Here is a 107,634-nt window from a genome sequence, read left to right on the forward strand (position 1 = left end):
CGAGAAAGTCGGCGTCCTCGTGGACCCACTCGCGCTCGCCGTTGGACCCGTCGTCGACGACCAGCACGTCGTTGTCTGTTACCAGTCGGTCGACCAGGTGCGAACCAATGAAGCCGGCACCCCCGGTGACGACGATTCGCTCGTCCTGCAGGTTCAGAGCGCAACTGCAGCGCCGTCCTCGAAAGCCGTTGGGATACCGGGATGACAGTGTTGTTAAATACTGTCACCGGCCAGCGTACGATATGCAACGGTTCAGCCGCCGGACGTTCATCGCGGGGGGTGTCGCGCTGGCCACTGGTAGCGCCGGGTGTCTCTCGGGCGGGGACGAATCGACTCCGTCACCTGGCATCGGCACAATCGCCGAGTCGACCACACCGGGCCCGGAGCGACCGCTTCCCTCGCCGGTCGCCGGCAACCCCGACGCTGACGTGACCATCACCGCCTTCGAGGACTACGCCTGCCCACACTGTGCGACCTACGCGCTCGACGTGTTCCCCAGGCTGGCGAGTGAGTACCTCCAGTCGGAGACAGTCCGCTACGAGTTCCACGACTTCCCAATCCCCGTCGACGAAACGGTCTCCTGGCAGGCCGCCAACGCCGCCCGCGCGGTCCAGGCCGAGGCCGGCCCGCAGGCGTATTTCGAGTACAGCGAGGCCCTCTTTCGCGACCAGTCCAGCCTCGGACCGGACTCCTACGCCTCGCTGGCCGAAGACATCGGCGTCGACGGCGCGACGGTTCGAGCCGCCGCGACCGACAGCGAATACGACCCCACTATCCGCGCCGACAGACAGGGCGGGCAGGACCGCGGCGTCTCCGGGACACCGACGGTGTTCGTCGACGGGAGCGAAGTGAGCGAACCGACCTACGACGCTATCAGCGCCGCCATCGACTCGGCGGTGGACCAATGAGGTCGGCACAGGACGTAACGGTGCTCCGGCTCGGTCACCGGCCGGGCCGCGACGAGCGTATCACCACCCACGTCGGACTGACCGCGCGAGCGCTGGGGGCTGACGGTGTGGTGCTCGCCGGGGCGGCACGCAGCCGCGCCGACACCGTCGTCGACATCACGGACCGCTTTGGCGGCCCGTTCGACGTGGAGACGACCGAGGAACCCAAGCGGCGCATCCGAGAGTTCGAGGGCACGGTGGTCCACCTGACGATGTACGGCGAGCCGATTCAGGACGTCGAGGACGACATCCGGACTCACCACGAGACAGAGCCGCTGCTGGTCGTCGTCGGGGCAGAGAAGGTCCCCTTCGAAGTGTACGAGCGAGCCGACTACAACGTCGGCGTAACGAACCAGCCCCACTCGGAAATCGCTTCGCTGGCGGTCTTTCTGGACCGGCTCTACGAGGGCGCACAACTCGACCGCGAGTGGGACGACCCCGACCAGGTCGTCGTTCCCATGGAGACCGGCAAGAAGGTCGTCGACCCGGAGGACCTCGAGGATGCCGACTGAATCGCCCGCACGGACCACGTAGATGTCACTGCTCGATACACTCTCGTCGTCGCGGCTGGTCCCCGTCCTGGGCACCGTCTATCTCGTCTATCTGGCCAGCCAGCCGCCGCCGGCCCGGTGGGTCGGACTGGGCTGTCTTGTCATCATCGCCCCCTTCGCGGTCGGCTGGCTGCTCGGCCGGTTCGCCGGCGTGGGGCCGTGGGCGGAGTAGCGGCGGGAAGCGTCGAGAGAGCGACCCGATGGTGAGCGAACGCGGTTTGTTCGCGAATCACGCCTCGCGAGTGTACGCGAGCGGAGGCGGAGGTGAGCGAACGTGGTTTGTTCGCGAATCTCGGGGCACGACCACCCGGGAGTGACCCGGAGGTGAGCAGACACGGAGTGTCTGCGAGCCCCGGAGCGAGAGTGAAACGAACGCTCCGATGGTTTTAACCACGTGACCCACCGATGACCCGATAATGGCTTTTGAGGATCTGCTGGAGGACCCCGTCATACAGAAGTACCTCCACGAGCTGGTCGGACCGAAAGGGATGCCGGTCGCCGCCGCGCCGCCGGACGGCGAAGTGACCGACGAGGAGCTGGCCGAGGAGCTGGGCCTCGAACTGAACGACGTGCGCCGCGCGCTCTTTATTCTCTACGAGAACGACCTGGCGGCCTACCGCCGGCTCCGCGACGAGGATTCGGGGTGGCTCACCTATCTCTGGACGTTCCAGTACGACGAGGTTCCCGAGCAGCTGGAAGAGGAGATGTACCGCCTGCTGGAGGGGCTCGAAGAGCGCCGGGAGTACGAGCGCAACAACGAGTTCTACCTCTGTGAGCACTGTGGTATCCGCTTCGAGTTCGGCGAAGCGATGGAGTTCGGCTTCGAGTGCCCCGAGTGTGGCAACCAGGTCGAAGCGATGGAGAACACCCGCCTCGTGACAGCGATGGAGAGCCGCATCGACGAGCTGCGGTCGGAACTGAACGTGGACGCCGAGGCCTGATGGTCGTCCTTGGTTCCAAAGTGTACGTGACGGGCGAGGCCCGGGAGCGTGCACTCGACGGTCTACGCGGGCTGGTGAACAACCGCTTTGGTGACCTCGACGTCGAGTTCGAAATCGGCCACCGCGAGGACGACTTCCCCGTGGTCACGGTGTCGGGTCCGGACGAAGTCGTGGCGCGAAATATCCTGCGCGAGGAGTTCGGCGAGGTCGTCCCGAGTCACGAGGCCGGCGAAACCTACGTCGGCACCCTCGATTCGTGGGACGACGACGGTTTCGTCCTCGATGCCGGGCCCGCCGGTGACGTGCGGATTCCGGCCGAGAACCTCGAACTCGGGCAGGGGACGCCACACCAGATTCGCAAGCGGTTCGGGCTGGTCCAGCACCTCCCGCTCCGCTTTGTCGCCGGTCCCGAACCCCGGCTGGCCGACGAGGAGGTCGACCGACTGTACGACTGGAAACGCGGCGGCGACCACGGCAACGGCCGCGTCAACACCAACAGCGCCACCCGCTCGGAGGTCCGCGCGACGGTCAACAAGTCGGGCCACGCCCAGGACATCGTCACCGTCGAGCGGCTCGGGCTGCTGGAGATGAGTATCATCTGTAACCCCGACACCGACGCACCGGGGCTACTGGCCGATATCGGCCGGTTCATGCCGTCGGAACTACTCGCCGTCGTCCCCTGAGTCATGCAACGTCGCCACCTCGCTCTGTTGTCCGTGCTCGCGCTGGTCGCACTGGCCGGCTGTACCGGTCTCTTCGGCCCCGAAGAGGTCGACGAGGGGAAACTGAACGAGAACGCCACCTACGACTGGGAGACCGAAACCAACGCCTCGATAACGCTCAATCGGACCTCCTACCGGGCGGTGTACGATATCCCGAACAACTCCTCGTACACTATCTACAACCGGGACGACCTCGGCCGTGAGGAGGGCGTCCCCGTCAGAGCGTTGCGATTCCGCTTCGACAACGGGACCGTCATCAGCGCCGCGAACTCCTCGCTGACGGCCCGACAGACGGGACGCTCGACCGTCATCGACCTCCCGAACAACAGCAGCGGCCAGGTCGCGTACACCGCGGAGCGTATGGGGAAATCGTTCGCGACGCCGGTGTACACGAACGGCTACACCTACGCAGTGACGCTCCCGCCGGGTCGCCGTGTCGGCATCCCGCTGCTGTCACAGGCCACGCCGGGGAACTACGAGACGGACACCAACGAGGCGACAAACCGGATGACCGTCACCTGGTCGGAGCCGGTCGACCAGCGGGCGATACGGGTCCGCTTCTACCTAGAGCGTGACCTCTACATCTTCGGTGGCCTCGCGCTGGTCGCCATCGTCATCGGGAGCGTCGGCACGGTGTACTACTGGCGCCAGCTCCAGGAGGTGCGACGCCGTCGACAGGAGGCCGGCATCGACTTAGAAGAGGAGTACGAGGACGACGACTTCGGTGACGACGGGCCGCCGCCGGGGATGCGCTGACGCTCGGTCGGTTTCGGCTTCGCTGGTCGGCGATGAATTATGTCACTCGAAATACTAGTTCCGGTATGCCTACTGAAACCTACGGCCAGTGGATGGGCACGCCGATGGACAGCCGCGACATCGACCGGCTCCTGACCGACACCGGCTGGGGCGTCCTCTCGCTGGCCGAGGACGACGAACCGTACAGCATCCCCGTTTCCTTCGGTTACGACGGCGAGGACGTCTTCCTCGCGCTCATCAGGGACAGCCCCGAGAACACCAAGTTCGAGTTCGTCGACGACGGCCAGCGGGCGCGCCTGCTCGTGACCGACATCGGCGGGCGATTCGACTGGCAGTCCATCGCCGTCACCGGGACCTCGCGGGCGCTCTCGCGGGACAGCGGCGAGTGGGACAACGCCGTCGAGACGCTCGACGACAACGCCTGGTTCTCGACGGACTTCGAGCGCGCCGAGGGTATCGAGGAGATAACCGTCTGGCGGCTGGAGACCGACGAGATTCGCGGCCTGGAAGTGAAAGAAGACGAGAACTGAGTGGTCGCCGCTGGCCCGAGAGAGTCGGTGATAGTGTATTGTTCCCCGCCCTGCCGCCAATGTTTAAATCCGATGGGGAATCCAAGGTCGGCATGCAACCGGTTATCTCGTCACCTGCAAGCGCCCCCGGACAGCGACCACGTACAGGGGGGCGGTGACAGTGGCACCGCTCCCGGTCGAGGTCCTGCTGGGCATCTCTCACGGACTCCTGATGAGCCTCGTGCCGGTGGTCGGCGTCGGGGCCATCGCGTTCGCATACCAGTACGTCGAGGGCACGGAACTCGACCCACCCGTGGTCGTCGCGTGTGCCCTCCCACTGGGCTTTGCCGGCGGTATCGGTACGGGACTCATCAGCCTGCCGGCCGTCACGGCGGGGCCAGTGACCGTGCTCCCACGACTGCTGACCGCCGCGCTCGTCATCGGGCTTGTCTCGATGTACGCCAACAGTCAGGCGTCGAAGCTGGCCCAGCGCCTGCCACGCGACCGCTCCCAGCCGACGAGTCGGGAGCGACCGCTGGCGCCGGCGGCTCTGGAGGCCGTCGACGGCAAGGGTCACGTGACCATCTCTGTCGTCGGCGACGTTCGCGACGTCGACGGCTACTCCCCGCTGCAGGCGGACCTGCGCGCGGAGCTGGCAGACCAGAGCTGGCAGTTGCCGGCAGACATCCCCATCGTCGAGATGGAGGCCCGGCTGGAGGACCGACTCAAGAGCACCTACGACCTCCCGACGGTCGACGTGTCGGTCGACGCCCGGGGGACCGCGACCATCGCCGCGGCACCACCATCACGGAACCTCGCTGGGAACATCCCGGACGGGTGGCGAGCGGTGTCGGTCGAGACGCTGCTGCCGACCGGACTGTCGGTCGGTGACGAGGTGACCGTCACGGCCGGCGAGGAGACCGTCGACGGGGTCGTACTGGGTACGACCGACGACGTCGCCGGCGACCAGTGGGACGGTGCCACGGCGCAGACGCCGTCGACTGGCGGTCGGGGACTGGCGACCGTGGCGGTCCCGACTATCGACGCGAGCACCCTACTGGAGTCCGATGAACTGACACTCTCGGTGAACCCGGCCGGTGCCCGCGACGAGTTCCGCGCGTTCTCGCTGCTGGTGCGGGCGGGCCACTCCATCCGGAAGGTGCTGCTGGACGACCCGACCCGGAAGCAACTCCAGGCCACCGACGAACCGATAGAGGTGCTCGCGCTCCGTGCGGCGGACGAGGGCGGCGCTGCCGACAGCAACTGGACGTTCTCGCCGGGCCACCTGAACGGCGACGCCGCGTACGTCCTCGGTGAGGGGCCGGTTCTCGACAGTGTCGTCCCCGGCGATGAGACCGTGGGGGTGGGTCAATGACCGGCCCCGTCGTGCTCCAGATCGTCACCAGTTGGACCCAGACAGCGATACTGAGCATCCTCGGCTTCGGGCTGCTCGCCCTGGTCACCGCGTCGGCGCTGGCCTTCGTCTTCCGGCAGTACACCACCAGACAGCTCCCCGCCGGTGCCGGGATGTTGCTGGGCGTCTCCTTTGTCGCCGTCTGGCTCGCCGTCGACAGCGCGCTGACGGGGACCCTCGTCGGTGACACCGGACTGGCCCACTACGGGACCGGTGCGTTCCTCCTCGGAACGTTCGTCGTCAGCGCCGGCGCCGCCGAGACCGGTCGTCGAATCGGTGACCGTATCGGCTGTGACGTCTTCGACATCACGCATCTGGACGCACAGACGGACGCCGTCGACCTGCTCCAGTCCGCCCGACTCGTCGTCGAACTCCGGGTGCCGACCCAGATAGCGGACGCTGACGGCTATCTGTCCGCCGACGACGACGTGAAGTCCGAACTCGCTGGCCGGCGGTTTCGGTTCCCGCGGCGGCTCGATATCGACGACCTCGAATCGCGGTTCGAGACCCGTATCCAACAGGACTTCGGCCTCGATTACGTCGACGTCTCCCTCGCCGAGGACGGGACCGTCGAACGGGTCAGCGTCGGTGTGAAGCCCTCCGGCCTGGGCGCCTCGCTGCCGCCGAACACGGCCGGTATCGCAGTCCGCGCGACGCCGCTCCCGGAGGCCGGCGTCGGCGACCCGGTCGAGGTCTGGACGACCGGCGAGACCGAGCAGTTCGTCACCAAAGGCGAGTTCCGCTCGACGGACGGCGAGACGACGACGCTGCTCGTCGACGAGAGCGACGTGGCCCAGCTCGACCAGGGTGAGCAGTATCGCCTGGTGACCCATCCGGACACGTCGAGCGATCTGGCGGAGTTCATCCCCGTCATCCGCGATGTCGAGGAGACGATGACGCGGGTCACAGTCGAGGCCGGCGGCCCGCTCGAAGGCGAGTTCGCGGGCTGGCTGCCCGTCAGTGTGCCTGTCATCGACCGCGCGGGGACCGCTATCCCGTTCCCGGCCGAGCGCGAGACGCTGCAGGCGGGCGACGTCGCGTACGTCATCGGGACTCCCGCCGATATCGCTCGCCTCGACCAGTACGAGGCGGACAGGGAACGTGCCCGTGAGAAGGCCGACGGGTCGACAGAGCAGGTCGAGGCCGTCGGCGACGACTGAGCGTCGCGGGCGTGTTGACCTTTTTATCGGAAGACGAGGCGAGATACCGTATGGTTAGAGTCGAAACGTCTACCGACCGGCGGGCCGGCGTGACCTTCGTGACCGCACAGATCACGAACACGCGGTCGACGCCACAGACGGTCAGGATGCGCGCCAACGTGGACGGGCCGATGTGGGAGCCTCGGTCCGGAAGCGGCCGGTCGCCCGAATGGGGAGAGGAGACGTGGGAGACGACGATACTGCCCGGACAGACCCGCGGGATGGGCTTTGCGACGCCGGTCGAACCGACCGATTCGATGACGAAACTCGTCTCGGTGACCAGAGAGGAAGACGCCGGCACTGCCACACGTACGGAGGAGGTGTTGGCAGAACTGGACGAGTGGTCACCCCCGTCCGACATCATGACCGAAGAGCAATGATAATCACAGTCACCGGCGGGAAAGGCGGCGTCGGCAAGTCCACGACCACGCTCAACCTGGCCCGCGAACTGGACGGCGTCGCGGTCGACGCGGACCTGGCGACCTCGGACCTCCCGCGGGGTCGAGGGCCGGATATCCACGACGTGCTGGCCGGCCGCGCCGCACCGATGGACGCAGTCGAGTGGCTCGGCTCGGTCCGGGTGCTCTCCTGTGGGCGCACCCTCGAGGGGGCTCGGGCCGCCGAACTCGAAGAGTTGCCCCGCACGCTCGACCTCCTCGACCGGAAATACAAACACGTCGTCGTGGACACCCCGGCCGGGCTGGCGCGTGACGTCGGCGTCCCCGTGGCCAGCGCCGACGTCGTCCTGCTGGTCACGACGCCAAAGAAGCCGGCGTTGCTGAACGCGCTCCAGACCCGCGAACTCGCACTGGACCTCGATACGCCGGTGGCGGCCATCGCGCTCAACAGGGTCGGGCCCGACAGCGATATGCCCGACCGACTGGAAGACGAGTTCGGCATTCCGACGACCGCTATTCCGGAGAGCGAGGCCGTGGCTGCGGCCCAGGAGACCGGGGCGCCCGTGCGGCAGGCTGACCAGGAATCCGAGGCCCTCGCACGATACACTGAGCTGGCACGCACGATACAGGAGTGCGAACAGCGTGGCCGTGGCGCGCGAAACTCGGTCGGTAACGCCGGGCGCTGACTGCCCGGACGTCGAGCTTTCTGTGGACCACAGTTGTCTGTTCGAACGGGTAGCAACCGGTGGGTGACCTGCGGATACAGTGTGTAGGTTCAAAAAGGAAGAGGCGGCGACTCCCAGTATGATTGCTATCGCCGGTGCGAAGGGGGGTTGTGGAAAGACCACCGCTGCGCTTGGTATTACCGAAGCGTTCGCACGAGACGGAACGCCGACGCTGGCAGTGGACGCTGACCGCCAGCTGCCCGACCTGCACGTGACTGCCGGACTGCAACCGGAACCGACCATCGCCGCCGTCGAGAACCACGACTCGCCGACCGACGTCGCACAGACGAGCGTCCGTGCGGAGGACGCGATGGTGCTTCCGGCGCCGCGGTCGTCCCAGAGCGTCGACCTCCAGTCGACGCTGGAGACGCTCAGACACGCAAAACCGCAGTTGGTCGTCGACTGCCCGTCGGGCGCCGGACCCGACGTGGTCGAACCCATGTCGGTCGCAGACGAGATTCTCGTCGTCACGGACGGCACGAACCGGAGTGTGAGCGCCGCCAAGACGACCATCGACATCGCGCGGCGTCTGGACGTCCCGGTTGTCGGCGTCCTGTTGAACCGCTGTGAGACGGTTCCGGACGAAGTCGAGGCGTCGCTGGACGTCCCGGTACTCGGGATGGTTCCGGACCGGAGCCGCCCGCTACAGTCGTCTGATGTACAGCGCGCGTACGACGAGCTCGTCGGGCGCATCAAGACCACAGATGGCAACAAGGGTCAGGTCATGGGGGACCAGCCGGTCGAACGGCTGCCGACCGGCGTCGAGACCATCGACAGTTCGCTCGGCGGCGGGCTGCTCCCGGGAACCGTCGTCGCACTGACCGCCGACCCGAACGGGCAGTCGGAGTTCCTGCTCTACGAGCTGACGACCACGCGGGGGACGCTGTATCTCACGACGGAGCGGTCGGAGTCCGTCGTCCAGCACGCCATCGACTCCACCATCGCGTCGGCGGGGAAACCGACTATCAGGACGCTCGACCCGACGAACCCGCTGCCCGAGGCGACGCGACTCGTCCAACAGTTGCCAGAGGGGGCGAACCTCATCATCGACTCGATGCGGTTGCTCGAACAGCAAGAGCCCCAGCGGTACAACGAGTTCCTCAACACCGTGACCGAGGTGATGCAGGAGACGGACGGTCTCGCGATACTTCACTGTCTGGACCGGCCGGAGAACACCAACAACCGGGGTACGACGGAGTACTTCGCGGACGTGGTGTTCGACCTCGATGTCTCGACGGGGACCGACGCTGTCGACCACCGGCTCACGATTCCCAAGTCCCGCCGTGAGCGAGCCCCGTCGGAATCGATAGCCCTCGACGTCTCGACACAGGAGATCGTCGGGGACTGAGACGGACGGCCACTCGTTTTGGGTCAAGAAAGACGTAGCGGGACCGATTATGACTGGCCGTCCGACGGCTGAGCGGGAGAAACTATCACGCCGGTATTCTCGACGTGTCGGCCACTTCAGACGGTTCGTTTCAGGTCTTTCACCGTCGAGCGAATCGTCATCCGTGAGACGTTCGCGAGGTCGCCGGCCGCACTCTGGGTGAGGTCGACTCCCTCGTCGTAGGCCGCTTTGTAGAGGCAGGCGGCGGCCACGCCACTGGGGTTTTTACCGCCGATTTGGCCGTTCTCGGAGAGGATAACGGCGTACTCGCGGGCCAGACTCTCTACGTCGCTGTCTAAGTCCAGCTCCGAGGCGTACCGTGGGAGATACTCCGTCGGTTTGATTGGGCCGACGGGCAGGCCCAGATCCCGGTTGAGCGCGTCGTAGGCGGCTTTCAGCTCCGTCCGTTTGGCTCGTGAGACCTCGATTATCTCCTCCATCGTCCGGGAGATAGACTGGGTCCGGCAAGTCGCGTAGACGGCGGCTGCAGCGAACCCTTCCAGCGAGCGACCACAGAGCAGTTCCTCGTTCTGTGCGGAGTCAAAGAGCGCACAGGACTGGTCCCGAACAGATTCCGGGAGAGAGAGCGACGAGACGAGCCGACGAATCTCGGTGTAGGCGTACATCTTGTTTCGCTCGCTTTTCGAGGAGAGGCGCGCCTGATTGTGCTGGCGGCGCATCCTGACGAGCTGGCGCTGCCGTGGGCCCGACACCTCCGAGCCGGTCCCGAACCCGATCTCGGTCGAGAGGCCGCGGTCGTGTCGGGACCGTGTCAGTGGGGCGCCGGTTCGACGTTTCTCCGACTCCTCCTCCGTCGACCGCCAGTCCGGCCCACGGTCTATATTGTCCTCGCTGCAGACGAGTCCACACTCGGTACAGATACGCTCGTTCTCTCTGGACTTGACGTCCCCACCACACTCAGTGCAGCTTGTTAGATTTACGTGCCCCATTTTTTACACCCATTCAGACGATATAATAGTAATATCAGATAGATTAAAAAGTTCCGGTATAAATAAATTGTAATTGATACCGAATTATATCATGTACTATGCATCCGCAACGAAAGCCGCGGTCGGCCGATCCGACTGCCGCCGGACGGGTCCTATCGAAGAGTTAAGTACGTGCCAGGTCGAACTGACGCTATGGCTATCGACCCGGAGTTCGAAACCAGTCGTGACGTCGTCGAACAGCACGAGGGTCACGACGTCTGGGGTCCCGTCGAGGAACCGGAGACGCTCGGTATCCACGGCACCCACGTCGCCGTCGATTTCGACATCTGCATCGCAGACGGTGCCTGTCTGGAGGACTGTCCCGTCGACGTCTTCGAGTGGGTGGACACCCCCGATCACCCCGAGAGCGAAATAAAGGCCGACCCGACTCACGAGGACCAGTGTATCGACTGTATGCTGTGTGTGGACGTCTGTCCCGTCGACGCCATCGACGTCGATCCCGGTCGAGCGGGTCGCATCTGACAGGAAACGCAGGGTTCCGGTACGTCGCTGGTATGTAGATTTATTAACATTAGCGGATGACCCTTCGACCGAGGGTCATGACAGCAATACACACGGTCGTTCTGACGAAAGGGGTCCCGGACTTCCGCGAGGGGCAGGTCTCGTTCGACGAGGACGGCCACCTCGAACGCGGCAAGACGCCGACGGTGATGAACCCGAACGACAGGCCGGCCCTGCGGGCGGCGCTGCAGGCGAAGGTGCGAACGGGCGGCACCGTCTCGCTGATGAGCATGGGGCCGCCGGGGTACGAGGACGTGCTCCGGGAGGGAATGGAAGCCGTCTACGCCGACGATTGCTATCTCCTCTCGGACCGTGAGATGGGCGCCGCGGACACCTGGGCGACGGCGATGACCGTCGCCACGGGCATCCAGCGGCTCGCAGACACGCCTGACCTCGTCGTCGCGGGGTTCAAGACCGCCGACGGGGAGACGGGCCACACCGGGCCCCAGACGGCGTACTGTCTGGGCTGGCCGCTCGTTACGCACGTCACTTCGCTCGACGTCGATGCAGGGGCCGGTCGGCTCCGGGCGGAGCGGCTCGTCGACGGGGACGCGAGCGAAGTGGAGACCGTCGAGGCGCCGCTCCCGTGTTTCGTCGTCGCGGACCCGGAGTTCGAGCCGAGATATCGAACGGCCAGTCATCGCCTGGTTCACAAGGACCTCCGGGAAGCGACACAGCAGCGGGCCGAGAACCTCGAGGACCACCTGACGGTGTGGGACCACGAGGAGCTGAACCTCGACCCGGACTACATCGGGCTTGACGGCTCGCCCACCATCGTCGCCGGGGTGGACCCTATCCCGAAGGCGCCCGCCGAGCGCGACGCCACGGTGGTCGACGGCTCGCGAGCGAGCGAGCTCGAACCGGTCCTTTCCGAACTTACGCCGTACGCGGCGGGTGACTGACGATGGTCGAGCTAGACCCCCGTGAGTACGAGATTGCCGAACTGGGACCGACGCTGAAGGAAATCGAGGACCCCGAGGAACTCCAAGCGATGCTTGAACTCGAACGGGATGGCGACGGTCGGCCGCCGGTCGAGACGCTCATCGAGGACCGTATCGAGAAGGTGTCCGGGGACGATGGCGAGGACCTGGACCCGACGAGCGTCGACCTCTCGGCGCTCTCTATCGCCGACGTCGCCAACATGGTCAGGGGCATAGACGACGCGGACGTGTTGCGCGATATCCTCGAACGGGAGCGGGCGGGCCCGGACCGTTCCAGTGCGATTACGCAAATCGAGAACCGCATCGACTCCGTCGAGGGCAGCGAGGAGCGCTCCGAACCCGTCGAGACCGTCCCGCCCGAGGAGAAGTATCCCGAACTCGACCACCCGACCAACGAGAAGCAGTGGGTCGAGGGGACCGTCGGCGGCGACTACCGCGATATGTGGGTGTGCTGTGAGACGCAGGCCGGCGACCTCGTCGACGTCTCACGCGAGATGCTGGGGAAGGCCCGCGAGCTGATGGACGAGTACAACGAGGCACACGACTCGTCTGAGCGGGTCGTGGCGGTCCTCGTCGGCGCCGACGCGAGCGACCACGTCGACGAGGTCATCGCCTGCGGCGCGGACCTGGTGGTCTACCACGAAGACAGGCGACTGGAGCGGTTCCGGCACACCCCATACACAGAAATCGTGGTCGATATGATGCGTGCCGGCGGGGAACTGGCAAGCGAGGGTCACGAGGACGTAGCGTGGAAAGACTACCACGAACCTCGCTACACGCTGTTCCCGGCGACCAACAACGGCCGGGACCTCTCGGCGCTCGTCCAGGGAGCGCTGGACTCCGGGCTGGCCTCGGACTGTTCCGGACTGTACATCGAGAGCGAGGTCATCTCGAACCCGGCGAAGGTCGGACAGGCGGGCGAGAAAAAGGAGTTCGACCGCGTGCTACACATGAAGCGGCCCGACTTCTCCGGGTTCGAGTACTCGACGATTCTCTGTATCGACAAGCCCGACCGGGACTTCCACCCGCAGGGCGCGAGCGTCATCCCGGGAAGTTTCCCGGTGCCAGACCCCGACCCCGACCGCGAGGCCGAGGTCGTCGAGTACGAGATGGAACTGGACGACGACTGGTTCTCCGTCGACGTGACCGACGTCGAGCGGCTGACGGGCGGCGTCGACCTCAGGGGCAACGACGTGGTCGTCGCGGTCGGCCGCGGCATCGGGGACGACCCGACCCGGGGTATCGAGCTGGCGCTCGACCTCGTGGACGCGTTCGAGGACGCCGACCTCGGGCTTTCCAGGGGCGTCATCACCTCATCCTACGCCTTCGACAGTCACGTCGCGGACTACGTCACCGAGGAGCGCCAGATTGGGGAATCTGGACAGGCCGTCGAGCCGGATATCTACGTCGCCGCCGGTATCTCGGGAGCCGTCCAGCACAAGGTCGGCTGCGACGAGGCGGACACCATCGTCGCGGTCAACACCGACCCCGAGGCCGACATCCGTGACTTCTCGGACTACGTCGTCGAGGGCGACCTCTTCGAAGTGTTGCCCAGACTCACCGAGGCCGTGGAATCTGGGCGACTGGCCCCGGTCATGGAGGCCAGCGATGACTGAACACGAGCGATACGAGGCTGTCGTCGTGGGCTGTGGACCCGGCGGTGCCGCTGCGGCAGCTGCGCTGGCCCGAAACGGCGTCGAGACCCTGGTTCTGGAGCGCGGTGTCGACGCCGGCTCGAAGAACGTTTCAGGCGGACTAATCTACGCCGAGGAGTCGGCACCGTACACCATCGAGAGTCTCTTCCCCGGCTTCCGCGAGCAGGCCACCGAACGACCGGTCACGGACAACTACATCCACAACGTCGCCGGCGACCGGGTGAAGACGTTCGACATCGGCGAGCTCCACCACCACGACACCGCCTGGGCCGATTCGGTGCTCCGGCGGCCCATGGACTCGTGGCTGGCCGAGCGCGTCCACGAGCGCACCCGCGAGACCGGCGGCGGGCTCCTGACCGAGATACACGTCACTGGGCTCCTGCGAGAGGACGGCGAAATCGTCGGCGTCCGGACCGAGGAGCTAGAGCCCATCGAGGCGGACCTCGTCGTCGCCGCCGACGGCGTCAACTCGGAGCTGGCCAGGGACGCCGGGCTGATGGACTGGGACGACCCTTCGGAGTGGTTCCAGGGCGTCAAGGCCGTCGTCGACATGGACCCGGCCGTCCTCGACGACCGGTTCGACATCGCCCCCGACGAGGGTGAGGCCCACCTGTTCTCGGGGGACCTCTTCGAGGGGGTGCGGGGCGGCGGGTTCCTGTACACCAACCGGGACTCCCTCTCTGTCGGCACGGTGTTCCACCTCGACTCGCTGGCCGACGAGCGCGCCGAACCGCAGGAACTGCTGGATGCCCTGCTCACGCACCCGCTGCTGGCCCAGTGGCTCGGCGACGACTATCGCGAACGGGAGTACAGCGCCAAACTCGTCCCGGACTCGAAGAAGGTGGCCCACGAATCACCCCACCGAGACCGGCTCGTCCTGGTGGGCGACGCCGCCGGCCAGATGCAGGCACAGGGCCCCATCATCAAGGGGATGAACCACGCCGTCACCGCCGGGGCGCTCGCCGCCGAAGGGTTCGCGGACGCCCGTTCCCGGGGCGACCCGCACCGCGCAGGGGAGTTCTACGAGCGAAAACTCCGCGAGGAGGGCGTCATGGCCAAGCTACGGCCCCGGAGCTACGACCTGGTCGGCCGTCTCGGCGAGGTCGACCTCGTCGACAGGGCAACCACCGCAGTCGCTGACTCCGCGCTGGGGCGACTCGGCGTGCGGGCGGCGCCAGGGCTTCTCGAACGAGCGTACAACTCACCCCGGCTCGTGGCGATGATTCCCGACACCGGACTGCCCTACGTGACGCTCCCGACCGTCATCGCCGAAGAGCTGGGCGAGGCCGTCGACGCGGAGAACCGCGTCGACCCGCCCGAACTGGACGAGCGCATCGGCGACCTGACCTACGACGTTGGCGAGCCCCACATCCGGCTGGTCGACAACTCCTTTACAGCTTCTGGGACGGCCGTCACCGCCTGCCCGGTCAGCGCCGAAGACTTCGGCGGCGGCTGTTACCGCGACGAGCGGGTCCGGACCAAAGGCCACGAGGAACATCTCGTCAGTCTCGACACCCAGCCCTGCGTCGAGTGTGGCACCTGCGCCATCGTCGCCGACACCGAGTGGGAACACCCCGCCGGAGGGAAAGGCGTGGACTTCGACCAGGGGTGACCGCTCGTGAGCAAGGCAATCTCTGTCCGGATTCGGCAACTCGGACGCAGGGCGGAGCGGACCGCCGACGGCTTCGACCCGGACCCGCCCGACGAGGCCCGCGCCGAGGAGCTACTCCGCCAGGGCGTCGGCCCGACGGTCGCCCTCTACTGCGAGGCCCGAACTGGCGACGCCTGGCACCGCTTCGACGAGGCGGAGTTCGAACGACTCGAAGCGACCCTGGACCGCTGGCTCTCGCTGTACGCCGCCTGTTACGGCGTCGACATCGACGGGACCTACCCGGTTCGGACCGCCGCGGAGCTACTGGTCGACACCCACGATATCGGCGACGTGGCTACGGTACTCACCGGCGTCCCGGACCGATAGCGGGGGGAGCCACCTGGGAACAACCTCGCACGGTGTCCGCGATAACCTTTGACGTGTTGGGGCGTGGTACCGTGTAGCATGGAACTCACCGAGCCACTGCAGTTCGACCACCCGGACAGGCGGGAAATATACGAGTACGTCGAGTCCCGCGGGACCGTCTCCGCCGAGCAGGTTCGCCAGGCGCTGGGCATGGAACAGCATCCCTTCGGCCACCACCTCGTCATTCTCAGACGCAAGGGGATGGTGTCACGCACTGGCGACGAACTTCGCATCGCCTACGAGGACACGGAGAGCCACTCCTACGAGACGGCGGAGGCGGAAATCACCATCCGACAGGCCCGCCAGGAGGACCTCGACGGGCTGGTCGGAGCGATTCGAGCCGCCATCGGCAGCGGGGAGTACGTCGACGCCGAGACGGTCGCGGACATCGTCGACAGCGAGGGCGTCATCATGCGCCACAACGACGTGGAGTCGCGCATCTTCTTCGTCGCCACCGTGGACGGTGACGTGGTGGGCTGGGTCCATCTGGAACGCCCCGAGACGGCGAAGCTCAGCCACACGGCCGAACTCACGGTGGGTGTCCTCGCCCAGTACCGCGGTCAGGGTATCGGTAGCCGATTGCTAGAGCGTGGCACGGAGTGGGCGGCCCAGCGGGGCACCGAGAAGCTCTACAACTCCGTTCCCTCGACGAACGATGCGGCAATCGAATTTCTGGAGGCCCACGGCTGGGAGACCGAAGCGGTCCGGGCGGACCACTACAAACTCGGCGACGAGTACGCCGACGAGGTGATGCTGGCCCGGGCGCTGTAGCGGCCTCACTGGCAGGTCAGCCCGCGACCCGGCCGACTCAGGGCCACTCGCCCTCGCGGCCAGGCAGGGGCTCCGGGACCACGCCGTCCTCGGTCGCGGGACCGCGCGCGTGAGCCGGGCAGACCTGCCTGTCGTCGGCCCACGGAATCCGGAGTCGCACCGCCGCGGTGCGCTCACAGCCGTCTGCGTCACAGGTCGTCATACGGAAGGCTGTAGATTATTTTCGAGTAGCGCCGACCACTGGGTCGTCGCGTACTGGGAAATCACTCCGGAAATCCGTATCATAGCAACGCGACGCCAAACATCGCAAGCAGTATCGACCCGGTCAGCAGCGCCTGCGCGACGCTCGAGGCCAGCATCCCGGCGGTCGTGACGAGGGCGGCCTTCAGTCCCTGCCGGGCGTCCTGCTGCCGGTAGAACTCCACGGCAAAGACGGTCGCGGCGACCCCGAGGATGATACCCAGCGGGCCGGTGACGAAGAACAGCACCAGCGCGACGACGCCCGCGAGCAGCGCCGTCGTATTCGAGGCCCCGCCGGCTCGGGCCGCGATGGCCCCGCCGAACCAGTCAACGACCAAGGTCAGGACGCCGACGATGACGAGCGCGACCAGGAGACCGAGCCCCGGCTCTCCGGTCGCGTACCAGTGGGTGAACACGCCTGCGAGCGAGAGCAGGGCGCCCGGGACCTGCGGGACCAGACTGCCGACGACCCCGCCCACGAGCAACAGGAAGGCCAGCACCACCAGCCCGGTCTCGATGGTGAGAAACATCAGGTGTCTACGGATGTTCGCGGTAGAGGCGTGTCAACGTTTCGACCGCACCCCCGACGGCCCGTTTGCACTCGCGCTCGGAGACAAACTCCATCTCGGTGGCGACCTCTGTCCAGGGGCGAGCCTGCAACACCTTCCGGACGAGCAGCCGCTCCTCGCGGGTGGACAGGGCGTCCGGGTCGGCCGGGGCCACGAAGTGCCGGAGTGCGAGCCGTCGGAACGGGGCCGGATTCGTATCGAGGATAGACGCGCCAGTGGGGAGGCCGGCGACGAGGCGCCACTCCCACGCCGAAAGGTCGGAACTGGGCTCGGCGTCGGCGGCCGCGAGCGCGCCACGGACCACGTCGGGGGCTGCGTCGTCGAGGGCGTCGGTCAGCGTGGCGCCGATTCGGTCACAGAACCAGCCGCTGTGACGGGCCGAAAGCTCGCGGCCGGCGTCGCTGCAGGGGTCTATCATCACGGCCGAGTACTCCCCGCTGCGGTCGTTTCGCGACGTCGAGAGGTGGAGTATCCGGTAGCCGTTGGTCCGCCAGAAATCGAGGAGTTCGGGCGTGGCGCCAAAGCCGACGCCAAGCCAGTCCACGTCGTCGGCGAACTCCCGTCGTATCTCCGAGAGCAGCTTCGAGCCCAGCCCCCGCGAGCGGACGGCGCCGTGGGTGGCGATGCGGAGGACGCGCTGGCCGACGGGGACCCCCGCCTCCCGGTCACGGAGCTGGGTCGTCAGCACGTCCGGAAGCATGTTGCCACGGATTCGTCCGCCCTCGTACATCCGCTCGCGCGTCTCGCTGTCGAGAGCGCCCTCCCGGGCCAGCAGCGCCACGGCGACGACGTGACCGCCGTCAGAACTCCGTTCTGACGAGGATCGCCTCGCGTCGCTCGGCTCACCGTCCTGTGTCAGCGCCCGCACGGTGAGATTCGGCGCGTCCAGCAACCGCGCGAGGTCGGTCGGCTCCGTCCGGTAGTGGGCCAGCACGAGCAGCCCGAACGCTTCCCGGAGTAGCTGCTCGTCGGCCAGCAGCTCCGACGACGTGAGCTGCCGGTAAGTGGCGGTCTCGGGGGTCGCGTCGCCGACGACTTGTGCGACTGGCGGCCGCGCGTCCAGCAGGAGCGCCCGGAACGCCCACACCTCCACGGGGTCGGCCTCGGCGTACCGTATCGGTTCGGTCATCGAAACCTCGGTGACTACGTGCTCGGCGTCGTCGAGCCGGTCGCGAAAGCGAACCGAGAACCCCCGGCCAGCGCCCTCGTAGCCGTGGACGGTCGTGGTGAAGGCCACCGACGGGGCCGAAAGCAGCGCTTCGAGCCGCCGGACCGGCAACGCGGCGGCCTCGTCGACGAGCACGACGTCCGGCTCCTCGGGCAGGTCGACCGCCTGGGACGGCGGCTCGTATCGGATGTAACCCTCGTCGCCGCTTGCAGTTCTGACGGTCAATCGCTGGGGGGCGTCATCCTGGTCGCCCTCGACCGACACCCCCAGCGTCTCTAGCAGCGCCGCGGCGCGATTGAACACTTCTCCGGCGCTGCGATACTGTGGGGCGGTCACCAGCACGTCAAGCCCTTCTCGGGCGAGGTTCGCGGCGGCCAGCCCCGCGGCGCTGGATTTCCCGCGACCACGGTCCGCTTCGACGACGACGGCGTGGCCGGGCTCGAGGAGCGCTTCGAGAGCGTGGACCGCGTCACGCTGGTCGGCACTCTGACAGGCCCCGTAGGTCGCCTCTGGGAAGGCGTGGTCGGCCGGTGGGTCGGCCGCTCGCCGGGGGCGACGCGGCGGCGGGTCGGTCAGCCCCGATTGCTCGACGGTGTCACCATCGCTGTCGACGGCGACGACGCCGATACCGCGGTGGGCTCGGATAGTCTCGACCAGCCGACGCCGGAAGTGACCGGTCACCTGGTCTCGGTCGAAGGGCGGAACCGCGAGCGAGTCGTCGAACGCGTCCCGGCGCGCCGGCCAGTCGTCGAGGGGCGGCATCAACAGGAGGACCAGTCCGCCGCCGTCGACGGCGCCCACGGCGGTCCCGAGTGCGTTCGGTCGGCACGCCTCGTGGGCGTCCACGACGACGGCCGACTGGGTCCGCCCCAGGAGTTCGGCGGCGCGTCGCTGGCCGTGGCGCTCGCAATCGAGGACCGGTTCGGGACCGAGGACAGTCGTCTCCTCGGCCGGAATGTCGGTCCCAGCTAGCGCCGTGGCCGCCCGCTCGCGGGTCAGTCGGGGGTCGCCGGCCAGCACGAGCACCCGCCGTTCGTCGGCTCGCTGGGCCTCGGCACGCAGCGCCCGCGCCAGTTCCATACCGACTCTGCGAGACGGGCGGCCATGGAACTGACGGAACGCCCGTGGGGCCCACTGGTCGGCCAGTGTCCACGGTCTCGGTGGGTCCTGTGGAGCCCTCCCCACTCGCTCGGTTCACCTGCGATACCCAGGATTGATAGCTGGGACGCTAGGGTTTTACCCCCCGACAGCGTTGGTGATTCCAATGCCACAGGTCGTGGTCCCGGTCCGCTATCCGCTGACGAAAGACTCCAGACGGACGCTGGCCGAGGCAATCAAAATCGCCGAGGAGGACGACGCCGACCTCACCGTACTTCACGTCAATCTCTACCAGAACAGCACCCGCGTCTCGCGGGCAGAGCTGAAACGAGCCGTCGAGGAGGCCTTTGGCCACGTCCCACGGAGCCGGTATATCGTCCGGTCGGGGATGCTCGTCGAGGAGACGATTCTCGACGAGGTCGCCGCGAACGACGCCGACGTCGTCGTCATCGGCTCGAAACAGGCCAGCCGCTGGCGGAAGATGGTTCGCCGGCTGGTCGACGACCCCGACATCGAACGCTTCCTGCGGGAGGAACTGGACTGTGATATCGTCACCGTCTCCTCGAACGGGGCGCCGCGTCACTCCCCGTCGGCGTCCGAGGACTGAGGCGCGGACGGCCCGGGCTCGCCCCCGTCCGTGGGGAACTCCATCTCCCGCCCACGCTGCTCGGCCATCGACAGTTCCATCGCCCCGCTGGTCTCGTCGAAGTGCAGGTGTGAGTGGGGGTACGCGAACTCCACGTCGGCGTCCTCGACGAGGTCCGCGAGGTTGGTCTGGACCTTCGAGCGGGCCGCCAGCAGCTTGTACGGTTCGGTCACCCAGTAGCGCAGCGTCAACAGGACGCCGTGGTCGCCGTACTCGTTGATGTAGCAGGTCGGCGCCGCGGGATATCGGGCCGCGCCGACACGGATGTCCGGCCCGCCGCCGATGACGTTGTCGACCTGGCGGGCCGCCCGCTCGACGAGCGTCCGGGCCTCGCCGATGTCGCTCTCGTAGGTGACCAGCACGTCCAGCGAGAGCCGCATTCGGGGGTCCTCGGCGGAGTAGTTGACGACGTCACGGTCCCGCATCGTCCCGTTCGGAATGACCAGGAAGGAGTTGTCGAGGGTGAAAATCTTCGTGTGCCGGAGCGTGATGTCCTCGACGAAGCCGCGCTGGTCCCGGTCGGCCAGCTCTATCATGTCGCCGATCTCGTAGGGCTGGTCGGCAAGCAGGAAGATGCCGGAGATGAAGCTCCCGACGATGGGGGCGACGACGACACCGACCACGGCGGAGAAGACGGCGACAGAGAGGCCGATGTCGCCGACTTTGAGCCCCCAGACGCCCATAATCGAGAGAATTGCGAACAGGTAGATAGTGACCCGAATCCCCCGCAACGCCGTCCGGGTGAGGCTCGGTCGGCGAAAGAACTGAGCGATACGCCGACCGAACAGCTGGACGACGAGCCGCGAGACGGCCCAGGCCAACACGATGATGACGATGGTGCTGAAGACGTCCCCGACCCACGGCTCGACGGAAATCGGCAACCACGAGACGACCGTCTGGCTCAAGTCCGACGGCTGCCCGGCCCCGGCCGGTGTCACAGTCGGTGACGGTTGCAATAGCAAGACGCGACCGGGTTGCATGGAACACAGTGGTGGATACGGCGAGAAAAGCGTTCCCCCTCGAAAAAGGCAAACCGCGGGCTGTCGAAGAGGTGTCTATGTCCACTCCCGACAGCTCGAGGCCGCAGTTCGCGGTGACAGACGACGCCATCGACATCGACACGCTCGCCGTCGGGTTCACGGAGTACGGGCTGGCCGGCCTGACCGCCGTCGACTATCTCTCGGACCAGCTCGATATGCGGCAGGCGGGCCATCTCGAGGCCGCCGGCCCGCCACACATCACACCGTTCGAGGGCGGCGTTCCGCGCCATCACACGCGCCTGTACGTCGACGAGGAGCGCTCTCTCGGTGTCGTCGTCGGGGAACGCATGGTCCCTGTCGAGACGGCCCCAGCGGTCGCCGACGCTGTCTGGGCGCTCGCGGACCGACTCGCTCCTGAGAGCCTCAGTGTCCTCACCGGCGTCCCTATCGCCCACGGCCCGGACGACCACGTCCCGTTCTACATCGCGACCGAGGACTACCGCGAGCGCTATCTCGACGACAGTGACATCCGACCGATGGGGACCGGCTTCCTCGAGGGCGTAACCGCAGAGCTCGTGGCCAGCGGTATCGACGACGACCTTGCAGTGGGTGTGTTGACCACGCCGGCCCATCCCCAGGCCCCCGACGCAGCCGCCGCCATCCGATTGCTGGAGGCACTGGCGGAGACCCACGAAATCGACGTCGACACGGGCCCGCTGGAGGCGTTCGCCGCCACCGTCGAGGCCCAGTACACGGCGCTAGCCGAACGCATCGAATCGGCCGACGAGGCCGCGATGCCTGACGACCGGATGTATATGTGACCGTCCGTCCAGTGCGTCAGAGCCGCTCCGTCTGCTCCGTGTATACAGTTATCATACAAAATATACCGATTATTTCTGGAAGACGTAGCGGTTCTGCGTGAATAATCAAACAATTTGCCAACACATATTTCACTGTCCAGGCCCTGGACTCCAACAATGACCTCCACCAAGTCCGTCTCCGCGAACGCAACCGCGACCGCACCGCCTCCCGAGAGCCGACAGAAGACGTCGCTGTTCTGTCCCTCCTGTGGCCACGAGAGCCCGGTCACCGGCGACTGGGAGCTAGAACAGACCGACGAGGGGCAGGCCTATCGGTGCCCCTGGTGTCACACGGTCATCAGTAGCCGCCCCGAGAACTAGTCCAGGTCGTGCGTTTCTTCGTCCGTGACAATCGAGTCTAAGAGCGACAGCGGCGTCGCGTCGTAGGCCGGGTTCCCGATGGTGAACTCGTCGGCCGGTTCGCGATGGACCTCCGAGGGTGAGCGAATCTCGGTCTCGAATGCGAAGGCGCCGTCGACGAACTTCGAGTCGGCGCCGATGACCGTCATCGGAACGTCTTCCTGGGCCGCCGCCGTCGCCAGCGGATAGGTACCGATGCGGTTGTACAGCGTCTCGTCGACGATGCAGTCCATCCCCACGACGACCCGGTCGGCCTCGGAGAGGTAGTACCCCGACGCCGCATCGACCAGCAGCGTCACTTCGACACCGTCCATGGTACCCAATTTGCGCGCCATCTTGCGGCCCAGATACCGCGGCCGGGACTCGGAGACGTACACCTCGAAGGTGGCGCCGTCGTCGACGGCCGCCTCGATTGCCGCAAGCACCGTCGAGGAGAAGTCGTGCGTAAAGAGTACGTCCTCGTCGGCCAGCGCGTCGGCCCCGCGTTCGGCCGCGCGGTCCTGGGCCGCCTCGACGTCCCCGACTACACGGTCGATAGCCTCGACTGTCAGTCCCTTGGCCGTCGAGACGTCGTCGGGGTCGGCGTCGGCGACCGTGTCGACGATTTCCTGCTGGGTGGTGTGCAACGAGGCGTGCGAGCGATTGGCCCGACGCAGCGCGCGGCTGTTGCGCTCCAGCGTGCGGACGTACTCCTCGACGGTTGGGAACTCCCGGTCGGTCAGCTCCCGCAGCGCCGTCGCTGCCTTGATCGCGACGACAGAGGAACTGTGGGTCTGCATCTCCTCTATCTCCGCGACTGTCTCGTCAATCATACAACCGGGTGCGAGGCGGATGGATATGTGTTTTCCCCTCGCAGGCTAGGGGTAATCGCAGATGTTACTGCCGCCACTAGCGAGTGCGAGCAGAACAGCCAGAAAGTCCCGCCCTGGCAGTAGGTCAATCGGCTACGAGAAGGCGCGGCTGGCCGGAATAACGGACCGATGGCTGGCCCCGCGACTCAGAACTTCGCCAGGTAGTCCTCGAGGAACCCCCGAACGTCGTCGAGCGAGGGCTGGTCGGCGGTGCGGACGAAGTGGCCGGCGACAGCGTTGCCGACGACGACCGCTGCGGCGGCGTCGAGCCCCGTGATGGCGGCCAGCGCGAGCCCGGCGTTGAAGTGGTCGCCGGAGCTGGTGGTCATCTCGGGTTCCTCGACGGCTGGCACGGCGACGCTCCTGGTATCGTCGGCACTGACGACGACCGAACGGTCGATGCCGTGGCCGACGAACCAGGTCGGTTCCACCGCGTCGAAGACAGCCTCGGCCGCCGCCGAGAAGTCGCGGTCGGCGTCGCCGTCGTAGGCATCGGCCAGCACGTCCGTCTCGGCGCGGTTGGCCGAGACCACCACATCGGTGACATCGACCAGTTCGCCGATGGCCTCCCGTCCCGAGCGCAGTCGGTCGGCGTCGAGTTTCCGGACGTCGCCGGGGTCGACCAGCACCGTCTCCGGGGGGTCGTCGATGTCGGCCCAGCGGTCACGGAGCCCCGATAGCACGCTCGGGAGGCGTGGCGTTTCTGACCAGTAGCCCACACCCAGCAGCGCCGCGCCGTCGAGGCGGTCGACGAGCCGGTCGTGGCCAAAGCGGTCGTCCAGCCCGCCCCAGTCCAGCGTCATCGTATCGCCGATTTCGGTCAGCATCAGCTTCCCGTCGTCGAACTCGACGGCGTCGGTGACGCCGGGCTCGCCCAGCGTCACGAGGTCGTACTCGCCGAACTCCCGCTGGAACGTCTCCTGGACTGGGTCGCCGTACATCCCGACGAGCGTCGGCGAGAACGCCCAGGTGCCGAAGGCACGCGCCAGGTGGCAGGTGTGGCCGCCGGTGCGACGGCCGTCTTCGAGCCACTCGTAGGACAGCGAGCTGCCCGCCTCGACCGAGCGGTCCAGCCGGTCGCGAAAGTCAGCGAGCCGTGGCAGTCGCTCGTAGCTCGTCGGGTCGGTGCGGTCGGCGACGACTTCGCGGACGCGGTCGAGGTAGCCGTCGAAGCCGAACACGACACGACGCGGGCCGATATCGTCGGGCAGTTGCCCGCGAGCGGTCTCGACGGCTCGCCGCGTCTCGGCGTCCATCTACAGGACGTCGTCCGCGCTGGCGCCCTCGAAGACGACCTCCTCGAGCATGTCGAGCATCTCGTAGGGGTTCTCTCGCTGCCAGACGTTGCGACCGACGGCGAGACCGGCGACGCCGACGTCCATGCAATCTTCGACGAGTTCGAGGAACTCGCGGTCGGATGTCTTGGAGCCGCCCGAAAGCAACACGCGGTTGTCAGCGGCCGACTGCACGGCGTAGGCCATGTTCTCCTTGCTGCGGGGGTATTTCACCTTCGTGAAGTCCGAACCCAGTTCCAGGCCCAGACGCGCGGCGTAGGCGATAATCTCTTTGCTGCGGTGTTCCTTGACGGCCTGCCCGCGCGGGTAGGCCCACATGGCGATGGGGAGGTCGTGGTCGCGGGCGTTCTCCTGGACTTCCCCGAAGGCCTCGAACATCTCCACTTCGTCGTTGACGCCGGGGTAGATAGTGTAGCCGATGGCGTCGACATCGAGCTCGGCGGCGTAGTCGACAGACCAGTTGTGGGCGGAGTAGGGGTCGCCCATCCAGAGGTCGGAACCGCCGTTGAGCTTGGCGAGGAGATTCACGTCGTCCTTGTAGCTCGGGTAGTACGTCTCGGTCAGCCCCTTCCCCACTGCAAGCGCGGTGACGGCGTCGTGTGTCGCCATCTCGAAGACGTGGTTCGGGTCCAGCCGATCTTCCACCCCAGAGAACTGCTTGGGACCGTGTTCCACTCCGTGGTCGTGTGCCAGCACAAGCGTCTTGTCGTTACGAACGAGCGGTGAGTCTCCAAGAGGTCGCATGGGAATGAACTACCCAGAAGGCACATTAACAGATTTCGGTTCTGTTTTTTTACTCGCGTTCGTGTTCGTTCTTGCCCGCCCACCGGGGTTATGTAGCTGCGGGCCGAACGTGGTGGTATGCCGACAGTTGAACTCGACGAGAAGACGATTCGGCGGCTCGACGGCCTCCGTGAAGAAGATGAGTCCTACGACGAACTCGTCACCGAGCTCATCAACATCTACGAGGCAGAGGAGCTGACGCTGTTCCACGGCGGCGACGAGTACTAGCCCCTCAGCTGCTGGCCTGCTCGCAGACGCTCTCCCAGCGCCCGTTGGACTCCAGCTGTTGCTGTAGCTCGTCGGCGTAGGCCTGGGCGAGCTGTTTGGCTTCCTCGGTCCGGTCGTCGTCGCCGCCACCGCTGGCCAGCCCGAGCGCCGCTTTCACGCCCGACAGGAAGCCGCCGCTCCCGGAGCTGTCCCGGGAGTCGCTGCTGCCCGGCGCGCCGCCCATCGGGCCGCCCTGGCCGACCTTGTCGAGTTCCGGCATGATCGACGGGAGCTTCGACGTGTCAGCGACGAGTGTCGCCGTCTCGGGGTCCGCTGGCCCCTCGATGTCGAACTCGACGGCAGTCATCACGAGGCCCCACTGCTGGTTAGAGAACGAGGAGGCCTCGACTCGGTCCGTGAACTGCCTGTCGACGGTCATCCGCTCGCCGGCGATACGGCCGGTCCAGTCGTCGCTCATACCCGTGTATCGACGCCCGCGCAAAAGAGGGTTTCCGACAGCGGCCGGGGGCGCGCCGGGCTCTCAGCTCCTGACCTGCGTGACTGCCTCGATTCGAACCGGATACTCGGCCCGAAATTCGTGACTGTCGACCGTGAGTCGCACGGCTACGCGCCGGGGCGTCTCCGCCGCTACCTGTTCCGCTCCGACGGTCGGGGTGATGACGACCGACCCGTTCCGGTCTTCTGTCGTCGTGAGGAAGACGATTATCTCCCAGGTCTCTCGGCCCCCGTCGACCTGTTGGTAACCGACGGATACGCCGGGCCCTAGCTCCCTCGAGAGACGCTGTTTCAGACTCGCCTCGACACGTTCGGCACCGACTTCCGCCGCTCTCGGATAGGCCCACGTCTCGAAGTCCACGACACTGGACACAGCGGTCCGCTGTGTTCCCTCTCGTCGGTGACCCGCCGTGTACCGCACCGTGTCGTTCGCGTCGATGTATTCGACGCCTGGTTCGTCGTACGTCACGTTGACCTGCAACCTATTACGCTGTGGTGTCGGTGGACCGTCGGCCGTCCCCTGGCTCTGCTCGCCCGAGGTACAGCCTGCCGAACCAGCAGCGGCAGCTGCTATTGCGACGAGGAAGCGCCTACGTCGATATGCCATTCACGTATCATCACAGTGAGAACAGACGGACATTAAACTATCACGCCCGCGGTGTGACACCAAAAAATACGTGACCGGTACCTCCGTCCACGGAGGACGCCTACCGGGTGCCTGAAGATACATCTGGATACGAAGGGTTTGCGATTGGGGAAGCGGTTCGACGCCGCAAGACCCGCGACTATCTGGTGGGGCCCAGTCAGACGCCCGACTCGATCTCTATCTCGGCGTGCAGCTCCTCTACCAGCGCGGAGTGGACGTGACAGATGTCCTCCGCGAGGTCGACGATATCCTGCTCCTCCTCGCCCAGTGACTCCTCGACGGTCAGGTCGAAGGCGATACTCTCGAGGTCGTCGTCCTCGTCGAGGTCAGCGGCGACTTCGATTTCGACCTGGCCGATGTCGTCGTAGTTGTACTTGCCCGCGGCGACGCGCAGTGCCGGGATGTAACAGGAGGCGTAGTCGGCCGCCAGGATCTCGTTGGGCGAGGGGCCGTCCTCCGAGAGGGCGTCGGTGATGAGCTCCCACTCACCGTTGATGACGCTCTCGACTGTGTACCCGTCCTCGCACGTGCTGTTGACTTCGATATCTGCCATAACATACGGGCGGTCGGTCCCCAGCGTATAAACTTGCCTGATACACGCTCGGGCCTCTGTTCGCCCGGGATTCAAGACCGTTCACGCAGAATGGAACCACATGACGACTGTCGGATTCATCGGCCTTGGCGCGATGGGTGCACCGATGGCGTGGAACATAGAGGACGCGGGCTTCGACCTCGTCGTCTACAACCGGACGACCGACCGCGAGCAGCCCTTTGCGGAGGCAGGCGTCTCCGTGGCCGACTCGCCGAAACACCTGACCGAGCGGGCCGACGTGGTCTGCTGTATCGTCAGCGACGGCGACGCGGTGGCCGAGGTGCTCGAACGCGACCTCGGCGTCCTGGAGGGACTCGACGAGGACACCGTCTTCGTCCAGATGAGCACCATCGGCTACGCGGAGACGATGGCCGCCGCGGACCTGGTGGCCGAGACCGGCGCAGCGTTCGTCGATGCCCCCGTGTCGGGGACGGTGGGGCCAGCCGAAGACGGGACGCTGGTCGGGCTGCCCGGCGGTGACGAGTCGGTCGTGGAGGCGGTTCGCCCGATTCTCGAAGCGATGTGCGAACCGGTGGTCCACTGCGGCGAGGTGGGCCAGGGGACGAACATGAAGCTGTTCATCAACCTCCTGCTGGGCGATGCGATGGCCGCTTTCGCCGAGGCGCTGGTCTTCGGGCGAGCCAACGGACTCGACGTCGAAGCAATGGGGACCGTCGTCGAAAACGGGGCGCTGGACTGCCCGCTGTTCGATATCAAGGGCGGCACCATCGGCGAGGGCGACTTCGCGCCTCGGTTCCCCGTCGACTACCAGTTCAAGGACCTCTCGCTGGCACTCGACAGGGCCGGCGAGGTCGGCGCGCCGCTCTCACAGACGGCCGCCGCTCGCGAAGCGTTCAGCGCCGCCCGCGCCCGTGGCTACGGCGGCGAGGACATGGCGGCGGTCATCAAACCGATGGAGGAGACGGCGGGCGTCGAGGCCCGCGAGGAGTAGTTACAGTTCGAAGGTCTCGTCGCCGTCGAGGATGACGGGTTCGACGTCGCTGCCGGTCGCTGTGACTTCCCGGACGAAGTCGTCCGTGTCTATCTCGATGACTTCCATCGTATCGTAGTGCATCGGGAAGGCGTAGTCGACGTCCAGCCAGTCGGCGGCGATTGCGGCCTGCATCGGCCCCATCGTGAAGTGGTCGCCGGCAGGCAACGCCGCGGCGTCGGGTTCGAGGTACGGCCCGATGACCTCCCGCATCTCGGTCATCAGCCCGGTGTCGCCGGCATGGTAGAACGTCGTCGATTCGGCGTCGCTGACCTGTGTCGGCTTCGTGTCGGAGATGACGTAGCCGGCTGGCATCCCGCCGGTGTCCTCGTAGTGGGTGTCCATCCCGTTGGTGTGGTCTGCCCGATGCATCGTGACGAAGGCGTCGTCGAGTTCGGTCGTGCCACCGATGTTCATTCCGACGGTGTCGCCGACGCCGTACTCGTCCTCGCAGTAGGCGACGACTTCGGGTGTGCTCACGACCGTCGCGTCGGGGAACTCGCCGACGTCGCCGATGTGGTCGGCGTGGCCATGTGTCAACAGGACGTAGTCCGGGTCCAGTTCCGCCGGGTCGATGTCCGTCTTGGGGTTGCCAAAGAACGGGTCGATGAGGAGGTCTGTGTCGTCGACGCTGACGTGCCAGGTAGAGTGGCCATGCCAGGTTAGGTCCATGATTCGGCCCGTACTACTCGGCGCGGCCACTTAACCGCTATACCGACAGCGCCTTCGAGCGACGGTCGGTCAGTCGAACATCGTCAGCGTCGTCGGTTTGCCCTGCGCGTAGCGAATCCACCGGCGCATGTGGCGATTCAGCGCCCAGAACAGGGTCACGACCATCCCGACCAGTGCCGACAACATGACGACTGCGAGCACGAGCGGGTCCTCCGTCGGCAGTCCAAAGAGCGCGATTATCGTCGCCACGAGCGCCATCTCCACCGCGGTTCGGATGCCTGGGAGGATAAACCCCGGCGACGGGAGCGAGTCGCCCGACGTTTCTTCGGCCATAGCAGACGTTTGTGAGCGGCGATATTAACGATTGTCGCCGGACAGGCCGTGGGTTTATTCGCCCGCTTACCTTACGTCGGAGCATGGATTCAGATGGGCTGTCACGCCGGCGGCTGCTGGCCGCTGTCGGGGTCGGAGTGGCCGGGACAGCCGGCTGTCAGTCGCTGGTAACGAGTTCGGACCAGTCCAGCGAGGGGAGCCCGGAGCCGACCCCGACGTCCGCCAGCGGGAGAGCGGCCAGCGGCGAGGACAGCGTCTACACTGACGTGTACGACGAGGTGGCCGACGGCGTCGTCTCGATTCAGGTGTACGACGGCGCCACTCGACCCTCCTCCGGCAGCGGCTTCCTCATCGATGGCGGTTACATCGTCACCAACGAGCACGTCGTCAGCGCCGGCGACACGGTCTACGTACGCTACGCTGGCACCGACTGGCGTGAAGTCACCGTCGCCGGAACGGACGTTTACAGCGACCTGGCAGTCATCGACGTCGACACGGCACCGGACACCACCGACCCGCTCTCCTGGGTGAACAGCCGGCCGGCTATCGGGACCCGCGTCGTCGCCATCGGCAACCCCTTCGGCCTCTCGGGCTCCGTCTCCGAGGGTATCGTCAGCGGCGTCGACCGGACGCTCCGTGGGGCGAACAACTTCTCCATCGCCGCCGGCATCCAGACCGACGCGGCCGTCAACCCAGGCAACAGCGGTGGCCCGCTCGTCGACCTCGACGGGAACGTCGTCGGGGTCATCAACTCCGGCGGCGGCGACAACGTCGGCTTCGCTATCTCCGCGCAGCTGGCCCAGCGGGTCATCCCCGCGCTCATCGAAGACGGCTCGTACGCGCACCCGTACATGGGCGTCGGACTGTCGAACGTCTCCCCGATAATCGCCGAGGCCAACGACCTCGAACAGGCCTCGGGTATCTACATCAACTCCGTCCGGTCGGCCGGCCCCTCCGACGGCGTGCTCGAAGGGAGCACCGGTACGGCGAGGGTCAACGGGGTGGAGGTCGGCACCGGCGGGGACGTGGTTCGCCGGCTCGACGACACACCGACCCCGACTCGGCAAGACCTGGCGGCGTATCTCGCTCTGGAGACCAGCCCCGGCGACACGCTGTCGGTCACGGTCCAGCGGGACGGGGACAGACAGACGGTCGAGATTACACTCGGAACGCGGCCCGCACCGCGGTAACGCGACCGCGCTACCCGTTCAATTGAGCGCGAGAAACCGGTAGTTCAGCACTGCGGCGAAGGCCACCCAGAGCAGATACGGCACGACGAGCAGCCCCGCAGTCCGCTCGATTCGGCCAAAGGCCACCGCGGTCGGCACGGCAAGCACCAGGAGTCCGCCGATGACGCCGAGGGCGAGCGCGAGGTTCTGTGCCCGAAAGAAGACCGGCGTCCAGGCGACGTTGAACGCCATCTGGGCGACAAAGAGCCCCAGTGCGAGCCGTCGGCTGGGATGGTCCGCCCGCCAGACGAGATACAGCGCGACGCCAAGCAGCGTGAACAGCAGCGGCCAGACGACGCCGAACAGCCACGGCGGCGGGTAGATGACGGGCTTCGCGAGGGACTGGAACCACGCCGAGCCGGGACCGCCCAGTGCGGCGGGTGCGCTGCCGACGAGATTGACGAGAACGACGGCGGCGAGGACGCCGGGGATGTCGTCGCGGTCGAGTGACACGGCGGTCGTCATACCTGTCAGTCCTCGGTCGGACGACAAGAAACCTTCCGCTCGGTACGGCGCTTACTCCAGTGGCTCGGCGGCGTCGCGCTCGACGAGCGGGTCGGCGTTGTCGGCCGGCAGCGTCACCACGTCGTCCGCCGAGAGGTCGTAGGAGCGCTGGTCGACGCCGAATATCTCGCCAACATCGTCCGTGATGCGGACGGTCTTGCGGTCCACGTCGGTGTCGGCCCCAGTCGGCTCGTCGCGGTCGTCGACCCCACTGGCCTCGTGTCCGTCGTCGACCGCCGAGCGGGCTTCCGCGGCGGGTCGGTCGGCCGACTCCGCCGGCGTGTCAGTCGGTTCGCTGGGCGGGGTACCGGCCATGTCGGTCGGCTCCCCGTTCTGGGGCGACGCCGGTTCGGTCGGGTCGCTGCCGTCACTCGGCGTCGCGGAGCCGTCGCCGCCGCCCATGATGTCGGCGGCGTCGACTGCCGGTTCGGCATCCTCGGCCGGCGCGGGGTCGGCAGGCTCCGCCGGGCTCGGTTCACCGTCGTCGGACGCCGCCGCTTGCGGTGTGGCGTCAGTCGCCGGTGCCGAGTTCGTCTCCGTGTCGCCGTCGCCGACGGCGCCGGCCGGCGACTCGCCGGCGATGACGTCGAGGACGTGCGTGCGGTTCCCCTCGATAGCCTCGACCATCGTCTCGAAGAGCTCCCGCTCTTCCTGTGTGAGCCCGCCGTCCTCGGTCGGCATATCGGCGGCCGCCAGCGAGGCCATCTTGACGATTTTCCCGACCCGGCGTTCGTAGATGGCTTCGACGGTCTGTTCGGCCGTCTTGATGTCGTCCGTGAGACGGTTGACCTCCGGCGCGTCGAAGGGGTCGTCGGCCCGGTCGGCGGCGCGGTCGCGCTCCTCGCGCAACTGGGCGACGAACTTGCCGGCCTCCTCGTAAAAGGTCGCGCGCAGCTGCTGGAGCTGGTCAGTCTGGCGCTCGCGAGATTGGACCGACTGGAGTTCGTCGAGTTTCATTCCTGTGCCTTCCGTGCACGCCCGCGGGCCATGAGGAACACGCCCACGTGCTCTGGTACTGTCTGATTACCCGCCTCCACCGTAAAACTATCCCCACCGTGGTCCGCCGTGTCCAGCTCGACCAGTCCGCCCTCCGTCACTTCGACGGCTATCTCGTGGCCCCTGAACGTCTCCGGGATGGCGTCGGAGAGGGGGTCGAAGTCGGCCAGTTCGTCCCGGTCAAGACGCTGGACCTCAAGCCCGCTGCCGCCGTGGAGCGACCCCGGCAGCCGGATGAGGCGGTTCGTGTCGGTCGTCACCGGCTCGTCTATCGGCGCGTTGTCCGCGGCGACGACCTCCTGGGCGAGCACCTGTGCTATCTGGTACACCGCCGAGTGGACGTCGATGTTACCGGCTTCGAGCCCCTCGTAGTTGGTTCGCGCGGCGTTGAGCGCGGCCGTGGCCTTCCCCTCGCCGATGCGGTCGTAGCGCTGGAGGGCCTCGATAGCGTCGGCCTCGTCCATCGCGAGCCACTCGTCGAACTGCGAGAGGATATGCCGATGGGCGCGTGCGCCCCAGCCGCCGTCCGTGGGCAGGGTGCGCTTCTCGGCCGGGCTCGACCGGCCTGCCGTCCCGGCGACCGTCTCGACCTCGACGAGTTCGTCGAACTCCAGCCCGATGCCCCGCACGTAGTCGACGATTTCCCGGCGGGCCTCGCGCTCCAGTCCGCGAATCCGTTCGTCCCGGACGTGGACGTGATATCCTCGGCCACCGGAGAAGACGACCGTCGTGTCCTCGAAGCCGAAATCGTCGTCCAGAAAGTCCAGTAGCCGCATGAGTGCGTCTTTGCACTTTGCCAGCATCTCCCCGTAGGTATCCTCGCCCAGCACCACCGACGGGAGGTGGTCGGCGTCGAGGTCGAAGACGAGGTCCGAGTTTCGCCACCCCTTGTCGCTCATCGTCGATGCGCTCGGGTCGTCGTACCGGCCCGCAGAGAAGTAGATGTGGCGTGGCTTCTTGCGCGCCAGGAAGTCCTCGACGTTGCCCAGATCCAGCAGCGACCGGTGGCGGACCATCGTCTCTCCGGGGCCCTCCGTCCACGGGATGAAGCCCCACTCGCGTTCGTTCGCGGCCGGCGGCGGCGTTATCGACGACCGTCGGTAGTGGTCACCGAATCGACCGCGCAGGTACTCGCGGGTCCGCTCGTCCATCGGACAGTGGTTGGACAGAGCGGGTCAAAAGGGTTCTCGTCTCGGCGCTAGCAACGGTTAGATATCCGGAAGATGGTACAGAAATTACCACTGTCACCGTGAATTCTCTTCCCGACAGCCAGTCGCCCCTTTCTGGCTGTAAGAAGACCCGGCGGGACAGTCAAAAATCCCAACGACCCCTAGCCCCGCAACAACTTCGAGAGCTTCTCGGTGATGGAATCGTCGCCGAGTTTCAAGTAAAAGGCGTCCCCGCCGTCCTCGTAGTAGTTGTCGATGCGCCGTCTGACCTCGAAGCCGATGTGCTGGTAGAACTCCAGGGCCTCCTCGTTGGTCGACCGGGCGTGACAGGTGACAGAGCCGTAGTCCTCGCTGACGCGGGCGATGAGGCGTTTGCCGAAGCCGTGGCCGCGGTAGTCGGCGTCGACGGCGAGAAAGAGAATGTAGCCATCTCGGCGGACCGCGGCGAAGCCGACGAGAGCGTCGGATGCGCGGTCGATGTAGAGATAGACCGTCGAGCGCCGATAGGCGCTGCGGAAGAAACCGCGTCGCTGACGGAGCACACCCTCGGAGCGGCGGATATCCTCCTTGAGCTGCCACGCTGGGTCGACGTACTCGTCGCTGCCCCGGTCGACGACCGTTGTCTCGATGTTGACGCTCACTGGGGAAGAGGTACGACTGGCGCAACCATAATTCCACCGCCCAGGGTTCGCCGAGTCGTTTTTGTCACAGCCGACCAATGGAGAAATCATGGCCGACTCGTCGCGGCGCGAGCGATTCGGGCCGACAGCGGTCAGAACCACCTTCCGACAGACGTTTCTCACCGGTGTCGCCCTGACCATTCCGCTGTTTGTCACGCTACTTGTCGTCGGCTTCGTCGTGAACACGCTGTCGAACGTGCTCGACCCCGTGGTCGCGTTTGCCTTCCAGCTCAGCGGCTCGCAGCTCGCAACCGCTGAGACACCGACCTATCTCGCGAAACTGGTCGCGGCGGCCGTGTTGTTGCTCGGCATCTTCGCCGTCGGGCTTGTCGCGGAGCAATGGTCGGGGTCGGGCCGCATCGAGACGATGTTCGACGCAACGATGGAGCGTATCCCCGGTGTGGGCTCCATCTACACCAGTTTCGACGAAATGAGCAAGATGCTACTCGACAGTGACACCCAGTCGTTTCAGGAGGTTGTCCTCGTCGAACACCCGACGGCCGACTCCTACACGATAGCCTTCGTCACTGCGAGTACGCCGCCCGAAATCGAGCGTGCGACCGGCAACGACGACATGGTGACACTGTTCATGCCGATGGCGCCGAATCCGGTGATGGGCGGCCACGTCGTCCACGTCCCGGTCAGCCGCGTCTGCGACGTGGACATGACCGTCGAGGAGGGGCTGCGCTCTATCGTCACCAGCGGCGTCGCCATCGGCGAGACGGGAGGCGAGGCGCCACTTAGCGATACCAGCGGCCCGGCGGGGCCAAGCTACCCGCCACAGTCGGGGTATCACGCCGGCGGCGACCACCGCGAGCCCACGCCCAGAACCAGTTCTGACGACCGTACGGCGGCCTACACCGACGATATCGACCCCGAACACGCCGGGACGCCGGACGCGGTCGCCAGAACCGACCACGAGGAGTCGGTCGGCAGCGGGGGCGACCACCGCGAGAAACCGGTACAAGCCGAGGGAACCATCGGCGACGACACTGACCGCCCGGCGGCGTTCGACCAGCAGGAGGGCACCCTCGGCTCCGAGACCGAGACGCCGTCGGATATCGAATCGGGTAAAGAGGAACAGAATTAGGTTGCTGGCCCGCCTACGGCCTGTTATGACGTCTCGTCCAGCTATTGCTGTTATACTCACTTTCCTGGCGTCACTCGTCAGCCGACCGGTCCGGGCACACGTCGATTACGTGACCGAGCCGGGTGCCGAGACGAGGGACGCTGTGGCGTTCACCACCGGGGTACTGTCTGACCCGTTCAACGCGGCGCTGTTCCTCGGGAGCGGACTGGTGACGGTCGTCGGTATCGCCGCGTACCTCTACGTGCGGCCGACCATCACAGATATCGTCGTTCTACGGGACAAACTCGCCAGCTACGGCGACCTCATCCCGTGGATGCTCCGCCTCGCCGTCGGGATGCCACTCATCGGGGCCGGGTTCCAGGGGTACCTGTTTGCCCCTACCGTGACGTTCAACGTCGGTGCGAACCCGTTACTGCGCATCCTCTTTATCGGGCTGGGCTTTTTCACGCTGTTCGGGCTCGCGACCCGTATCGTGGCGTCGCTCGGTCTGGTGACCTACGCCTGGGCGCTGGCGACCGAGCCGAGCGTCTTTCTCGCTATCGAGTACGTCCCGCTCTTTCTCGCGCTGTTCGTCCTCGGCGGCGGGCGGCCCAGTGCCGACGATATGCTGCTCGAGGTCGCGAGTACCGACGGAAGTATATACGGGCGTATCGACCCGATTCACCACCTGAAGGCCTACCTCGACGAGCGGACGCGTCCCCTGCGTGTGTACGTCCCAGTGATTCTCCGCGTCGGCATGGGTGCGGCCTTCATCTATCTGGGCCTCGTCCAGAAGCTCGCACAGCCCTCCAGTGTGCTGGCAGTCGTCGCGAAGTACAATCTCACGGCGGTCGTCCCCGTCGACCCGGGCCTGTGGGTCGTCGGCGCTGGCATCACCGAGATAGCGGTCGGTATCGCGCTCATCGCGGGCTTCTTTACCCGCGGCATGGCCGCCACCGCGTTTATCCTGTTTACGCTGACGCTGTTTGGCCTGCCCGACGACCCGGTACTGGCCCACGTCACGCTCTTCGGAATGGTCTCCGCCGTCTTCACGCTCGGCGCCGGGCCTCTGTCCTTCGACCACTGGTACGGTCGCCCCGCAGTCGCTGACGAGGAGAGCGTCGTTCCGGCGGACTGATACGGCTGCCTAACAGTTCGCCCGCTCAGGCGCCGTCCCACCGGTCGAGCTCTGTCCGGTTCCCGCTGCCGTTGTAGTAGATTGTGATGGTGTCACTGGAGCCGACGCGCTGCCCCCAGGCGCCCCCCTCACCGAGCTGGACGATAGAGCCCTCCTCGACCATCTCCGTCCGATTCGTGTTCGCCAGCTGGGACCAGTTTGCCTTCGGTTCCCCCCGAGGCCCTTCGAACTCCAGCCGGCCAGCCTGAATCGGGTCGCCGCGGCTGTGGGTGACGAGCAAGAGCCCGCTGTCCTGGGCGTAGTCGTAGGTGAAGTTCGCCTGGGGTACCCCGCCGCTGTTATCCTCAGTGACGACGAGCACGTTCATCCCGACCACTGCCGTCACGACGACAGTCATCCCGACGAGCAGTCCGATGCCGATTGACTCGGACATCCCACGGTCACCGTCGAGGCTACGCGCTCCCATCGATATCCACACAAGGGTAGATGAATATAAAGGCTGTTCGGCCGTGGGGGTCCCTCAGACCGATAGCTCTCGAACGGAGACCGCCTCGCGGCGTGTGTCGAGATTGTCGAGCGCCGGCGGCGACGTGCCTGCTCGTTCGACCAGTCGGGTCGCGATGGCGACGCCGGTCTGCAACGCCGTCGCGTCGTCCGCGCCGTCGGCCCACGCGGCGAGTGCCCCGGCGAGCAACGCGTCGCCGGCCCCGACTGTATCCACCACGTCCACGTCGATGGCGTCGGCGTGCAGCGCCGTCGACGCCGTCGCCAGCACGACGCCGTCGCCGCCCAGCGAGGCCAGCACGCGGTCGAACCCCGCCGCTCGGAACTCTGCCGCGGCCCGCGCGCAGCCCTCGACGGTCGAGACGTCGGCGTCGGTCGCTCGGGCCAGCTCTTCGCGGTTGGGTTTACAGAGCGCGTACCGTTCGTCGAGTGCCCGGAGCGCGTCGCCGTCCATGTCGACGACGGTATCCCAGCCACCGGCCGACGCGAGGGCGTCGACAGCGTCGGTCGTCACACCGGGGGGGAGGCTCCCGCTGACGACCACGGTATCGGGGTCGCGCTCACGGACTGTCTCGACCACCGCCGTGACCGTCTCCGCGTCGACAGCCGGTCCGTCGTGGTTGAGCTTGTACTCTGACCCGTCGGCGACGGCGGTCGTGTTCAGCCGGGTCGGCCCGTCCGCCTCGACGAACGCAGTCGATACGCCATCGGCGGTCAACCGCTCGCGGATGAACTGGCCCGTGAACCCGCCGAGGACGCCCGTGGCCACGGCGTCGGTACCCAGCGCGGTCAGGAACTGCGCCACGTTGACGCCTTTCCCGGCGGCGTCGAAGCGAGATGATTCGGCGCGCATAACCCGGTCGGGAGCCATCGGCTCGTCGAACTGCAGCGTCTGGTCGACCGCCGGGTTGAACGTCACGGTCAGATGCATCAGTCGCCCCCCGTGACGACGACGTCCGCCTCGGCGAAGGCGTCGGCGAGTTCGCCCGGGAGCGCCTCGTCGGTGACGAACAGGTCTATCTCGTCTGGGTCGGCGACGGTGACGAAGCTCCGCTCGCCGAACTTCGAGCTGTCGGCCACCAGCACCACGCGCCGGGCGTTTGCCACCATCGCTCGTTTGACTGCCGCCTCGTCCTCGTCGGGGGTCGACAGCCCCGTGTCGGCAGTCACCCCGTTGGCCCCCAGAAAGAGGATATCGAAGTTTCGCTGGTCGAGGAACGACTCGGCGGCGGGCCCCACGCAGGCGTGGCTGCGCGGGCGGACGGTCCCGCCAGTCAGCTTCACGTCGACGTCCCTGTCGGCCAGTTCCAGGCCCAGTTCGGGCATGTTCGTCACGCCGACGTAGCCGCTGTCGGGTGCGACTCGTGCGACCTCCGTCGTGGTTGTCCCGGCGTCGAAACAGACCACGTGGCCGTCGCGTATCTCCTCGCTCGCGCGGGCCGCGATGGCCTGTTTTTCCTCCAGCCGGTCGACCTCGCGCTGGTCGTATGACCGCTCTCGCCCCGCCGACGAGACGGGCACGGCGCCGCCGTGGGACCGCTCGATTCGGCCCTCTGACTCCAGGTCCTGGAGGTCACGGCGTATAGTGGCTTTCGAGAACTCGAGTTCGTCGGCCAGCGTCGCGACCGAACAGCCGTCCTGTTCGGTCACCAGCTGGACGATGGTGCGTTTGCGCTCGGCGGGGAGCATCTGTCAGCTGTTGGCCCGCCCAAGACTTAGCAGTTCCGTCCGATTCTGTTCGTTTTTGCTCGAAACAGGGCCGCGATGGTCAGACTCGACTACAGTTCGTCGACGATAGCGGCCGTGACGTCTTCAGTGCCGGCCTCGCCGCCCAGGTCCGGCGTCTTCGGACCGGATTCCAGCACCGACTCGACGGCGGCCCGCACGCGGTCGCCTTCCTCGTCGTAGCCCAGGTGGTCGAGCAACATTGCGGCCGAGAGAACCATCGCCGAGGGGTTCGCGATACCCTCGCCGGCGATATCGGGCGCGGAGCCGTGGACCGGCTCGAACAGGGCGTTCTCCTCGCCGACGTTCGCCGACGGAAGCAGACCCAGTCCGCCGACCAGCCCGGCCGCCAGGTCCGAGAGCACGTCACCGGCGAGGTTCGGACAGATGATGACGTCGTACTCCTCGGGCGTCATGACCAGATGCATCGCCAGCGCGTCCATCAGCGCGGTGTCGTAGTCGGCACCGCGGCTGTCACCGACGGCGCTCGCGGCATCGAGGAACAGTCCGTCCGTCTCGCGCATGACGTTGGCCTTGTGCGCGATGGTCACGTCGTCGTAGTCGTTCTGTTTCGCGTAGTCGAAGCCGAACTCGGCGATTTTCTCCGAGGCGTCCTCGGTGATGACGCGGGTCAGCGTCCGAACCCCGTCGGTTATCTCGCTCTCGATGCCCGCGTAGACGCCCTCCGTATTCTCGCGGATGAAGACGATGTCCGTGTCGGGCTGGACGGCGTCCAGGCCCGGATAGGAGCGGGCGGGCCGGACGTTGGCGAAGGAGCCGACGACCTCTCGTAGCGGGAGGATGACGTCGGCGGCCGTCTCGCCGGCCGCGCCAAAGAGCGTCGCGTCGGCGTCGGCGGCGATATCGCGGGTCTCCTGTGGCAGCGCCTCGCCGGTCTCGGCTTTGACGGCATCGCCTGCGTCGGCCTCGACGAAGTCGAAGTCGACTGTCTCTATGGCTTCCAGTACGTCGACGGCCGCGGGCGTGACCTCCTGCCCGATACCGTCACCGGGGATGACCGCAATCTCGTGTGTCATGTCCCCGGAGATGCGGGCGTCCGGTGAAAATGGTTCGGTTCGGCGCCGCTACCGCTAGCGCCAGACCGGTACGCGACGGTCTATCCTTCTTAGCTACGGTCCGGCCTCACGCGAGCGCCAGGCCGGCAAGCTACGGTCCGGCCTTACGCGAGCGCCAGGCCGGCAAGCTACGGTCCGGCCTCACGCGAGCGCCAGGCCGGCAAGCTACGGTCCGGCCTCACGCGAGCGCGACGACCTTGCGCTCGAGAGTCGCGTAGACGCGGTCACCGACTGGCGCGATGCCGAGGACACCGGGATCGCCGTCGGTTCCGAAGCGTTTCGACCATCGCTCGTCACCGGTCTCCCGGTCGAGGGCGACAGCTGTGTCTCCCGATGCCACGTAGACCGAGCGCCCGCCGACACGAGGTTGGCCGGTAACGGAGTCGCCAACCGTGTAGGGCTCGTCCCAGGCCGCGGACCCGTCGTCCCGCTGGAACGCTCTGACTCCCTCAGTGGTCGCGACGTATACCGCCTCGCTGCCGACCGCAGGTGAACCGACTACTGGGTCGGTGAGGATGTCGGAGGTCCACTCGGCAGAGCCATCGCTCTCCGCCAGCGCGACGATGACGGCGCCGTTGCGGTCCGGTTTGACGCAGTAGACGGTTCCGTCGGTGGCGACGGGAACCGTGCTGCTGTCGAAGTCGGACTGCGTCCAGCGGAAGCCGCCGTCGGACGTGCTCCGTGCGACCAGTTGATTCTCGTCGTACTCCCGCTCCCGGTAGTGATAGAGCGTCGACCCGCCGACCGACGGTCGGAACTGCGGCTCGCCCCAGGATTTCTCGAACCGCTTGTTCCCGTCGTGGTCGTAGGCGACGATGACGTCTTCCTCGTCCTCGGTCAGGAGATAGACGCTGTCTCCGGTCACTATCGGACTCGACATCGGCCTCCCCGGGAGGTCCGTCGACCAGGGGCTGGATCCCTCCGCGATCGCGACGAGCGAGTCCGACGTGGGAAAGTACACCGTTCCGTCCCGGAGCGCCGGTGTCGGCAGTGGGGACTGTGAACCGCCCCAGCCATAGGCCCACTGCTGGTCACCGCTCAGTGAGACTGCCCGTATCTGGGACCCGTCGAGATACACCAGCATGTCGCCATCGACGAGTGGCGTGGTCAGGATGTCCTCGACGGACGGCTGATCGTACACTGTTTCGAGCGACGGACTGTCTGTCGGTCCCGCCGCTTCGGGGTTCGCACTGGTGTGGCCCGCGTCGCCATCGAGCGACCGCCACGTCCCTGGCGTCTCCATGCCACCGTCTCCGCCGTTTTCGCCGTCGTCAGTTCCGGTCGGTGTCGAGCCGTCAGTTGCCGTCGCCTCGTCGGCCGGTGACGAGTCGCCGCTCGAGTCACCCTCGCTACAGCCAGCAAGGCCCACGACGCCGACTCCCCCAACCGTTCGCAACAGGTTCCGTCTCGTTCGCATAGCTGAGGTCAATGAGCCCCGGTATGAAATACCTTGTACCCGAAAATGATGTCTGAAATATATTTCTGGTGCGGTCTCGACAGTAGCGACGCGGCCGCTGTCGACGAACACCCCCTCTGTGAGTGTCGCTGCCCACCACCATGCGGTCTGGAGAGCCCGCTATAGTCGCTACCCCTCTCTGGCCAGAGCGACGCCGATATCGTGCTCGACGAGGAGAACCACCGCTAGCGCCGCCAGGCCGACCGCCGAAGAATCGACGCCCGCCAGCCCCAGCGCCGCGAGCAGACCGCTGAACTGCTGGCCCTCGAAGACGAGCAGGAGCCACACCGTCGCCCCGACCGCCTCGACGACGCTGAACCCGGCAGTCCCGAGGTCCATGACCGTTTCGAAGGGTGCGACGCCGCGCAAGACGTTGTCCTCGACGGTGTGCTGGGGCATCAGCAACACCGCCAGTAGCGCCCCCGCGACGAGGATACCGTCGACCCCGCCCAGTCGCTGGGCGACGCCGAGCCACAGCACCCACAGCAGCGCCTCGGAACCGCTCACGGCGAAGGTCTGCTTGCCGGGGAGCGCCGAGACCGAGACGCCGTTGATAGTCGCGTCCGTGAGGACGTGTTCGAGGACCAGCCCGAGGGTGAGAACGCCCAGCCCGACGGCGGAGGCGGCGGAGATGAGCGGTGCGTCCGCGACGAGGGTCAGCCAGAGCCCCAGCGCGAGCGTCTGGACCAGTGTGAACCCGACCATCAGGAGCGTCTGCCCTGTCACACGAAACCCCGCGAGCGCCGAGCGCTCGCCGGAATCGATTGTGGCCATACCGACCCTCCCGAGTCGGGTCTGATAGTAAGCATCCGCTTATCCGATGATAACCCGATACTGACGGCCTCCAGACCACCGGCGCCGTCCGCAAGCTACGTGGCCTGATACAGTGGCTTGACGGCCAGAAAGCGCGAGCGAGCGGGTATCGGTTATCGTCTGCTTTGCGAAGCAGCCGGCTACGGCTCGGTCACGAAAAGACCTCGCGGCTAATCGTCGGCCTCCGCGAAACGGATGCTTACGCTGCGGACACGCGAAGCGGTCCGCTTGCGCTCACGGCTACGCCGTTCGCGCAGTTCGAGGTCGCGTGGCGACCTCGCGGCTAATCATCCGCTTCTGCGAGGCACCTGACTAGCCTCGAACACGCAAAGCGGTTCTCGGTCCTACTCAGCTGCCTCTGCGAACCAGACGCTTACTGCTCGGCGATAAAACGCCTCGTAGCTAATCGTCTGCTTCGACGTCCGACCGCGTCTGGTCCAGATACGGGAGGTTCGAGGCCGTCTCCTCGATGGCGTTCCGGTTGGCCTTCATCAGGGCCGTCGTGTCCCAGATGCCCTCGACGAGGGCCTTTCGCTGGGCGTCGTCGACGGAGACACTGATTTCCTTGCCGCCAAAGCGGACCGTCTCGGCGGCGACGTCGACCTCGATATCGCCGTCGGGGTGGTCGTCGACCCACTGCTGGAGTTCGTTGATGGTCTCGTGGTCGGCCGTCAGCGTCGGAATGCCGAGCGCGAGGCAGTTGCCTGCGAAAATCTCGGCGAAGCCCTCGCCGATGATGGCGTCGATACCCCAGCGCATCAGCGCCTGCGGGGCGTGCTCGCGGGAGGAGCCACAGCCGAAGTTGTTGTTGACGACCATGACGTTGGCGTCCTGGAACCGCGCCTCGTTGAGGGGGTGGTCTTTCTCGTTGTCGTCGTCGTCGAAGCGCAGGTCGAAGAAGGCGAACTCGCCCAGCCCGTCGAAGGTGACGACCTTCATGAACCGCGCCGGGATTATCTGGTCGGTGTCGATGTCGTTCCCGCGGATGGGGACACCGGTGCCCTCGACGTAGTCGACCTCCGGAATCTCTTCGGTCGCGTCAGTCACGCCAAGGTCACCTCCTTGATGTCGCGCACGTCGGAGACTTTCCCGTTGATGGCGGCGGCGGCGACCATCCGCGGGTTCATCAGGACGGTGCGGCCGTCCTTGCTCCCCTGGCGACCGACGAAGTTCCGGTTCGAGGAGCTGGCACAGGCCTCGTCGCCTTCCAGTTGGTCCTCGTTCATCCCCAGACACATCGAACAGCCGGCATTGCGCCACTCGAAGCCGGCTTCCTCGAAGATGTCTTTGAGACCCTCTTCCTCGGCAGCGCGCTGGACGCGCTGGCTGCCGGGGACGACGAAGGCACGCACGGAATCGTCGACCTGGCGGCCCTTCACGATGCGAGCGGCACGGCGCAGGTCGGGCAGGCGGGCGTTGGTACAGGAACCCAGGAAGGCGACGTCGATGTCGTACCCTTCCATGGACTGGCCGGGCTCGACGCGCATGTGCTTCTGTGCGCGCCGGGCCGTGTCCACCTTGTCGTCAGCCAGGTCCTCGGGTGCCGGAATCGGGTCGTCGATGCCGATACCCTGGCCGGGGGTGGTCCCCCAGGTGACGACCGGGTCCAGCTCGCTGGCGTCGATTTCGACGACGTCGTCGTACTCGGCGTCCGCGTCGCTGCGGATGGACTCCCAGTAGGGCTTGAGCTGCTCGAACTTCTCGGGGTGTTCCTGGAAGTAGTCCGTCTGTTCGAGCCACTCGTAGGTGGTCTCGTCGGGGTTGACATAGCCCGCGCGAGCGCCGCCCTCGATGGACATATTACAGATGGACATCCGCCCTTCCATGTCGAGGTTCTCGATGGTCTCGCCGGCGTACTCGTAGACGTAGCCGACGCCGCCCTCGGTGCCCAGACGGCGGATAATCTCGAGGATGATGTCCTTCGCTTCGACGCCCTCGTCGAGTTCGCCGGTGACCTCGATTTTGCGGACCTTCTGTTTCTCCATCGCGATGGTCTGGGTGGCCAGCACGTCGCGAATCTGGCTGGTCCCGATACCGAACGCGAGCGCGCCGAAGGCGCCGTGGGTGGAAGTGTGGCTGTCGCCACAGACGATGGTCTTGCCGGGCTGGGTGATGCCCTGCTCCGGCCCGATGACGTGGACGATACCCTGGTCGCCCGTCGTGGGGTCGGAGAACTGGATGCCCGCGTCGCGGACGTTCTCTTCCAGTTCGGCCATCATCCGCTCGGCCGCGTCGTCGGAGTAGGGCCGGTCCTGGTTCGCCGTCGGGACGATGTGGTCGACCGTCGCGTGAGTCAGGTCAGGGCGGGCGACCTCCAGGCCGCGCTCCTGAAGCATCCCGAACGCCTGCGGACTGGTGACCTCGTGGATGAGGTGGAGCCCGACGAACAGCTGGTCCTGCCCGTTGGGCAGGGTCGTTACCTTGTGCTGGTCCCATACCTTGTCGTACAGCGTGTTTTCACTCATACGGTCTCATCACGTCCTTCAGTGCCACGCTCGTAGGCGCGGTCGACGCCGTCGGCCGCCGACTCGTGGTCGACGTCCGCCATCGTCTGGGTCGTCTCGTCGGCCTCTTTGCCTCCGTCGGAGCGCGGCTCCGACGAGGCTCGCCGTCCGTCGGACGGCTCACCCCCGTCGGCGGCCACTGCCGACCCGCGTGTGAAGGCACTGCCGAACGCGCTGTCCGTGTGTGGATGCGTGTGGTCCACGTCTTTCATCTGCTCTGTCATGTTAATCGTCCGCTGGGGCTTCCGTCTCTTCCTGCTGTTCCCCCCAGGAGAACAGCTCGCGCAGGCCGGCGCCGACCTGTTCGATTTCGTGTTCCTGTTCGGCTTCCCGGTACTGCTTGTAGCTCGGTCGGCCGGCCTGGTTCTCGAGAATCCACTCGCGGGTGAACTCGCCGTTCTGAATCTCTTCGAGAATCTTCTCCATCCCCTCGCGGTTGATGACCTCCTCACCGCGGGTGAGCCCGCCGTACTCGGCGGTGTCCGAGACCGAGTTCCACATCTCCATGTGGCCGCCCTCGTACATCAGGTCGACGATGAGCTTGAGCTCGTTCAGACACTCGAAGTATGCCATCTCCGGGGAGTAGCCCGCGTCGACGAGCGTCTCGAAGCCGACCTTCACCATCTCGGTGACGCCGCCACAGAGGACGGCCTGTTCGCCGAAGAGGTCCGTCTCGACCTCTTCCTTGAACGTCGTCTCGATGACGCCCGCTCGCGTGCAGCCGATGGCCTTCGCGTAGGAGAGCGCACCCTCCTTCGCGTCGCCGGTGGCGTCCTGGTAGACGGCGATGAGTCCGGGGGTCCCTTCGCCGCGGTCGTAGGTCCGCCGGACGAGGTGGCCGGGGGATTTGGGCGCGACCATGGTCACGTCGACGCCCTCCTGGGGCTCTATCTGGCCGTAGTGGATGTTCAGCCCGTGGGCGAACTGCAGCGTGTCGCCCGGTTCCAGGCCGTCCTGGATAGCCTCGTACACTGCCGGCTGGACGGTGTCGGGGACCAGCATGACGACGCGGTCGGCCTCGGCGGCCGCAACGTCGGGCGTCTTCACGGTGAGGCCCGAGGCCTTCGCGTCCTCGCGCGAGGACGACCCCTTGCGGAGGCCGACGACGACGTCGACACCGGAGTCGTGGAGGTTCAGCGCGTGGGCGTGGCCCTGCGAGCCGTATCCGAGTACGGCTACTGTCTCGTCAGTTACGTGCGATACGTCGGCGTCGTCGTCGTAGTAGACCTCTGTCGTGAGTTCGTCAGTCATGTTTCTCCAGTGTCTTGGGGCCTCGTTCCAGCGCGGCGGCCCCCGTCCGCACGACCTCCTGCACGTCGAACTGTTTGAACGCCTCGACGGCAGCGTCGATTTTCTGCTTGCTGCCCGTGATCTCGACCGTCACCGAATCCGTGGACGCGTCGACGGCCTGCCCGTCGTACATCTCCGCCACGGCGTTGACGTCGTCCGGTTTCTCCCCACCGACCTTGATCAAGGCGAGCTCCCGGCGGACCGCTGTCGGGTCCAGTTCCGTCACCTCGATGACGGGGACCAGTTTGCGGAGCTGCTTTTTGGCCTGGTCGATGCCGGGCTCGGGCTCCTCGATGAGGATGGTCATCCGGGCCGTATCGTCATCGACCGTCGGGCCGACGGTGAGACTTTCGATGTTGAACTGCCGGCGCGAGAAGAGCGCCGAGACCTCCGATAGCACGCCGGGCTTGTGTTTGACCAGCGCCGACAGGACCGCCTGTCGGGGTTCGTGGGTCACTTCCGCCTCGGGGTCGATTCGGATTCCTTGCTTGTTCCGTCGACCCTTCGGGTGCATCCGGTCGTGTGGCGAGGGGCCGGGCATTCCACCAGTCATTAGAGTTCCTCCAGGTGGTCTTCCTGCAGCGCGAACCGCCCGTTGTCACCGCCGCTTGGCACCATCGGGAAGACGTTCTCCCCGGGGTCGATGTGGGCGTCGATGACGCTCGGGCCGTCGTACTCGCGTGCCGCTTCGATGGTCTCTTCGACGTCTTCCTGTGCCTCCAGTCGGAACCCGCGAGCGCCGAAGGCCTCGGCGAGCTTGTCGAACTGCGGAATCCACGGGTACTCCGAGGCCATCCGGCGGCCCTCGTAGAAGCCGTCCTGCCACTGGCGGACCATCCCGACCGCCTCGTTGTTCAGGACGACGTAGGTGATGTCCAGCTGTTCGCGAACGGCGACCGACAGGCCCTGGACCGTCATCAGGAACGAGCCGTCGCCGTCGAAACAGACGACCTCCTGGTCCGGGGCGGCCAGCTTCGCGCCGATGGCCGCGGGGACGCCGTAGCCCATCGTCCCCAGGCCGTGTGAGGAGACCCAGGTGCGGGGCTCGGTGTACTCCCAGAACTGGGAGGCCCACATCTGGTGTTGCCCGACGCCGGTACAGACGATGGTGTCATCGGGCGTCATATCGGAGAACTTTTCGACGACGTACTGCGGTTTCAGCGGCTCGTCGTCGGGCGTGTCGTAGGTCATCGGGTACTCGTCTTTCCAGGTCTGGCACTGTTCGCGCCACTCGTCCACGTCGGGGACCCGTGGCATGGCGTCGAAGAGCTGGCGCAGGACTTTCCGGGCGTCACCGATGAGCGGGTAGTCCGCGTAGATGTTCTTGGAAATCTCGGCGGGGTCGATGTCGACGTGGATGACCTCGGCGTCGGGAGCGAAGGAATCGACGCCGCCGGTCAGGCGGTCGTCAAAGCGCGTGCCGATGGCCAGCAGGCAGTCCGTGTTCGAGATGGCCATGTTGGCGTAGCCGGTCCCGTGCATCCCGGCCCACTCCAGGGAGAGTTCGTGGTCCTCCGGGAACGACCCGATGCCGGGCATCGTCGTGATGACCGGAATCTCGTACTCCATGGCGAACTCACGGAGCGCCGAGGAGGCGTCGGCCTTGATGACGCCGCCACCGGAGAGGATGACCGGCCGGTCCGCGGCCGCCAGTGCTTCGGCTGCTTCCTGCACGGCCGCGTCGTCGGCCTCTTCCTGGACCTCGTAGGTGTCCGGGGTCGTCGGCTCGCTGGGTTCGACGTCGGTCTCGCCCTGCGTGATATCCTTGGGCAGGTCGACCAGCGTCGGGCCCTGTCGCCCGGCGTCGGCCAGCGCGAAGGCCTCGCCGACGTTGTCGCCGACTGTGTCCGAATCGGCCGCGAAGTAGGACTCCTTGGTGACCGGCTGGGTGATACCCACCGTGTCGGTCTCCTGGAAGGCGTCGTTGCCGACGAACTCCGTGGGGACCTGGCCGGTCAGAGCGATCATCGGGTCCGAGTCCATGTTGGCGTCGGCGATACCGGTGACGAGGTTCGTCGCGCCGGGGCCGGATGTCGCGAAACAGACTCCGGGTTTGCCGGTGACGATGCCGTAGGCGTCCGCGGCGTGGGACGCCCCCTGCTCGTGGGCCATCGTCACGTGGTTGAGGTCGGAGTCGTACAGCGCGTCGTAGACGGGCATGATGGCCCCGCCCTGGACGCCGAAGATGTACTCCGCACCGGCGTTCTCCAGGGCCCGGACGACGGACTGGGCGCCGGTAGTGACGGGCGCCTGCTCGCTCTCGTCGCTCTCCTCCTCGCTCGCCTCCTCGTCGGCCGGGACTTTGGCGTGTTCGCTCATAATCGTCCTCCGGTGGTGTGCTGTCGATACGGTCGTCGTGTGGTTGCTGTGTGCATAGCTGGGGTCTCTGGTGGGTGGTGGATGGTCGATACGGACTGGGCCGGGAGTGGGTAGTACGGGGCTAGAAGGCCCCTACAATACCTACGCCGTGAAGAAGAAGCGCACCACTGGCAGTCGGGCGACCCGAAGCACCAGCGTGCGCTGTCATCGTATCGTGAGACTGTCGGCGATGGGTAATAAACGTTCTGTGATAGACCGCAACGAACCCGGGTCACAGGGTGGACTGAGCGCTGCTGTCGGCAGGCCGCAGCGACCGAGACCGAGGTCATCGGCCTACGCCCGGACCTCCTCGCTCTCCTCGTCGACGCCGACCTCCTGGGCGAACCGTTCGAGTTCGCTCATGGTGACCTGCTGTTTCTCCGCGCCGAACTCCTTGACGCGGCGGGTCACCTCGCGGACTTCGGCGTCCGTCGGGGCGTAGCCCGCATCGACCAGCCGCTCGCGCACCGAGTGAGCGCCGGTGTGTTTGCCCAGCACGAGCTCGCGCTCGGCACCGACCATCTCGGGGGTCATGACTCCGGGCTCGAACGTGTCGGAGTTCTCGATGACGCCCGCGGCGTGGATACCGCTCTCGTGGGAGAAGGCGTTGCGCCCGACGATGGGCTTGTTCGCCGGCACCGGAATGTCCGACTTCTCCTCGATTAAACGGGACAGCTCCGTGATACGGGTCGTATCGATGCCCGTGTTCACGTCGTAGAGCGATTCCAGCGCCATCACGACCTCTTCGTAGGCCGCGTTGCCAGCTCGCTCGCCGATGCCGTTGACCGACACCTGCGACTGGCTCGCGCCCGCCTCGAACCCGGAGATGGCGTTCGCAGAGGCGAAGCCGAAGTCGTCGTGGGTGTGGACGTCGATACGCGCGTCCGTGTGCGCGTCGACGATCTCGATGAGGTCGTAGAACCGTCGCGGCGTCGCGACCCCACAGGTGTCGGGGATGTTTATCCAGTCGGCTCCCGCGTCTGACGTCGCTTCGATGACTTCGATGAGGAAGTCCTCGGAGGTTCGGGTGGCGTCCATCGGCGAGAACATGCACTCGGCACCCGCCTCGACGATGCGCTCGACGGACTCGACGGCCGAGTCCAGCGCCTCCTGACGGGTCGCGTGCATGGAGTCTTGTAACTGTACGTCGGACGTCGAGACGAAGGTGTGGACCATGTCCACACCCGAATCCAGAGCTGCCTCGATGTCCTTCTCGACCACACGCGCCAGCCCGCAGGTCGTTACGTGGGTGGACTCGGCGATGTCGCGGACGGCCTCGAACTCCGCGTCGGAGTTGACGGGGAACCCGGCCTCGATGACGTGGGTACCCATCTCGTCGAGTATCGCCGCTATCTCGCGTTTGTCCTCGTAGTTGAACGACGTGCGTGGCGACTGCTCACCGTCGCGCAGTGTGGTGTCGAATATGCGTGCGTCTGTTATCTCAGACGTGGAATCCAGTGTGCCCTGGAAGAACTCGATCCGCCGGGGATCCCGACGTGCCCTCATTGTTGGACATAAGCAGATGGTAGTGGTCACTTCCGATACTTATAGTTGTCCATCGGGAGGGGCCCAGCGTCGCCTCGATGTGTCGGTACTGTTCTGAGAACGGCGTTCGGGCGAGTGGGAGGTCTGTCGTTCCACTGCCCCTGTCGTTGCAGGCAGCAGGTATTATTCCAGGCGCCCCATTGGTTGTCGTGATGACAGTTACGTTCACCGACGACGACGAGGGCAAGTCAGTAGTCGATGCGGGCGAGACGACGCTCGGCCACGTGACCGAGGTTGGAAGCGAGACGGTATCCGTCGAACCCGACCCCGAACTCGACGAGTCGCTCCTCTCGGACCTCGGATGGGAGGGTGCCGCTGGCGAAGAGTACACAGTTCACGAGGACGCCGTCGACACGAAGACCGAGGGGACGATCTATCTACAGGGGAAACTCTAGGTCGCGACAGTTCCACGCACGACAGGCGTCAGACGCGGGGAGCAGATTTTTGCTCCTCGCACGCATGCCACTCCACCATGAGTGATTTCGAGGGGCTGGACCTGCAAGCCGTCGAGGACCAGATGGCGGCCGACGAGGAGACCGGCGGGAGCCACAGCGTCGTCCTGGGCGTACTCGACGGGACGACCGACGACGCGGAGTGGGTCGACGCCATCGAGGACGACCAGGTGCTCGTGTTGAACGTCGACGGCGACCTGAACGAACTCGCGTCGGGCTTTGCCCGACCGGTGAAAGACGCCGGCGGCGACCTGATGCACTTCCGGGGCTTTCTCGTCGTGACGCCGGCGGGCGTGCGAATCGACAAGAGCCGCCTCGACACCTGACTACCTCACGCGACCAGCGTCACGTAGTGCCCGTCGGGGTCCCGGATTCGCACGCCTTCTTCGACCGACGTGACCGACAGCGCGTCGTCGGCTACCTCGCGAGCGACGGCCCCGGGGTCGTCGGCGCCGACGCCGAAGTCGACGTGGACGCCGCCGCGGGCGTCGGCGATGCCCAGCCGGGGCGACCACAGTTCGAGGTCGAACTCGCCGGTGGTGAGGCGGACACGGCCCTCCTCGCGGCCATCGTCGACGATTTCGAAACCGAGCCGTTCGTAGAAGTCGACGGCCGCGTCCAGCTGTTCGACTTCCAGTACCAGCTCGAAGAGGCCGGTGACGCCGTCGCCATCGACGTCACTCTCACCGAGCTCCACGCAGTTGCCCTCGGGGTCGTAGAAGTACAGCGACCGAGCGTCGCCGAAGCTGTGCTCGACGAGGTCGAACCGCTCGTCGAGTCGGTCGTACCAGTCGTCGTACTCGCGTTCCGGGACGGTCAGCGCGTAGTGGGTGTGGAGGCCACCACGCGGGACGGAGCCGGGCGCGCGGAGGCGGAGTTCGGTGTCACCGGCCGCGAGGACCGTCTCTCGCTCGGCTTCATCGACCACGTCGAGTTCGAGGAAGGCGTCGTAGAAGACTGTCATGCGGTCGATATCTTTCGCCTCCAGTGTGAACCACTCGGGAGTGCTGCGCATAGCTGCGCTTGGTCGGGGAGGGTGAAAATTATGTGTCCCGTGGGGCCCTATTCCAGCGAGCTCGTCTCTGAGGCCCGAAATATATTTGGTAGTTCAACAAGCAGTATTAACTCTGTTAGGGCACTGGTTTTTATGTAAATATATATATAGTAATTATTGCTGTGATGAAAAACACACGACGCGAAACACTGACCGCGATCGGCACCGCTTCACTCTGGACGACACTCGGTTCCGGGGTGGTACTGGGTTCGACGACCGGTTTCACCGGGACGGGGTCACCGATTCAGAAAGCCATCTACGACGTGACCCAGTCACGTGAGGGGCCATATCTGGTCGCTGCGAACGGGGACGTGCTCGCACGCCGGGCGGCCACAGCGGCCGACGACACCGACTACGAACAGGTGCTCGACGCGGGACTGCGCGCGGGGGACAAGACGTTCTACGGGACCGACTCGACGGACGACGGTCGGAACGTCTGGCTCGCCGGCGAGAGCGGTCGCGTGGGCTACTACGACGCGGTCGACGAGCAGTTCACGGACTACTCGAACCCAAACGGGCTCTCGCCAACCTGGCGTGACGTTGCTGTCGCGGGCGTGGCTGGGCGCGACAAGGTGTATCTGTTCGGCGACGGTGGCGAGGTCCTCGTGGGAGAGCGCGACGGGCCGGGGATGGAGTGGGAGTCCGCCGCCGTGTTCAACGGTGGGAACACGATATACGGGGGGTCTCTCGTGGACGAGACCACCGGCTACTGCTGTGACTCGACCGGGACGGTGTACGAGACGGTCGACGGCGGGTCGACGTGGACGAACATCGGCATCAGACGGACCAACAAGCCGATGTACGACATCGATGCCGTGGCCACTGACACCGTCACCGCTGTCGGAGGTGGCGGCCGGATATTCGAGTACGACGGCACGGAGTGGAGCAAGTACAAGCCAGGGTCCAGCGACGTTCGCGGGGTCGACCGCACGACCGACGACCAGGTCGCCGTCGGCGTCGGCGGCCGCCTCTACACTCGGAGCTCGGATGGCTGGAGTGTCACGAATTTCGACAGTTCGAAGACGCTCCGCGGGGTCGCACTCGATACGACCGGTAGCTACCCCGACGCGGTCGGCGGCAACGGCGGGCAGATATTCGAACGTGGAACCTACACCGCCTACCCTGACGACCTCCGCCTCGAGTCCGCCGACAAGCCGTCGATCGGCTACGAGTTCGACGTCTCGGGTCCCACGACCGGGACCGACCGGAACGAACTCGACGACGACGTGACCCAGACGACGACCGGCTACACGGTCGAGGGGTCAGTGGGCGACGGTGATAGGGTCGACCGCTACCGATACGGCGGGGACGTGAGCGGCTTCTCGGTGACGTCCGGTCCCGCGAGTAAACTGACGACAGTTCGGAGTGGCACCGAGGTCTCGGTCGAACGGCTGACCGACCGGACGTGGACCGAGGTCGCGACGCCCGTCGACGTGACTCTCTACGAGATAGTCGAGACGACCGGCGCGTTCTACGCCGCCGGAGAGAGCGGTCGCATCATCAAAACTGACTCGAACGGTGACTGGGTCGTCGTCACGAAGACCGGCGTCAAGGGCGGGGGGAACACCCTCTACGGCGCGGGGGTCACCGACGACCGGGCCGCGGTGTGGGTCGCCGGTGGGAGCGGCGTCATCGGCCGCATCGACCCGTCCACCGACGAAATCACGGACTACTCGGACACGGAGACCTACACCACGACGTGGACGGATGTCGCCACGGCCGGCACCACAGAGTCAGAGACAGTCTATCTCGTCAACGGCTCCGGCGAGGTAGTTACTGGCGACTACGACGGCACGACGCTGACCCTCGGTGACGCGGTCAAACCGGGCAACGGGTCGAGCATCCGCGGTGTCACCTGCATCGACGCGGACCTCGCGTACGTCTGTGACGACAACTCGACGGTGTACGAGACCCGCGACGGCGGCGCGACCTGGACAGACATCGGCATCAGCTGGGCCGGGGTGACGCTGTACGACGTGGCCGCCGTCGGCCGAGACGACATCACGGTTGTCGGCGGCAGCGGCCGGCTCTTCCGATACAACGGAGCGGTCTGGACGCTGACGAAGCTCGGCGGCAACAGCCGCATCGGCGTCGACCGGTCGGCCGACCGCGGCGTCGCCGTCGGCGGGAGCGCGGAGGTGTTCGAGCGGGAAATCGAGGGGTGGACTGAGACCTACGAGGACGCCTCGGACGTCACCCTGAACAGTGGTATCGTCGTCCGTGACGACTCGACGGCCTCGAAGTACGCAGTCGGTGGCAACGGGGTCGCCCTTCGACAGACCATCGACGACCCGCTCTAGAGATTCCGGGGACTGCGTAGCCCCCGAAATAGTGGCAACCAGTAGATATTTATCCACCCCACAACAGCCTCCGGTAACGTGGATATCGGCCTCGCCGTCGCGATACTCGTCTTCATCGGTGCCTGCTACACGGTGTTCAGGTGGTTCCTGAAGGGCGGGGGTGGGCTCAACAGCGAGTGGTCTCGCTGACCCACACCGGTTAGTTCCAGCATTTATCCACACCGAGGTCCAACTCTCGGCCATGCCAATGAAAGGAGACGGCGTGGCGACGGACTGGACGGAGACGAACCGCTGGGAGCGGGGTGCCAGCTGGCTGGCCTATCCCGACGAGACGATGCAGCGGGCGAGCCACGTGCTCGGGACCGACGCCGGCGCTATCGTCGTCGACCCCGTCGACGCCGAGGGTATCGACGAGCTCTTCGCGGACTTTGGCGACGTCGCTGGCGTCATCGTCCTCCTGAACCGCCACAAACGGGACTCGGCGGCCATCGCGAAGCGCCACGACGTGCCCGTCTACGTCCCCGAGGCCCTGGCCGGCGTCGAGGACGACATCGACGCGCCCACCGAGCGGGTCCACCGGCAGATTCCGGACACCGACTACGGCGTCCACGAGCTGACGAGCAACGCCGTCTGGCAGGAGGCAGCGCTGTACGGCGACGAGGACGATACATTGGTGGTCCCGGAGGCCGTCGGGACGGCCGATTACTTCCTGGCCGGTAGCGAACGGCTCGGCGTCCACCCCATGCTGCGGCTGACGCCGCCGACGAAACTGAACCGCCTGACCCCCGAACGGCTACTCGTCGGTCACGGACACGGTATCATGGACGACGCAAGCGGTGCGCTCGCGGACGCAGTCCGGGGGTCTCGCGGCCGAACGCCGGGGCTGTACGTCAAGAATCTGAAGTCGTTCGTGCTGGGGTAGGCGGCCACGGGCTTTTGCTGCTCGGGCCAGGCGGCGACGGGATTATACGACCACCGCCCGAAATTCGGGTGTGGTGTACGTTACACGCGGTCTCGTCGAAACGTTGCTGCGGATGGCCAGGGAGGCTGAGCCGGACGACGTGACTATCTCGCTGGCCATCACCGAAGCCGGAGAGCTGCCCGAGGCCGACCTCGACCCCGAGACACCGGTGTTTACGGACTTCTATCTCCCGTCGGCTGGCAGTTCTGTCAACGCAGTCTTCGGGATGGACCTGGGGACTCCGGCCGGGCAGACCCATGGCCGCTTTGTCTCCCATCCCGACGGCTACATGGGCGTCAGCAAGCTCGATGACCTCCACGAGGTCATCTTCGTCGCCATCCCGCCGTGGGACACCGAGAGCTTCGGCGCGTTCGACCGGTCGGGACGGACCGTCGAGGTCGATATTCTGGATATCGAACCGCCCGAGGAATCGCTGGCCTAGCGGGTGCGCTACTCCAGGTAGCCCAGGTCCCGCAGCTGGTCAGTGATATCCTGGAACTGTGCCTCCGTCAGTTCCCCTTCGCGCTGGTGTTCGACCACGATACTGCGAAGCAGGAAACGGACGAGGTCCGACGTACTGGAGAAGCTGGTCCCCTCGATAGTCTCCTCGACGCGTTCGGCGAGGTCTTTCGGTATCGAGACCGTGGTGTAATCGGCCATATCTGAGCCATGCCACGGGGGCGGAAAACGATTGTGTCACGATGCCAGTGACAGCACTGCTCAGCGAGGCTCGTCTGCCTCGGTGTCGAAGTGGCCGGCGGTCGCCGTACTGGTCGGTGAGAACATCAGCGGCGCGCCGTCCGTGGAACGGGTGCCAAACTCGGGGGTCGGATACGATTCGTCGTCGGTCGGGGTCGTGATTGTGGTTGTCATCCGGGGGGTCGTGTCGGGTCGCAGCGGTGGTCGGTAGTGGAATCCTCGCGTCCTGGCGTGTGAAGCATGCGTACAAGCATGAGGTACCACCTGCTTTCTCCCCATATGTAATAAAAGTTCATGATTTATCCCTCGAACTGACCTGGCACCTACCGAGAGACACTCACACGACCAGGCGCTGTTCGTACTCGGTGAAGTTCTCGTAGCCGTCCTCGGTGACCACGGCGATGTCCTCGATGCGGATGCCACCGATGTCGGGGTCGTACAGGCCCGGCTCGATGGTGACGACGTGGCCGGGTTCGAGTTCATCGCCCGAGGGCGAAAGCCGGGGGAGCTCGTGGATGTCCAGGCCGACACCGTGGCCGGTGGAGTGAATGAAGCCCGTCTCGGCGCGGTCGTCGCTGCGCAGCGTCGGCAGTCCAGCCGCCTCGTAAACGTCACAGACGGCGTCGTGGACGTCCGCTCCCGTGGCGCCGGGTTCCAGTGCGTCGAAGGCGGCCGTCTTGGCCCGCTCGGTCAGGTCGTACCACTCTCGTACCGTGTCGCTGGGCTCGCCCTTGCAGAACGTCCGGGTCATGTCGGCGTGGTACTTCGTCGTCTTGTCGCGGGGGAAGATATCGAGGATGATCGGCTCCCCGGCGGTCAGCGGCCCGCTACCGCGGTCGTGGGGGTCGGCAGCGTCGGCCCCGCAGGCGACGATAGTCTCGTCGAGCGAGCAGCCGTGGCGCAGCAGCGTCACCTCTATCTCTTCCTTGACGCGCTCGCTGGTCAGTACCTCGCCGTCGTACTGCAGCGTGCCGTCGTCGGCTACCCTCGCTGCACTAAGCAGGTCTTCAGCCGCCTGCATCGACGCCTCGTTGGCTTTCTGTGCCGCCCGGACGTGCTCGATTTCCTCGTCGGTCTTGGTCGCGCGAATCTCGGTGATGGTCCCGTCGGTGTCGGGCGTCACGTCGACGCCCCGGGCCCGGAGGCCGTCGGCGGTCCGCAGCGGGAACCGCGGCGGGACCGCCACACTGTCGACGCCGTAGGACTCGAGGAATCGGGCGAGTACGTGCGAGACCGCCGCCTCCGAGCCGTGCTCCTCGACCAGTTCGGCGTGGTCGAAATCGACGTAGCGTTCGACCGTTGTGGCACGCGACTCTCGTTTGGCCCGCCCGAACTCCAGGCTCCGGGGAAAGAGCAGGTGCGTCTCCCCGTCGTACAGCGTGACGAAGGGGTCCGGGGCGTCGAACCCGGAGAGGTAGTACTGGTCTGAATCCGTCGAGTCCGCGTCGATGAGGTAGCCGTCCGTGTCGGTCGATTCGAGAAAGTCGTCGAGTCTGGCGAAGTCTGGCATACCAGCCAGTCGGGGCGGGGACGGCAAAGGGCTACCGCCGTCTGCTGACTCGTTCATATCCTGTGGCCGAGGACACAATCCGGCAACTGGCGGGTAATTCACTGCCACCTGCAGGAGACGAACGCTGTTTGGCATCCAACTCACGGGCGCTCTGTGGGACCCAAGGAGAGGTCACGTATGCAGTCCACTCGAACGTCGACGACTACACGCATACCATCGAGGCCCGGACGGTGATGCAAACTGGCGACGAAACGGAACTGGGAGCGAGCAAAGCAACCACGATACGAAGCGAGGCGATGTAGCGGCCGGAACAGTTATTTTCCCGCCTCAGGAGTCTGTGCCATGATACAGAGCCGGCGGACGTTTCTCGGTATCGTGAGTGGAGTCGTGGCCCTGCTACCTGGTTGTAATGGAACGGGGAGGGAGACGACCGAGGGTGAAGCGGGGTCGACTGAGACGGCGGCCACCGCGACGCCGCCCGAGAGCGAGTCGACCGCAACGATACAGTACGACGGGGGACCGGTGACGCTTGACGAGTACGGGGAGGCCAGTGTCGAGCTCACCTACGAAACCTCGGGCGGAACCGTCGCGGACGCGGACTTCTCGATCATCGCCCAGCCTTCGGGGTCGGGTGCGGGCATCCTCGAGTACGACGACTACGCCGAGGTCCAGTTCGACACGCGCGGCACGTACACGGTCCAGTTGACCGTGACCTTCGCCGACGGGACGCGGGCGAGAGACACTGTGGATATCTCGGTCGAGTGAGTCAGGAGAGCGGCCCGAACCACACCGTTACCACGAGGTGTCGTAACGGCTGTGACAGCGCGGAGACGGGAGTATATCACTCTGGCGACCCTTCCCCCAACTGTGACCGACGACGCAATCGGTGCCGAGGGCGTGGAGCTCACCTACGCCGACGGGACCCAGGCCGTGCGGGGTATCGACCTGACGGTCCCGCGTGGGGAGTTCTTCGGCTTTCTCGGGCCCAACGGCGCAGGCAAGACCACGACCATCAAGACACTCGTGACCCTCCTTCGGCCGACGGCTGGCTCCATCACGGTCAACGGGTTCGACGCGCTGCGGGAGGGGCGGGCGGTCCGCGAGACGGTGGGATACATGGCTCAAGAGACGAGTATCGACCCCGAACTCACCGCTCGCGAGAACCTCCGCTTTGCCTGTGATTCCTACGGCGTGGCCCGAAGCGAGCGGGCCGAGCGCATCGACGAACTGCTGGACCTCGTGGGCCTCGCCGACGTGGCCGACAAGCGGGCAGACGACTTCTCGGGCGGGATGAAGAAACGCCTCGACGCCGCGACGGCGCTAGTTCACCGGCCGCCGCTCGTGTTCCTCGACGAGCCCACGACCGGACTCGACCCGAAGGCCCGCAACCGCCTCTGGGAGTACTTCCGACGTATCAACGAGCGCGGGACGACCATCTTCCTGACCACCCAGTATCTGGAGGAGGCCGACGCCCTCTGTGAGCGGCTGGCCGTCATCCTCGACGGCGAAATCGTCTCCGAGGGCTCGCCGGCGGAACTCAAACGCGAGGTCGGCGGGGAGATTCTGGAAGTGGACGTCGACGGCGGAGAAAGCGACAGGCAAGCGGCCGCCGACATCGCTCGCTCGGTCGACCTCTTCGAGGCCGACGCGACCGTCGACGTGACCACGGAGGGCATCACCGTGACCTCCGAGCGGGCCCGCTCGCGGGGGACCGACCTGCTGGTCGCGCTGCGGGACGCCGACATCGCCGTGACGGGGTTCAACGTCCGGGCACCGACGCTCGATGACGTGTTCCTCGCCATTACTGGCGAACACGTCGAGACCGAGAAGGGCTCCGAGCCGGTAGATTCCCTCGCTGCCGACGGGGGGACTGGCCCGTGAGCTCCGAGCGTCCGACGGCGGACGAGGAGCCAGCCGAAATTACCCGCTCGGGCAACTCCTTCCGGGGCGACGTCTGGGTCAACTTCGTCCGCTGGAACATCAAGGCGGTCCGGAACCCGTTCGTCCTCGTCGTCTCGCTCGTCCAGCCCATCATCTTCCTCGTCCTCTTTACGCAGGTGTTCGGCCAGGTCGCCACGGGCGCGGTGAATCAGGGGGCCGCGGAGATCAGCTACGAGACCTATCTGGTGCCCGCTATCTGTATGCAGGTGGCCCTGGCGGCAGCGGCGACCTCCGGCGTTGGACTGGTCAACGACATCGAGAACGGGATGTTCGAGAAGGTGCTGGTCAGCCCGATGAACCGGACCGCCGTGTTCCTGGGCAAGACCGCCGCCGAGGTCGTCCGCATCGCGGCCCAGATACTCATCATCATCGGGCTGGGCGTCCTGCTGGGGGCGGAGGTCGCGACGGGTGCCGTCGGCGCGCTGGGCATCGTCGGGGTGGGTATCCTCTTTTCGTTCTGGTTCAGCGCGCTCTCGAACACCATCGCCGTCATCACGAAAGACCAGGAGTCGACCATCATCGGCGCGAACCTGCTCCAGTTCCCGCTGTTGTTCGTCTCGACGGCCTTCCTCCCGCTGGCGGTCCTCCCGGGATGGATTCAGACCGTCGCGCGGTTCAACCCCGTGACATACGGCGTCGACGCTGCGCGAGCTATCATGCTCGGTCGTGATGTGATGACAGTCGTCGAGATAACGGCGTTCGGTGGCATCTACGACACGCTCGTCCCGGCGGTCGCGGTTCTGCTCGCGCTGGCGGTCGCCTTTGGCAGCGTCGCCGTCCACATGCTCCAGCGAGCGTCCAGCGCGAACGTCCAGTAGGTCTGTGGAGACCCCCCTCCACCGCCTCAGTATCATCAAGGCTACTGGTTTATACCCTCAGCGACCCTCTAGAAGGTATGGCAACAATCTCTTCACGCTATCCCATCGCCACAGGCGCCGGAGACCTCACGCGCCGTACGACCGGCGGCGTCCTCGTCGGCGTCGTCGCGGCGCTCGTCGTCTCCGCCATCGTTACCACACTCGGCCTCGACCTCGGCGTAAGCGGCGCCCAGAGCCCGTTCGGCGCAGTTCCCATCGTCATGTCGACCGTCGTCTCCGGCGCCGGCGCCGCCGTCGCCTACGCTGTCCTGGTCCGCGTCACCGACCGACCGGTCCGGAAATTCACGGTGTTGTCGGCCGGCGTCTTCGTCGTGATGCTCATCCCCGTCGTCGCTATCGCGCCGTCGCTGGGCCTCACCGCGGTCGGACAGGGCGTCCTCGTCCTGTTACACGTCGCCGTCGCCGTCCCGCTGGTCGCGTTCGTCGCTGGCGCGGTTCGTCTGTAACTCCGATTTTCCGTGCAGAGTTCCGAGAGCGGTAGCCTCTTGTCGCCCGCCTGCAATCGCCCGAGCATGGATATCACCATCGGCACGTCGACGGTCGCAGGGGAGGCACAGGCCCCACCGTCGAAGAGCTACACCCACCGGGCCCTCCTCGCGGCGGGCTACGCCGACGGCGCGACAGTCAAAGCGCCGCTCGTGAGCGCCGACACGAAGGCGACGATGCGGGCCGTCACGGCCTACGGCGGCAGCGTCGACCGGAGCGACGAGCAGGCCATCGAAGTCGACGGCTTCGACGGCCGTCCCGAGACGCCCGACACCGTCATCGACTGCGCAAACAGCGGCACGACGATGCGACTCGTCACCGCCACAGCGGCGCTCCAGGACCGGCTGACGGTGCTGACGGGCGACGATTCGCTGCGCTCGCGGCCACAGGGCCCACTGCTCGACGCCGTCGGCCAGCTCGAGGGCCGTGCCGAGAGCACGCGTGAGAACGGTCAGGCCCCACTCGTCGTCGGGGGCGCCGTTGACGGCGGGTCGGTGGCTATCCCCGGAGACGTCTCCTCGCAGTACATCACCGCCCTGCTGATGGCCGGGGCCGTCACCGACGAGGGCATCGATATCGAGCTGACGACCGAGCTCAAGTCCTCGCCGTACGTCGACATCACGCTCGAAGTGCTCGCAGACTACGGGGTCACGGCCGAGCGGACGACGGACGGCTTCACCGTCGCCGGCGGTCAGTCCTACGACCCAGCGGGCGGCGAGTACCACGTCCCGGGCGACTTCTCATCTATCAGCTACCTCCTCGCCATGGGTGCACTGGCCGCTCCGGAGGGGATGACCGTCACGTCGGCGGTTCCGAGCGCGCAGGGCGACACCGCCATCGTCGATATTCTCGACCGGATGGGCGCGACACTGTCCTGGGACCGCGAGAGCGGCGAAATCACGGTCGAGCGAAGCGAGCTTTCGGGAATCGAGGTCGGTGTCGAGGACACGCCGGACCTCCTGCCCACCATCGCGACGCTTGGCGCGGCCGCCGACGGTGTCACCCGCATCACCGACGCCGAACACGTCCGCTACAAGGAGACCGACCGCGTCAGCGCGATGGCCGAGGAACTGACCAAGATGGGCGCCAGAGTCGAGGAGAAACGGGACGAACTCGTCGTCTACGGCGAGGACTCCGAACTACGCGGCACAACGGTCGACGGCAAGGCAGACCACCGCATCATCATGTCACTTGCCGTCGCCGGCCTCGTGGCCGACGGCGAGACCACCGTCACCGGCGCCGAACACGTCGACGTCTCCTTCCCGAACTTCTTCGACCTGCTCGAATCTCTCGGGGCCGCAGTCGAGCGGTAGGGGCGTCCTGTCGCCCCGTCTCTCGGCGAGGACCCGGATTGGGTGGCGCGGTCCAGCGGTAGTCCGCTGGTTCAGAGCTGGGTGCGGAGGTCCTCGCCGCCCACCTGTTCTATCTCTTCGGGGGAGTAGACCCGGTCCAGAGAGATTTCGATACCGTCGCGTCGACAGTAGGTGTGGAATCTGGCCAGGCCGCCGTAGTCGTCGAACCGGAGGAGCAACTCCCAGATATCGTCGCCGCCCGCCGCGAGAATCGTCGCCCCGGTCTCCGAGAGCCCGTAGACGAGGCTCTCGCCGTCGTCGGCCCACTCGATGCGGTACATCCCCTGATTGTTGACCACGTCCAGAGCAATCAGCCGCGCGACGTGCGGGCTCGTTCGGACCTGCCGCTCGAACTCGGGCAGGTCCCGGTCGCTCACCCAGATGTAGGGCATCACCTGTCCGGAGGCCGGAACCGCTCGCTCCAGCTCTATGTCCGCCACGGAACCCCGTGCGAGAACCCTCCCCAGGAGAAACTCGCTGGCTGCGACCGTGATTTCGGTGACGACTGACATTCTATGTCAGTACTCCACCGGCACATATGTATTTTTTCCAACACTCTGGCCCCAGGTGATGGCCCCATACATCTACAAGGTTCAAATGTCCCCGCCCCCCAGACGTTCGTAATGAACGGCAACGAGTTCGGCCGGCTCTTCCGGCTGACGACCTACGGTGAGTCTCACGGCGAAGCGATGGGCTGTACGGTCTCGGGCGTCCCAGCGGGCGTCGAACTCTCCGAAGCGGAGATACAGAAGGACTTAGACCGGCGCAAACCCGGCCAGTCGATGATTACGACCTCCCGGGGCGAACCGGACAAGGTGAAGCTCAACTCCGGGATTCAGGACGGCTACACCACGGGGACGCCCATCGGAATGGTCATCCAGAACAAGGACGCCCGCTCGGGCAAGTACGAGCCGTTCATCACGGCTCCGCGACCCTCACACGGCGACTTCACGTACTCCGCGAAGTTCGGAACACGGAACTGGGGCGGTGGCGGCCGCTCGTCGGCCCGCGAGACAGTCAACTGGGTCGCCGCCGGCGGCGTCGCCAAGCAGGTCCTCGAGCAGTCGGATTTCGACGTCCAGATCAAGGCCCACGTCTGCCAGATCGGCGACGTGGTCGCCGACGACGTGACCTTCGAGGAGATGCTCGAACACAGCGAGGAAAACGAGGTCCGCTGTGCCGACCCCGAGGCCGCCGAGGAGATGCGCGACCTCGCAGATAAACACCAGAAGGAGGGCGACTCGATCGGCGGCGCTATCTACTTCGAATGTCAGGGCGTCCCTCGCGGGCTGGGTGCGCCCCGTTTCGACTCGATTCCCTCGCGGCTCGGCCAGGCGATGTACTCTATCCCCGCCGTGACGGACCTCGCACTCGGCGTCGGTCGGGACGCCCGCACGATGCGGGGCTCGGAGTACACCGAAGACTGGGAGTTCTCGGAGGACGGCGACCCGGTCCCCGTCGGTAACGACCACGGCGGCCTCCAGGGTGGTATCACGACCGGCGACCCCATCTACGGCGAAGTGACCTGGCACGCGCCCGTCTCCTTCCCGAAGACCCAGAAGACAGTCGACTGGGAAACCGGCGAGGAGAAGGAGATTACGGTCACCGGTCGTCACGACCCCGTGCTCCCGCCGCGTGCCGTCCCGGTCGTCGAAGCGATGCTGTACTGCACCGTGCTTGACTTCATGCTGCTGGGCGGACGCATCAATCCGGACCGGCTCGACGGTCGGCCCGGGGAATACGACACGGACTACCACCCCTCCAGCCCGCAGAACGACCCGGAGGACGCCGACACCCACGCGAAAACTATCGACAAGGACCAATAATGGACGCCAATCAGGAGTCGATGTCGAACCCCTTCGGCATGGACGAACAGTGCCAGAACTGCCCGGAGCTGTGTGACACTCGCGAGAACGTCGTCCACGGCTACGGTGACGTGGGTGCGGAGTTCATCGTGCTGGGCGACTCGCCCGCGGCGGGAACCGACGAGTCGGGCATTCCCTTTACCGACGAGCAGGAACGGGAACTGCTCGACATCCTCGACGCCGTCGACATGGTCGAGGACCCCGACGCCGAGGAACCGGAACTCAAGAACACCTTCCTGACCTACGTCACTCGCTGTCGCCACCCCGAGCGCGACGCCACCGACGAGGAGGTGGTCAACTGCGAGCCGTATCTCAACAGCGAGATACGGATGATAAACCCGGAAATCCTCCTCCCCGTCGGGCAGCGCCCCCTCGAAGAACTGGCCTTCGAGTACACGACGCTGAGCGAGGACGAACTCGACATCGATGAGCGCCACGCGACGACCATCCGCGGGCGTGGATTCGAGATTCTCCCGATGATTCCGCCGGCCGACCAGACCGACGAAGAACGAACTGCCTTCCTCGACCACTTCAGCGACGTGCTGGGTCAGGACTACCGCCAGACGAAAGGTCGGCGGGGTCGGTAAGACCGACGGCAGCGGTCAGTCCGTCGGGTCCGCCGAGGACTGACGAGATTACTCAGTGACGTTCTCCGGCGCGACGAGTTCGCCGTACTCTTTTGCGGTCCGGAGCCGCTGCTGAGCGTCTTCGCGGTACCGCCTCTCGCGGTCCGTATCCCCCTGTTCGCTGGCGTAGGTCGCCCCACCGAGCCACTCGACGGCCTGCCAGATGCAGGTCGCCTTCTTGCGCGCCCGCTCGCAGGCCTCGCGGACCGACTCGCTGTCGGCACCTGACACCGCCGAAGTGAAGTGGTCGACGCTGTCTTCGAACTCGCTGGCGGCATCGTTGAAGCCACCGCGGGCGAGGGGCAAATCTCCCGACTCGAACCGTTCCATTGCCTCGGTGGTTCGCCGGCGGCCCTCGACGTATTTGACGTGTCCGACGTGATATTCCCGCCCGGCGACGGAGTCACCGTGGGGTGACGCCACCTGTTTGCACTCCGAACACAGCACTGTCGGTTGCCCCTCCCCAGAGACACGATACTGGGCCCCACAGCCGTCACAGTGATATATTTCCGTCTTTTCCATTGCCCACCACCGGTTAGTTACAGGTTATACCACATACAATATGCAAATAGATTTTATCATTCAGCGCCATGATTGGACCGCGGCGCCACAGACCGACCGTCACCGCGGGCTCCACTTGTCACGGACCCCCTCCATCGCCGTCGCCTCCTCCCGGAGCGACGGGAGCGCCCAGACGATGTCGGTCAGTGTCACGATGCCGACCAAATCCAGGCCGTCGAGCACCGGGACCTTTTTGACGCCCTCGTCGGCCATCAGCCGAGCGACGGTGGTTACTGCCTTCGATGGGGTGGTCGTCACGACAGCCCCGTGGCCCACGTCGCGGATGTCGATATCACCGAGTGGGCTGCCGGTGTCCCGCGCGGCCCGGAGGACGGCCGATTCGGTGAGGATACCGACCGGGTCCCCATCCTCGACGACGATGACAGAACCAACGCCCGCATCGAGCAGTCTATCGGCAGCGTCGGCCAGGGTCGCGCCGACTGCGACCGTGACCACGTCGGTCGACATGAGTTCGCGGACCTGCATACCGGAACGTTGCTACGTAGTAACATAGTTCGTCCGGCGAGTCCGGAACCGACTAACCGTCGTCGCCCCGACAGGGAGGTATGACCACGGTTGCTGTACTGGCGGACCCGCCGGTCGAGGGGGCCGTCGTGCCTGAGCTGGCCGGCGGACCGCTCGACGAATCGGAGGCGACAGCGCTGTACACGGCGATGCTCACCGACGTCTGTCGCGCCGTCGAGGCCAGCGGCGCCGAGTTACTGGTGAACTATCGGCCCGACGAACAGGTCCCCGACGACGTAGACCCCGAACGCGCGGTTCGCGAGCCGCTCGATGCGGCGCTCGACGCACCCGACGAGGCTCGCTACGAGGTCCAGGTCGGTTCGACGCACGCGGCCCGCGTCGGCAACACCGTCACGCACCTGCTCGAACGTGAGGGGGTCAAGACCGCCGCTGCGGTCACGCCGACCGCCGGCCTCCTGACTCGCCAGCTTATCGACAGCGCCGCGATGAAGCTGCGTTCCTCCGGTGTGGTGCTTGGCCCATCGACCGACGGTCGCGTCTACTACGCCGGGTTCGCGGAGCCAGTGGATTTCGAAGATGCGTACGCGACCCCGACTGTTCAGACGCTCACCGACCGGGCGATGGACGCCGACCTCGGGGTCGACTTCCTGCCGACGACACCGGTCGTGGAGACCCAGGCGGACCTCCAGACCGTCGTTCCGCTACTCCGTGCCCGCCACCGAGCGGAGCGGGTGGTGCCACCCCGGACGACGACGCTCATCAACGAGTTCGGGCTCCGCGTGACCGCCGACGGTCTGGTCCGCGAGTAACCGACAGGCCTTAGGGCAAACCCCCGTTAGAACTCCCTGCGGTGGGGTGGCAGAGCGGCCTATTGCGCCTGCCTTGAAAGCAGGTATCCTCACGGATTCCTGGGTTCAAATCCCAGCCCCACCGCTTCTCTGGGAACGACAGTGAGCGGAATGTGAACCCGAGGAACTGCCTAATCCCCCAAAAATGTCAACCAAACTGGCTGTTTTCGTCTATCGTGAGGTTTTATATTACTGGTCTGGTTCACCTCAAGCAGATGCAGTCAACAGATTGGTCTCCAAAGCAGTGCGGGCATCGGGTCCTCGCCCTCGGTCTGGTCGTCCTCATCGTCGGGTCGATGTTTGCCTCCGTGGCGGCTGCCCAGTCGGCCATCGGCTTCCGGAAAGCCGAGGTTTCCGCGACCACCGTCACCGTGGGCGAGAACGTCACAGTGAGCGCCGAGGCGGTAAACGTCGGCGACTCCGGTGGCGGATACACATTCGAATTCGAGCGTGACCGCGTCAGGTTCGAGAGAATACGCGCGACGATTCCGGCGAACGATGACCGTCGGGTCTCGACGAACATCAGCTTCGACGAGCCGGGGACATACAGAATCAGTGTCAACGGCAACCGGGCGGGGTCCGTCACGGTGCAGCCGGCCCGTGCTCGGGTCACCTCGACCAACGAGAGCCAGCGTCGCATCGACGCCAGGGCCAACGGGGTCTCGGCGACCGAGCCGACTGCGTTCGATATCCCACCGTCGAATCGCACGTTCGCCCTCCAGAACTGGTCGACGACGACGGGACAAACTGCGTTCCAGCAGTATCTCACTGAGTACACCAACCGCTCCGAGGTGCCGGGGACGTTGCCCTCGCCCGAGCACTCGACACTACTCGGTGTCATCGACGTCGAAAGCGACGACGGCTTCGAGGAATCGACCATGCGAATCGGCGTCAACGACTCCGTGCTGGCGAACTCGACGCTAGAGCGCGACGAGGTGACAGTGTACCAGCGCAACGACACGGTCTGGGAGCCGCTGTCGACGAGCGTCGCCGCCCAGCAGGAAAACCGGACCGTCTACGAAGCGACGGCGACACGCGGGACGACGTACGCCGTCGGCCGTTTGACCGCGGACATCGCCATCGAGAACACGTCGTACGGGACGACGGCGAGCGCCGACGGCCCGCGGCTGTATATCGAGGCGCGGTTGCGTAACGCCGCGCCGATAGCCGGCACCTACACCGGTGTCATGCGGGTAAACGGCGAGTCCGTCAACCGGACGACGGTGGCGGTACCGGCGAGTGGCGACGCGGACCTCTCGGTGACACACGTGGTCACCGAGGCCGGGAGCTACAACCTCAAGCTCAACAGGACCTCGGTCGGTTCGGTCTTCATCTCCGAGAGTCAGGCAGCGGCAACGCAGCGGACCGAATCGACACCGGGGAGCGAGGCTCCGACTGGCACCGCCGCCACGACCGCGACGCCGGCCGGTGACAGCGGTGACGACGGCGATTCGGTCGAGAACCCACTCCCGTCGACTGTCTTCGGCATCAACACGCTGTACGTCATCGGCGGACTCGCCATCGCGTTGGCAGCGTTCGTCGCCATCTTGCTCCTGTTGCGCCGGGGCGGCGACGGTGGTGGTGGGAAACCGGAAACGTTCGACCCGTTCTGAGTGCGAGGCCACAGCCGGCGTCTGCTGGCTGTCCTGACTCGAGATACCCCAGGCCCTCTGCTTTCCTATCCTAAGTACTTTATATCCTCTGCATATCGGTGTAAATAGATGATCTCAGGCACTGGGTTGCCGGATGGGTGGGGGTATCGGGTAGGAGCAATCTGTATCGCCGTCGTCGTCTGTTCAGCGCTGGCGCCAGCTGTGACAGCCAACCCGGGGATGAGCTTTCGGGGGACGACAGTCTCCGAGACCACGGTCGCGGTCGGCGAGAACGTCACCGTGACGTCGACGGTCAAGAACGCCGGTAGCTCCGGCGGCGGGTACACGTTCGAATTCGAACGCGATGGCGTTGATTTCGCGGAGCCGCGAGTTTCAGTACCTTCACAGGAAACGAGGACTGTCTCCCGGAACGTGTCGTTCGGGGAACCTGGGACCTACGAGGTCACGGTGAACGACGAACTGGCTGCTGTGGTGACCGTACAGACTGCGAGAGCCCGCATCGTCGCGGAAAACGAGACCCGACGCCGAATCGACGTCCGAGCGAACGGGACCTCTCAGTCCGAGTCCGCCACCGTGGACCTGCCACAGACGAGCGCTGCCTTCGGTCTGGAGCGGTGGTCGACACGGACCGGACAGTCGGCCTTCCGACAGGAACTGACGGTGTACAGCAATCGGTCTGTGGTGCCGGAGACGCTACCGAGTTCGACTGATTCGACGCTCCTTGGGGTTCTCACGGTGAACAGTACAGCCACCGTCGAGCAATCGACGGTCCAGTTCAGGGTCGAACGGTCCGCGCTGGCGAACTCGTCGCTCTCCCGCGACGAGGTGGTGATGTACCAGCCGAACGGGACGACATGGGATAGACTCGAAACAGCTGTGGTAGCGGAGCGGTCTGACGCTGTCGTCTACGAGTCGACGGCAACGCGCGGGTCGACCTACGTGGTCGGAACAATCGACCCCAACGTCGATGTCGCGAGCACCACGCTCCGGTCGGCGGTGACCGAAAACGGGCGCTTACTCACCTTCGAGGCCGTTCTCAACAACACTGCGCCGGTCGCCACCGAGCACAACAGTACCCTGTTGGTCAACGGTGAGCAGGTCAACGAGACGCGGGTCTCGATTCCTGGGGCGGGGGAATCGTCCGTGTCACTCTCGTATCGGGTCACGGAGCCAGGCATCTACAGGTTGGTTCTCGACGAGTCTGACCCCGTTCGGATATCCCTCGGCCAGTCCGAGCTGGGGACCGTAGAATCGGGAGCAGTAACGGAGACGACCACGGAGACCCAGGAGCCGACGGTCGATGGGAGCGACGAAAACGCCTCGGAGCAGGCTCTCTTGTCGTCGACGGTGTTCGGGCTCGAGGTGCAGTATCTGCTGGGCGGTATCGGAGTCGCCTTGCTGTTGTTTTTGGGTATCTTGCTCATCCTGAGCGGGACCGATGTCGGTAGCTCCGACGACATCGACCAGTTCTAGCCGCGGAGAGCAACCCTTTTTGTGTCGGTGACCCGAGGTCCGGGCATGGAGTGGCCACACGACCCCGATGGTGAAGAGGGAAGCGAGGGCCGGCGCAAGTACGGACACGCCATCCTCGCGAAGAAAATCGACGAAGACGAAGACTTCCCGCTTTCGGGTGAGGAGTACGTCTCGGCCTACGGCGACCACCCCGTCCGAATCGACTACGAGACCGTCGTCAGCGTGGCGGATATCTTCGAGCACGTCGAGGAGACCGAGTTCGCGGACTTCCCGGAGTTCCACCAGGCGCTCGGTGAAGCACTCCGCGAAGCGGACCTGTGGCCTTACCGGCTGCAACACGCCTGACGACGTCGTCCCGGCGGAGTGTGGTGTGTGCCCACGACACATACTTGTGGGGTGCCAGCGTAGGTGTCCGTATGGCGACACAGAACGCCGAGAGCGACATCGGTGGCGACCTGCCGCCAGCGGTGGTCGAGGACCTGCTGTCCGACGACACCAGGCGCCGAGCGCTCGCGATTCTCGAGGCCAGAGACGAACCGGTCGTGGTGGAGGACCTGGCAGCGGCAGTCGTCGCCGCACAGGAGGGGGACCCGGTGTCGACAGTGCCGGCATCGGAGCGTGAGGCGATGGCGGAGGAACTGTTCACCGACCATCTCCCGAAGCTGATGGCGACGGACGTCGTGGACTACGATTCGATGCTCGGCGCGGTCGAACTCCGAACTGACGACAGCGCCAGACAGGGGTGATACCGGCCCGGTTTCGATACATCAATACCGGTCGGGTCCAAAGCCCCGGTAGTGACGAACACGCAGGTAACGCACATCCAGATCGATAACTACGGCCCGTGGACAGTGACGCCCGAGCCGCGCCGCGAAGTCGACCTCCAGACGTTGCAGTCCCGACTGTACGCTGACCTCGCACAGCTGTTCGGGAACCGCGACGGCTACATCTTCTTCTCGCGGTTCGACAACATGATCGCTGTCACCAACGGGCTCGACGAGGCAGACCACGCCCTCATCCAGGAGTCCGTCGGCAACCGATACCCGGTGACGATGAGTCTCTCGGTCGCCACGGGAACGACCCCCGTCTCGGCGCTGGGGACTGCCACAGAGCAACTCCAGGAAGCCGGCAGCGCACAGGACGACGGTCGTCGGGAGGTGTTGCGTGGCCAGACCATCGACGACGAGTTCCGGACCGACGCCGACGTCCAGCTGGCCCATTTCGACGTCGACGACGCGACCGAGAAATACACCGACCAGCTCAACGAGTTCGACACGTTCATTCAGATCGAACAGGGGTACGCCGCGCTGATGAAGTATATGCGCGAGGCCCACGACTCACTCTCCTTCTTCGTCGGCGGGGACAACGTCATCGCGGTGTGTCCCGACCTCGACGAGGCGGACTACCGTGATGCCTGTGATCACGTCCGCGACGCCGTCGACGTCGAGCTGAAGGTCGGTGTCGGCCGCGGACGCGCGCCCGCCGACGCCGGCATGGACGCGAAACACGCCTTAGAGGAGTGCCGGGCAGATGGGGCGACAGTTCGGTTCGAATAGCGAGGTTTCGAACGGAGTGAGAAACCTCGAAGCGAACCGGCGAACGCAGTGAGCCGGAGAGCAGTAACGAGGAACCGACCGAAGGGAGGTTCCTCGGAGCAAGCGATCGGGGAGGAACGACCAGTGCGCAATAGCGAGGTCTGACCGAAGAGAAGCCCACCAGGCGAGCCGGCAACCATCGGGAGCCCTAGAGCAGTAGCGAGGTCGGAGCAGCGAGAAACCGAGAGAAGAAATGCCGTTGGTATTCGGTACCATACAGCATAACACTGGCGGAGGTAGCTTTTAGACGACTTCGTGCCATATGTTCACGTATGAACGACCCGGTCTCTGTCCGGGAGGTGATGAACCGCGAGTACGTAGGTGCGAGCGCGTCGGACGGGCTCGTCGAGACGACAGAACTGCTGGTCCGCGAGGGTGAACCGACAGCGCTAGTTCTGGAGGGCAACGACCCGGTCGGAGTCGTGAGTCGGGCGGATATCCTTGGCCATCTCGTCTCGGAGGGGAGCCCGGAGGATGCCATCGTCGACGACGTGATGACCGATTCGTACCCGTCCATCGGCCCGGAGGCCCGGCTCCCGGAAGCGCGTGACCGGATGGCCACCTACGCGACCCAGTGGCTGGTCGTCGTCGAGGACGGCGAACCGCTGGGAACGCTGACCGGCCACGACATCCTCTCGTCGGTTCGCCTGGAGAGCGAACGGACCCAGACAGTCGAGGAGGAGGCCCCCATGGCGACCTCCGAGCAGGCGACCGCAGACGGGACCACGGCCGCGGAAGACTCCTTCGAAGAACAGGGCATCTGTTCGGCCTGTGGGACGCTCACTCGCTCGCTGGCGTCGCTGAACGGCCAGTTGCTCTGTGCCGACTGTCGGGACGTGTAACGCTACTCGTAGACGTACACCGCTCCCGACCCCTCACGGTCGGGGTCGCCTTCAGCCGGAGCACCGACGACTACCCGACCCCCGCTGTCCGACACGCCGACGTCGTACCCGAACGCGCTGAGGTGCCCCTTGTCGCCCATGAACCTCGTCTCCTGTGCCCAGGAGTCGTCCGACTTGGCGAAGACGTAGGCGCTGTATCCGATGTTGGTCACACCGATGAGAGCAACGCTCCCGTCCCTCGAGAGGGACAGCGTGTTTCCGAAGTAGATCTCTCCGGGGTCGCCCTTCGGCTTGAGTCTGTCCTCCCGGGTCCACTCACCGTCGGACTGGGAGAACACGTATACCGCGTTGCCGATTTCCTCGGAGTAATCCTCCGGTTCGGGAGCGCCGACCATGGCCGTCGACCCGTCGGCCGAGAGCTCGACCGCGGGGGCGAACGTGTCCTCCGAGTACTCGTCGTCGGCGGTGAACTTGGCTTGCTGTGTCCAGTCGCCGCCCGACCGCTCGAACATGTAGGCCGCGCCATCTTTCTCGCTGTCGATGCCCCCGTAGCCTGGGGCCCCGAGGACCGCAGTCGACGCGTCGGCCGACAGCGCGACGGTCTTGCCGAACATATCGAGGGTTCCGGTGTCTTCGCCGACGAGGGTCCACGCCTGCGTCCACTCGCCGTCGGAGCGAGAGAACACGTACGCGGCCCCTGACGTGCTCCCGGTGGTCCCGGTGGAGTCTGCGCGTGGCGTGCCGACGAGGGCCGTCGAACCGTCGCCCGACAGCGACACCGAGATGCCGACCTCGAGGAACTCGTCGGGTCTGTCGGTCGTTAGCTCCGCCTGCTGGCTCCACTCGCCGTCCGAGCGCGAGAAGACGTACGCGGCGCCGACCTCGTGGTCATTGGAACGGTCTTCGGGGGCGCCGACGAGGACTGTCGACCCGTCCCCGTCGACTGCGACCGACTCGCCGAACACCTCCCCCAGCCCGCTCTCGTCGGGCTCGATCTGGGCCGTCTCAGTCCACTCCCCGTCGGTGAGCGAGATGACATGCACCGACTCATCCGAGCTGCTGGCGGCGACGAGGGTCGACCCGTCGCCCGACAGTTCGACGGCGCTCCCGAAGGAGTCCGTCGTCTCCTCGCCGCCGGCGCGTAGCTTGGCTGTCTGTTCGCTCGGTGGCTCCTGACTGGCCATTGAGTCCCCCGCCGGTGTCGGCGTCCCGGTCATCGTCGGCGTCCCGGTCTGCTCGCCAGCGTCGTTCGGCCCGCCCGAACACCCCGCCACCGCTCCGGCTGTCGCGGTACCCAGCGCCACGAGTAGCCGCCGTCGTCGGTTGTCCATGCGTTTTGCTTACTCTCTTCAGATATATAATATAAGCTTCGGGCGTCCGTACTGTTCCAAAAGCTCGTGTCGCCGAGACCCAATAGCTGAACAGGAGCCTGCGTCTGTGAGCCGGGGACGCGACCGTCGCGCACGGGCTGGCCGCCGTAGGGGCCCAACAGTTTTGCGCCCGTGGAACCCCATATGAGGCGTGGAGCTATCGACCCCGTCGACCGCGCTTGCCGACCGACTCACCGATATGTGGGTCGATCTGGCACGGGACCAGCGGTCGTACGGGTCACACCTTCTGGGCCCGGAGAACCGGGCCGTCATCCGCGAGACAGTCGTCCAGCGCATCGTCGCGGAGGACCTCCTGGTGGCCCGTCGCGAAGAGAGCGTCGTCGGCTTCGTCATGTTCACCGTAGAGCACGGTCGGTACGAACAGGACGTCACGCCGGGACTCGTCGAGAACCTCTACGTGGCGCCGGCTGCTCGTCGGGAGGGTATCGGAAGCGCGCTGCTCCGGGCCGCCGAGGACCGACTGGTCGCCGACGGCGCGACGACAGTCCAGCTGGAGGCGATGGCCGACAACGAGGCCGCCCGCCAGTTCTACGCCGCCCACGGCTACACCCCCCATCGGTTGACACTCGAAAAGTCGACGGAAAACGACACCGCTTAAAACGTCCCCCGACAACGATTGGGTACGCGCCAGGGGAGCTTGGGTGGTCCAAGCACTCGACTTGTAATCGAGAGTTCGTGGGTTCAAATCCCACCCCTGGCTCTTCTGTGTGCGAACGGACGTGAGCAGCGAAAGCTGCGAAGTGGGATTTGAACGAGAGAAGACGCAGCTCCCGAGCGGTGCGAGGCGCGACAAGAGGAGCTGCTACGAGATGCTACCGCTGATCACGTCGAAGATGTATTCTTCTTCGGAAATCTCGTCGTTTCGGAAGGCGCGGGCACTGTCTGCGTCGACCTCCAGCGACCCAGAGCGGCTCCCATCAGCTTCGAGCGGGATGATATCTAACCGTCGGTGGTCCTCGTTTTCCTCCTGGGTCGGGACAGTATCCGAGTAAATACGCAAAATCTCGCCGAGCTCATTGATCCGCTCTTGTCCCTCTCCGCGGGGGACATACTCAAGGACCCACCGACGTTCTTCGTTGGCGACGTTCTCTATGTCCACGTTGTTGTCTTTCAGCCCGTTCTCGAAATTGTTGAACTGCTCGCTGCCACCCAGGCAGCCTGCAATCACTGTCGCTGTGGCGACCGAGACGCCTGTCAGATACTCTCGTCGGTCCATGGTGTCCTCTGATTAGTGCGCTATAATAACCATTCGGCCAGCGACTGACTATCTGCTCGTCGGCTCAGTAGGTCCCTCTCTCAGTACTCCAGGTCGCGAGCGGTGAGCGTGTACAGCGCGGCCGAGACGCCGACGAAGAGCGCGACGGCCACGCCCAGTCCCCGGAGCCATAGCGGGGCGGGATAGGCCAGCACGACGACACCCACGAGCATAGCGAGGCCGACACAGAGCGGCATCACAGAATCGGCGGTCATCGCTGTGACTCCGTCTGGAACGGCGTTACCGACCTGGTCTGGCCGAAAATACCGAAGCGGGCGCCACGGTCCACGCTGTCGCCGGCGCGCATCCCCCAGCCGTGGGCCTCGACGATGCGCTTGACGATAGCGAGGGCCGATTCGATGTTCGCCGACAGGACGCGTGCGACCTGGCGTTCGTCCTGGGAGACGGCGTCGGCGTCTTCGGAGGCGATACTCAGGACGCCTCGTTCGCCCTGGGGCAGGAGTAACTCGCTGTCGTACAGCCAGAGCCCGTCAAAAGGCACGTCGAACACGTCGGGCACCGCACTGACGGCCACGTCACAGGTTTCCACTTCCGCCTCGGCGTGCATGAGCCGTCGCCTGACCAGGTAGAGCGCGTCGAGTGCCGACGTTACGCGGTCCCCACCATCCATCACAGCGTACTGTTCGCCACCGATTACAAAAAATGTGGACAATCAGGGGTCCGGCAGCGGAACAGTGAGGACCGGCACGTCCGACAGTCGGACGACTTTCTCGGTCACACTACCGATGAGATAGTGGTCCAGTCCCGTTCGACCGTGGGTGCCCATCACCACGAGGTCGATATCCTCCGCCGTCACGTAGTCGAGAATCGCCTGGTGAGGGTCGCCGCGGGCGACGACGCCCTCGATAGTGCCGACGTCGGCCCCCCTGGCCTGTGATTGCACACCCTCTATCGCCTGACGACCCTGTTCTTCGAGCTCCGCGAAGACGATTTCGGGTGTCGTCTCGCGGGCCCCACCGATTCGCGCGTCGACCACGTAGAGGACATGCAACGCGGCGTCGTAGCGATTGGCGTGGTCGATGGCGTGTTCGACCGCGGCCCGTGTTCCCTCACTGCCGTCCGTCGGGAGCAGCACTGCATCATACATATTGGGAAACTAACATGTGCTCGCACAAACCAGTTGCGTCCACCACCGCTAAGAACACGCGGTGTGAGGAGCCTCCATGGAGTTCGACCTGCTCTCCGAGTTCGACGCGGTACCCGACGTCGGTGCCGTCGACAGCGGCGAACTGGCAGTGACCGACGACGTGCTGGTGAAGGCGTTCGCACTCGGGCCCGAGGCCAGTATCGAACCGCACGAACACACTGATGCCACGAACGTCTTTCACGTGCTCCGGGGGACCGTGCGGGTAGAGCGCGACGACGAGACGGCGACCGTCTCGGCGCCTGGCGTCGTGCTCAACGAGCGGGGCCAGCTCCACGGCGCCCACAACGACACCGACGAGGTAGCCGTGCTGACGGCGAGTCTCTGCCCGCTGCCGGGCCAGTAATCACTCCGACTCGGCGTCGAGAGGGTCCGCACGAACGCTGGAGAGTCGCATCGCGTTCCCGGTGACGGCCGTCGTCATCCCGGCGTCGCCCGCAAGCACCGCCAGCCAGATCGGGACGTAGCCGAAGGGGACGGCGACGGCCAGAGCTGCTTTCACGCCCAGGCTCGCCCAGACGTTCTGGCGGATGACGCCGTTGGCCCGCCCGGAGAGGTCATAGAGGTACGGGAGCTTCGAGAGGTCGTCCGAGAGCAGAGCGACGTCTGCCGTCTCCAGCGCGGTGTCGGTGCCGGCCGCGCCCATCGCAACGCCGACTGTCGCCGTCGCCAGTGCCGGCGCGTCGTTGATGCCGTCCCCGACCATGGCGACCCCGCCGTCGGTCTCGCCGTCGAGGGCTTCGACGTGGGCCACCTTCTCGTCGGGCAGCAGTTCCGCCGCGTAGTCGTCGACGCCGACCTGATCGGCGATGGCGGCGGCGGTGCGCTCGTTGTCGCCGGTGAGCATCACTGTCTTCTCGATACCCAATTCTCTGAGTCGTTCGACCGCCGCGCGAGCCTCGGGGCGAACCCCGTCGGCTACGGCGATGACTCCCTCCAGTTCGTCCTCGGTCCCGACCAGGACGACCGTCTTTCCCTCGGACTGTAGCTCCGGGACTGTCTCGTCGAGCAGGTCCAGGCAGTTGTTGCGCTCACAGAGCTGCTGGGCGGTCTTCGTGACCAGCCCCCCGTCGGTCGTCGCGTGGACGTGCGAGAGATCGAAATCGAGTTCCTCGAAGAGCCCCGGCTTACCGGCGAAATGCGGGATTCCGCCCAGTTCCGCCCGGACGCCTTTGCCGGTGATGCTCTCGAAGTCGTCGATATCGCGCTCACCGCCCTCGCCGGCCTCGGCGACGATGGCCTCGCCGATGGGGTGTTCGCTCCGGGCCTCCAGCCCGCGGGCACAGCGCAGGACGTCGTCCTCGCTGTTCCCGTTCAGCGCGATGACGTCGGTGACGGTGAGTTCGCCCTTCGTGAGCGTCCCGGTCTTGTCGAAGGCGACCACGTCGACCTCGCCCATCGCTTCGAGGTGGTTGCCACCCTTGATGAGCACGCCGTTCTTCGCGGCGCTCGTGATGCCCGAGACGACCGAGACGGGCGTCGAGATGACGAAGGCACAGGGACAGGCAAGCACCAGTAGCGTCAGCCCGTAGACGACCGCCGTCGAGAGGGTCGTCCCGAGGACGACCGGGCTGGCGAGGGTCACGAGGACGGCGAAAGCGACGACGACGGGCGTGTAGTACGCCGAGAACCGCTCGACGAACTGCTCGCGCTCGGTCTTGTTCGACTGGGCGTCCTCGACCATCTCGACGATGCGCGAGAGCGTGTTGTCGCCCGAGACCGAGGTAACCTGGAGTTCGAGGTACCCCTCCTCGTTGATTGTCCCCGCGTACACCTCGTCGCCGACGGTCTTGTCGACGGGGACGCTTTCGCCGGTGATGGGCGCCTGATTGACGGCGCTCTCGCCGTCGATGACGTCGCCGTCCAGCGGAATCTTCTCACCGGGCCTGACGACGACGCGCTCGCCCACGTCGACGGTATCGACCGGGACCGTCAGTTCCTGGTCATCGCGCCGGACCGTCGCTTCCTCGGGCGAGAGGTCCATCAGCTCTTCCAGTGAATCCCGGGCGCGGTCCATCGAATACCGCTCCAGCAGCTCGGCGATACTAAACAGGACCGCGAGCGTCGCGGCCTCGAAGTACAGCGCTTCGCCGAAGGCCAGACTGGCCGTCAACGCCCCGAGGATGGCGATGGACATCAACAGGTCGATGTCGAGGTTCAGGTTGCGCGCCGAGTAGTAGCCGTTACGCAGGATAGCCTGTCCGCCGACGGCGACGGCGACGAGGAAGAGCAGGTCCGCGACGTGCAGGGCACTGCCAAGCACCGTCCCGACCTGTGCGTTCGCACCGGGGAGCACGAACTCCAGGACCAGCCCGATAGCCAGCACGACCCCGCTGGCCCACGTCTTGAGCGCCCGCGGGCTGGTCCAGAGTTCTTCGTCGGTCCCCGCGTCGGTGGTGCCAGTGGTGTCTTCGACGTCGTAGCCCGCGCGCTCTATCGCGGCGACGATTTCGTCGTCCGTCGGTTCGGCACCGCTCCGTGTCAGGACGACCGTTCCGGTCGTGGGCTGGGTCTCGAAACTCTCGAGACCCTCGACGGTCGACAGCGCGGATTCGACCTTGCCCGCACAGGACGCACAGTCCATGTCGGGCACGGAGAGCCGGAGCGTCTCCGTCGGCTCCGCAACGGCGTAGCCGGCCGACCGAATTCGCTCGGCTATCGCCGCCGGGTCGGTCGCGTCCTCGTCGTAGGTCACGGTCAGGGTGCCGGTCGTCACCTGCGGGTCGATTGCCTCGACCCCCTCGAGCGTCTCGACGCTCGACTCGACCTTGCCAGCACAGGAGGGACAGTCCATCTCGGGGACGTCGAACTGGCTGACCCCGCTGTCACCTCGGTCCGTCGTCTCGCCCCCTGTTTCCGGCCCGCCGTCGGGTTCGTCGGTCGTCATTACTCGAGACTAGCTCGTGCGCATTTATTAATTCAGCTGTTATCAGAGCGGGTTTAGATGCCGATTGTTAATAATACACCGACCCCAAATTATGAAAAACGGCGGGTCCACAGGGAAACTCGGTGCTGTGGCCGGAGAAACACCAAAGCGGCAAAGTAGCGTGGCCCCTGAGCGGGGCTATGCGACGCCGCAGGTTTTTGCGAACGGTGGGTCCGGTGGCTGCCGGGGCAGTGGCCGGTTGTGTGGGTGAATCGGAAGAAACTCCCGGATTATTCAAGGTATCGAGTCCAGAACTGGACCCGGGCGGGTCTCTGCCGGAACGGTTCACCTGCTACGGCGCCGGGGAGTCGCCTCCGTTCAAAATCGAGCGCGTCCCGGACCCTACCGAGACCCTCGCCATCGTCGCGGAGTACGACAGCGGGGGCATCACCGACCCCATCTTCTGGACGCTCTGGAACGTCCCCCCGGACACGGAGCGGATTCCAGCGGGACTCCCACGCTCGTCGACGGTCCAGTCACTGGGCGGGGCCGCGCAGGGTCGACCAGAGGGTGGCGAGGTCGGGTACGAACCACCGTGTCCCCAGCCCGACCAGCCCTACACGAATCGGTTCCAGGTCTATGCCCTCGGCGAGACTCTCGACGTGGCGGGCGGCACCGACCACGACACTGCGTCGGAGGCCATCGGGGACGCGGTGCTCGCGAGCCGACGGTTCACGGTCGACTTCGAGCGGACGGCCGCGCCCTGACCCGCCGTCGCTTCATCGCCAGACGAGCCCGGGGTGGGGTGAACCACTGCCGGTACTCCTCCTGCTCGACGTTCTCCGAACGCGGGAAAAATAAATTTAATCGGGGTTTAGCAGAATTTATAAGAGAAGAGATACATACGTGTTAGTGAATGTGGGGGAAGCTGTTCGACGGTGACGGCGAGGTATCGCAGGTGGTTGGGGCCACCCTGCTGATCGCCATCTCGATACTGTTGGCGGTCACCACCGCAGCCTTCGTCATCGGTCTGGGGGACCGGACAGGTACCTCTCCACCGGAGGTGGAGTTTACCTACGAGTACTCACAGGTTGGGAACGGAAACCTGACAATTGTCCACGAAAGCGGGGAGACGCTGGACCCGAGTACCGTCGAGGTCAGAGCCGACATACAGTTCCGACCGGCACCGGGCAACGACAGCGGGACACTGCGAAGCTCCGGAGTCGAGTCGTACGCCCTCGACAGCATTGCCACCGGGAGTGAGTGGGTCGGAACCGCTTTGGAACAGGGCTCGGAGTTCACGGTCGTCGGCAACGACTCTACGCTCAACAGCGGGACCATCCGCATCGTCTGGGTCGGCCCCGCCGACGGTGACACCACCGTCCTCGGGGAGTGGCAGGGACCAGGAGCGTAACAGCCCTCGCTACTCGTCGTCGAGCCACCACCGCAGTGTCAACGCCACGGAGTCGTCGAGCCCGAACACACCGCTCTCGCGTTCCACGATGGCGGCCTGTGGCGCATCGAGCGTAACCGAGTGACCGTCCACGGTGACGGTTACCTCGTCGGCTTCATCGATCGACTCGGACAACGTGTCCAGGTCCGCGAGGACCACTTGCGGGCTGGTATCGCTCGGGGTAGCGTGCTGGTCGACTCCATCGATGACCGGCGCGATGTCGACGTCCGCCGACCGGTTCGAGAGGACCGCGTTGACCACCGCTCCCAGCAGGACGACGAGGCCGATGATGTACAGCCAGGTGAGCAGGAGGAGGATACTGGCGACGAGATTCGCGCCGGCCGCCGTCCCGCCCCTGAACTCGGTGAACAGCACCTGCGCGACGGTCAGCCCGACCGCGGCAAACACCGTCCCCGGGACGACCTCAAGAAGCGTCACGTCCGTGTCCGGGAACACGTAGTACATCGGGTAGAACACCACGAACAGCCCTACCGTCGTCGCCAGCGCACGGAGGACGGTCCCCAGCGGCCCCGCGAGGGACAGCGAGACGGCATTGCCCACCGCGCTCACTCCCACCAGTGCGAGCGCAACCGTGACGAGCATCAGAGAGCCATCCGCCAGCTGGTCGGCAAAGGTGTTGTGCTCGCTGGTCTCGTAGATGTCCGAAAACGCCGTGTCCAGGCCGCGGAAGATACGCAGCGCCCCCCAGACGAGGAACACCAGCCCGAGAAGCGAGACCGAGGCGTCCGCGTCCGAGAGCCCCTGCTGGATGAGCACGCTCGCCTGTTCGGTCAACACCGATTCGAGGATGCCGACGACCGAGTCACGGATCGCGGCGTTCTCAGTCCGCTGGAGGACCGTCAGCACCAGCAACAGGAGCGGCAGTATAGAGAGGAAGGCGTGATAGGCAATCGACCCCGCCATGAACGTTATCTTCTCGACTCTCGCCTCGTGGACGACGGCGCGGCCCACCTCCTCGATCCGACTGACTCTATCGTTCATACTCCGGGTTGCAGAGCCCCTCGCAAATAGCCAGCGTTCGCACAGAGCCGACGTGGGCTTATCATCCTCCAGCCCGTACACGTGGGTATGAGTGAACAGGCCGATAGCCTGCCGGAGACCGACGACGAATGGCGCGAGATACTCACCGACGAGGAGTACCGAATCCTCCGCGAAGCCGGAACCGAACCCCGCTTCAGTAGCGACCTCATGGAGGTCAAAGACGACGGCGTCTTCACCTGTGCGGGCTGTGGGGCAGAGCTGTTCGACAGCGAGGAGAAGTTCGACTCCGGAACTGGGTGGCCCAGCTTCTGGGACGTCTACGATGAAGGCACCGTCGAGACGCGTGTCGACAACAGCCACGGAATGCGCCGGACGGAGGTCGTCTGTGCGAACTGCGAGGGCCACCTGGGCCACGTCTTCGACGACGGCCCCGAGCCGACCGGCAAGCGCTACTGCATCAACGGGGCGGCGCTTGAGTTCGAGAGCGAAGACTAGGCGTAGGACCGCTCGACGAACTCCAGGATGCGGTCGGACTCGGCCATCGTGACGCCGCGCTCCTCGTCGACCAGGACCGGGACCGCCCGCTGGCCCGAGACCCGCTTGACCTCGTCGCGCTTCGAGTGGAGCGCCTCGACCCAGACGCTGTCGTAGTCGACGCCCAGTTCGTCCAGCCGGTCGGCCACTTTCTCGCAGTACGGACAGCCCTCGAGCTGGTAGAGTGTGTGACTCATAGCGGGTCGTACGGTCCCCGGCCTGAAAATGAGTTCGCCATCTTGTCTCAGCGAGAGAATCCCGTCGTCGTCGGCCTGCGGCCAATCACCTTTAGCGGCTTCGACGCCACATGTTCACGGCGGGTGTGAATCGCGTAAACTTCGGTTAGAATTCGCCGTGTTACTGCTAGTCTTGAGTCTCAAACGGACCGACCGGGTTCTACTTTCACTGTGGGTGGCTAATTTTTAAGGTCCCACCGCAAGTGTAATAAAATGGTTGATGAAGCGCACCAACACTTTCGCCGTGCGACCGCTCTCTGAAGACGGAGAGCATGTGCTACGGGAGTTGTTGGACGCTTCTGCCGCTCTCTGGAATGAGGTCAATTACCAGCGCCTCATGCGGTACAACGACGAAGACGGCTTTGAGGACGAGGACGTGTGGGATGCCGATACAGGCCGACTCGAAGGCAAGTACAAAGGCGTTCTCGGTGCGTCTACTACTCAAACCGTAAGACGAGCAAACAGCGAAGCGTGGCGCGGATTCTTCAAAACCAAGAAAAAGTATCACGACGACTCGGAAACGTCAGTCACGGAACACCCAGAACCGCCGGGATTCCGTGGCAACGAGGATGATGGGCGTGTCCTCAAAGGCGTCATCCGCAAGGACGCATACTCTGTTGAGTGGGGCGGCCGCTCCCGACTTGAGATTGTCGTTGGGGAAGCCCTCCGAGACAAACACAACAGTCGAAAAAGCCGTCTCCGGCTGGAAATCGTCGGCAACCCAAACTGGCCCGACTACGACGAACAGAGCCGGCTAGAACTGTGGTACGACGAGACTGATAGCACCTTCCGAGCTTCGCAACCCGTGACTGTTTCAGATGATGTACGGGATACTCCACTGGCCGATGAAACGGCCGCTCTGGACATTGGTGCAAACAATCTCGTCGCCTGTACCACTACGACCGGCGAGCAATATCTCTACGAAGGCCGCGAGCTGTTCAACCGATTCCGTGAGGCAACGCGAGAGATTGGTCGGTTACAGTCCATACTCGAAGACGGTAGATACAGTAGCGAGCGCATCCGGCGGCTATACCAGAAGCGAACCCGCCGCCGTGACCACGCTCAAGAAGCGTTATGTCGTGACCTGTTGGAACGACTATACGCCGAGGGCGTGGATACGGTGTATATCGGTGGCTTGACCGACATACTGGACACGCACTGGTCGGTCGAAACCAACGCGAAGACCCACAACTTCTGGTCGTTCAAAAAGTTCACCAAGCGGCTGGTCTGTACCGCCGAGGAATACGGTATCTCGGTCGAGGTTCGGTCGGAAGCGTGGACCAGCCAAGAATGTCCGCAGTGCGGTTCGACAGACCGGACGACACGGCATCAGGACACGCTCACCTGCCCGTGTGGATTCGAGGGACACGCCGACCTCACGGCGTCAGAGACGTTCTTGGAGCGGCACACTGAGAAGGCAGTCAGGCCGATGGCACGGCCCGTGCGGTTCGAGTGGGACGACCACAACTGGTCGGGGATACCACACCCTCACGAAAGTCCCAAAGAACAGCGCACAGACCCGAGTACCGTCCACAGTGACGGGAATGTTGCCTTCGGGGACTCTTAGACCGGCTGAGACTTCCACGGAGGAAACCCCGGCTTCGTCGGGCTTTGCCCGACTGTTTGAGGGACTTTATCCCTCTCCGCTCACGCCGGGGAGGATGTCATTCGTACAGCCAGGAGCCGTCTATCTTGTCCCACTCGACAAGCTCGTCCTCGTCGAAGAACAGCTCGATTTCGCGCTGGTTGGCACCCTCGTCCTCGTGGTCGGAGCCGTGGATGACGTTGCGCCCCAGGTCCAGGCCGTAGTCCCCGCGGATGGTGCCCGGTGCGGCCTCCGCCGGGTCCGTCGCGCCCATCATCCGGCGGACCTGTCGGGTGGCGTCTTGCCCGTCAAGGACCATCGCGAAGACGGGACCGGAGGTGATGAACTCGACGAGCGAGTCGTAGAAGGGTTTCCCCTCGTGTTCGGCGTAATGCTGTTCGGCGAGCTCGCGGTCCATCTGCATGAACTTCGCGCCGACGATCTTCAGGCCGCGATTCTCGAACCGTTCGAGTATCTCGCTGATGAGCCCGCGCTGGACACCGTCCGGTTTGACCATGACGAATGTTCGCTCTGTTTCTGGCATCTGTCAAAAAAGTCGAACGCCGATGGCTTTACGCTTCGGCTTCTTCGGCCTCGTCCTCGTCGGCATCCTCGTCGGCTTCGTCCGCGTCGTCGTCGGCGGATTCGTCCGCGTCTGCGTCGTCGCTCTTGGCCGCTGGGTCCTCGGAGTCGCTCTCCTCGTCAGCAGCGTCCGCGTCTTCGGCCGCTTCGTCTTCGGCGGCAGCTGCGTCCGCCTCGGCCTCGGCAGCGTCTTCGGCCGCCTGCTGCTCGGCCGCGGTCGTCTGTCGACCGGCGTCGGTCCAGCCGAGGTTCCGGGCCTCGCGGCCCAGGTCGGCGTTGTTCTCGCACTTCGAGGAACAGAAGTGCGTGGTCGAGCCGTCGTTGTGGACGAGCATCGTGCCCGTACCGGGCTCGATGTCCTGCCCACAGTAGTCACAGTCTCGGGTTCGGGGCATCGTTATTGTCCTCCGATGGAGTCGGCTTCGCGGGCCGTCTCACGGAGCTGAAGGATGTCGCCCTCGCGGACGGGACCGAGGACGTTCCGGGTGATGATACGGCCCTGGTTTTCGCCCTCGCGGATGCGGCATTTGACCTGCATGGCCTCACCGTGCATCCCCGTCTTGCCGACGATCTCGATGACCTCGGCCGACGTGGCGCCGCTACTTTCGGATTCCTCAGCACTCATCTTTGGTCACCTCACCGAAGCTCCTCGACCTTGTCGGCGATGTCCTCGACGTCGGCCTCGGCCTCACCGGCGTCGGTGATGGCTGCGGCGGCGGAGCCGACTTCGAGCCCGGCGGCGTGGCCCAGGTCGTCCTGCTGCTCGACGAAGATGAAGGGGACACCCTTCTCGTCGGCCAGCTCGGGGATGTGCATGACAATCTCCTCGGGCTGGACGTCCTCGGCGACGAAGACGAGCTCGGCGGAGCCCCGTTCGACGGCCTTGGTCGTCTCGTTGGTTCCTTTCTTGACTGTGCCTGTGTCTCGTGCGACTTCCAGCGCCTCGAGGGCGTCGTCCTCGAGGTCGGCCGGAACGTCGAAATCTACGTATACTGGCATTTGTGTATTCACCTCCTGCACGCGGGCTCAGGCTCCCCCGCCGTTCGCGGGAAATCCCGCGGCACACCCCGGTGGCGTGCTGGTCCTGAGAAGGCTGGGAGCATCATCAACCCGGTGCAGGCTGTAATCGTCTGTGTGCCACGGGTCCTAAAAGCGCTTTCGAAGCCGACCCCGGTTGGCAGCCTGCCACACGGCGACGGCCACCGTCGCCCGCTGAGGGTCCCACACCCTTTACCCACCTGGCTCACCACTGGCCTCTATGGACGAACGCGCAGGTCCGGACGACCGGACCCTCTACGTCGACCGCGAGGACGGGGATATCGGGACGAAAGGCACCTTCTACGTCGTCTATCTCGACACCGAGCGGGAGCGCCGCTGGGGCTTCTTCTGTGACAACTGCGAGACGTTCAACAACGCCATGGACTCGATGGGGCGCATCCGCTGTAACGACTGTAGTAACCTGAAGAAGGCCGACGAGTGGGACGCGGCCCACGAGTAGTAAGGCCTTCCTGCTGTCAACGAGATTTCTAGTGGGAACGTTTATCACCCACCCACTGGTAGGGGTTGACAGATGGCGGCCGTTAGCACATCACTAGACGAGCGGGCTCGGTCGATATTCGACGATATCGGGTACACGGTGTCGCGCACTGAGGACGGACTACGGGCAGCCCATAAGTGGCGAGAGGTGGGCGTGACAGTGCTCGAAGGCGACACAGCGTTCCCGGAATCGGGAGAGATGCACTGTTTCGTCGCGAGGGCAGCCGAGGCCCCGGACGTCGGCGACCGACTCTCGCGGATGGACGTCGGCTACGACTGGGCGGTCATCGGCGTCCGCGAGGACGGGAGCTACGACGTCGTCAGACCGTAGCCAAACACTTACCGTTTTTTCGCCGCAGTTTCAGGTGTGCAATCGAATCTCGTCACCGACGCGTTCGCGCAGTTGTACGACGGTATCCTCACGGCGCTTCCGGACATCCTCACCGGCCTGGTGTTCCTCGGGCTCTCGGCCGTCGCTATCAAACTGATAATGCTCGGCGTCCGCGCCGTCCTGCGGCGCGCCCTGCCCGGGGAAGCGCCGGTGTACCGCCAGTTCGTGGGGGCTATCGTGCTCGTGTTCCTGTGGTTTGCCGTCGGACTCTCCTTTCTCTCTATCGTCGGGCTGACACTCGTCGCCGCCTCGCTCGGGACAGCGATCGGCTTCCTCGCGCTGGGGGTCTCCTATGCCCTCTCGGGGATGATCGCCGACGCGGTCGCCGGCGTCTACCTCCTCCGAGACCCCGATTTCAATCCGGGAGACCAGATTCGCGCCGGCGACACGACCGGCGAAGTCAGTGCCATCGAGCTTCGCAAGACCCGGTTTCTGGTCGACGGGGACGTCGTCGTCCGGGCGAACGCCGAGATAGAGAAAAACTGGACGAAGCTGTCGGCCGAGTGAGTGCGGTTCGCGTGCCACAGTCCTTGACACGGGGTATTTATAGCTATTGACGACTAACTCGATGCTATGTTCATCGGCCACGCGCTGCTGGCGTTTGCCCTCGCCGTGGTAGCCGCCGAGCGGTTCGCCGTCCCTCGCGAGCGTGCGCTTCGCTACGGTATCCTCGCCGGGTTGTTCGCCGCTGTGCCGGACGTCGACGTGGTGTATGCCCCTATCGGGCTCCTGGTACGGTCGGCCCAGACAGTGGGCCCGGACGTGTTCTGGGAGACGGCGAACGTCATCCACCGCGGCCCGACACACTCCCTTGTGATGGGCGCGGTGCTCGCCCTGGCCATCTACTGCTGGGTCGTCGCGACGCGCCCGGCACGCGCCCTCTCGCTCTCGCTTGCCGTCCTGATGGTCGCCGTCGGCTCGCTGGTCAGTGGCGCCGTAGGCGGCGCCGTCGTGCTGGTCTATACCGTCACGGGGTTCGTCGTCGCTGCCATCGCGAACCGGAAGGGCGTCTCACCCCGACCGCTGCTGGGTGCCGCACTGGTCGGCCTCCTCTCGCATCCGTTCGGTGACCTCTTTACCGGCTCGCCGCCGCCGTTCCTGTACCCATTCGACGTTGTACTTGTCGCCGAGCGCGTGGCGTTACATCCGGACCCGACGGGACAGCTACTGGCGGCCTTCGCGGTCGAACTCGCCGCCATCTGGCTTGCCGTCCTGGCGTACGCCCGGCTGACCGACCGGGAACTGCCGTCGCTTGTCAGCCCGCGGGCCTCGCTCGGTGCGGGCTATGCCGTGACCGCCCTGCTGTTGCCCGCTCCGACGATGGAGCAGTCCGCCCACTTCGTCTTCAGCGTCCTCGCTGTCGGCGTGGTGGGCGCACCAGTGCGCCCATTCCGTCGCGAGTTCGACCGCCTTCGGATGGCAGTCACCGGGCTGGCCGCCGTCACTGTCGGCGCCATCGCGTACGCGATAGCATACGGTGTCCTGTGAGACGGACCGGTGTCGCTTATTTCCGGATAGCGTCGACTCCCGAGTCGACACATATCAGTCCACCACTACGATAATCCGTATGACGGCGACAGTGTTTTCCACGCTCGCACTGACGTGGCTGGCATGAGCGCAGACGTGACGGTGCTGTTGCGCGACCGGCGGACCAACGCCGTGCTCGCGTGGCTGGTCGTCACGCTGGTCCTGGCCGTCGTCGTGGGAAGCGTCGCCGCTGGTGAACTGCTGGCGACGGCCTTCGCCGTCGCGCTGGCGGCTATCGTCCTCCTCCCGCCCATCTCGTACAGAAACGCCCAGGCGATGTTACCCTGGGAGATTCTGCTGCTGGCCGCTCTCCCGGTCGTCGGCCGACTGTTCGCGACAGTGCCGGTGACCGGCAACCTCGCGACCTACCTCTCGGTGGCCGCTATCGCACTCATCGTCGCCGTCGAGCTCCAGCTGTTCACGCCGGTGAAGATGACGCCGCGCTTTGCCGTCATCTTCGTGGGCGTGTCGACACTGGCGACGGCAGGCGTCTGGGCCGTCCTCCGCTGGGGCGCCGACCGGCTGCTCGGGACGACGTTCATCCTCGACCCCGCGCTCACCGAGCACGCTATCGAGGAGGCCCTGATGTGGGAGTTCGTCGCCTCGACCATCGCCGGGGTCGGTGCGGGGCTGCTCTTTGCCGTCTACGTCGGTCGCCAGATCGGCACCGCGCGCATCCCCGAGGAGGTACAGGCATGAGGATTCGCGACTATTTCGGCATCGGCCCGCGCCGCCAGCGCCAGGCCACCTACGTGATGGAGCTCCTCCTGGTAGTCATCTTCGCCATCGGCATCGTCACGGGCAGTACGGGCGTCATCGTCAACACCGGCGTCGGCCTGCTGGTCACCCAGCTCCCGGCACTGCTCGAACGGGACTACGGCATCGCACTCGACCCCGCGTTGACGCTGTGGATTACGACCGCCGTCTTCCTCCACGCCGTCGGCGTCATCGGGCTCCCGTGGGCGGACGCGAACTTCTATAAGACCATCTGGTGGTGGGACCATCTGACCCACGCCCTCTCGTCGTCTATCGTCGCCGCCATCGGCTATACGACCGTGCGGGCACTCGACCGACACTCCGAGGAGATCTACGTCCCGCCGCGGTTCATGTTCGTGTTCATCCTCATGTTCGTCATGGCCTTCGGCGTCGCCTGGGAGGTCCTGGAGTTCACCATCACGCTCGTGGCCGAGGCGACCGGCAACGCGACCATCCTCACCCAGTTCGGACTGGGCGATACGATGCTCGACCTCGTCTTCGACACCATCGGTGCCATCGTGGTCGCCGTCTGGGGGACGGCCCACCTGACCGACGTCGTCGGCGTCGTCGAGGGATGGCTCGACGGTCGAGGCAGTTGAACTCTCCCCCGTGGGCGAACAACTGACGACCCGACAGCTCGCCGGCCCGCTGTATCCGTGTGAGCGACCTCCTGAGCGCAATCCAGCGTTCTCGTGACGGCGGGATATGGCGGCCGCCCTATCTAGATATCATAAACGATAATCATAGCTGCGGGTTTATACATCTCAGTCCGTGATTTCATCGGTCACCTAAATTAGCCGTTTCAGGCCTTTAGAACGGCAATTAACAGGATACTACTTGTACTACCAGCACCTAATCTTGGGAATGACTGGTAATCAAAATACGAGCAATGATAATGGACTGCCGAATCTCGGCAGGCGAACGTATCTCAAAGGTGCCGCAGCGGCACTCGTTGCTGGCGGCGGGCTCTCGGGCAGCGGGACCGCAGTCGGCCAGACCACGAACGGGTTCGGCCAGGGCGAGTACGGGGCCGGCGGCTACGGCGGCAATCCCGGACTCGCAGTGTCGACCGACGGAGACGTGAACAAAGACTAGACGACACTGACCGTCGCGGGGACGCTGTCGGCTCTCGGCGAGGCGTCCGAGGCGTCAGTGTTCTTCGAGTGGGGCCTCGGTGTCCGTCGGGGTGTTCGACAGCGGCGGCAGTCGTCTCGATAGCAACGAGCGGTCGGCCAGCGGGGACAGAGCGTCCGGGACCGACGAGTTCGAATTCAAACATCGCGACGGGTCCAGCTTCTCCGTCCGCCTCCGGGTGACCGACGAGGCAGGGGCCGCCACGGAGGCAGAGCGGACAGTCGACGCCTGAGCACCGAGCGGAGGTATATGTCACCGTAGTTTTATATCTCGACCGGCCGAACTCTCGGTCGGATATGGTTTTCAAGAAAATCACGCTGATCGGGACGAGTCCGGAGAGTTTCGACGCCGCGGCCGACGACGCTATCGAGCGCGCCGAATCGACGCTGGAGAATCTGATGTGGGTCGAGGTAGACGAACTGGGCGTCGAGATAGCGAGCGTCGAGAACCGCGAGTACCAGGCGGAAGTGACAGTGGCCTTCGAGTTAGAAGAGTAGCGAGGTCGCTCGCATTGCGAGCAACCTCGAACCGGAGCGAGGACAGCGAGGCGTGACCGCAAGGACCGCCTCGAAAGCGAACGGAGAGGGACCGGAGGTCCCTCAAGCAGTCGGGCGGCTGTGCCGCCCTACGACGGTGAAACCGTGAGCGACAGCGACCCGCGAAGGAGGTTACGTTCGGAACGATTCGCCACAGCCACACTCGCTGACCACGTTGGGGTTCTCGACGTGGAACCCTGCGCCCTGCAGGCCGCCCTCGTAGGCCAGCACTGAGCCCTCGATGTAGTCGATGCTCGCGCCGTCGACGAAGACGCGCAGGCCGTTGCGCTCGTAAATCGTGTCGCCATCTTCCGGTTCGTGCTCGAATCGCATCCCGTAGGAGAGCCCGGCACAGCCGCCCTGCTGGACGTAGAGCCGGAGGCCGGCCTCGTCCATGTCCATGCCTTCGCCCTCCATGAGGCCCATTGCCTCCTCGGCTGCGGCCTCCGTAACGCCGACGTCCTCCCCGCCGAGCTCTGGCTCGCCCTCGATAGTGCTGCTCATATGGATAGATGCGCCCCCAGCCCTGTTAACCCTGACGCTGGTCGCGATACTCCTGCCGGCGTTGTCCCCTGACAGCAGTCGCAAGCCCGCTGGGCAGGCGCTTCGCCTGCCAATCCCGGGTATGAATCAACAGATATCCGCCGAGGGCATGCACACGACGAGAAGGTGGAGTGACCAACCGGGCGACCCGCCAGGGCTCACGGGTCGCTACACTCCCTCTTCGCCTGTTGCGAGGAATCTCACTCCGTTCGATTCCTCGCTACTCGAACCGCTTCTTGACGCTCTCGGCGTGGGCTTCTAGCCCCTCGGCCTCGGCGAGTGTCGTAATCGTCTCGCGCAGCTCGCCCAGCGAGTCCTCCGAGAGCCGCTGGACCGTCGTCGACCGGACGAACGTATCGACCGAGAGGCCGCCGGTGACGCGGGCAGCCCCGCCCGTCGGCAGGACGTGGTTGGTGCCGGCGGCGTAGTCGCCCGCGGCGACGGGGCTGTAGGGGCCAAGGAACACCGAGCCCGCCGAGGGGATTCGCTCCAGCAGCGCCTCGTCGTCGTCGGCCTGGATGGAGAGGTGTTCGGCGGCGTACTCCTCGGCGAAGAGGACGGCTTCGCTCATCGAGCGAGCGAGGAACACGCCGGAGGCGTCGTTGTCGAGCGCCCCACGGATGACGGCCTCGCGCTCGCGTTCGGCCGCTTGGGACTCGACGGCCTCGGCGACGGCCTCGGCGACGGCCTCGTCGTCTGTCACCGCCACGACGGAGGCGTTCTCGTCGTGTTCGGCCTGCGCGACGAGGTCGGCCGCGACGAGGTCGGGGTCGGCCGCCGCGTCTGCGACGACCATGATCTCGCTCGGCCCGGCGAGGAAGTCGATGGCCACGTCACCCCGCACCTCGGCCTTGGCGGCCGTGACCCAGCGGTTGCCCGGCCCGACGACGATGTCCGTGCTCGTGACCGTCTCGGTGCCGTACGCGAGCGCGGCGATGGCCTGGGCGCCGCCGACCTGGTAGACGGCGTCGGCACCGGCGACGTGGATGGCCGCCAGCGTGACGGGGTTGACCGACTCGGCGGGCGGCGTCGCGACGGCGACGTGTTCGACGCCGGCGACCTTCGCGGGGATGACACCCATCAGCGCGCTAGAGGGGTAGGCCGCGGTCCCGCCGGGCGCGTAGACGCCGGCGCTGTCCAGTGGGCTGAAGCGCCGGCCCAGTTCCCGCCCCTCGAAGTCGTCGCGCCAGTCCTCGGGCCGCTGGCGCTCGTGGAACGCGCGGATGTTGTCGGCCGCGTCCTCGATGGCCGCGCGGACGTCGTCGTCTATCTCCTCGTAAGCGCGTTCGGCGGCGTCGGTGATGTCGATGTTGCCGACCTCGACGTCGTCGAACTCGCTTGCGAAGCGTCGCAGCGCCACGTCGCCCTCCTCGCTGACGGCGTCGACGATGTCGGCCACGTCGTCGCGGACCGCCTCGACGCCGGCGTCGCGGTCGAACAGCGCCGACCGCTCGTCCGGTCCGAGGTCGGCGACAGTGCGTACGTTCATACGCGGGCTTCGAGACCGGTGGAAAAACGGGTTTCCCTTTGGGGCTACCGGAACAGCGCCACGCTGAGATGCAGCGCCGATACGCCGAACGTGATGAGAACCATCGCGCCGGCGACGAAAAGCGTCGTAACCGACGGGACCCCGCCGGCAGCGGTCAACAACACTGCCACCAGCGTAACAGCGCCCCCCAGGAGTACCAGATGGGCCAGCACCCAGGGGAGCACGTCGCGGACGGCGGCGAGCCTTCGTCCGAGTCCACCCCTGGATTCGACGCCGACGCGCTGGCCCGGCCGGTAGTACTCCGAGGCCGTCGCGTAGCCGTCGCTACGGTCCACGTGCTGGGTCCGTCTGGACTCGGTCGTGGCGGTCCCAGACTCGGTCGCCATCCGCTGTGCGGCCTCGCTGATGGTCTCGCTGTCGGCTGTACCGCTGTCGACCGTCGGCTCTGTACGCTCCTCGACCGTCGGCTCTGTACGCTCCTCGACCGTCCAGCTGTCGTCCAGATACCGTTTCGCGTACGCCGCGTGGCCCAGCCGGTCGTAGCGGGCCCGCTCAGTGTCGTCGGTCAGAACCTCCTTCGCGGTGGTGAGGCGCTTGAACTGTTCGCCGGCGTCTTGCGTGTCGGTGACGTCCGGGTGGTGGCGCTTCACTTGCTCGCGGTACGCGCGGACTATTGCCTGCTCGTCCGCGTCGGGCTCGACCCCGATGACCCCGTAGAGCGTTTCCATATTGAGGGCAGTTGTTAAATCTAATGGCCGAAAGCCTACATGAAACTACCGATGGTTACCAACGGTGAGTCGCGCACAAAAGGAGTACAAGCGACCGGCGACCTACGCCAGCCACTCGTCGGGCTTCGTGTTGTAGTCGATATCCGTCGCCGCGAGATGCTCGACGTCGCTCCAGGGGACGTCCTCGACGGTAACCTCCTCGCCGTCGTACCGGAGCCGTTTGCCGACCTCCTCGGGTTCGGGCTCGCGGTCCCGGCGTTTGGCGACCTCGATGTCGTGGTCGTCGAACTCCTTGACGATCGTCAGCAGGTTCACCGGCCGACCCCACAGCTCGAAGACGCGTTTGAGCACCTCCGTGGCCTGCTTGCGGTCGAGCATGATGCCGTTGTACTGGTGGGCCAGCAGTAGCTCGTTGCGGTTCCGGTAGTTGCCGTCCTGGACCACGACGGTGGGCTTGCCGAAGTTCGTGAAGGAGAGCATCAGCTTTTTCTTCACGTCCTCGTGGTCCGTCGAGGTGACCCGGTAATCGCCGGAGGCGTGGGTGTACTCGTAGGTGAAGTAGTCGTTGTCGTCGACGAACTCCTGGGTGAGGAACTCATCGAGGAAGGTCACGTCGTTGTGGCTCTCGCGAATCTCTCGCATCCGGTCCCAGCCGCGGGTGTACTCCACGTCGGCGAGGGCGTCCTCGACGCTGTCGTACCGGGAGTCGTCGAACATGTACCGCGAGACCCGCTCCAGTTCGGCCTGGCCGACCCGGGAGACAAAGCCCCGATACTGGGGCTTGACCAGCGAGTAATGCCGTTGGGCCAGCCCCTCGTAGGTCAGTACCTTCCAGGGATAGTTCGCCACGTCGAACTCGCCGTCGCGGGCCCCAATGAGGCCCTCGGCGTCGATGCGGGGGTCCTCGGGGTCGAGTTCGTCGATGTGGCCGGCGACGTTTTGCAACCAGGCCGGTGGTTCGAGGTGGTCCTGGACCTCGGTGAAGTCCACGACGTCGTGGAACGTCCGCCAGGTGACACCCTCGGTCCGGAGCAGCCGCTCGACGACCTCCCGACGGTTCTCGGTGTTCTCGACGTACTCCCAGATTTCCAGCCCCAGCTTGTAGGGGTTGAGTCCGGGCGACCCCAGCACCTGGGCCATGTGGTCCGAGTAGAGGATGAACTCGTCGTCACCGGCGAAGCGCTCGCCGGTCATCATCAGCGACTCCCAGTAGGCCGCCCACCCTTCGTTCATCACCTTCGTCATCTTCTGGGGGGCGAAGTAGTACGCCTCCCTGCGCAGGAGTTCGAGGATGTCTTTCTGCCAGTCGGTCATCTCCACCGCCTTCTCGGCGTCCTCGTCGTAGGCCATCCCGTGTTTGCGGATAAAGCCGAGCACGTCCTTCTCCGGCTGGGACGGGAAGGTCGCACCGTTGTCCTCGTCTGACTGGGCCTCCAGCCAGTCGTCGTCGAACACCTGGCGCTTGACCTCCTCGGAGAGGTCCAGCTCGTCGAGCTGGTCGGTGACGTCGACGCCCTCTATCTCCGCTAACCTATCGCGGGCCGTCTCGACCGGACGATACGGCTGGTGCTGGTCGATGTTGTCCTCCAGACAGAGGACGTGGTCGATAAAGCGCTCGACCTCGCTCCGGTCGATGTCGGGGTCCTGCATATACTCCCGGATGGTGTCGGCGTGGCGGGCCAGCATACCCGCGGCGTCCGGCCCGCGACCGTCGTCTTCGCTGCCAGCCGCTCGCGGTGGCGCGCCGTCGCTGAAGAGGCCGAACCACTCGTTGTTCGCGAAGAAGTCCGCGTGGGCCTCCACGTGCGTGATGACAGCCTTCTGGTCGGCCAGCGTGTTGGACTCCTGGAGGAAGGCATGTGAGGGGTCGTCGTTGTTGACGATCTCGAAGGCCTTCCCGCCGAGGAACTGGCCCTGTTTCTGCTGGCGGTCGTACTGCATCCCCCAACGCCAGTGCGGGTAGCGCTTCTGGAACCCGCCGTAGGCGATGAGCTCGTTCATCTCGTCGTAGTCGACCACCCAGTAGTTCACCGGGTAGGGGGTCAGCCCCAGCCGCTCGGCGAGGTTGCTCGCCTCGTTCACCGGCTCTTCGAGGTCGTCGGCGATGCGCTGTTTCCGGAATCTGTCGTCGTTCATTCTGACTCCTCCGTGCTGAGGATTTTATATATCGCGTCGACAACGTCCTCCGGCGAGGTGACGTAGGCGACCGCGACGTTGTCCGAGTCGCGGAAGCTCCGCTCGACCTCCTCGGCGTGGGTCGCGTTGATTGCGTTCCCCGACGGCTGGGTCTCCACGTAGGCGTGGAGGTTCGCCGGAATCTCCTCCATCATCGGGATGACCCGCTCCTCGGTGTCGTTCGAGGAGTTCTCGCTGTCGCCGGCTGCGAAGACGTATCGGTTCCACTCGCTCCAGGGGTACTCCTCTTCCAGCACTGCGGCCGCCAGTTCGTAGGCGCTGGAGATACGGGTCCCGCCACCAGAGCGGATGCCGAAGAACTCGTCGCGGTCGACCTCCCAGGCGTCGGCGTCGTGGGCGATGTAGACGAACTCGGCGTTATCGTACTTGCCTTGGAGATACCAGTCAAGCGGCGTGAAGGTGCGTTCGACCAGTTCCCGCTTCTTCTGGCGCATACTCCCGGAGACGTCGCGGATGTTGACCACGACGACGTTCTTCTCGCGCTCCTCGACGACCTCGGGGTAGCGGTAGCGCTCGTCCTCACGGCGGAACGGAATCTGTTCGACACCCTCCCGGCGGATACGCGTCGAGGTGTCGACTTTCTCGACCTCGGCCTCCATCTCCTCGATGGAACTCCAGGTCGATTTCTCGTCGGCCGCGATGTCGTCGTAGGCGTCCTCTATCCAGGCCTTCGAGACCGGGATGTTCTGCTCGCGGGCCCACTCGAAGACCGTTGCGGGACCCCAGCCGTCCACTTTCAGGGCCTCCCGTATGTACTCCTCGTCGAAGTCCATCGCCAGCTTGCGCTTGAGCCCCTTCTTGAACAGCCGCTCGAAGTCCAGCGTCGAGGACGGCCCGGAACGGGTGATGTCCGTGAAGTCGCCCTCCTTTTCCTCGATGACCTTCTTTCCCTTGGGGTCTAAGTCCAGCCCGAGCTGTTCGTCCAGCTCCTGGGCGAACTCTTCGGGGTCCATCTCGTAGTACTCGTGTTCGCCGCCCTCCTCGCCGGGCTCGCCGTCCTCGCCCTCCTCGCCGTCACCGGGCTGGGGCTGTGGCTGGCCGACGGGGTCGCCCTCCTCGGCGCCCTCGCCCTGGCCGACGCCGCCCTTGTCGCGCTGGTCGTAGGCGAACTCGGGCAGATTCACTATCTTGATGGGTATCTTCACCTCGTCCCCGCGGGACTGACCGAGGTCACCGTACTGGATGAACTCGGAGAGGTCCTGTCGGCGCTCCTCGCCCACTTCGCGGTACCGTTCGAGGTCGTCTTTCAGTCCCATCTGTAGCTCACCTGGCTCATGACGTGGCGGCTGGTCAGCTCCGCAGCCGCCTCGCTGTAGCCGTGCATCTCCATCATGTTCTGGATAGTCTCTTCTTTGAGCGCGGCCGTCTCGGTGCCCGACGGCGGGTTGTCCCACTGCTGTGGGTCGAAGTCCTCGTAGGTCCGCTTGACGTCGTCCCAGTCGTGGCTACCCAGGACGGTCTTGATGACCGGAATCTCCTTGGGCGAGACGTCGCCGACGCGGAACTCCTCGTCGCGGCGCTGCCACGCGTGGCGGTTCAGCGCCGTGATTATCTTGTCCGTGCGGAACTTCGTGACCGCGTGGTCGGCCTCGCCGCCCTCGTAGTTCTTCTCGTCGAAGCGGCCCAGATGCTCTATCTCGAACACCTTCATCTTCAGGGGGTCCGGGTCGACGAACTCGCCGCGCTCGTTCTCTAGCTGTTCGTCGGAGGCCCAGGCGTACACCTGCTCGATGTACTCCTCGACCGTGGACTCGTCGACGCGCTTGTCACGCATCAGCGCGGCCAGCACGTCCTGCTCCTGTTCGCCGAAGATGTAGTTTTTCACCGGCACCACGCGCTCCTCGTACTCGGTCGCCTCGCCGGGCGAGAACACCGGCGCGTCCTGTAGCCCCTCGGCGATGGCGTTTAGCACGTCCCGCGGCATGATGACGTGTTCGACCGGCAGGTCCGGGTGGTGGCGGTCCTGCGCTTCGTGGAGCAGGTCGGCCACGACGTCACGGACGTACGTCACGGGGATGCCGTGGTCGCCGTCCTGGGGGGTTATCTCGACGTCGTAATCGTCGATGTCGACGCGCTCGTCGCCCTCCATCAGGTAGCCCCGGTCGAAGAGGAGTGCCTTCTCGACGAGGTCAAGTCCAGCGGGGACGTTCGAGCTGTCCAGCCGGGAGACCACCGCATAGAGCGCCGCCGCTTCGATAGTGTGGGGCGCGATGTCTTTCTCTGTCGGCGTGTCGAGGTCGTCCCTGACAGCGACGCTCACCGGTTCCTGAATCCACGTCTCCAGTTCTTCCCAGGAGTCCGGGTCCCAGACGCTGGTCTCGTTCGTGAGCTCCCGTCGCAGCAACTGCGACTCAAGCGAGAGGTTCGTCAGGTAGGTAAACTCGTGTTTGTCGAGCCGTCGCTTGAGGGCTTTCAGCGGGTCCTGACCCTCGCGGTCGGCGTGCTGATTGAGCTGGGCCTCCAGGTCGGGGTTCGAGATGATGACAAGCTGCGTGTCGACGTCCATCCCGATACCCTTGTCCAGCTTGACGCGGCTCTCGTCGGGGACGTTCAGCAGCTTCTGGAGCAGGTCGGCGTGCTGGGCGGCGTCCTCGACGACCGTCAGCAGGCCGTTGCCCTGTGAGAGCACGCCGTCGTAAGAGAACGCCTGGGGGTTCTTCCGGCCACGGGAGTCGAGTTCGCGGAGCATCCCGTGCATCCACGACCCCACGAGTCGTTCTTTGGGCGTCCCCTCGTCCTCGGAGTGAAGGATACCGATTCCCCGACCGACGTCGACGACGAAGTTCTTGACTCGCAGATGCGAGGGGTCGGTGACGGCGGAGAAGAGGTTCTCCTCGCCGGCCCGTCGGTACTGCTCCTCCAGGAAGTTGTACGCCTCCCGGGAGAAGGGGTCCAGTTCGCCCTCGACACGGACCTCGATATGGTCGTCGAGCCGGTCGTTGATCTCGACCAGCAGCTCCTCGCGGACGTCCTTCGGGAAGACCGTCAGCGGGTGGGCCTGCACGGGGCTCTCGTACCAGTCGTCCTCGTCCTCGATGGGCGTGTCGCCGTAGGTCAGGGCGCTGTCGCTGCCGCCGGCGCCGGCGACGTTCCACTCGACCGTGTAGCGCCGGCCCTCCGGCGTCCGAGAGTACTCCCGCAGGCCGTTGATGAGACAGCGTTTGAGCTCGGATTTCCCCGTCGCAGTGGGTCCTTCGAGCCAGACGATTTTCTCGTCCTTGCCTCTCCCTGCCGCGATGGAGCGGAGGTCGTCGACGAAGGCGTTCAGCACCTCCGTGTTGCCCAGGATGGCGTGTTCGCCGTCGTTGTGTGGGTCGTCGAAGAAGCGGTAGCGCTCCTTCTCGTCGCCCTCCTCGATGACGGTCCGGGTGCCCGCCGCCTCGATGGCCGCGAGCAGGTACTTCGAGGCGTGCGAGGCGATTCCGGGCGACTCCAGGAGCGTGTCGACGTACTCGGAAAGCGCCATCGGCTCCTCGTAGGTGGCGTCGAGGGCCTCGTCGGCGCGGTCGATGTACTCCTCGCCGCTCATCTACTCCTCCATCTCGCTTTTGGCGACCTCCGCGCCGGCGAACTCGAGCACTTCCTTCGCGCCCTCCTCGGAGTAGCCCTGTTCGATGAGGGCGTCTATCCACTGGTTGCGCTCGTCGTCGTCCATATCGCCCGACGAGACCAGCGCGGAGAAGTTGATGTTGTGTTTCTTGTCCTCCCAGAGCTTGCGTTCGAGGGCACGGCGCAGGCGGTCGTTGTCCTGCGGGTTGAAGGTGTCACCCTCGCGTGCCCGGCGGCTGACCCAGTTCGAGACCTCCTGGCGGAAGTCGTCCTTGCGGTCCTCCGGGAGGTTCAGCTTCTCCTCGACGGAACGGAGGAACTGCTCGTCGGGCTCTTGCTCCCGACCGGTCAGTTCGTCCTCGACGGTGTCGTCGTCGATGTAGGCCATCACGTGGTCCATGTACTTCTCGCCCTGGCGCTGAATCTCGTCCATGTCGTATGCCAGCGCGTGGCGCACGTCCTCGATGGCCCGCTCCTTGTACTCCTCCCGGACGAGTTCGAGGAAGCGGTAGTACTCGTCGAACGACTCCGAGTCGATAGAGCCGTGGTTCTCTAAGTTCCCCTCCAGGTGGTTGAACGTCGTCAGCGGCGAGAGGAAGCTCCGTGAGCGGTGCATCGAGTCCATGATGGCCTCCGCTATCTCGTCGCCGATGAAGCGGGGCGAGACGCCGTCCATCCCCTCGCGGATGTCGGCGGCCTGTTCGGCCTCCTCGCGGAGCTTCTTCACGTCGATGTCGTCGGCCTCGTCTATCTCGCCGTTGTACGCTTTGGCCTTCTGGACCAGTTCGACCGACTCGGTGTCGGGCTCCTCGATGCGGGTGAGCACGCCGAAGAGGCCCGCCATCTCCAGGGTGTGGGGTTCGACCTGGATATCCGGCAGGTCGGCGTTGCGCAGCATCTTCCGGTATATCTTCGCCTCCTCCTCGTACTGGAGGACATAGGGGAAGTCGATGCGTTTGGTCCGGTCGTTGAAGGCCTCCATCTTCTCGTCGCCTTTCTTGTCCCGGTACTCGGGCATGTTCGTCCGGCCGACGATGACCTGGTCGATGTCGATACGGGGGTTGTTCTTCGGTTTGATAGTCTGTTCCTGACTGGCGTGCAGGAAGTCATAGAGGAACTCCCGCTGGAGTTTGAGCAGCTCCTCGCCGGAGAAGATACCGCGGTTCGCGTTACAGAACGCGCCCGAATAGTCGAAGGCTCGCGGGTCGCTCTCGCCGTAGATGGCTATCTTCGAGTAGTTGACGTCGCCGGTCAGTTCGGTCTCGTCCTGGTTCTTCTTGTCCTTGGGTTCGAAGGTCTCGATACCCTGGCGCTGGTTCTCGTCGGCAACGAAGCGAATTATCTCGACGTGGTTCTCCAGCACTTCCTGGAGGTTGTCGTCGTAGTACGCCAGTAGCCGGTCCATGTAGAACTCCGAGGCCGGGTCCAGGTCCTGCTCGTTGCGGATGGTGTAGGGGGCGTCTAGCTCCTCGTTGATGTCCTCGATGACCCGGTCGCGCTGGTCCTGTGGCAGCAAGACGAGCGGGTCCTGGTTCATCGGCGAGCGGACCACGTCGTCGGCGGGGTCCTGGTCGTGGACGACGTCACAGAGGTTCGTCCAGCGGAACGTGTACATCCGACCCTCGTCGCCGCGGGTGTAGTCCTCGTAGTACCGACGGACCTGGCGGTCAAAGTCGGACTTGCCCGACCCGACCGGACCCAGTAGGAGCTTGATGCGTTTCTCCGGGCCCAGACCACGGGCGCCGGACTTGACCTTGTTGACGAACTCGTGGATGGCCTCGTGGACCTCCCGGCCGTAGAAGGTGTTCTCCCCGTCGGTGATGGGGTCCTCGCTGGCTATCTTGTATTCGACGACGCCGGCGTCCTCGTCGTATTCGGTGCCGTAGTAGTCGAACATATCCGCCACGCGCTGGTGGGCGTTTCGGGCGATTCGTGGGTCCTCGTACAGCTGGTCGAGGTACCAGTCGAACGTCCGGGTGGTCCGGAGGTCCGCTGGAATCGTGTCCTTGTACTCCTGGCTCAGTGCTTCTAGTGTCTCTTTGTTCTGACTCATGCTATCTCGATTAGTTCTTCACGCGACGCAATCGACGCCACGCGAACGCCTCGGGGACAGTCCGACTGTAACAGCCGCCGCTCCGACCGTGAATAAGCTGGAGCCGCGGCATGACCCGTCCGTTCGGGCCGGTTGGCAAGCGATACCATGTGAATGCTGGCGGGGTGGGACGGTACCGCTCCACCCTCTTGGTAACGGGTGACAGCCTTCGACTGTAGTTCCGATACTATTTATCACATGAGAGCTTCAACAATAAGAGCCTTTTGCCATAGTACATAAACCACCGGGAATATCACCCGGATATCTACGGGTGAATCCGGGGACGGCAGCGCGCCGGTATGGTATACCAAAGCAGTATTCTGGTACGTAGTTTATAAGTAATCGAACCCGGAGCCAGCCGACAGCGTATTGACCGCCGAGCCACAGCCCCCGGATATGAACACAGCGGCACTGGCCGAGGACTGGACGGTGTGGAACCAGACCGAGACGGAACTCATCCTCGCGTACCGTCCCGACGTCTTCGACAGCGAGGCCTTTCCCGCACCCTGTCTGCCGACTATCTATCTCACCCACGGCAAGCGAACCCGGCGCCCCGGCGCCGACCGGACCGGCGAGGACTGGTACGTCACTCTCTACCTGGAGCCGGAGGTCGACCACCAGGTCGACGTCTCGCCGGACCGCGAGACAGCCGTCGACGCCGCGGTGACACTCGCCAACGACTTCGCCGCCGGCGAGTTCGACTTCCGGGCGCTGTATCAGGTTCCCCGCGAGGCGTATCTGGACGAACTAGACGAGCTTACGGGCCGATAGACGGCCACAGCGGTTCGGCGCGGTTCGTACCGACCTCGGGGACAGCGCTTCGGCCCAGCGCACGAGCCGCCCTCGACACGCTCGACCTCGCCGGCGAAAGCTATCACGCGAAGGCCGCCCGGGCGTCGGCCGGCGTCGACAGTTCGATACAGGTCGCCTCGGGCGCGATTCGCTCCACGAGTGACGTGAGCACGCCGGCCGGCGGGAACTCGACGAACCGCTCGACGCCGGCGTCTCGGAGTCGCTCGACCACCCGAATCCAGTTCACCGGCGAGGTTATCTGCGCGGTGAGGTCCCGCCGTGGGACTGCCGGCTCCGTGTACACCTCACCGCTCACGTCGGAGACGACCGGTCTCGATGCCGGGTCGAACGACACGTCCGCCATAGCCCGTTCGGCGCAGTCCACCGCCGACGCCATCACCGGCGAGTGGAACGCGGCCTCGACAGCCAGTTCGTGGAACCGCGCGCGAGTCCGGCTTTCGAGCGTCTCCTTGATGGCGGCTACGCCGTCGGGAGTCCCGCTGACGACGGTCTCTCCGGGCGCGTTGTACAGCGCCACGCCGACGTCCTCGCGCTCCCGGCACGCGTCGGCGACGGTTTCGGCGTCCGCGACAAGCACCGCGACCATCGTGCCAGGTCCGTCACGACTCGCCGCCCGTTCCATACATTCGCCCCGGCGCTTGGTGAGCGAGACGGCCGTCTCGGGGGCCAGCATCTCGGCCGCCGTGATTGCGGTGAACTGGCCGAGACTGTGGCCCGAGTAGTAGGCCGGTTCGACGCCGAATCGTTCGCTGACACCAGCGAACACCGAGTAGCTGGTCGCAACCTGGACCGGCTGTATGTTGCTCGGTTCCCGGAGCCTCGCCTCGGTCCCAGCGAAGCAGAGCTGGCGCAGTGCCGTATCGACCGCACCGTCGAGTCGGTCGAAGGTCCGACGCGTCTCGGGCCAGGCCCGGTGGAACGGTTGCCCCATCCCGACCGACTGATTCCCCTGTCCGGGGAAGAGAAACGCCGTGTCGTCCAATGTGGTGTGCTGTGTCATCGACTCGTGCAGCCGGTGACCGACCCGCCGTCGGTGTCGCGCTCGGCGAGTTGCTCCAGCCGACGCCGCCGCTGCCGGCGAGCTACCGTCAGAAGTGCGTCGCTGTCGGGACCCGGCACCCCCTTCCAACCCATCTCGGAGACCACGGCGTCGACCGGGTCGGCGAGTTCCGAGACGGTCGCCTCGACCGTCGACAGGTCGACCGCACCCGATTCAAGCAGGTCGACCAGGCGTGTGAGTCCGTAGCCGACGTGTCGCGCCTCGTCGCCCCGGACGGCGGCGAACCCGTCGACCAGCCCGGGGAGTGACGGGCCCGCAGTGTCCGGGCCGAAGGTCGCCTCGATGGCGTGGAACCCGGTCTGTCCGAGGACCCCCTCCACGGTGAGGTGGTAGTGGGCGAACGCCTCCGCACGCCGGCGGGGCGTATCCCGCTCCAGGAGGGCGTTCATCGCCGCCTCGGTGCTGTCGAACACCGTCTCGTAGGGGTCGCTGAACCACTTGTCGGCGGTCGGCGACGTCGGGCCTAGCCCGCGTTCCGCCTCGACCGGCTGGACGGCGGTGTTCCAGTAGCGGTCGAAGAACGCGGCGTGTTTGGCCTCCTCGTAGATGTGGCTCGCGACGAACCACTGGTCGGTCCCGCCGTCGACGGTCGTCGCCAGCGGACGGAGATCCTCGGTGACACGCTCCTCCCCGGCCCCGAACATCGCGACCGCGGCGCGCAACTGCGCGAACTGGCGCCGACCGAGGTCGGCCAGTGTGTCCCGGTCGGCGGCGAAGTCGATATCGAACGGACTCCAGTCGCTGTCGACGGCGTGTCGGAAGTACCGTGCCGCCATATCACGCTCACCGTCCTGCATACGTCGACCGTTACAGGAGAGCGGATTAAATCTGGGGTGTGTGTACCGAACCTGCGAACGCTCCTGAGAGCCCCCAACTCTCGCCGTGCCGGCTATCCACCCCGCTATTGGTGGGCTTTCTGGCTGTTCGGACTCGGAGATGGCCACCAACACGGAGCGAACAGATGGCAGATCGACCAGAGTTTTCGGCGGCGTAAACCGCGTTTGCACACACAGTCGCCGAGGCAGCGACCGGCTTCGAGCCCGACACTTACCTTCCGGGCCCGTCTACAGTCAACCATGACTACTGTCACCCTCGTCGGCACTCGCCTCGCCGAGGCCGGCGAAGAGTTCGTCTACCGCGGTGAGGCGTCGGGGTGTGCGGGCTGCCCGTACCGGGACCAGTGTCTCAATCTCACGCCAGGGCGGCGCTACCGTATCACCGAGGTCCGCGAGAGCGGTCAGACACTCGACTGTGCGGTCCACGACGCTGGCGTCCGGGCCGTGGAAGTAGAGCCCGCCGCTATCCGTGTGAACGTCCCGACGAAGGGTGCCTTCGCCGGAAGCACGGCCGAACTGGCCGGTCCCTGCCCGCACACCGAGTGTCCGAGCCACCCCTACTGCGAACCACAGGGTGCGGACTTCGACACGGAGTATCGCATCACGGAGGTGCTCGGGGACCCGCCCCACGACTACTGTATGCTCGACCGGGACCTCACCATGGTCGAGTTCGAAGCGCCCGACGACGCGTGACCGTGGCGACCACGCTCCCCGTCGGCGCGGTCGAGGAGGACTGTGTCGTCAGTCCACCGGCCGGCAAAGCGGTTCGGTTTCGTGACCGTCCGGAGGACCCGAGTCGGGACCCGCTAACGTTCGATATGTGGCTCGCCGCAGAGGGGTCACACGGTCCGATGCGACATATCCACCCGGAGCAGGTCGAACGGCTGACAGTCAGGTCGGGCCGGATGGGGCTCTGGCACGACGGCGAGCAATCCGAGCTGGAGATGGGCGAAACGGCCGTCATCCCCGCCGGCGACCCACATCGGTTCTGGAACGCGGGCGAGGGCGTCCTCCATATCCACGGCTCGGTCACCCCAGGGCTCCGCACGGAGCAGTTCATGCGCATCACGTACGGGCTCGCTCGCGACGGCGCCCCGGTGACGCCGTCTGGAATGCCGCTGAACGGCCTCAGACTGGCCGTCCTGCTGTCGGAGTACGACGATATGCTGTGGCTCGCGGCGCTCCCGCTGTGGGTCCAGACGTTCGGCGTCGACCTGCTCGCGCCGCTCGGACGCGCGCTCGGGTACGACAACAGCTATCCGGAGTTGCTCCAGTAGTCCAGCAGGTATCCGGAACGGCGCCCCTAATCGAGGGTCCCGACGTGACTGCCCATATAGCCGTAGACGTCCTCGTACCCCTCGGCCGAGAGCAACACAGGGTGGAAATCCTCGTCGGCGTAGAGCGTCTCGCCGTCCGCAGCGGCGATAGGGTCGCCCGCCGCCACCGGTTCGAAGTTCTCCACGAAGGTCTCGTACTCCTCGGCGGCGGCCTTGGGGATGGGACCGCCCAGCTGGAACACCGGCAGCGATTGCTTCCGGACCGGCGCCGGCTCGTCCGTGACGCAAAGTGCTGCGAGGAACTCCCGGATGACCTGCTCGGCGTTCGCGGCGGCCGCTGGCGACCCCTGGTAGCCACACTCGATTTCGATGGCCGAGGGTGCGACCGAGAACAGCCGTCCCTCGTTGTTCCCCTTCGTCCGGACGATGGCGTCGACCGAGAGCTTCGGGCAGATGTCCCGGGCCAGCTCCGAGAGCTCGTCGACCAGCGCGAACATCCCATCGTAGGACTGTGTGGAGTGCAACGAGAGGACGGTACACCCCTGCAGTTCCGCGGTCAGTTCGGCGGCCAGGCGCATCTCGTGGACGTCGCTGTCGGGGTCGCCGGGAAACACCCGATTGAGGTCGATTTCGGTGTAACGCTCGCCAGCTGCCAGCGCCCGTTCGTTGACCACGATAAACTTCACGGGCTGATTCACCGCGGGCGGGTCCGCGAGCACCGCCTCGATGCCGTCACGGCCACAGGGCTCGTCACCGTGGATGCTCCCGACGATGGCAATCGACGGCTCTCCCTCGCCCAGTTGTTCCACTCGCATCTGTTCGTAGCTCAGTAACCGGGTCCTAGTATATGTGTGGGTTTGGCGTCGGAGTGGTTACCCGCTTCCCACAGTCGTCGAGGGGCAAGGTTATTTCAAGGTATACACCAACCGAACAGTATGCGACGGCGAAGATTACTCCAGCTGACAGGAGCCATCCTCACGACGGCCACCGCCGGCTGTGTGACCACGTCCGAGGACGTGCCGGCCACGGAGACGGCCGAGACACTTCCGCCGACAGACACCATCGATTCGACGACCGGGTCGGCGACTGGCGCCGCCGGCACTGGGGTGACGGCGCCGATATACGCGCTCTGGAGCGCCTACACTGCGGAAGACTACGACGGAATCGTCGATGCGTACCACCCCGACTCTCCCAACGTCCCCGACAGATCTGATATGAGCTACCAGGGGACGGTGACTGTCGAGCGCACGGGAGTCATCTCGCGGGCCGACGGCTCGGCGACCGTCGAGGCCGAGGTGACGATTCCCGGCGAGGGCGACGACACCGAAACACAGCTGTACGACATCCGACGATACCAGGGCCAGTGGCAGATCTGGTCGTGGGGCCGAAAGGACGAGGGGACCCGACCGGCAGCGCCACAGGCAGTGTTCGAATCAGAGTTCGATGGCGAAGCGACCGACGACGACAGCACCGGTATCTTGCGGATTACACATTCGGGCGGTGACACCATCGACGCCGGCAAGCTGTTCGTCCGCGGGTCGGGTATCGTCGACGTGGGTGGGGCCACCCCGTCGGTCACGTCTCCGGACACCGCCTGGGCCAGTGCGACCGGCGACAGTGAGGTCACGGCCGGAACGTCGATTACCGTCGGTGTCACCGGCGATTACACCGTACGTCTCGTCTACGAGGAGGGAGAGTCGAGTACGACACTCGCTGAGTTCGAGGGGTAGAGCAGCTACTCTCACTCCAGGTCCGCTGCGTAGGCGTAGTCGGACTCGTCGGCCACCGGGTAGCCGTCGTCGAGTCGAATCTGCCAGCCATGCAGCACAGATGGCTGCTCCAGGGCGTTCGTCATCGTCGTTCTGACGTCCAGCATATCTACTCCGTAATAATCGTTTGGTACGCCCCGAAAGTATTGCAGCGACGTACGAAACAGCGACCGCATCCCGTCGTCGTCGGCGAAGTCGAAGTGTTTGTACGCGCCGGCGGCGACCTGGACCATTCCGTGGAGGAACTTGCTCTCGGTGCTGCCCCGTCCGTAGTTGTACCACTCGTCTTCGAAACAATCGTGTGAGTCGTGGAACTCGCCGTCGTTGAACAGCGCCACGCCGTGGACGACCGCCCAGCGCAGCGTGGCGTGTTCCCACTGCCCGTCCGCTCGCCACCCCGTCGGGTTCCCGGCCGGCGCGCCGACGCTGTCGTCGCGCGTGTGTTCGTCCATACCGGAGTGTCGGCCGCCCGAGGGGTCAATCTAGCGGTCCCACGCAGTACCGCGAGCGACGCGTCGCTGTTTCCGTACGACATTTATACCCCCGCGTCACTTGTGAGAACTGCATACGGCGCGTGCGAGGGTAGCCAAGCCTGGAAACGGCGGCGGACTCAAGATCCGCTCCTGTAGAGGTCCAAGGGTTCAAATCCCTTCCCTCGCATCGCTGTGGGTGCAATTCCCACCGATGCGGAAGCCCGCGTGGAGCGGTCTTCCCTCGCAAACCTTCTGACCGAGCCCACTACCGGACAGCAGTCTGTCGCGACCAGTTAAATTCCACTATCGGGTGGTAACTTCCATTAATAATAACTAACTTTATGCCTGCTCGCGTGTAATCGTCTCACATGGCCACAGACCAGTCCGATAGTTCCGGTCTCGGGGTCCCCCCGCTAGAGAATACGGCGTTTTTCGACATCGAGTCCGGTGAGGACTACGTCCGTATCGAACAGTCGCTGGGTAACCAGGTCCGCTACACGCCTGCCGAGGCGCGCGATATCGCCACCGCCATCCTCGACGCCGTCGACGACGCCGAGTGAGACTGTTGGGGGTCTCGCTCTAACAACGTTCGCCCAGCGGTGCTGTCGAAGACGGCAGTCCCCGGCCAGCAGACAGTGTCCACCGCCCAACGTTTGCCCCAGACCGAGCTTCTAAAGCCGGCCCGCTGCCAGGGGCCTCTATGCCGGATTCGCTACACCGCGCTGCGCTCGCCGAGCGGGCCGCCAGGGCCGGGGGTGTCGTCGCACGGAACCACTTCCGTGAGGCGGTCACCGTCGAGACGAAATCGAGCAAGAACGACGTCGTGACCGAGATCGACCGGGACGCCCAATCCCAGGTGGTCGCCACCGTTCGCGAGGAGTTCCCGGACGACCGGTTCCTCTGTGAGGAGGAACTGGTCTCGCGGTCGGGCCCCGAGACGGTAGAGACCGAACCGACCCCCATCGACTCCGTGCCGGAAGCGGGGACGGCGTGGGTCGTCGACCCCATCGACGGGACCACGAACTACGTGCGCGGCCTGCGCACCTGGACGACCAGCGTCGCCGCGATAGCCGACGGCGAGACGGTGGGTGCGGCGACGTACATGCCGTCGATGGGCGACCTCTACGCGAGCGGGCCCGACAGCGCGACGCGTGACGGCACGACGCTTTCTGTGAGCGAACGTACCGACCCGGAGACGTTCGTCGTCACCCCCGTCGGCTGGTGGGAGCTCGACGACCGCGCCGAGTTCGGACGGCTCTGTACCGCCGTCGTCTCCCGGTTTGGCGATATGCGACGCATCGGCAGCTTCCAGGCGACGCTCGCGTATATCGCCGATGGCGCCCTCGACGGGGCGGTCTGCCCGACGCCGACGAACCCCTGGGACACCCTCGCCGGCGTCCACCTGGTTCGCCAGGCCGGCGGGACGGTCACCGACCTAGAGGGCGAGCGCTGGACCCACGACAGCGTCGGGCTCGTGGCCTCGAACGGCCAGGCCCACGACGAACTCGTCGCCGCCGCGAACGAAGCGCTAGAATAGTTACTGGCGGTTCGTTGGGTCGCGCACACGCGACCGGAAGCCTGAAATCGACGCCCGCCGGTCACACGGCCATGAACACCTACGAGCGACTCAGCGAGGAGTACGGGCCGGCCCGGCTCTGGGTCGCCTCCTTCGTCGGCATCGTCGTCGCTACCGCCGGGGCGGCGGTCGCGATGCCGACACGCGTCTGGGACCGCTTCCTCTGGCACTACTTCTGGGGACCGGTGTACGCCGACGCGAAGGCGGCGAGCTGTGCGGTGATGACCGACAGCGGCCCGCAAGCGCTGTATCAGGGCTGTTCGGCCGCAGTCGAGAGCGGCGCTATCGTCGCCGAGCCCGGCTACACCATCGTCTCCGAAATCGGCTACATGCTCATCCTGGTGTACATGCTCGTCGGCGTCTATCTCCTCCTCGAGCGACTGGAGATAGCTGAGGACCCGAACCTCTACTTCGCATTTGTCCCGTTCATGTTGC

Annotated in this window: 128 protein-coding genes, 3 tRNA genes and 1 pseudogene (1 of these 132 cut by a window edge); 71 read left to right on the plus strand and 61 right to left on the minus strand. The window is 65.5% G+C overall.

All coding sequences use genetic code 11. The annotated features are described in order from the left end of the window. Positions 1-34 precede the first annotated feature (34 nt). Positions 35-208, minus strand: a pseudogene (locus tag EGD98_RS21240) (NAD-dependent epimerase/dehydratase family protein); the annotation flags it as partial. A 34-nt stretch (positions 209-242) separates the two neighbouring features. Here EGD98_RS21240 and EGD98_RS05960 point away from each other — a divergent pair. From EGD98_RS05960 to EGD98_RS06015, 12 genes are all read left to right on the plus strand, one after another. Further along, on the plus strand, positions 243-908 hold the full coding sequence (locus EGD98_RS05960) for a DsbA family protein (protein WP_220587431.1): 666 nt from the start codon (positions 243-245) through the stop codon (positions 906-908). Then, positions 905-1,459 carry a tRNA (cytidine(56)-2'-O)-methyltransferase gene (locus EGD98_RS05965; protein WP_220587432.1) on the plus strand — a complete coding sequence of 185 codons (555 nt, stop codon included), beginning with the start codon at positions 905-907 and terminating at the stop codon, positions 1,457-1,459. The genes EGD98_RS05960 and EGD98_RS05965 overlap by 4 nt, the downstream gene beginning before the upstream one ends. A 22-nt stretch (positions 1,460-1,481) precedes the next feature. Continuing rightward, positions 1,482-1,670, plus strand: coding sequence for a hypothetical protein (locus tag EGD98_RS05970; protein ID WP_220587433.1), 189 nt, complete (start codon positions 1,482-1,484; stop codon positions 1,668-1,670). A 244-nt stretch (positions 1,671-1,914) separates the two neighbouring features. Further along, positions 1,915-2,439, plus strand: coding sequence for a transcription factor E (gene tfe / locus EGD98_RS05975; protein ID WP_220587434.1), 525 nt, complete (start codon positions 1,915-1,917; stop codon positions 2,437-2,439). Beyond that, entirely contained in the window at positions 2,439-3,122 is a 684-nt protein-coding gene (locus EGD98_RS05980; RefSeq protein ID WP_220587435.1) for a DUF2110 family protein, read from the plus strand. The genes tfe and EGD98_RS05980 overlap by 1 nt, the downstream gene beginning before the upstream one ends. 3 nt (positions 3,123-3,125) lie before the next feature. Further along, the gene (locus EGD98_RS05985; protein WP_220587436.1) at positions 3,126-3,917 is read left to right on the plus strand and encodes a DUF5803 family protein; all 792 of its coding nucleotides are present in this window, start codon (positions 3,126-3,128) and stop codon (positions 3,915-3,917) included. 65 nt (positions 3,918-3,982) lie between these two features. Next, positions 3,983-4,447, plus strand: a complete 465-nt coding sequence (locus EGD98_RS05990; protein WP_220587437.1) for a pyridoxamine 5'-phosphate oxidase family protein — start codon at positions 3,983-3,985, stop codon at positions 4,445-4,447. 160 nt (positions 4,448-4,607) lie between these two features. Then, the gene (locus EGD98_RS05995) at positions 4,608-5,801 is read left to right on the plus strand and encodes a DUF8167 domain-containing protein (RefSeq protein ID WP_220587438.1); all 1,194 of its coding nucleotides are present in this window, start codon (positions 4,608-4,610) and stop codon (positions 5,799-5,801) included. After that, positions 5,798-7,000 (plus strand): DUF8167 domain-containing protein, encoded by a 1,203-nt coding sequence (locus EGD98_RS06000; protein WP_220587439.1) that lies wholly within the window; start codon positions 5,798-5,800, stop codon positions 6,998-7,000. Before EGD98_RS05995 ends, EGD98_RS06000 begins: the two co-directional genes overlap by 4 nt. Positions 7,001-7,050: 50 nt before the next feature. After that, a complete protein-coding gene (locus EGD98_RS06005) occupies positions 7,051-7,419 on the plus strand; it encodes a DUF7857 domain-containing protein (RefSeq protein ID WP_220587440.1) in 369 nt (122 codons plus the stop codon). Next, positions 7,416-8,123 carry a MinD/ParA family ATP-binding protein gene (locus EGD98_RS06010; RefSeq protein WP_220587441.1) on the plus strand — a complete coding sequence of 236 codons (708 nt, stop codon included), beginning with the start codon at positions 7,416-7,418 and terminating at the stop codon, positions 8,121-8,123. Before EGD98_RS06005 ends, EGD98_RS06010 begins: the two co-directional genes overlap by 4 nt. 118 nt (positions 8,124-8,241) lie before the next feature. Further along, a complete protein-coding gene (locus tag EGD98_RS06015; protein ID WP_220587442.1) occupies positions 8,242-9,510 on the plus strand; it encodes a DUF7125 family protein in 1,269 nt (422 codons plus the stop codon). A gap of 116 nt (positions 9,511-9,626) precedes the next feature. Here the strand turns inward: EGD98_RS06015 and EGD98_RS06020 are convergent, their stop codons facing one another. Further along, on the minus strand, positions 9,627-10,499 hold the full coding sequence (locus tag EGD98_RS06020) for a transcription initiation factor IIB (protein ID WP_220587443.1): 873 nt from the start codon (positions 10,497-10,499) through the stop codon (positions 9,627-9,629). Between the two features lie 192 nt (positions 10,500-10,691). On the opposite strand from EGD98_RS06020, the gene EGD98_RS06025 reads away from it, so the two are divergent. The 6 genes from EGD98_RS06025 to EGD98_RS06050 all read left to right on the plus strand — a co-directional run bounded on the left by EGD98_RS06025 (position 10,692) and on the right by EGD98_RS06050 (position 16,444). Then, a complete protein-coding gene (locus tag EGD98_RS06025; RefSeq protein ID WP_220587444.1) occupies positions 10,692-11,021 on the plus strand; it encodes a 4Fe-4S dicluster domain-containing protein in 330 nt (109 codons plus the stop codon). 86 nt (positions 11,022-11,107) lie between these two features. Continuing rightward, positions 11,108-11,962, plus strand: a complete 855-nt coding sequence (locus tag EGD98_RS06030) for an electron transfer flavoprotein subunit beta/FixA family protein (protein WP_220588040.1) — start codon at positions 11,108-11,110, stop codon at positions 11,960-11,962. Positions 11,963-11,964: 2 nt separating this feature from the next. Continuing rightward, positions 11,965-13,617, plus strand: a complete 1,653-nt coding sequence (locus tag EGD98_RS06035; protein WP_220587445.1) for an electron transfer flavoprotein subunit alpha/FixB family protein — start codon at positions 11,965-11,967, stop codon at positions 13,615-13,617. Then, a complete protein-coding gene (locus tag EGD98_RS06040) occupies positions 13,610-15,268 on the plus strand; it encodes an FAD-dependent monooxygenase (RefSeq protein WP_220587446.1) in 1,659 nt (552 codons plus the stop codon). The genes EGD98_RS06035 and EGD98_RS06040 overlap by 8 nt, the downstream gene beginning before the upstream one ends. Before the next feature lie 6 nt (positions 15,269-15,274). Next, positions 15,275-15,634, plus strand: coding sequence for a DUF8055 family protein (locus tag EGD98_RS06045; protein ID WP_220587447.1), 360 nt, complete (start codon positions 15,275-15,277; stop codon positions 15,632-15,634). Positions 15,635-15,712: 78 nt separating this feature from the next. Beyond that, positions 15,713-16,444, plus strand: a complete 732-nt coding sequence (locus EGD98_RS06050) for a GNAT family N-acetyltransferase (RefSeq protein WP_220587448.1) — start codon at positions 15,713-15,715, stop codon at positions 16,442-16,444. A 37-nt stretch (positions 16,445-16,481) separates the two neighbouring features. On the opposite strand, the gene EGD98_RS06055 is transcribed toward EGD98_RS06050, so the two are convergent. From EGD98_RS06055 to tmcA, 3 genes are all read right to left on the minus strand, one after another. Continuing rightward, positions 16,482-16,646 carry a DUF8014 family protein gene (locus EGD98_RS06055; RefSeq protein WP_220587449.1) on the minus strand — a complete coding sequence of 55 codons (165 nt, stop codon included), beginning with the start codon at positions 16,644-16,646 and terminating at the stop codon, positions 16,482-16,484. A gap of 79 nt (positions 16,647-16,725) precedes the next feature. Further along, positions 16,726-17,214, minus strand: a complete 489-nt coding sequence (locus EGD98_RS06060; protein ID WP_413229573.1) for a DUF456 domain-containing protein — start codon at positions 17,212-17,214, stop codon at positions 16,726-16,728. Positions 17,215-17,221: 7 nt separating this feature from the next. Further along, positions 17,222-19,501 carry a tRNA(Met) cytidine acetyltransferase TmcA gene (gene tmcA, locus EGD98_RS06065; protein WP_220587450.1) on the minus strand — a complete coding sequence of 760 codons (2,280 nt, stop codon included), beginning with the start codon at positions 19,499-19,501 and terminating at the stop codon, positions 17,222-17,224. A gap of 184 nt (positions 19,502-19,685) precedes the next feature. On the opposite strand from tmcA, the gene EGD98_RS06070 reads away from it, so the two are divergent. Continuing rightward, positions 19,686-20,126 carry a universal stress protein gene (locus EGD98_RS06070; protein ID WP_220587451.1) on the plus strand — a complete coding sequence of 147 codons (441 nt, stop codon included), beginning with the start codon at positions 19,686-19,688 and terminating at the stop codon, positions 20,124-20,126. Here the strand turns inward: EGD98_RS06070 and EGD98_RS06075 are convergent. Continuing rightward, positions 20,099-21,145, minus strand: coding sequence for a mechanosensitive ion channel family protein (locus EGD98_RS06075; protein WP_220587452.1), 1,047 nt, complete (start codon positions 21,143-21,145; stop codon positions 20,099-20,101). The two genes, EGD98_RS06070 and EGD98_RS06075, sit on opposite strands and share 28 nt — an antisense overlap. Before the next feature lie 77 nt (positions 21,146-21,222). Between EGD98_RS06075 and EGD98_RS06080 the strand changes: the two genes are divergently transcribed. Both EGD98_RS06080 and EGD98_RS06085 read left to right on the plus strand, forming a co-directional pair. Further along, positions 21,223-21,966: a proteasome assembly chaperone family protein gene (locus EGD98_RS06080; protein WP_220587453.1), complete on the plus strand. Its 744-nt coding sequence runs from the start codon at positions 21,223-21,225 to the stop codon at positions 21,964-21,966. A gap of 156 nt (positions 21,967-22,122) precedes the next feature. Continuing rightward, positions 22,123-22,326: a DUF8106 domain-containing protein gene (locus tag EGD98_RS06085; protein ID WP_220587454.1), complete on the plus strand. Its 204-nt coding sequence runs from the start codon at positions 22,123-22,125 to the stop codon at positions 22,324-22,326. On the opposite strand, the gene EGD98_RS06090 is transcribed toward EGD98_RS06085, so the two are convergent. The 3 genes from EGD98_RS06090 to EGD98_RS06100 form a co-directional block, all read right to left on the minus strand. Next, the gene (locus tag EGD98_RS06090; RefSeq protein WP_220587455.1) at positions 22,323-23,177 is read right to left on the minus strand and encodes an eIF2B alpha/beta/delta subunit family protein; all 855 of its coding nucleotides are present in this window, start codon (positions 23,175-23,177) and stop codon (positions 22,323-22,325) included. The genes EGD98_RS06085 and EGD98_RS06090 overlap by 4 nt on opposite strands. A gap of 185 nt (positions 23,178-23,362) precedes the next feature. Continuing rightward, positions 23,363-24,472, minus strand: a complete 1,110-nt coding sequence (locus tag EGD98_RS06095) for a hypothetical protein (RefSeq protein ID WP_220587456.1) — start codon at positions 24,470-24,472, stop codon at positions 23,363-23,365. Then, entirely contained in the window at positions 24,473-25,255 is a 783-nt protein-coding gene (locus tag EGD98_RS06100) for a class I fructose-bisphosphate aldolase (protein ID WP_220587457.1), read from the minus strand. Positions 25,256-25,372: 117 nt separating this feature from the next. Between EGD98_RS06100 and EGD98_RS06105 the strand changes: the two genes are divergently transcribed. After that, entirely contained in the window at positions 25,373-25,522 is a 150-nt protein-coding gene (locus EGD98_RS06105; protein ID WP_220587458.1) for a DUF7557 family protein, read from the plus strand. A 4-nt stretch (positions 25,523-25,526) separates the two neighbouring features. Here the strand turns inward: EGD98_RS06105 and EGD98_RS06110 are convergent, their stop codons facing one another. The 3 genes from EGD98_RS06110 to EGD98_RS06120 all read right to left on the minus strand — a co-directional run bounded on the left by EGD98_RS06110 (position 25,527) and on the right by EGD98_RS06120 (position 27,216). Next, positions 25,527-25,979, minus strand: coding sequence for a DUF5799 family protein (locus EGD98_RS06110; RefSeq protein ID WP_220587459.1), 453 nt, complete (start codon positions 25,977-25,979; stop codon positions 25,527-25,529). Positions 25,980-26,042: 63 nt separating this feature from the next. After that, positions 26,043-26,624 (minus strand): hypothetical protein, encoded by a 582-nt coding sequence (locus EGD98_RS06115; RefSeq protein ID WP_220587460.1) that lies wholly within the window; start codon positions 26,622-26,624, stop codon positions 26,043-26,045. Between the two features lie 196 nt (positions 26,625-26,820). Further along, on the minus strand, positions 26,821-27,216 hold the full coding sequence (locus EGD98_RS06120) for an OsmC family protein (protein WP_220587461.1): 396 nt from the start codon (positions 27,214-27,216) through the stop codon (positions 26,821-26,823). A gap of 100 nt (positions 27,217-27,316) precedes the next feature. Here EGD98_RS06120 and EGD98_RS06125 point away from each other — a divergent pair, with 100 nt between their 5' ends. Continuing rightward, the gene (locus EGD98_RS06125; RefSeq protein WP_220587462.1) at positions 27,317-28,207 is read left to right on the plus strand and encodes an NAD(P)-dependent oxidoreductase; all 891 of its coding nucleotides are present in this window, start codon (positions 27,317-27,319) and stop codon (positions 28,205-28,207) included. On the opposite strand, the gene EGD98_RS06130 is transcribed toward EGD98_RS06125, so the two are convergent. Both EGD98_RS06130 and EGD98_RS06135 read right to left on the minus strand, forming a co-directional pair. Beyond that, complete coding sequence (locus EGD98_RS06130; protein ID WP_220587463.1) at positions 28,208-28,918, minus strand: metal-dependent hydrolase; 711 nt, start codon at positions 28,916-28,918, stop codon at positions 28,208-28,210. 69 nt (positions 28,919-28,987) lie between these two features. Continuing rightward, the gene (locus EGD98_RS06135) at positions 28,988-29,251 is read right to left on the minus strand and encodes a hypothetical protein (protein WP_220587464.1); all 264 of its coding nucleotides are present in this window, start codon (positions 29,249-29,251) and stop codon (positions 28,988-28,990) included. An 83-nt stretch (positions 29,252-29,334) separates the two neighbouring features. Between EGD98_RS06135 and EGD98_RS06140 the strand changes: the two genes are divergently transcribed. Further along, positions 29,335-30,441 (plus strand): S1C family serine protease, encoded by a 1,107-nt coding sequence (locus EGD98_RS06140; protein ID WP_220587465.1) that lies wholly within the window; start codon positions 29,335-29,337, stop codon positions 30,439-30,441. 18 nt (positions 30,442-30,459) lie between these two features. Here the strand turns inward: EGD98_RS06140 and EGD98_RS06145 are convergent, their stop codons facing one another. The 4 genes from EGD98_RS06145 to EGD98_RS06160 all read right to left on the minus strand — a co-directional run bounded on the left by EGD98_RS06145 (position 30,460) and on the right by EGD98_RS06160 (position 33,790). Further along, entirely contained in the window at positions 30,460-30,945 is a 486-nt protein-coding gene (locus tag EGD98_RS06145) for a TspO/MBR family protein (RefSeq protein ID WP_220587466.1), read from the minus strand. 51 nt (positions 30,946-30,996) lie between these two features. Beyond that, a complete protein-coding gene (locus EGD98_RS06150; protein ID WP_220587467.1) occupies positions 30,997-31,941 on the minus strand; it encodes a hypothetical protein in 945 nt (314 codons plus the stop codon). Further along, on the minus strand, positions 31,938-33,131 hold the full coding sequence (gene priS, locus EGD98_RS06155; protein ID WP_220587468.1) for a DNA primase small subunit PriS: 1,194 nt from the start codon (positions 33,129-33,131) through the stop codon (positions 31,938-31,940). Before priS ends, EGD98_RS06150 begins: the two co-directional genes overlap by 4 nt. A 179-nt stretch (positions 33,132-33,310) precedes the next feature. After that, positions 33,311-33,790: a GNAT family N-acetyltransferase gene (locus EGD98_RS06160; protein WP_220587469.1), complete on the minus strand. Its 480-nt coding sequence runs from the start codon at positions 33,788-33,790 to the stop codon at positions 33,311-33,313. Between the two features lie 88 nt (positions 33,791-33,878). Here EGD98_RS06160 and EGD98_RS06165 point away from each other — a divergent pair, with 88 nt between their 5' ends. Both EGD98_RS06165 and EGD98_RS06170 read left to right on the plus strand, forming a co-directional pair. Next, positions 33,879-34,919, plus strand: a complete 1,041-nt coding sequence (locus EGD98_RS06165; protein WP_220587470.1) for a DUF502 domain-containing protein — start codon at positions 33,879-33,881, stop codon at positions 34,917-34,919. Between the two features lie 25 nt (positions 34,920-34,944). Next, entirely contained in the window at positions 34,945-36,036 is a 1,092-nt protein-coding gene (locus EGD98_RS06170; RefSeq protein ID WP_220587471.1) for a DoxX family protein, read from the plus strand. A 25-nt stretch (positions 36,037-36,061) separates the two neighbouring features. Here EGD98_RS06170 and EGD98_RS06175 read toward each other — a convergent pair whose 3' ends face one another. The 13 genes from EGD98_RS06175 to EGD98_RS06235 all read right to left on the minus strand — a co-directional run bounded on the left by EGD98_RS06175 (position 36,062) and on the right by EGD98_RS06235 (position 49,268). Continuing rightward, positions 36,062-36,502: a type IV pilin N-terminal domain-containing protein gene (locus tag EGD98_RS06175; RefSeq protein WP_236039233.1), complete on the minus strand. Its 441-nt coding sequence runs from the start codon at positions 36,500-36,502 to the stop codon at positions 36,062-36,064. Between the two features lie 54 nt (positions 36,503-36,556). Then, on the minus strand, positions 36,557-37,471 hold the full coding sequence (pfkB, locus tag EGD98_RS06180; RefSeq protein ID WP_220587472.1) for a 1-phosphofructokinase: 915 nt from the start codon (positions 37,469-37,471) through the stop codon (positions 36,557-36,559). Further along, positions 37,471-38,229 carry an HTH-type transcriptional regulator GlpR gene (gene glpR, locus EGD98_RS06185; RefSeq protein ID WP_220587473.1) on the minus strand — a complete coding sequence of 253 codons (759 nt, stop codon included), beginning with the start codon at positions 38,227-38,229 and terminating at the stop codon, positions 37,471-37,473. Before glpR ends, pfkB begins: the two co-directional genes overlap by 1 nt. An 89-nt stretch (positions 38,230-38,318) precedes the next feature. Then, a complete protein-coding gene (locus EGD98_RS06190) occupies positions 38,319-39,302 on the minus strand; it encodes an isocitrate/isopropylmalate dehydrogenase family protein (protein ID WP_220587474.1) in 984 nt (327 codons plus the stop codon). Positions 39,303-39,519: 217 nt separating this feature from the next. Continuing rightward, entirely contained in the window at positions 39,520-40,758 is a 1,239-nt protein-coding gene (locus EGD98_RS06195) for an outer membrane protein assembly factor BamB family protein (protein ID WP_220587475.1), read from the minus strand. A gap of 168 nt (positions 40,759-40,926) precedes the next feature. Continuing rightward, positions 40,927-41,571, minus strand: coding sequence for a hypothetical protein (locus EGD98_RS06200; protein ID WP_220587476.1), 645 nt, complete (start codon positions 41,569-41,571; stop codon positions 40,927-40,929). A 441-nt stretch (positions 41,572-42,012) separates the two neighbouring features. After that, positions 42,013-42,657: a 3-isopropylmalate dehydratase small subunit gene (gene leuD, locus EGD98_RS06205; RefSeq protein ID WP_220587477.1), complete on the minus strand. Its 645-nt coding sequence runs from the start codon at positions 42,655-42,657 to the stop codon at positions 42,013-42,015. Beyond that, positions 42,654-44,075, minus strand: coding sequence for a 3-isopropylmalate dehydratase large subunit (gene leuC / locus EGD98_RS06210; RefSeq protein ID WP_220587478.1), 1,422 nt, complete (start codon positions 44,073-44,075; stop codon positions 42,654-42,656). Before leuC ends, leuD begins: the two co-directional genes overlap by 4 nt. Further along, a complete protein-coding gene (locus EGD98_RS06215; protein ID WP_220587479.1) occupies positions 44,072-44,338 on the minus strand; it encodes a DUF7989 family protein in 267 nt (88 codons plus the stop codon). The genes leuC and EGD98_RS06215 overlap by 4 nt, the downstream gene beginning before the upstream one ends. 1 nt (position 44,339) lies before the next feature. After that, positions 44,340-45,365, minus strand: coding sequence for a ketol-acid reductoisomerase (gene ilvC / locus EGD98_RS06220; protein ID WP_220587480.1), 1,026 nt, complete (start codon positions 45,363-45,365; stop codon positions 44,340-44,342). Then, a complete protein-coding gene (ilvN, locus tag EGD98_RS06225) occupies positions 45,358-45,957 on the minus strand; it encodes an acetolactate synthase small subunit (RefSeq protein WP_413229572.1) in 600 nt (199 codons plus the stop codon). The genes ilvC and ilvN overlap by 8 nt, the downstream gene beginning before the upstream one ends. Further along, complete coding sequence (gene ilvB / locus EGD98_RS06230; RefSeq protein ID WP_220587481.1) at positions 45,957-47,723, minus strand: biosynthetic-type acetolactate synthase large subunit; 1,767 nt, start codon at positions 47,721-47,723, stop codon at positions 45,957-45,959. The genes ilvN and ilvB overlap by 1 nt, the downstream gene beginning before the upstream one ends. 333 nt (positions 47,724-48,056) lie before the next feature. After that, complete coding sequence (locus EGD98_RS06235) at positions 48,057-49,268, minus strand: LeuA family protein (protein WP_220587482.1); 1,212 nt, start codon at positions 49,266-49,268, stop codon at positions 48,057-48,059. A 191-nt stretch (positions 49,269-49,459) separates the two neighbouring features. Here EGD98_RS06235 and EGD98_RS06240 point away from each other — a divergent pair, with 191 nt between their 5' ends. Both EGD98_RS06240 and EGD98_RS06245 read left to right on the plus strand, forming a co-directional pair. After that, complete coding sequence (locus EGD98_RS06240) at positions 49,460-49,702, plus strand: hypothetical protein (protein WP_220587483.1); 243 nt, start codon at positions 49,460-49,462, stop codon at positions 49,700-49,702. Between the two features lie 77 nt (positions 49,703-49,779). Then, positions 49,780-50,085 carry a DUF5779 family protein gene (locus EGD98_RS06245; protein ID WP_220587484.1) on the plus strand — a complete coding sequence of 102 codons (306 nt, stop codon included), beginning with the start codon at positions 49,780-49,782 and terminating at the stop codon, positions 50,083-50,085. A gap of 5 nt (positions 50,086-50,090) precedes the next feature. Here EGD98_RS06245 and EGD98_RS06250 read toward each other — a convergent pair whose 3' ends face one another. After that, positions 50,091-50,774 (minus strand): VOC family protein, encoded by a 684-nt coding sequence (locus tag EGD98_RS06250; RefSeq protein ID WP_220587485.1) that lies wholly within the window; start codon positions 50,772-50,774, stop codon positions 50,091-50,093. 164 nt (positions 50,775-50,938) lie between these two features. Between EGD98_RS06250 and EGD98_RS06255 the strand changes: the two genes are divergently transcribed. The 3 genes from EGD98_RS06255 (at position 50,939) to EGD98_RS06265 (ending at position 54,516) form a co-directional block, all read left to right on the plus strand. Then, the gene (locus tag EGD98_RS06255) at positions 50,939-53,113 is read left to right on the plus strand and encodes a beta propeller repeat protein (RefSeq protein ID WP_220587486.1); all 2,175 of its coding nucleotides are present in this window, start codon (positions 50,939-50,941) and stop codon (positions 53,111-53,113) included. Between the two features lie 241 nt (positions 53,114-53,354). Continuing rightward, entirely contained in the window at positions 53,355-54,035 is a 681-nt protein-coding gene (locus EGD98_RS06260) for a hypothetical protein (protein WP_220587487.1), read from the plus strand. A gap of 70 nt (positions 54,036-54,105) precedes the next feature. Beyond that, entirely contained in the window at positions 54,106-54,516 is a 411-nt protein-coding gene (locus EGD98_RS06265; RefSeq protein ID WP_220587488.1) for a JAB/MPN domain protein-containing protein, read from the plus strand. 8 nt (positions 54,517-54,524) lie between these two features. On the opposite strand, the gene EGD98_RS06270 is transcribed toward EGD98_RS06265, so the two are convergent. From EGD98_RS06270 to EGD98_RS06280, 3 genes are all read right to left on the minus strand, one after another. Next, positions 54,525-54,734 carry a ribbon-helix-helix domain-containing protein gene (locus EGD98_RS06270; protein WP_004593281.1) on the minus strand — a complete coding sequence of 70 codons (210 nt, stop codon included), beginning with the start codon at positions 54,732-54,734 and terminating at the stop codon, positions 54,525-54,527. Between the two features lie 60 nt (positions 54,735-54,794). Next, positions 54,795-54,947: a hypothetical protein gene (locus EGD98_RS06275; protein ID WP_220587489.1), complete on the minus strand. Its 153-nt coding sequence runs from the start codon at positions 54,945-54,947 to the stop codon at positions 54,795-54,797. Between the two features lie 163 nt (positions 54,948-55,110). Then, entirely contained in the window at positions 55,111-56,283 is a 1,173-nt protein-coding gene (locus tag EGD98_RS06280) for a M24 family metallopeptidase (protein WP_220587490.1), read from the minus strand. A 128-nt stretch (positions 56,284-56,411) separates the two neighbouring features. Between EGD98_RS06280 and EGD98_RS06285 the strand changes: the two genes are divergently transcribed. The 6 genes from EGD98_RS06285 (at position 56,412) to aroA (ending at position 60,901) form a co-directional block, all read left to right on the plus strand. Continuing rightward, positions 56,412-56,585, plus strand: coding sequence for a hypothetical protein (locus tag EGD98_RS06285; protein WP_220587491.1), 174 nt, complete (start codon positions 56,412-56,414; stop codon positions 56,583-56,585). A gap of 40 nt (positions 56,586-56,625) precedes the next feature. Then, positions 56,626-57,048: a hypothetical protein gene (locus EGD98_RS06290; protein WP_220587492.1), complete on the plus strand. Its 423-nt coding sequence runs from the start codon at positions 56,626-56,628 to the stop codon at positions 57,046-57,048. A 102-nt stretch (positions 57,049-57,150) separates the two neighbouring features. After that, entirely contained in the window at positions 57,151-58,164 is a 1,014-nt protein-coding gene (locus EGD98_RS06295; protein WP_328762199.1) for an ABC transporter ATP-binding protein, read from the plus strand. Then, positions 58,161-59,042: an ABC transporter permease gene (locus EGD98_RS06300; protein WP_220587493.1), complete on the plus strand. Its 882-nt coding sequence runs from the start codon at positions 58,161-58,163 to the stop codon at positions 59,040-59,042. The genes EGD98_RS06295 and EGD98_RS06300 overlap by 4 nt, the downstream gene beginning before the upstream one ends. A gap of 77 nt (positions 59,043-59,119) precedes the next feature. Continuing rightward, positions 59,120-59,548, plus strand: a complete 429-nt coding sequence (locus tag EGD98_RS06305) for a DUF6069 family protein (protein WP_220587494.1) — start codon at positions 59,120-59,122, stop codon at positions 59,546-59,548. A gap of 66 nt (positions 59,549-59,614) precedes the next feature. Beyond that, complete coding sequence (gene aroA / locus EGD98_RS06310; RefSeq protein ID WP_220587495.1) at positions 59,615-60,901, plus strand: 3-phosphoshikimate 1-carboxyvinyltransferase; 1,287 nt, start codon at positions 59,615-59,617, stop codon at positions 60,899-60,901. Positions 60,902-60,972: 71 nt separating this feature from the next. On the opposite strand, the gene EGD98_RS06315 is transcribed toward aroA, so the two are convergent. Next, a complete protein-coding gene (locus tag EGD98_RS06315; protein ID WP_220587496.1) occupies positions 60,973-61,452 on the minus strand; it encodes a bacterio-opsin activator domain-containing protein in 480 nt (159 codons plus the stop codon). A gap of 111 nt (positions 61,453-61,563) precedes the next feature. Between EGD98_RS06315 and aroC the strand changes: the two genes are divergently transcribed. Both aroC and EGD98_RS06325 read left to right on the plus strand, forming a co-directional pair. Beyond that, complete coding sequence (gene aroC, locus EGD98_RS06320; RefSeq protein ID WP_220587497.1) at positions 61,564-62,766, plus strand: chorismate synthase; 1,203 nt, start codon at positions 61,564-61,566, stop codon at positions 62,764-62,766. After that, positions 62,766-63,392: a uracil-DNA glycosylase gene (locus EGD98_RS06325; protein WP_220587498.1), complete on the plus strand. Its 627-nt coding sequence runs from the start codon at positions 62,766-62,768 to the stop codon at positions 63,390-63,392. Before aroC ends, EGD98_RS06325 begins: the two co-directional genes overlap by 1 nt. Before the next feature lie 48 nt (positions 63,393-63,440). On the opposite strand, the gene EGD98_RS06330 is transcribed toward EGD98_RS06325, so the two are convergent. Both EGD98_RS06330 and EGD98_RS06335 read right to left on the minus strand, forming a co-directional pair. Then, positions 63,441-63,953 carry a hypothetical protein gene (locus EGD98_RS06330; RefSeq protein ID WP_220587499.1) on the minus strand — a complete coding sequence of 171 codons (513 nt, stop codon included), beginning with the start codon at positions 63,951-63,953 and terminating at the stop codon, positions 63,441-63,443. Between the two features lie 99 nt (positions 63,954-64,052). Next, positions 64,053-64,478 carry a CBS domain-containing protein gene (locus EGD98_RS06335; protein ID WP_220587500.1) on the minus strand — a complete coding sequence of 142 codons (426 nt, stop codon included), beginning with the start codon at positions 64,476-64,478 and terminating at the stop codon, positions 64,053-64,055. A gap of 80 nt (positions 64,479-64,558) precedes the next feature. On the opposite strand from EGD98_RS06335, the gene EGD98_RS06340 reads away from it, so the two are divergent. The 8 genes from EGD98_RS06340 (at position 64,559) to EGD98_RS06375 (ending at position 70,849) form a co-directional block, all read left to right on the plus strand. Next, positions 64,559-65,287, plus strand: coding sequence for a glycosyltransferase family protein (locus EGD98_RS06340; protein WP_220587501.1), 729 nt, complete (start codon positions 64,559-64,561; stop codon positions 65,285-65,287). A 40-nt stretch (positions 65,288-65,327) separates the two neighbouring features. Next, a tRNA-Ser gene (locus EGD98_RS06345) sits at positions 65,328-65,411 on the plus strand. Between the two features lie 130 nt (positions 65,412-65,541). After that, on the plus strand, positions 65,542-66,939 hold the full coding sequence (locus tag EGD98_RS06350) for a hypothetical protein (protein ID WP_220587502.1): 1,398 nt from the start codon (positions 65,542-65,544) through the stop codon (positions 66,937-66,939). Between the two features lie 108 nt (positions 66,940-67,047). Next, complete coding sequence (locus EGD98_RS06355; RefSeq protein ID WP_220587503.1) at positions 67,048-68,412, plus strand: PGF-pre-PGF domain-containing protein; 1,365 nt, start codon at positions 67,048-67,050, stop codon at positions 68,410-68,412. A 45-nt stretch (positions 68,413-68,457) separates the two neighbouring features. Continuing rightward, on the plus strand, positions 68,458-68,757 hold the full coding sequence (locus EGD98_RS06360; RefSeq protein WP_220587504.1) for a DUF5785 family protein: 300 nt from the start codon (positions 68,458-68,460) through the stop codon (positions 68,755-68,757). A 71-nt stretch (positions 68,758-68,828) separates the two neighbouring features. Continuing rightward, entirely contained in the window at positions 68,829-69,158 is a 330-nt protein-coding gene (locus EGD98_RS06365; protein WP_220587505.1) for a DUF7344 domain-containing protein, read from the plus strand. Between the two features lie 51 nt (positions 69,159-69,209). After that, positions 69,210-69,968 (plus strand): GTP cyclohydrolase III, encoded by a 759-nt coding sequence (locus EGD98_RS06370; protein WP_220587506.1) that lies wholly within the window; start codon positions 69,210-69,212, stop codon positions 69,966-69,968. 311 nt (positions 69,969-70,279) lie between these two features. Continuing rightward, a complete protein-coding gene (locus tag EGD98_RS06375) occupies positions 70,280-70,849 on the plus strand; it encodes a CBS domain-containing protein (RefSeq protein ID WP_220587507.1) in 570 nt (189 codons plus the stop codon). Positions 70,850-70,851: 2 nt separating this feature from the next. Here the strand turns inward: EGD98_RS06375 and EGD98_RS06380 are convergent, their stop codons facing one another. After that, on the minus strand, positions 70,852-72,180 hold the full coding sequence (locus EGD98_RS06380) for an FG-GAP repeat protein (RefSeq protein WP_220587508.1): 1,329 nt from the start codon (positions 72,178-72,180) through the stop codon (positions 70,852-70,854). Positions 72,181-72,370: 190 nt separating this feature from the next. Here EGD98_RS06380 and EGD98_RS06385 point away from each other — a divergent pair, with 190 nt between their 5' ends. Both EGD98_RS06385 and EGD98_RS06390 read left to right on the plus strand, forming a co-directional pair. Next, positions 72,371-72,838: a GNAT family N-acetyltransferase gene (locus tag EGD98_RS06385; protein ID WP_220587509.1), complete on the plus strand. Its 468-nt coding sequence runs from the start codon at positions 72,371-72,373 to the stop codon at positions 72,836-72,838. 28 nt (positions 72,839-72,866) lie between these two features. After that, positions 72,867-72,940, plus strand: a tRNA-Thr gene (locus EGD98_RS06390). 102 nt (positions 72,941-73,042) lie between these two features. Here the strand turns inward: EGD98_RS06390 and EGD98_RS06395 are convergent. The 4 genes from EGD98_RS06395 to EGD98_RS06410 all read right to left on the minus strand — a co-directional run bounded on the left by EGD98_RS06395 (position 73,043) and on the right by EGD98_RS06410 (position 74,603). Next, on the minus strand, positions 73,043-73,456 hold the full coding sequence (locus EGD98_RS06395; protein ID WP_220587510.1) for a DUF8159 domain-containing protein: 414 nt from the start codon (positions 73,454-73,456) through the stop codon (positions 73,043-73,045). Between the two features lie 80 nt (positions 73,457-73,536). Next, positions 73,537-73,710: a hypothetical protein gene (locus EGD98_RS06400; protein WP_220587511.1), complete on the minus strand. Its 174-nt coding sequence runs from the start codon at positions 73,708-73,710 to the stop codon at positions 73,537-73,539. Next, complete coding sequence (locus tag EGD98_RS06405) at positions 73,707-74,129, minus strand: ATP-binding protein (protein ID WP_220587512.1); 423 nt, start codon at positions 74,127-74,129, stop codon at positions 73,707-73,709. The genes EGD98_RS06400 and EGD98_RS06405 overlap by 4 nt, the downstream gene beginning before the upstream one ends. Positions 74,130-74,168: 39 nt before the next feature. Next, positions 74,169-74,603, minus strand: coding sequence for a universal stress protein (locus tag EGD98_RS06410; protein WP_220587513.1), 435 nt, complete (start codon positions 74,601-74,603; stop codon positions 74,169-74,171). Between the two features lie 76 nt (positions 74,604-74,679). Here EGD98_RS06410 and EGD98_RS06415 point away from each other — a divergent pair, with 76 nt between their 5' ends. After that, on the plus strand, positions 74,680-75,006 hold the full coding sequence (locus tag EGD98_RS06415; protein WP_220587514.1) for a cupin domain-containing protein: 327 nt from the start codon (positions 74,680-74,682) through the stop codon (positions 75,004-75,006). On the opposite strand, the gene EGD98_RS06420 is transcribed toward EGD98_RS06415, so the two are convergent. Further along, positions 75,007-77,547, minus strand: a complete 2,541-nt coding sequence (locus EGD98_RS06420; RefSeq protein ID WP_220587515.1) for a heavy metal translocating P-type ATPase — start codon at positions 77,545-77,547, stop codon at positions 75,007-75,009. A gap of 242 nt (positions 77,548-77,789) precedes the next feature. On the opposite strand from EGD98_RS06420, the gene EGD98_RS06425 reads away from it, so the two are divergent. Then, the gene (locus EGD98_RS06425; protein WP_328762213.1) at positions 77,790-78,293 is read left to right on the plus strand and encodes a YbhB/YbcL family Raf kinase inhibitor-like protein; all 504 of its coding nucleotides are present in this window, start codon (positions 77,790-77,792) and stop codon (positions 78,291-78,293) included. A 149-nt stretch (positions 78,294-78,442) separates the two neighbouring features. Continuing rightward, on the plus strand, positions 78,443-78,940 hold the full coding sequence (locus EGD98_RS06430; RefSeq protein WP_220587517.1) for a type IV pilin N-terminal domain-containing protein: 498 nt from the start codon (positions 78,443-78,445) through the stop codon (positions 78,938-78,940). Positions 78,941-78,949: 9 nt separating this feature from the next. Here EGD98_RS06430 and EGD98_RS06435 read toward each other — a convergent pair whose 3' ends face one another. Continuing rightward, complete coding sequence (locus EGD98_RS06435) at positions 78,950-79,981, minus strand: YhjD/YihY/BrkB family envelope integrity protein (RefSeq protein ID WP_220587518.1); 1,032 nt, start codon at positions 79,979-79,981, stop codon at positions 78,950-78,952. A gap of 87 nt (positions 79,982-80,068) precedes the next feature. Here EGD98_RS06435 and msrB point away from each other — a divergent pair, with 87 nt between their 5' ends. Further along, positions 80,069-80,476 carry a peptide-methionine (R)-S-oxide reductase MsrB gene (msrB, locus tag EGD98_RS06440; protein WP_220587519.1) on the plus strand — a complete coding sequence of 136 codons (408 nt, stop codon included), beginning with the start codon at positions 80,069-80,071 and terminating at the stop codon, positions 80,474-80,476. Here msrB and EGD98_RS06445 read toward each other — a convergent pair. Then, entirely contained in the window at positions 80,473-80,712 is a 240-nt protein-coding gene (locus tag EGD98_RS06445) for a glutaredoxin family protein (protein ID WP_220587520.1), read from the minus strand. The genes msrB and EGD98_RS06445 overlap by 4 nt on opposite strands. A gap of 259 nt (positions 80,713-80,971) precedes the next feature. Between EGD98_RS06445 and EGD98_RS06450 the strand changes: the two genes are divergently transcribed. Continuing rightward, complete coding sequence (locus tag EGD98_RS06450; RefSeq protein ID WP_220587521.1) at positions 80,972-82,318, plus strand: RNA-guided endonuclease InsQ/TnpB family protein; 1,347 nt, start codon at positions 80,972-80,974, stop codon at positions 82,316-82,318. A gap of 97 nt (positions 82,319-82,415) precedes the next feature. Here EGD98_RS06450 and ndk read toward each other — a convergent pair whose 3' ends face one another. From ndk to rpl7ae, 4 genes are read right to left on the minus strand one after another with little or no spacing between them, the layout of a single operon-like run. Next, positions 82,416-82,880, minus strand: coding sequence for a nucleoside-diphosphate kinase (gene ndk, locus EGD98_RS06455; RefSeq protein WP_220587522.1), 465 nt, complete (start codon positions 82,878-82,880; stop codon positions 82,416-82,418). A gap of 28 nt (positions 82,881-82,908) precedes the next feature. Continuing rightward, a complete protein-coding gene (locus tag EGD98_RS06460) occupies positions 82,909-83,313 on the minus strand; it encodes a 50S ribosomal protein L24e (RefSeq protein ID WP_220587523.1) in 405 nt (134 codons plus the stop codon). A gap of 2 nt (positions 83,314-83,315) precedes the next feature. Continuing rightward, positions 83,316-83,543, minus strand: coding sequence for a 30S ribosomal protein S28e (locus tag EGD98_RS06465; RefSeq protein WP_220587524.1), 228 nt, complete (start codon positions 83,541-83,543; stop codon positions 83,316-83,318). An 11-nt stretch (positions 83,544-83,554) separates the two neighbouring features. Beyond that, positions 83,555-83,917, minus strand: a complete 363-nt coding sequence (rpl7ae, locus tag EGD98_RS06470) for a 50S ribosomal protein L7Ae (RefSeq protein ID WP_220587525.1) — start codon at positions 83,915-83,917, stop codon at positions 83,555-83,557. Positions 83,918-84,176: 259 nt separating this feature from the next. Between rpl7ae and EGD98_RS06475 the strand changes: the two genes are divergently transcribed. From EGD98_RS06475 to EGD98_RS06515, 9 genes are all read left to right on the plus strand, one after another. Continuing rightward, positions 84,177-84,416, plus strand: coding sequence for a DUF5816 domain-containing protein (locus EGD98_RS06475; RefSeq protein ID WP_220587526.1), 240 nt, complete (start codon positions 84,177-84,179; stop codon positions 84,414-84,416). A 72-nt stretch (positions 84,417-84,488) separates the two neighbouring features. Then, a complete protein-coding gene (locus tag EGD98_RS06480; protein WP_220587527.1) occupies positions 84,489-84,785 on the plus strand; it encodes a DUF7116 family protein in 297 nt (98 codons plus the stop codon). A 36-nt stretch (positions 84,786-84,821) separates the two neighbouring features. Continuing rightward, entirely contained in the window at positions 84,822-85,352 is a 531-nt protein-coding gene (locus EGD98_RS06485; protein ID WP_328762219.1) for a mechanosensitive ion channel domain-containing protein, read from the plus strand. A 66-nt stretch (positions 85,353-85,418) separates the two neighbouring features. Continuing rightward, complete coding sequence (locus EGD98_RS06490) at positions 85,419-86,333, plus strand: metal-dependent hydrolase (protein WP_220587528.1); 915 nt, start codon at positions 85,419-85,421, stop codon at positions 86,331-86,333. Between the two features lie 123 nt (positions 86,334-86,456). Beyond that, positions 86,457-87,071 carry a hypothetical protein gene (locus EGD98_RS06495; protein WP_220587529.1) on the plus strand — a complete coding sequence of 205 codons (615 nt, stop codon included), beginning with the start codon at positions 86,457-86,459 and terminating at the stop codon, positions 87,069-87,071. Beyond that, positions 87,068-87,727: a DUF2238 domain-containing protein gene (locus EGD98_RS06500; protein ID WP_220587530.1), complete on the plus strand. Its 660-nt coding sequence runs from the start codon at positions 87,068-87,070 to the stop codon at positions 87,725-87,727. The genes EGD98_RS06495 and EGD98_RS06500 overlap by 4 nt, the downstream gene beginning before the upstream one ends. A gap of 265 nt (positions 87,728-87,992) precedes the next feature. Further along, the gene (locus EGD98_RS06505) at positions 87,993-88,223 is read left to right on the plus strand and encodes a hypothetical protein (RefSeq protein ID WP_220587531.1); all 231 of its coding nucleotides are present in this window, start codon (positions 87,993-87,995) and stop codon (positions 88,221-88,223) included. Between the two features lie 79 nt (positions 88,224-88,302). Beyond that, positions 88,303-88,494: a hypothetical protein gene (locus tag EGD98_RS06510; RefSeq protein ID WP_220587532.1), complete on the plus strand. Its 192-nt coding sequence runs from the start codon at positions 88,303-88,305 to the stop codon at positions 88,492-88,494. A 64-nt stretch (positions 88,495-88,558) separates the two neighbouring features. After that, positions 88,559-88,759: a dodecin gene (locus EGD98_RS06515; RefSeq protein WP_220587533.1), complete on the plus strand. Its 201-nt coding sequence runs from the start codon at positions 88,559-88,561 to the stop codon at positions 88,757-88,759. Between the two features lie 171 nt (positions 88,760-88,930). Here the strand turns inward: EGD98_RS06515 and EGD98_RS06520 are convergent, their stop codons facing one another. The 7 genes from EGD98_RS06520 to EGD98_RS06550 form a co-directional block, all read right to left on the minus strand. Beyond that, a complete protein-coding gene (locus EGD98_RS06520) occupies positions 88,931-89,302 on the minus strand; it encodes a HesB/IscA family protein (RefSeq protein ID WP_220587534.1) in 372 nt (123 codons plus the stop codon). 259 nt (positions 89,303-89,561) lie between these two features. Beyond that, positions 89,562-90,830 (minus strand): histidinol dehydrogenase, encoded by a 1,269-nt coding sequence (hisD, locus tag EGD98_RS06525; protein ID WP_220587535.1) that lies wholly within the window; start codon positions 90,828-90,830, stop codon positions 89,562-89,564. A 44-nt stretch (positions 90,831-90,874) separates the two neighbouring features. Beyond that, entirely contained in the window at positions 90,875-91,558 is a 684-nt protein-coding gene (locus EGD98_RS06530; protein WP_220587536.1) for a DnaJ domain-containing protein, read from the minus strand. 102 nt (positions 91,559-91,660) lie between these two features. Then, positions 91,661-93,694, minus strand: a complete 2,034-nt coding sequence (locus EGD98_RS06535; RefSeq protein WP_220587537.1) for a SpoVR family protein — start codon at positions 93,692-93,694, stop codon at positions 91,661-91,663. After that, positions 93,691-95,010 (minus strand): YeaH/YhbH family protein, encoded by a 1,320-nt coding sequence (locus EGD98_RS06540; RefSeq protein ID WP_220587538.1) that lies wholly within the window; start codon positions 95,008-95,010, stop codon positions 93,691-93,693. The genes EGD98_RS06535 and EGD98_RS06540 overlap by 4 nt, the downstream gene beginning before the upstream one ends. After that, positions 95,001-97,283: a PrkA family serine protein kinase gene (locus EGD98_RS06545; RefSeq protein WP_220587539.1), complete on the minus strand. Its 2,283-nt coding sequence runs from the start codon at positions 97,281-97,283 to the stop codon at positions 95,001-95,003. Before EGD98_RS06545 ends, EGD98_RS06540 begins: the two co-directional genes overlap by 10 nt. Next, entirely contained in the window at positions 97,284-99,356 is a 2,073-nt protein-coding gene (locus EGD98_RS06550) for a PrkA family serine protein kinase (protein WP_220587540.1), read from the minus strand. A gap of 435 nt (positions 99,357-99,791) precedes the next feature. On the opposite strand from EGD98_RS06550, the gene EGD98_RS06555 reads away from it, so the two are divergent. Next, positions 99,792-100,166, plus strand: a complete 375-nt coding sequence (locus tag EGD98_RS06555) for a DUF5820 family protein (protein WP_220587541.1) — start codon at positions 99,792-99,794, stop codon at positions 100,164-100,166. Positions 100,167-100,269: 103 nt separating this feature from the next. On the opposite strand, the gene EGD98_RS06560 is transcribed toward EGD98_RS06555, so the two are convergent. Continuing rightward, positions 100,270-101,208 carry an ACP S-malonyltransferase gene (locus EGD98_RS06560; RefSeq protein WP_220587542.1) on the minus strand — a complete coding sequence of 313 codons (939 nt, stop codon included), beginning with the start codon at positions 101,206-101,208 and terminating at the stop codon, positions 100,270-100,272. Then, on the minus strand, positions 101,205-102,065 hold the full coding sequence (locus EGD98_RS06565; RefSeq protein ID WP_220587543.1) for a ferritin family protein: 861 nt from the start codon (positions 102,063-102,065) through the stop codon (positions 101,205-101,207). Before EGD98_RS06565 ends, EGD98_RS06560 begins: the two co-directional genes overlap by 4 nt. Positions 102,066-102,344: 279 nt before the next feature. On the opposite strand from EGD98_RS06565, the gene EGD98_RS06570 reads away from it, so the two are divergent. Together EGD98_RS06570 and EGD98_RS06575 are read left to right on the plus strand one after the other, a co-directional pair. Beyond that, entirely contained in the window at positions 102,345-102,797 is a 453-nt protein-coding gene (locus EGD98_RS06570; RefSeq protein ID WP_220587544.1) for a UPF0179 family protein, read from the plus strand. Between the two features lie 2 nt (positions 102,798-102,799). Then, positions 102,800-103,381, plus strand: coding sequence for a cupin domain-containing protein (locus EGD98_RS06575; protein ID WP_220587545.1), 582 nt, complete (start codon positions 102,800-102,802; stop codon positions 103,379-103,381). Between the two features lie 26 nt (positions 103,382-103,407). Here EGD98_RS06575 and EGD98_RS06580 read toward each other — a convergent pair whose 3' ends face one another. Then, positions 103,408-104,196 (minus strand): M14 family metallopeptidase, encoded by a 789-nt coding sequence (locus tag EGD98_RS06580; protein WP_220587546.1) that lies wholly within the window; start codon positions 104,194-104,196, stop codon positions 103,408-103,410. 120 nt (positions 104,197-104,316) lie between these two features. On the opposite strand from EGD98_RS06580, the gene EGD98_RS06585 reads away from it, so the two are divergent. Then, on the plus strand, positions 104,317-105,111 hold the full coding sequence (locus EGD98_RS06585; protein WP_220587547.1) for a hypothetical protein: 795 nt from the start codon (positions 104,317-104,319) through the stop codon (positions 105,109-105,111). Between the two features lie 11 nt (positions 105,112-105,122). Here EGD98_RS06585 and EGD98_RS06590 read toward each other — a convergent pair whose 3' ends face one another. Then, positions 105,123-105,602 (minus strand): DUF309 domain-containing protein, encoded by a 480-nt coding sequence (locus EGD98_RS06590; RefSeq protein WP_220587548.1) that lies wholly within the window; start codon positions 105,600-105,602, stop codon positions 105,123-105,125. 124 nt (positions 105,603-105,726) lie between these two features. On the opposite strand from EGD98_RS06590, the gene EGD98_RS06595 reads away from it, so the two are divergent. The 4 genes from EGD98_RS06595 to EGD98_RS06610 all read left to right on the plus strand — a co-directional run. After that, positions 105,727-105,810 (plus strand) — tRNA-Leu (locus EGD98_RS06595). A 181-nt stretch (positions 105,811-105,991) separates the two neighbouring features. Next, positions 105,992-106,183, plus strand: a complete 192-nt coding sequence (locus EGD98_RS06600; protein ID WP_220587549.1) for a hypothetical protein — start codon at positions 105,992-105,994, stop codon at positions 106,181-106,183. A 140-nt stretch (positions 106,184-106,323) separates the two neighbouring features. Then, on the plus strand, positions 106,324-107,160 hold the full coding sequence (locus EGD98_RS06605) for an inositol monophosphatase family protein (RefSeq protein ID WP_220587550.1): 837 nt from the start codon (positions 106,324-106,326) through the stop codon (positions 107,158-107,160). Positions 107,161-107,231: 71 nt separating this feature from the next. Beyond that, a protein-coding gene (locus EGD98_RS06610; protein WP_220587551.1) for a DUF63 family protein crosses the window boundary here: on the plus strand, positions 107,232-107,634 show its 5' portion. The gene runs 746 nt beyond the window's last position; 403 of the gene's 1,149 nt are visible here — the first part of the coding sequence; its start codon is at positions 107,232-107,234; its stop codon lies beyond the right edge, outside the window.

It is taken from the genome of Haloarcula salinisoli (genome assembly GCF_019599405.1).
Taxonomy (GTDB): domain Archaea; phylum Halobacteriota; class Halobacteria; order Halobacteriales; family Haloarculaceae; genus Haloarcula; species Haloarcula salinisoli.

Excerpts from the sequence above, each read along its gene's own strand:
- EGD98_RS05960 (WP_220587431.1), top strand. The coding sequence starts at position 243 with ATGCAACGGTTCAGCCGCCGGACGTTCATCGCGGGGGGTGTCGCGCTG.
- EGD98_RS05965 (WP_220587432.1), top strand. The coding sequence starts at position 905 with ATGAGGTCGGCACAGGACGTAACGGTGCTCCGGCTCGGTCACCGGCCG.
- EGD98_RS05970 (WP_220587433.1), top strand. The coding sequence starts at position 1,482 with ATGTCACTGCTCGATACACTCTCGTCGTCGCGGCTGGTCCCCGTCCTG.
- tfe (WP_220587434.1), top strand. The coding sequence starts at position 1,915 with ATGGCTTTTGAGGATCTGCTGGAGGACCCCGTCATACAGAAGTACCTC.
- EGD98_RS05980 (WP_220587435.1), top strand. The coding sequence starts at position 2,439 with ATGGTCGTCCTTGGTTCCAAAGTGTACGTGACGGGCGAGGCCCGGGAG.
- EGD98_RS05985 (WP_220587436.1), top strand. The coding sequence starts at position 3,126 with ATGCAACGTCGCCACCTCGCTCTGTTGTCCGTGCTCGCGCTGGTCGCA.
- EGD98_RS05990 (WP_220587437.1), top strand. The coding sequence starts at position 3,983 with ATGCCTACTGAAACCTACGGCCAGTGGATGGGCACGCCGATGGACAGC.
- EGD98_RS06000 (WP_220587439.1), top strand. The coding sequence starts at position 5,798 with ATGACCGGCCCCGTCGTGCTCCAGATCGTCACCAGTTGGACCCAGACA.
- EGD98_RS06005 (WP_220587440.1), top strand. The coding sequence starts at position 7,051 with ATGGTTAGAGTCGAAACGTCTACCGACCGGCGGGCCGGCGTGACCTTC.
- EGD98_RS06010 (WP_220587441.1), top strand. The coding sequence starts at position 7,416 with ATGATAATCACAGTCACCGGCGGGAAAGGCGGCGTCGGCAAGTCCACG.
- EGD98_RS06015 (WP_220587442.1), top strand. The coding sequence starts at position 8,242 with ATGATTGCTATCGCCGGTGCGAAGGGGGGTTGTGGAAAGACCACCGCT.
- EGD98_RS06020 (WP_220587443.1), bottom strand. The coding sequence starts at position 10,499 with ATGGGGCACGTAAATCTAACAAGCTGCACTGAGTGTGGTGGGGACGTC.
- EGD98_RS06025 (WP_220587444.1), top strand. The coding sequence starts at position 10,692 with ATGGCTATCGACCCGGAGTTCGAAACCAGTCGTGACGTCGTCGAACAG.
- EGD98_RS06035 (WP_220587445.1), top strand. The coding sequence starts at position 11,965 with ATGGTCGAGCTAGACCCCCGTGAGTACGAGATTGCCGAACTGGGACCG.
- EGD98_RS06040 (WP_220587446.1), top strand. The coding sequence starts at position 13,610 with ATGACTGAACACGAGCGATACGAGGCTGTCGTCGTGGGCTGTGGACCC.
- EGD98_RS06050 (WP_220587448.1), top strand. The coding sequence starts at position 15,713 with ATGGAACTCACCGAGCCACTGCAGTTCGACCACCCGGACAGGCGGGAA.
- EGD98_RS06055 (WP_220587449.1), bottom strand. The coding sequence starts at position 16,646 with ATGACGACCTGTGACGCAGACGGCTGTGAGCGCACCGCGGCGGTGCGA.
- EGD98_RS06060 (WP_413229573.1), bottom strand. The coding sequence starts at position 17,214 with ATGTTTCTCACCATCGAGACCGGGCTGGTGGTGCTGGCCTTCCTGTTG.
- tmcA (WP_220587450.1), bottom strand. The coding sequence starts at position 19,501 with ATGGAACTGGCGCGGGCGCTGCGTGCCGAGGCCCAGCGAGCCGACGAA.
- EGD98_RS06070 (WP_220587451.1), top strand. The coding sequence starts at position 19,686 with ATGCCACAGGTCGTGGTCCCGGTCCGCTATCCGCTGACGAAAGACTCC.
- EGD98_RS06075 (WP_220587452.1), bottom strand. The coding sequence starts at position 21,145 with ATGCAACCCGGTCGCGTCTTGCTATTGCAACCGTCACCGACTGTGACA.
- EGD98_RS06080 (WP_220587453.1), top strand. The coding sequence starts at position 21,223 with ATGTCCACTCCCGACAGCTCGAGGCCGCAGTTCGCGGTGACAGACGAC.
- EGD98_RS06085 (WP_220587454.1), top strand. The coding sequence starts at position 22,123 with ATGACCTCCACCAAGTCCGTCTCCGCGAACGCAACCGCGACCGCACCG.
- EGD98_RS06090 (WP_220587455.1), bottom strand. The coding sequence starts at position 23,177 with ATGATTGACGAGACAGTCGCGGAGATAGAGGAGATGCAGACCCACAGT.
- EGD98_RS06095 (WP_220587456.1), bottom strand. The coding sequence starts at position 24,472 with ATGGACGCCGAGACGCGGCGAGCCGTCGAGACCGCTCGCGGGCAACTG.
- EGD98_RS06100 (WP_220587457.1), bottom strand. The coding sequence starts at position 25,255 with ATGCGACCTCTTGGAGACTCACCGCTCGTTCGTAACGACAAGACGCTT.
- EGD98_RS06105 (WP_220587458.1), top strand. The coding sequence starts at position 25,373 with ATGCCGACAGTTGAACTCGACGAGAAGACGATTCGGCGGCTCGACGGC.
- EGD98_RS06110 (WP_220587459.1), bottom strand. The coding sequence starts at position 25,979 with ATGAGCGACGACTGGACCGGCCGTATCGCCGGCGAGCGGATGACCGTC.
- EGD98_RS06115 (WP_220587460.1), bottom strand. The coding sequence starts at position 26,624 with ATGGCATATCGACGTAGGCGCTTCCTCGTCGCAATAGCAGCTGCCGCT.
- EGD98_RS06120 (WP_220587461.1), bottom strand. The coding sequence starts at position 27,216 with ATGGCAGATATCGAAGTCAACAGCACGTGCGAGGACGGGTACACAGTC.
- EGD98_RS06125 (WP_220587462.1), top strand. The coding sequence starts at position 27,317 with ATGACGACTGTCGGATTCATCGGCCTTGGCGCGATGGGTGCACCGATG.
- EGD98_RS06130 (WP_220587463.1), bottom strand. The coding sequence starts at position 28,918 with ATGGACCTAACCTGGCATGGCCACTCTACCTGGCACGTCAGCGTCGAC.
- EGD98_RS06135 (WP_220587464.1), bottom strand. The coding sequence starts at position 29,251 with ATGGCCGAAGAAACGTCGGGCGACTCGCTCCCGTCGCCGGGGTTTATC.
- EGD98_RS06140 (WP_220587465.1), top strand. The coding sequence starts at position 29,335 with ATGGATTCAGATGGGCTGTCACGCCGGCGGCTGCTGGCCGCTGTCGGG.
- EGD98_RS06145 (WP_220587466.1), bottom strand. The coding sequence starts at position 30,945 with ATGACGACCGCCGTGTCACTCGACCGCGACGACATCCCCGGCGTCCTC.
- EGD98_RS06150 (WP_220587467.1), bottom strand. The coding sequence starts at position 31,941 with ATGAAACTCGACGAACTCCAGTCGGTCCAATCTCGCGAGCGCCAGACT.
- priS (WP_220587468.1), bottom strand. The coding sequence starts at position 33,131 with ATGGACGAGCGGACCCGCGAGTACCTGCGCGGTCGATTCGGTGACCAC.
- EGD98_RS06165 (WP_220587470.1), top strand. The coding sequence starts at position 33,879 with ATGGCCGACTCGTCGCGGCGCGAGCGATTCGGGCCGACAGCGGTCAGA.
- EGD98_RS06170 (WP_220587471.1), top strand. The coding sequence starts at position 34,945 with ATGACGTCTCGTCCAGCTATTGCTGTTATACTCACTTTCCTGGCGTCA.
- EGD98_RS06175 (WP_236039233.1), bottom strand. The coding sequence starts at position 36,502 with ATGGGAGCGCGTAGCCTCGACGGTGACCGTGGGATGTCCGAGTCAATC.
- pfkB (WP_220587472.1), bottom strand. The coding sequence starts at position 37,471 with ATGCATCTGACCGTGACGTTCAACCCGGCGGTCGACCAGACGCTGCAG.
- glpR (WP_220587473.1), bottom strand. The coding sequence starts at position 38,229 with ATGCTCCCCGCCGAGCGCAAACGCACCATCGTCCAGCTGGTGACCGAA.
- EGD98_RS06190 (WP_220587474.1), bottom strand. The coding sequence starts at position 39,302 with ATGACACACGAGATTGCGGTCATCCCCGGTGACGGTATCGGGCAGGAG.
- EGD98_RS06195 (WP_220587475.1), bottom strand. The coding sequence starts at position 40,758 with ATGCGAACGAGACGGAACCTGTTGCGAACGGTTGGGGGAGTCGGCGTC.
- EGD98_RS06200 (WP_220587476.1), bottom strand. The coding sequence starts at position 41,571 with ATGGCCACAATCGATTCCGGCGAGCGCTCGGCGCTCGCGGGGTTTCGT.
- leuC (WP_220587478.1), bottom strand. The coding sequence starts at position 44,075 with ATGAGTGAAAACACGCTGTACGACAAGGTATGGGACCAGCACAAGGTA.
- EGD98_RS06215 (WP_220587479.1), bottom strand. The coding sequence starts at position 44,338 with ATGACAGAGCAGATGAAAGACGTGGACCACACGCATCCACACACGGAC.
- ilvC (WP_220587480.1), bottom strand. The coding sequence starts at position 45,365 with ATGACTGACGAACTCACGACAGAGGTCTACTACGACGACGACGCCGAC.
- ilvN (WP_413229572.1), bottom strand. The coding sequence starts at position 45,957 with ATGACTGGTGGAATGCCCGGCCCCTCGCCACACGACCGGATGCACCCG.
- ilvB (WP_220587481.1), bottom strand. The coding sequence starts at position 47,723 with ATGAGCGAACACGCCAAAGTCCCGGCCGACGAGGAGGCGAGCGAGGAG.
- EGD98_RS06235 (WP_220587482.1), bottom strand. The coding sequence starts at position 49,268 with ATGAGGGCACGTCGGGATCCCCGGCGGATCGAGTTCTTCCAGGGCACA.
- EGD98_RS06240 (WP_220587483.1), top strand. The coding sequence starts at position 49,460 with ATGACAGTTACGTTCACCGACGACGACGAGGGCAAGTCAGTAGTCGAT.
- EGD98_RS06245 (WP_220587484.1), top strand. The coding sequence starts at position 49,780 with ATGAGTGATTTCGAGGGGCTGGACCTGCAAGCCGTCGAGGACCAGATG.
- EGD98_RS06250 (WP_220587485.1), bottom strand. The coding sequence starts at position 50,774 with ATGCGCAGCACTCCCGAGTGGTTCACACTGGAGGCGAAAGATATCGAC.
- EGD98_RS06255 (WP_220587486.1), top strand. The coding sequence starts at position 50,939 with ATGAAAAACACACGACGCGAAACACTGACCGCGATCGGCACCGCTTCA.
- EGD98_RS06260 (WP_220587487.1), top strand. The coding sequence starts at position 53,355 with ATGCCAATGAAAGGAGACGGCGTGGCGACGGACTGGACGGAGACGAAC.
- EGD98_RS06270 (WP_004593281.1), bottom strand. The coding sequence starts at position 54,734 with ATGGCCGATTACACCACGGTCTCGATACCGAAAGACCTCGCCGAACGC.
- EGD98_RS06275 (WP_220587489.1), bottom strand. The coding sequence starts at position 54,947 with ATGACAACCACAATCACGACCCCGACCGACGACGAATCGTATCCGACC.
- EGD98_RS06280 (WP_220587490.1), bottom strand. The coding sequence starts at position 56,283 with ATGCCAGACTTCGCCAGACTCGACGACTTTCTCGAATCGACCGACACG.
- EGD98_RS06290 (WP_220587492.1), top strand. The coding sequence starts at position 56,626 with ATGATACAGAGCCGGCGGACGTTTCTCGGTATCGTGAGTGGAGTCGTG.
- EGD98_RS06305 (WP_220587494.1), top strand. The coding sequence starts at position 59,120 with ATGGCAACAATCTCTTCACGCTATCCCATCGCCACAGGCGCCGGAGAC.
- aroA (WP_220587495.1), top strand. The coding sequence starts at position 59,615 with ATGGATATCACCATCGGCACGTCGACGGTCGCAGGGGAGGCACAGGCC.
- EGD98_RS06315 (WP_220587496.1), bottom strand. The coding sequence starts at position 61,452 with ATGTCAGTCGTCACCGAAATCACGGTCGCAGCCAGCGAGTTTCTCCTG.
- aroC (WP_220587497.1), top strand. The coding sequence starts at position 61,564 with ATGAACGGCAACGAGTTCGGCCGGCTCTTCCGGCTGACGACCTACGGT.
- EGD98_RS06325 (WP_220587498.1), top strand. The coding sequence starts at position 62,766 with ATGGACGCCAATCAGGAGTCGATGTCGAACCCCTTCGGCATGGACGAA.
- EGD98_RS06330 (WP_220587499.1), bottom strand. The coding sequence starts at position 63,953 with ATGGAAAAGACGGAAATATATCACTGTGACGGCTGTGGGGCCCAGTAT.
- EGD98_RS06335 (WP_220587500.1), bottom strand. The coding sequence starts at position 64,478 with ATGCAGGTCCGCGAACTCATGTCGACCGACGTGGTCACGGTCGCAGTC.
- EGD98_RS06340 (WP_220587501.1), top strand. The coding sequence starts at position 64,559 with ATGACCACGGTTGCTGTACTGGCGGACCCGCCGGTCGAGGGGGCCGTC.
- EGD98_RS06350 (WP_220587502.1), top strand. The coding sequence starts at position 65,542 with ATGCAGTCAACAGATTGGTCTCCAAAGCAGTGCGGGCATCGGGTCCTC.
- EGD98_RS06355 (WP_220587503.1), top strand. The coding sequence starts at position 67,048 with ATGATCTCAGGCACTGGGTTGCCGGATGGGTGGGGGTATCGGGTAGGA.
- EGD98_RS06360 (WP_220587504.1), top strand. The coding sequence starts at position 68,458 with ATGGAGTGGCCACACGACCCCGATGGTGAAGAGGGAAGCGAGGGCCGG.
- EGD98_RS06365 (WP_220587505.1), top strand. The coding sequence starts at position 68,829 with ATGGCGACACAGAACGCCGAGAGCGACATCGGTGGCGACCTGCCGCCA.
- EGD98_RS06375 (WP_220587507.1), top strand. The coding sequence starts at position 70,280 with ATGAACGACCCGGTCTCTGTCCGGGAGGTGATGAACCGCGAGTACGTA.
- EGD98_RS06380 (WP_220587508.1), bottom strand. The coding sequence starts at position 72,180 with ATGGACAACCGACGACGGCGGCTACTCGTGGCGCTGGGTACCGCGACA.
- EGD98_RS06395 (WP_220587510.1), bottom strand. The coding sequence starts at position 73,456 with ATGGACCGACGAGAGTATCTGACAGGCGTCTCGGTCGCCACAGCGACA.
- EGD98_RS06400 (WP_220587511.1), bottom strand. The coding sequence starts at position 73,710 with ATGACCGCCGATTCTGTGATGCCGCTCTGTGTCGGCCTCGCTATGCTC.
- EGD98_RS06410 (WP_220587513.1), bottom strand. The coding sequence starts at position 74,603 with ATGTATGATGCAGTGCTGCTCCCGACGGACGGCAGTGAGGGAACACGG.
- EGD98_RS06415 (WP_220587514.1), top strand. The coding sequence starts at position 74,680 with ATGGAGTTCGACCTGCTCTCCGAGTTCGACGCGGTACCCGACGTCGGT.
- EGD98_RS06420 (WP_220587515.1), bottom strand. The coding sequence starts at position 77,547 with ATGACGACCGACGAACCCGACGGCGGGCCGGAAACAGGGGGCGAGACG.
- EGD98_RS06430 (WP_220587517.1), top strand. The coding sequence starts at position 78,443 with ATGTGGGGGAAGCTGTTCGACGGTGACGGCGAGGTATCGCAGGTGGTT.
- EGD98_RS06435 (WP_220587518.1), bottom strand. The coding sequence starts at position 79,981 with ATGAACGATAGAGTCAGTCGGATCGAGGAGGTGGGCCGCGCCGTCGTC.
- msrB (WP_220587519.1), top strand. The coding sequence starts at position 80,069 with ATGAGTGAACAGGCCGATAGCCTGCCGGAGACCGACGACGAATGGCGC.
- EGD98_RS06445 (WP_220587520.1), bottom strand. The coding sequence starts at position 80,712 with ATGAGTCACACACTCTACCAGCTCGAGGGCTGTCCGTACTGCGAGAAA.
- EGD98_RS06450 (WP_220587521.1), top strand. The coding sequence starts at position 80,972 with ATGAAGCGCACCAACACTTTCGCCGTGCGACCGCTCTCTGAAGACGGA.
- ndk (WP_220587522.1), bottom strand. The coding sequence starts at position 82,880 with ATGCCAGAAACAGAGCGAACATTCGTCATGGTCAAACCGGACGGTGTC.
- EGD98_RS06460 (WP_220587523.1), bottom strand. The coding sequence starts at position 83,313 with ATGCCCCGAACCCGAGACTGTGACTACTGTGGGCAGGACATCGAGCCC.
- EGD98_RS06465 (WP_220587524.1), bottom strand. The coding sequence starts at position 83,543 with ATGAGTGCTGAGGAATCCGAAAGTAGCGGCGCCACGTCGGCCGAGGTC.
- rpl7ae (WP_220587525.1), bottom strand. The coding sequence starts at position 83,917 with ATGCCAGTATACGTAGATTTCGACGTTCCGGCCGACCTCGAGGACGAC.
- EGD98_RS06475 (WP_220587526.1), top strand. The coding sequence starts at position 84,177 with ATGGACGAACGCGCAGGTCCGGACGACCGGACCCTCTACGTCGACCGC.
- EGD98_RS06480 (WP_220587527.1), top strand. The coding sequence starts at position 84,489 with ATGGCGGCCGTTAGCACATCACTAGACGAGCGGGCTCGGTCGATATTC.
- EGD98_RS06490 (WP_220587528.1), top strand. The coding sequence starts at position 85,419 with ATGTTCATCGGCCACGCGCTGCTGGCGTTTGCCCTCGCCGTGGTAGCC.
- EGD98_RS06495 (WP_220587529.1), top strand. The coding sequence starts at position 86,457 with ATGAGCGCAGACGTGACGGTGCTGTTGCGCGACCGGCGGACCAACGCC.
- EGD98_RS06500 (WP_220587530.1), top strand. The coding sequence starts at position 87,068 with ATGAGGATTCGCGACTATTTCGGCATCGGCCCGCGCCGCCAGCGCCAG.
- EGD98_RS06505 (WP_220587531.1), top strand. The coding sequence starts at position 87,993 with ATGACTGGTAATCAAAATACGAGCAATGATAATGGACTGCCGAATCTC.
- EGD98_RS06515 (WP_220587533.1), top strand. The coding sequence starts at position 88,559 with ATGGTTTTCAAGAAAATCACGCTGATCGGGACGAGTCCGGAGAGTTTC.
- EGD98_RS06520 (WP_220587534.1), bottom strand. The coding sequence starts at position 89,302 with ATGAGCAGCACTATCGAGGGCGAGCCAGAGCTCGGCGGGGAGGACGTC.
- hisD (WP_220587535.1), bottom strand. The coding sequence starts at position 90,830 with ATGAACGTACGCACTGTCGCCGACCTCGGACCGGACGAGCGGTCGGCG.
- EGD98_RS06530 (WP_220587536.1), bottom strand. The coding sequence starts at position 91,558 with ATGGAAACGCTCTACGGGGTCATCGGGGTCGAGCCCGACGCGGACGAG.
- EGD98_RS06535 (WP_220587537.1), bottom strand. The coding sequence starts at position 93,694 with ATGAACGACGACAGATTCCGGAAACAGCGCATCGCCGACGACCTCGAA.
- EGD98_RS06540 (WP_220587538.1), bottom strand. The coding sequence starts at position 95,010 with ATGGGACTGAAAGACGACCTCGAACGGTACCGCGAAGTGGGCGAGGAG.
- EGD98_RS06545 (WP_220587539.1), bottom strand. The coding sequence starts at position 97,283 with ATGAGCGGCGAGGAGTACATCGACCGCGCCGACGAGGCCCTCGACGCC.
- EGD98_RS06550 (WP_220587540.1), bottom strand. The coding sequence starts at position 99,356 with ATGAGTCAGAACAAAGAGACACTAGAAGCACTGAGCCAGGAGTACAAG.
- EGD98_RS06555 (WP_220587541.1), top strand. The coding sequence starts at position 99,792 with ATGAACACAGCGGCACTGGCCGAGGACTGGACGGTGTGGAACCAGACC.
- EGD98_RS06560 (WP_220587542.1), bottom strand. The coding sequence starts at position 101,208 with ATGACACAGCACACCACATTGGACGACACGGCGTTTCTCTTCCCCGGA.
- EGD98_RS06565 (WP_220587543.1), bottom strand. The coding sequence starts at position 102,065 with ATGCAGGACGGTGAGCGTGATATGGCGGCACGGTACTTCCGACACGCC.
- EGD98_RS06570 (WP_220587544.1), top strand. The coding sequence starts at position 102,345 with ATGACTACTGTCACCCTCGTCGGCACTCGCCTCGCCGAGGCCGGCGAA.
- EGD98_RS06580 (WP_220587546.1), bottom strand. The coding sequence starts at position 104,196 with ATGCGAGTGGAACAACTGGGCGAGGGAGAGCCGTCGATTGCCATCGTC.
- EGD98_RS06585 (WP_220587547.1), top strand. The coding sequence starts at position 104,317 with ATGCGACGGCGAAGATTACTCCAGCTGACAGGAGCCATCCTCACGACG.
- EGD98_RS06590 (WP_220587548.1), bottom strand. The coding sequence starts at position 105,602 with ATGGACGAACACACGCGCGACGACAGCGTCGGCGCGCCGGCCGGGAAC.
- EGD98_RS06600 (WP_220587549.1), top strand. The coding sequence starts at position 105,992 with ATGGCCACAGACCAGTCCGATAGTTCCGGTCTCGGGGTCCCCCCGCTA.
- EGD98_RS06605 (WP_220587550.1), top strand. The coding sequence starts at position 106,324 with ATGCCGGATTCGCTACACCGCGCTGCGCTCGCCGAGCGGGCCGCCAGG.